The following is a 115,343-nucleotide window of genomic DNA, read 5'->3' on the forward strand; positions in this document are numbered from 1 at the left end:
CGAAAGAGGTCAGGTATTAGCAGCACCAGGATCAGTACACCCACACAAGAAATTTGTAGGTCAGGTATACGTATTAAAGAAAGAAGAAGGTGGAAGACACACTCCATTCTTTAACGGATATAGACCACAGTTCTACTTCAGAACAACAGACGTTACAGGATCAATCAAATTACCAGAAGGAACAGAAATGGTAATGCCTGGAGACCACATTGATATGGATGTTGAATTAATCACTCCAATCGCAATGGATGAAGGATTAAGATTCGCTATAAGAGAAGGCGGAAGAACAGTTGGTTCAGGAGTTGTTACTACTATAGTTGAATAATACATTTTATAGAATGTATTTCCTGATATGATGTAAAAAAGAAGAGTGACTCTCACTCTTCTTTTTTACAAAATATATGTTATAAATTGTACAATTTATAAAAAGTTTAGTATAAGCAATATAATAAATAAAAGTAAAATAAAAAACTACTTGTCAAATTAAAAAAAATATTGTATACTATAGAAGTTGTAATATGGTAACGGCGATGAGGCAAGAGGTTGCCGGGCTTCCGGGTAATTCTTGACTGAGTGAGCTATGGTCTTGAACCAAGCGACGGTTATTCTGTGTGGTGTTTTTTGCGTTTTACATAATGCAACACCAGGAACAGTTTACAGAATACATCCGCTGTTGTGCGTATGAAGTAAAGCATGCAGGAAAAAGGAGGGAAACTAAAATGGCAAAACAAAAAATAAGAATAAGATTAAAGGCGTTTGATCATACAATATTAGATCAATCAGCTGAAAAAATTGTAGAAACTGCAAAATCATCAGGAGCAAAGGTAGCAGGACCAGTTCCACTACCAACAGAAAAAGATGTAATAACAGTTTTAAGAGCTCCACATAAATATAAAGATTCAAGAGAGCAGTTTGAAATCAGAACACATAAGAGATTAATAGACATAATCAGTCCTTCACCAAAGACTGTAGATTCATTAATGAGATTAGATTTACCAGCAGGTGTTGACATTGAAATAAAATTATAATTGTAATAGATTGACCTATTACGAACTATTATGACCGCAATGTGGTCCGCTAATATGTTGAGGAGGTGTAGAGAACAATGAAAAAAGCTATAATAGGTAAAAAGCTTGGTATGACACAGATATTCGATGAGAATAATAGAGTAGTTCCTGTTACTGTTATTGAAGCAGGTCCATGTGTAGTTGTTCAGAAAAAAACTACAGAAAAAGATGGATATGAAGCAATACAGATTGGCTTTGGAACAATAAAAGAAAAATTAGTTAATAAGCCATTAAAAGGACACTTTGCTAAAGCAGGTGTTGAATTTAAGAGAATGCTTAAAGAGTTCAAACTTGAAAATTCAAATGAATATCAAGTTGGACAGGAAATAAAAGTAGATATGTTCCAATTAGGAGAAAAAGTTGATGTATCAGGAGTTTCTAAAGGTAAGGGATTCCAGGGTACAATAAAGAGATGGAATGGACACAGAGGACCTATGACACACGGTTCTAAATTCCATAGAGCAGTTGGTTCAATGGGTGGTTCATCAGATCCATCAAGAACTTTCAAAAATAAAAAGATGCCTGGACATATGGGTAATGTAAATACAACTGTATTAAATTTAGAAGTTGCAAAAGTAATTGCAGAAAAGAACCTAATTTTAATTAAAGGTGGAGTACCAGGACCAAATAAAGGTTTTGTAGTAATAAGAAATTCAGTAAAAGCTTAATTTTCTGTAGAAAGGAGGATACAGGATGTCTACAGTAGGATTATTTAATAAAGAAGGACAAAAAGTTGGGGATATCCAGCTTGCAGATAACGTATTTGGTGTTGAAGTTAATCAGTATGCTTTACATCAAGTAGTTGTAGCACAGTTAGCAAATAAAAGACAGGGAACTCAATCAGCAAAAACAAGAGCTGAAGTTTCTGGTGGTGGAATAAAACCTTGGAGACAGAAGGGAACTGGTAGAGCAAGACAAGGTTCTACAAGATCACCTCAATGGATACATGGTGGTATAGTATTTGCACCAAAGCCAAGAGATTATAGAGTATCAATTCCAAAGTCAATGAGAAGAGTTGCAATGAAATCAGCTCTTACATCAAAAGTACAAGACAATCAATTAATAGTTTTAGAAAGTCTTGAATTAGATGCTCCTAAGACAAAAGAAGTAGTTAAAATGTTAAAAGCTTTAAATGCTAATAAAACATTAATAGTTACTGCTGACTCAAATGAAAATGTATATAAATCAGCAAGAAATATTGAGGGAGTATGTGTACTTCCTGTTAATAACTTAAATGTTTATGACATTTTAAAGTATGAAAAGTTTATAGTAACTAAAGATGCTGTATCAAAGATTGAGGAGGTGTATGCATAATGAAGCTAACAAATTATGATATAATCAGAAGACCTGTTATAACTGAAAAGAGTATGGCTTCTATGACTGATAAGAAATACACCTTTATCGTTGATAAGCATGTAAATAAGTGCCAGATAAGAAAAGCTATAGAAGAAGTTTTCGGAGTAGAAGTTGCTGAAGTAAAAACTGCAAACTACTTAGGAAAAAACAAAAGAGTAGGAGTTCATTTCGGAAAAAGACCAGATTACAAAAAAGCTATCATTAAATTAACTGAAGGTAGCAAAGCTATTGAGTTCTTTGAAGGAATGTAATCTCTAGTGAATATAAATAAAGCGCTATTGGTTGTAAGCCAGATAAGCTCAAGATAAGGAGGTAACAAAATGGCTGTTAAAGGTTTTAAACCTACTACCCCTGCTAGAAGACAGATGACTGTATGTACATATAGTGAAATCACAACAGATTCACCAGAAAAGTCACTTCTAGTAGCATTAAAAAATACTGGTGGTAGAAATAATAATGGTAAAATAACTGTTCGTCATCGTGGTGGCGGAGCTAAGAGAAAATATAGATTAATAGATTTTAAGAGAGATAAGGATGGTATTCCAGCAAAAGTTGCTACAGTAGAATACGATCCAAATAGAACAGCATTCATAGCACTTGTTGTTTATGCCGATGGAGAAAAGAGATATATCATAGCTCCAGACGGATTAAAAGTTGGAGATACAGTTTACTCAGGTCCAGAATCAGATATAAAGGTTGGAAACTGTCTTCCACTTAAGAACATACCAGTTGGTACATTCGTTCACAACATAGAATTATCAAAAGGTAAAGGTGCTCAGCTTGTTAGATCAGCTGGAAGTTCAGCTCAGTTAATGGCTAAAGAAGGCGATTATGCAACATTAAGACTTCCAAGTGGTGAAATGAGATATGTAAGAATAGAATGCAGAGCAACAATAGGAACAGTTTCAAACTTAACAAGTGAAATTGTTAATATTGGTAAAGCTGGTAGAAAGAGACACATGGGCTTCAGACCTACAGTTAGAGGTTCTGTAATGAATCCTAATGACCATCCACATGGTGGTGGTGAAGGTAGATCACCAATTGGACACCCAGGTCCACTTACTCCATGGGGTAAACCAGCTCTTGGATACAAGACAAGAAAGCATAAAAAATACTCTGATAGATTTATTATTAAGAGAAGAAATGACTAATTTGAAGAGAATATCTCTATTCTCTTCAATAGTTGTTAATAAGGTTTATATGAAGGGAGGCCAATTAAGTTGAGTAGATCCATTAAAAAAGGACCTTTTGTTCATGAAGGGCTTTTAAAGAAAATAAACGAGATGAATAAAATTGGTGAAAAGAAAGTAATAAAGACATGGTCAAGAAGTTCAACTATTTTTCCACAGATGATAGGCCACACTATAGCTGTACATGATGGAAGAAAACATGTTCCTGTATATATTTCAGAAGACATGGTTGGACATAAATTAGGAGAGTTCGTATTAACTAGAACATTTAAAGGCCATGTAGATAAGACAGAAAAGTCATCTGGCTCAAGATAGTGCAGGAAGGAGGTAATAGTCAATGGAAGCTAAAGCAATAGCTAAGTATGTGAGAATGTCCTCAATGAAAATAGGGATCGTTCTTGATTTAATAAGAGGTAAAAATGTAAATGAGGCTTTTGCAATATTACAATATACACCAAAAGATGCGGCTGTAGTAGTTAATAAGGTTTTAAAGTCAGCTGTAGCTAACGCTGAAAATAATTTAAATTTAGATACAAATAGATTATACGTTGCTGAAGCTTACGCTTGTGAAGGACCAATATTAAAAAGATTTCAGCCACATGCACAAGGTAGAGCGTTTAGAATAAACAAAAGAACTAGTCATGTTACTTTAGTTGTTAAGGAAAGAGCTTAAAAGAAGGAGGGAAATAGATGGGACAGAAAGTACATCCACACGGCTTAAGAGTTGGAGTTATAAAAGATTGGGATGCTAAGTGGTATGCTGATAAGAAGAATTTTGCAGATAATTTAGTTGAAGATAATCTTATAAGAGAATATGTAAAGAATAAAGCTTACTCAGCTGGAGTTTCAAAAATTGAAATCGAAAGAGCTGCAAAGAGAGTAAAGCTAAATATATACACTGCTAAACCAGGTATGATAATCGGAAAAGGCGGTCAAGGAATTGACGCTTTAAAGAAGGAACTTTTAACTTTAGTTAAAGATGATAAAAATGTTTTAATAAACATTGTAGAAGTTAAAGCACCAGAAACTAATGCACAGTTAATGGCAGAAAACGTAGCTCAACAGCTTGAAAAGAGAATATCATTCAGAAGAGCTATGAAACAAACAATTCAAAGAGCAATGAAATCAGGAGTTAAGGGAGTTAAGACTTCTTGTTCAGGAAGACTTGGCGGAGCTGATATTGCTAGAACAGAACAGTATCATGAAGGAACAATTCCTCTACAGACTTTAAGAGCTGATATAGATTACGGCTTTGCAGAAGCTGATACTACATATGGAAAAATTGGAGTAAAAGTATGGGTATATAGAGGTGAAGTTCTTCCAGCTAAGAAAGAAATAAAGGAAGAAGTTAATGCATAAGGAAGGAGGAATATGACATGTTAATGCCTAAAAGAGTTAAACATCGTAAGGTACAACGTGGCAGAATGAAAGGTAAGGCTACAAGAGGTAACTTTATAGCATATGGTGATTTTGGTATTCAAGCTACAGAATGCGGATGGATTACAAGTAATCAGATAGAATCTGCCAGAATAGCTATTAATAGATATATAAAAAGAGGAGGAAAACTTTGGATAAAGATTTTCCCAGACAAACCAGTTACTGAAAAACCTGCTGAAACACGTATGGGTTCCGGTAAAGGATCACCAGAATACTGGGTAGCAGTTGTAAAGCCTGGTAGGGTATTATTTGAATTAACAGGTGTTGATGAAAAGGTTGCAAGAGAAGCTATGAGACTTGCTGCACATAAACTTCCAGTATCAACAAAGTTTGTTAAGAGATCAGATTTTGAAGAAATGGGTGGTGAAATCAATGAAGGCTAGAGAATTACAGGAATTAAGAAAAAGTAGTCCTCAAGATTTAACAGGTAAATTAAATGATCTTAAGGGCGAATTATTTAACCTTAGATTTCAGTTAGCTACTGGTCAATTAGAAAACCCAATGAGAATAAGAGAAGTAAAGAAATCTATAGCCCAGATTAAGACCATCCTTAGAGAAGAAGAACTAAGGAACTTTGAGCAGTAAAATTGAAGGGAGGTTTGTCCTGTGGAAAGAGCAAATAGAAAGACAAGAATAGGTAAAGTTGTTTCTGATAAAATGGATAAAACTGTTGTTGTTGCAGTTGAAACTAAGGTTCGCCATCCACTATACGGAAAAACTGTAAACAGAACAACAAAGTTTAAAGCTCATGATGAAAATAACGAAGCTAAAGTTAACGATAGAGTTTTAATAATGGAAACAAGACCTCTATCAAAGGATAAGAGATGGAGAATTGTGGAAATCGTTGAAAAAGCTAAATAGTGTTAGAAAGCTGAAAGGAGGGTATTTTAATGATTCAGCAGCAAACTATGCTAAGAGTTGCAGATAACTCTGGTGCTAAAGAAATTATGTGTATAAGAGTACTAGGTGGTTCCAAGAGAAAATGGGGTAACATCGGAGATATAATAGTTGCTAGCGTTAAAAGTGCAACACCAGGCGGTGTTGTTAAAAAAGGCGATGTTGTTAAGGCAGTAGTTGTAAGATCTGTAAAAGGTTTAAGAAGAGCAGATGGTTCATACATCAGATTTGATGAGAATGCCGCTGTTATAATAAAAGATGATAAACAGCCAAAAGGAACTCGTATCTTCGGACCTGTTGCAAGGGAGCTAAGAGATAAAGATTTTACAAAAATATTATCACTAGCACCTGAAGTTCTATAAGATAGGGAGGTGGCTTAAATGCAGAATAAAGTACATGTTAGAAAAAAGGATACAGTAATGGTTATATCCGGAAAAGATAAGGGAAAAATAGGTGAAGTTTTAAGCGTATTCCCTAAGCATAATAAAGTATTAGTTAAAGGTGTTAACGTAGTTACTAAACACCAGAAACCAAATAGAGAAAATATGCAAGGTGGAATTGTTCATAAAGAAGCACCTATATATAGCTCAAAAGTTATGTTATACTGTACAAAATGTAAATCAGTAACAAGAATTAGTCATAAGATATTAGATGACGGAACTAAAGTAAGAGTTTGTAAAAAGTGCGGAGAAACATTCTAATCTTGAAAGGAGGTCCAACTAATGATTCCAAGATTACAGGAAAAATACGAAAAAGAAGTAATTCCAGCTTTAATGGAAAAGTTCGGATATAAAAATATAATGGAAGTTCCAAAACTTGAAAAGATAGTTATCAACATGGGTGTTGGAGAAGCTAAAGAAAATCAAAAAATATTAGAATCAGCAGTAAGTGATTTAAGCATTATTACAGGACAAAAACCTGTATTAACAAGAGCTAAAAAATCAATAGCTAACTTTAAAATAAGAGAGAATATGCCAATCGGATGTAAAGTTACTTTAAGAAAACAAAAGATGTATGAGTTTGCAGATAAGTTAATGAATGTTGCACTACCAAGAGTAAGAGATTTTAGAGGAATTTCAGATAAGTCTTTTGACGGTAGAGGAAACTATTCTTTAGGAGTAAAAGAACAACTTATATTCCCTGAAATTGAATACGACAAAATTGATAAAGTAAGAGGTATGGATATAATATTTGTTACTACTGCAAAGACTGACGAGGAAGCAAGAGAGTTATTAAGATTCCTTGGAATGCCATTTGCTCAATAATAAGGAGGGAAAATTGTGGCACGTAAGGCTTTAATAGAAAAGTGGAAAAAAGAACCAAAATATTCAACAAGAGCTTACACAAGATGTAGAATTTGTGGAAGACCACATTCCGTTTTAAAGAAGTTCGGTATATGCCGTATTTGTTTTAGAGAACTTGCATACAAAGGTGAAATACCTGGATGTAAGAAAGCAAGTTGGTAATTTGTTATAGGAAAGGAGGCACATAGATATGGTAATGACTGACCCAATCGCAGATTTACTAACACGTATTAGAAATGCTAATATAGTTAGACATGAAACAGTAGAAGTACCTTCTTCAAATATAAAGAAGGCTGTTGCAAATATAATGCTTCAAGAAGGATATATAAAAGACATTGAGGAATACAATGATGGTTCAGTTCCAATGTTAAAATTAACAATGAAATATGGTCAGAATAAAGAAAGAGTTATAACTGGCTTAAAAAGAATATCAAAACCAGGTTTAAGAGTATATTGCAGAACAGAGGAAATTCCTAAGGTTTTAAATGGTTTAGGAGTTGCAATCATATCCACTTCAAAAGGAATAGTAACAGATAAAGAAGCAAGAAAATTATCAGTAGGTGGAGAAGTACTTTGTTATATTTGGTAATGAAGGAACAGGAGGTGTAATCATGTCAAGAATAGGAAGACTTCCAATAGCTATACCAAATGGTGTAACAGTTACAGTAACACCAGACAACGTTGTTACTGTTAAGGGACCAAAAGGTCAACTTACAAAGAATATGCATCCTGCTATTAACATAGCTGTTGAAAGTAATTCAGTAGTAGTTACAAGAAATAATGATCAAAAAGAAAATAGAGCTCTTCATGGATTAACAAGAGCATTAATAAATAATATGGTTTTAGGAGTAACTGAAGGATATAAGAAAACATTAGAATTAGTTGGTGTAGGTTATAGAGCCCAGTTACAAGGAAAAAAATTAGTATTAAATCTTGGATTCTCACATCCAGTTGAAATAAATCCAGTTGAAGGCGTAGACTTCCAGCTTGAAGGTGCTAATAAAATACACGTTATGGGTATTGACAAAGAAGTAGTAGGAAGTGTAGCAGCTGATATAAGAACATGGAGAAAACCTGAACCTTACAAAGGAAAAGGTATTAAATACGTTGATGAAGTTATCAGACGTAAGGAAGGTAAAACTGGTAAAAAATAAATAATTAAGAAAGGAGTGAGTCTCTATGTTTAATAAACAGGACAGAAAAAAATTAAGAGTTAAACGTCACTTAAGAGTTCGTAAAAAAGTTTCTGGAACTCCAGAGATGCCAAGACTTGCAGTATATAGAAGTGAAAAGAATATATACGCTCAGATAATAGATGATGCTAATGGTATAACTTTAGTTGCCGCATCAAGTTTAGATAAAGAATTCGATGGTATGGGAAGCAACAAAGAAGGTGCTAAATTAGTAGGCGCATTATTAGCTAAAAAAGCATTAGAAAAAGGCATTAATGCAGTTGTTTTTGATAGAGGCGGATACATTTATCACGGAAGAATAAAAGAACTTGCTGATGGTGCAAGAGAAGCAGGTTTACAGTTCTAAAAAAGGAGGGAAATAAATGAGAATAGATCCTAGCACTTTGGAATTAAAAGAAAAAGTTGTATTTATAAATAGAGTTGCTAAGGTTGTAAAAGGTGGTAGAAACTTTAGATTCAGCGCCCTCGTAGTTGTTGGAGATGAGAATGGCCATGTAGGCGTTGGTATGGGAAAATCTATCGAAATACCTGAAGCTATAAGAAAAGGTATAGAAGATGCAAAGAAAAACTTAGTAGAAGTACCAATGGTAGGAACAACAATACCACATGATTTACAGGGAGAATTTGGAACAGGAAGAGTTCTTCTTATGACTGCTAGTGAAGGTACAGGAGTTATAGCTGGTGGTCCAGTAAGAGCCGTACTTGAACTTGCAGGACTTAAAGATGTTAGAGCTAAATCTTTAGGTTCTAACAATCCAAGAAACATGGTTAACGCTACAATTAACGGTTTATCAAGATTAAGAACAGCTGAGCAGATAGCTAAGCTAAGAGGCAAAACCGTTGAAGAGATTTTAGGTTAGGAGGGATAGCCTTGGCTAAACTTAAAATAACTTTAAAGAAGAGTATAATTGGTAGAAAAAAAGACCACATAGCTACTGTTAATGCTCTTGGATTAAAGACAATAGGAAAAACAGTTGAGCAGAACGATACTCCTCAAATCAGAGGTATGATAAATAAAGTAAGTTATCTTTTAGAAGTAGAAGAATTACAGTAAGAGGAGGTGTAAAATATGAAACTTCATGAATTAAGACCAGCAGAAGGTTCAAGAAAAGCTCCAAAGAGAGTAGGTAGAGGTACTGGATCAGGACTTGGTAGAAACGCAGGAAAAGGTGAAAAGGGACAGAAAGCTAGATCCGGTGGCGGAGTAAGACCAGGTTTCGAAGGCGGACAGATGCCTTTATATAGAAGATTACCTAAAAGAGGATTCACTAATATATTTGCTAAAAGATTTGAAGCTATCAATGTTGATAGATTAAATATATTTGAAAATGGAACAATTGTAACTCCAGAATTATTAGTGGAAAAAGGAATTATAGGGAAAATATATGATGGAGTTAAGATTTTAGGAAACGGCGACTTAGAAAAGAACTTAACAGTTAAGGCTACAAAGTTCTCTAAAGCAGCAGCTGAAAAGATAGAAGCGGCTGGAGGAAAAGTTGAGGTGATATAAGGTGTTATCAACCCTACGTAATGCCTGGAAAGTTCCTGACTTAAAGAAAAGGATAGTCTTTACTTTTGTAATGTTAATCCTATTTAGGATGGGAAATTTTATTCTTGTCCCAGGGATTGACCAAATGAAGTTAAAGGCACTAACAGAAGGAGCAAACGGAAACTTATTTAGCTTTTATGATATATTATCTGGTGGTGCGTTTAGTAAATTCAGCATCTTTGCAATGGGTGTAGTTCCTTATATTAACGCGTCCATTATATTTCAGCTTTTAACTATTGCCATACCTTCTTTAGAACAATTATCTAAAGAGGGAGAAGAAGGTAGAAAGAAAATTCAGCAATATACTAGATATGCTGCTATAGTATTCGCTGTTCTTCAAGGCTTTAGTACATATTTCATAATAGTAAGAGCTGGAGCATTAAATGATACGTCTAAGCTTAATATGGTGTTAATAATACTTACCTTAACAACGGCCTCAACGTTTTTGATGTGGTTCGGTGATAAGATTACAGAACATGGAATTGGAAATGGTATTTCACTTATAATATTTGTGAATATTGTTTCAAGATTTCCAAGTACGTTATATGGACTTTCTTCACTTCAAAAGACTGAAGAAGTTAATTTTGTTCAAGTTATAATGTTTAGTGCTGTGGCATTAGCATTATTCTTGTCAGCAGTTGTGATGAGTCTTGCAGAAAGAAGAATTCCTGTACAATATGCAGGTAAAACTGTTGGTGGAAAAATGTATAAAGGGCAGTCAACACATATTCCTATCAATGTAAACTCTTCAGGAGTTATTGGTATAATATTTGCAATGTCAGTTATGCTTTTCCCAGTAACAATAAGCCAATTTTGGCCTAATTCAAAGTTCTATCTGTTTATAACAGGAAGCAAATATAGTCCTTTTAAAGAAGGAAGTTTGCAGTATATTATAATCTACTTTTTATTAATAATATTCTTTACTTGGTTTTATACTGAAGTTACATTTAAACCTGATGAAATGGCAGAGAATATGCATAAATCATCTGGATTTATACCTGGAATAAGACCAGGAGAGCCTACTGCTAGCTATATAGAAAAAGTACTAGGAAGAATATCAGTGCTTGGAGGTACTTTTGCTGGAATAATAACAATTATTCCTATAATAGTAGCATCAAGTACACCGTTTAAAGGAATATCTTTTGGAGGTACTAGTTTATTAATTATGGTATCAGTAGCTCTTGAAGCTGTAAGACAAATAGAATCTCAACTAATAATGAGACATTATCAAGGATTCTTGAAGTAATAATATATTTGGAGATGGTTTGGTTGAAGATAATTTTACTAGGTCCTCCGGGAGCTGGAAAAGGAACACAGGCTAAATTAATTAGCGGAAAATATTCCATACCACATATATCAACAGGTGACATTTTTAGAAAAAATATATCAGAAAAAACGCCCCTTGGAGTTAAAGCTAAGAGCTACATGGATAAAGGTCAATTAGTACCAGATGAATTAACTATAGAAATAGTTAATGATAGATTACAAAATGATGATTGTAAGAATGGTTTCTTATTAGATGGATTTCCTAGAACAGTAAAGCAAGCAGAAGCACTAGATAAATTCTTAGAAAGTCAAGGTACAAAAATTGATAGTGCTCTATTAATAGAAGTACCTCAAGAATTTATTTTAGATAGAATGACAGGCAGAAGAGTGTGTAAAGATTGTGGAGCTAGCTACCATGTTAAATTTAACCCTTCAAAATCTGAAGGAAAATGTGATTTGTGTGGTGGAGAATTAATTCAAAGGAAAGATGACACTAAGGAAACAGTAAAAGAAAGATTAGATGTGTATTCAAAACAGACTGCACCACTAGTTGAGTATTATAAGAATAAAGAATCACTTTGTACAGTTGATGGTACTCAAGAGATTGAGGAAGTGTTTCATAGCATTTGCGATATCCTAGGGAGCGATAAATAATGATAGGTATAAAAAATGATATAGAAATTGAATATATGAGACAGGCAGGTAAAGTTGTAGGAGAAACCCTTGCAAAACTTGAAGAGGCAGTAAAACCCGGAATAACAACTGCAGAATTGGATAAAATAGCAGAAGAATTTATTATTAAAAGAGGCGCTAAGCCATCTTTTAAGGGTTATTATGGATTCCCAGCTTCGATCTGTGCATCTAGAAATAATGAAGTAGTGCATGGTATTCCATCAAAAGACATTGTTCTACAAGAAGGAGATATAATAAGTATCGATTGTGGAGCAATTCTTAATGGATATCATGGAGATGCAGCCAGAACATTTCCTGTAGGAAAAATATCTGAAGAAGCAGCAAAGCTTATTCAGGTAACTAAGGAAAGTTTTTTTACTGGAGTAAAAAAAGCTGTGGTAGGAAATAGATTAACTGATATTTCTTCTGAAATTCAGCAGTATGTTGAAGGTTTTGGATATTCTGTTGTTAGAGACTACGTTGGTCATGGTATCGGCAAAGAAATGCACGAAGATCCTGAGGTTCCTAATTTTGGCAGACCAGGTAGAGGCCCTAAATTAATAAAAGGCATGGTTTTGGCCATAGAACCTATGGTTAATGTTGGAAATTATCATGTTGAAGTTAAACCAAATGGATGGACAGTTGTAACTAGGGATAATAGTTTATCAGCTCATTATGAAAACACAGTTGCTATTTTGGATAACGGCCCAGAAATACTAACATTGATTTAATAGAGGTGAAAATCTTGAAAGATAATGGCCAAATTGGTAAAGTAGTCTATTCTAAAACAGGAAGAGATAAGGGTAGATTCTTCATAGTTGTAGGCGTTTTAAGTGAAGAATATGTTTATATTTCCGATGGCAGTTTGAGGTTTATTGAGAAACCTAAGAAAAAGAAAGTTAAGCATTTAGTTTTTACTAATGTAGTAGCTGATGAAATAAAAAATGAATTATTAGCAGATAAAAGTGTTAGTAATTCGATAATCAGGAAATTTTTGCAGTCTCACGACATGAATAAGGAGGTTTGAGACCTTATGTCAAAAGAGGATGTTATAGAAATGCAGGGTACTGTTTTAGAAGCTTTACCTAATGCTATGTTTGAAGTAGAACTTGAAAGTGGGCATAAAATTTTAGCTCATATTTCTGGAAAATTAAGAATGAATTTTATAAGAATACTACCAGGTGATAAAGTCACAGTGGAGCTTTCTCCATATGATTTAACTCGTGGAAGAATAACTTGGAGAGCAAAGTAATAAGGAGGGTTAGCTATGAAAGTAAGACCATCAGTTAAGCCTATATGTGAAAAATGTAAAGTCATAAAAAGAAAAGGAAGAGTAATGGTTATCTGTGAAAATCCAAAGCATAAACAAAAACAAGGTTAATATGTTTTAGGAGCGGCTGACATTTGGATTTAAAAAAATCCTAATGGCCTGAAACTTTATATATATTTTATAGAAATTGATTTAATCCTTTATCTATAAAAAAGATATTCAGGAGGTGTAATATTAATGGCAAGAATAGCAGGAGTTGACCTACCAAAGGAAAAAAGAGTAGAAATAGGTCTAACCTACATTTTCGGTATAGGATTACCAAGTTCACACAAAATCCTTAAAGAAACAGGAGTAAATCCTGATACAAGAGTTAAAGATTTAACTGAAGAAGAAGTTAATTCATTAAGAGATTATATAAATAAAAACTTCATAGTTGAAGGTGATTTAAGAAGAGATATAGCTCTTGATATTAAGAGATTAATAGAAATTGGTTGCTATAGAGGAATAAGACATAGAAGAGGACTTCCAGTAAGAGGTCAAAAAACTAAGACAAATGCTAGAACAAGAAAAGGACCAAAGAAATTAGTTGGTTCAAAGAAAAAGAAATAAGCGTAAGAGACTAATTTAAGGAGGGAAAACGATGGCAGCTGGGTCAAAAGGTAAGAAGATAACAAGAAGAAGAAAAGAAAGAAAAAATGTTGAACACGGAAGTGCACACATAAAGTCAACTTTTAATAATTCTATTGTTACATTAACTGATACTGCTGGTAATACATTATCATGGGCTAGTGCTGGTGGATTAGGTTTTAGAGGATCAAGAAAGAGCACTCCATTTGCAGCTCAGATGGCAGCTGAAACAGCAGCAAAAGTTGCAATGGAACATGGTTTAAAGAGCGTTGAAGTATATGTAAAGGGACCAGGAGCTGGTAGAGAAGCTGCAATAAGATCTTTACAAGCGGCTGGATTAGAAGTAACTCTAATAAAGGATGTTACTCCAATACCACATAACGGTTGTAGACCACCAAAGAGAAGAAGAGTCTAATTTTAAGTAATAGGAGGTGTAATTTTAAATGGCAAGATACACTGGAGCAGTTTGTAGATTATGTAGAAGAGAAGGATTAAAGCTATTCCTTAAAGGAGATAGATGTTATACAGATAAATGTGCATTCTCAAGAAGAGGATATGCACCTGGACAGCACGGACAAAGTAGAAAGAAGCTTTCTAACTATGGATTACAGTTAAGAGAAAAACAGAAGGCTAGAAGAATATATGGAGTTTTAGAAGGCCAATTCAGAACTTATTATGAAAAGGCTGATAGAATGAGAGGAATAACAGGTGAAAACTTGTTAAGACTTCTTGAATTAAGACTTGATAACGTAGCTTACAGATTAGGATACGGTAATTCAAGAAAAGAAGCTAGACAGTTAGTAACTCATGGACATTTCTTAGTAAATGGCCACAAAGTAGATATTCCTTCATATATATTATCAGTAAATGATGTTGTAACTGTATGTGAGAAGAGCAGAGCAACAGAAAAATTTAAAACATTTGCTGAAAATCCAAAGACATTACCAAATTGGTTAACAGGAAATGCAGAAAACTTTGAAGGAAAAGTTGTTAGCGAACCAGCTAGAGCTGATATAGATGTTCCTGTAAACGAAACATTAATCGTTGAGTTATACAGTAAATAATAGCTAACAGTTAAGTGAGAATCAGTTGCCCTCAATGTAAACTAATAGATTATTAAAAAGGAGGGTTCCGAATGTTAGAAATTGAAAAGCCAAAAATAGAATGTGTAGAGATGGCTGAAGATGGTTTCTATGGCAAGTTTGTTGTAGAACCCTTGGAAAGAGGATATGGAATTACTCTAGGCAATGCATTAAGGAGAATACTCCTTTCTTCATTACCTGGAGTTGCTGTTAATTCTATAAAGATTGAGAATGTATTACATGAGTTCTCTACTGTTAAAGGTGTAAAAGAAGATGTTACTGAATTAATATTAAATATTAAATTACTAGCTTTAAAAATGAGCGGAGAAGGTCCAAAAACTGTATATATAGATGCAAAAGGACCTGGTGAAGTAACAGCAGGTGATATAAAAACTGATGGCGATGTGGAAGTAATAAATAAGGACTTACATATAGCAACCTTAGATGAAGATGGAAAGCTTTATATCGAGTTAGCGGTAAATAGAGGAAGAGGCTATGTATCACAAAACAGAAATAAAGTAGAAGGTTTGCCAATAGGAACTATCCCTGTAGATTCAATTTATACTCCTGTAAAAAGGGTTAACTTTACTGTAGAAAATACAAGGGTAGGACAGATTACCGATTATGATAAACTAACTCTTGAAGTATGGACTAATGGTACAATAATGCCTGATGAAGCAGTAAGCTTATCAGCTAAGATACTAATAGAACACTTCAAGTTATTTATGACTTTAACAGACCATGCCAATAATGTAGAAATCATGGTAGAAAAAGAAGAAGATAAAAAAGAAAAAGTTTTAGAAATGACTATTGAAGAGTTAGATCTTTCAGTTAGAAGTTATAACTGCTTAAAGAGGGCTGGTATAAATACAGTGCAGGAATTAACTGAAAGAACAATGGATGATATGATGAAGGTTAGAAACCTAGGTAAAAAGTCCCTTGAAGAAGTTGAGCAGAAACTTGCTGCTTTAGGATTAAGTTTAAAACAGAGTGAAGAGTAGTTTATAAGTTATAATACTACATGGAACGTAAGGAGGTATAGAGATGGCAGGATATCGTAAGTTAGGTCGTCCAACTGACCAAAGAAGAGCAATGCTTAGAAATCTAGTTACTAGTTTCTTAAAGAATGGTAAAATAGAAACTACTGTAACAAGAGCAAAAGAAGCTAAGAATTTAGCTGAAAAAATGATAACTCTTGGAAAAAGAGGAGACTTACATGCAAGAAGACAGGTACTTGCATTTGTAACTGAAGAAGAAGTAGTTAAAAATTTATTTGAAAATATAGCTCCTAAATACGCTGAAAGAAATGGTGGATATACTAGAATGTATAAAGTTGGCCCAAGAAGAGGCGATGGAGCAGAAATGGTTATACTAGAATTAGTTTAGTTAGCTTAGGGGATTAAGTAAAGACATAGCTTAGTCCCCATTTTAATATACTGTCAATCATTACGAGGTGTTTAAATGGATAAAAAAATGATTGAATGTAGGGATGTAGTGTACAAATATGAAGATAGTAATGAAGGTACATATAAATTAGCAATAGATAATGTATCAATAGACATAGAAAAAGGCGAATTTGTTGTAATATTAGGGAGAAATGGTTCAGGAAAGTCTACAATAGCTAAGCATATGAATGCACTTATAATTCCTACAGAAGGAAAAGTCTATGTAGATGGAATGGATACATCACTTCAGGAAAATGTATGGAATATTAGAAATAATGCAGGTATGGTATTTCAAAACCCAGATAATCAAATTGTAGCAACAATAGTAGAGGAAGATGTTGCGTTTGGTCCAGAAAATCTTGGGATAGAACCAAATGAAATAAGAAGAAGAGTTGATGATTCATTAAAGAGAGTAAATATGGATGAGTATAAAAAGCATGCACCTCACCTATTATCTGGTGGACAGAAGCAAAGAGTTGCTATAGCTGGTGTTTTAGCTATGATGCCAAAATGTATTATTTTTGATGAACCAACAGCTATGTTAGATCCATCTGGAAGAAAAGAAGTAATAAGAACAATAAGAGAATTAAATAAAAAGTATGGTATAACTATAGTATTAATTACTCATTATATGGAAGAAGCGGTTAAGGCAGATAGAATTGTTGTAATGGATACAGGCAAAGTAGTTATAGAAGGATCACCAAGAGAAATATTTAGTAATGTAGGTACTATGAAAGAAATAGGCCTCGATGTACCTCAGGTAACAGAATTAGCTTATGAACTTCAAAAAGAAGGAATAGATATAACTTCTGATATATTAACTATTGATGAGATGGTGGATGCATTATGTCGATTAAAATAGAGAATTTAACCCATATATATATGAAGGGGACCCCCTTTGAAAAAAAAGCAATAGATAATGTTACACTAGAGATAAAAGATGGAGAATTTATTGCATTAATAGGTCATACTGGTTCAGGAAAATCTACTCTAATACAGCATATAAACGGATTACTTAAGCCAGATTCGGGTAAAATTATAATTGATAATGTAGATATAACTAGTAAGAATGTAAAATTATCAGCTATAAGAAAGAAAGTTGGTCTTGTATTCCAATATCCTGAATATCAGCTTTTTGAAGAAACAATTGAAAAGGATATTGCATTTGGACCTAAGAATTTGGGATTAAGTGAAGAAGAGATAAGTTCTAGAATAAAGAGAGCTATGAATATTGTAGGTTTAGATTATGAAAAGTATAAAGATAAATCCCCATTTGAACTAAGTGGGGGACAAAAAAGAAGAGTTGCTATTGCAGGTGTAGTAGCAATGGAACCACAAGTTCTTATACTAGATGAACCTACTGCTGGATTAGATCCAAAGGGTAGAGATGATATATTAAGTAATATATCAGATCTTCATAGAGAATATAATATGACTATTATATTAGTTTCCCATAGCATGGAGGATGTTGCTAAGTTAGCTTCTAGAATACTTGTAATGCATCATGGAAAATGCATATTAGATGGGGAACCTATAAATATTTTCAGAGAGATAGACACTTTAGAAAGTGTAGGATTAGCTGTACCACAGGTAACTTATTTAACAAAAAAATTAAGAGATAAAGGTTTTAATATATCAGGGGATATATTTACTATAGAGCAAGCTAAGAAAGAGTTACTAAAGGTATTAAAGAAATAAATTATTTGGAAATACAAAAATCAAAGATAATTGTTAGGAGAGCATATAGATGATTAAAGATATTACATTAGGACAATATATACCGGGTGATTCCTTTGTACATAAACTTGACCCAAGAATAAAAATATTAATATCTTTAATATTCATTATAGATTTATTTATTATAAACAATTTTATAGGATACATATTTATAACAATATTTACTCTAACTGCTATAGCGGTATCTAAAGTTCCTTTAAAATTCATCTATAGAGGTCTTAAACCTATTTTTATATTGATAATTATTACAGCTATATTAAATGTCTTCATGACAAGTGGGGGCAAAATAATATTTCAGTGGAAATTTATTACTATATATGAAGAGGGATTAAAACTAGCAATATTTATGGTTATAAGATTAGTTTTTTTGATTATTGGTACATCGCTTCTTACTTTAACTACATCACCTATAGAACTTACAGATGGTATAGAGAAACTCTTAAATCCTTTAAGGGGAATAGGAGTACCAGCTCATGAACTAGCTATGATGATGACTATTGCATTAAGGTTTATTCCTACGCTTATGGATGAGACAGATAAAATTATGAAGGCTCAAATGGCAAGAGGAGCTGATTTTGAATCTGGAAATATTATTCAAAGAGCTAAGAATTTAATACCACTTCTTGTACCATTATTTATAAGTTCTTTTAGAAGAGCGGATGAATTGGCCATGGCTATGGAAGCAAGGTGCTATAGAGGTGGAGAAGGCAGAACCAGAATGAAACAGCTAAAACTAACAGGTAGAGATTTTACTGCCTCATTAATCGTAATAACTTTAGTAGGTTTATCAGTATGGAGTAGATATATATAATGAAAAATATAAAACTGTTAGTTGAATATGATGGGACAGATTATTCTGGTTGGCAAAAGCAGGCTGGTAATAATATAAGAACAATTCAAGGAACTATAGAAGGATGTTTAAATGAAATCACTGGAGAAAAGATAGCAGTAATAGGCTGTAGTAGAACAGATGCTGGAGTTCATGCAAAAGGTTTTGTAGCGAATTTTAATACTGATAGTAAGATACCAGGTGATAAATTTAAGTATGTTATAAATAGATTACTACCAGATGATATAATAATACAAGATTCCCAGGAAGTAGATAAAAATTTTCATGCTCGATATAATTGTATAGGTAAAAGATATATATATAATATTTTGAATAAGGAATGGCCATCACCAATATTACGTAACTATACCTATCATTATAAAAATAAATTAGATATAGAAAGTATGAATAAAGCTGCTCAATATTTAATTGGAAAACATGATTTTACTTCATTTAAGAGTTCAGGCAGCAGTGTTAAAACATCTGTTAGAACTATAATTGATGCGAAATTGTATTCAGTTGAAGACTTGGTAGTTTTCAGTATTTTAGGGGATGGTTTCTTATACAATATGGTAAGAATAATAGTTGGTACTTTAATAGAAGTTGGAATTGGTAAAAAGAAGCCAGAAGATATTATTACTATATTAGAGGCTAAAAACAGGCAGAAAGCAGGAGCATCAGCTCCAGCAAGAGGGCTATGTTTAGATGAAGTTTTTTATTGACACGCCAGGCTGCTTGTATTATAATATAAATGTTTGTATTTTAAAGTATAAAAGATCCACTAGCCCCGGATCTTTATATAGAACGAAAGTTTGTTATGTCAATAGTTCAAGGAGGGAAAAAGATGAAATCATACATTGCAAAACCACAAGAAGTAGAAAGAAAATGGTATGTTGTAGATGCTGCTGGAAAGCCATTAGGAAGAGTAGCAAGTCAGGTTGCATCAATATTAAGAGGAAAAAATAAACCTATATTTACACCACATGTAGATACAGGTGATTTCGTAATAGTAATTAACGCTGATAAAGTAGCGTTAACTGGTAAGAAATTAGACCAGAAGATGTTAAGACATCATTCATTATATCCAGGTGGATTAAAAGAAACTCCATACAGAGAAGCTTTAGCTAAGAAACCAGAATTCGTTTTCCAGGAAGCAGTTAGAAGAATGCTTCCAAAGGGAGTTCTTGGAAGAGATATGCTTAAAAAGCTAAAAGTATATAAGGGAACAGAACATAACCACGAAGCTCAGAAACCTGAAGTATTAGAATTAAAATATTAATAGGTAGAGCTGGAAGAAGGAGGAAGAAAAATGGCAAAAGTTCAGTATTTTGGAACTGGTAGAAGAAAGAAAGCTATTGCTAGAGTAAGACTTGTACCAGGTGAAGGTAAAGTAGTTATAAATAAAAGAGATATAGAAAGTTATTTTGGATTAGAAACTTTAAGAGTTATCGTTAATCAGCCACTAGTTTTAACTGGAACTAAGGAAAAATTTGATGTTCTAGTAAATGTTCATGGTGGTGGATACACTGGTCAGGCAGGAGCTATAAGACATGGTGTTTCAAGAGCATTACTAAAAGCAGATGAAAGTTTAAAGCCAGAATTAAAGAAAGCAGGATTCTTAACAAGAGATCCAAGAATGAAGGAAAGAAAGAAATACGGTCTTAAAAAGGCTAGAAGAGCACCACAGTTCTCAAAGAGATAGTGGGAAAGAGAGGGATACCCTCTCTTTTTTTTTATATAAAAAAAATTAATAAAATTTAGTGTAAATGAGAACAATATAGAGAGAAAAAAGGAGGTGAATTTTTTGAACAATTATAAAAAAAGGTTTATTTTATTCTTATTAATTGTTATGTCAGTTTTATATGCTTTTATGGGTAAAGATGTGTTAGCAGATAAAAAGGATACAAATAAAAACAATGCAAAGGTTATTTTAATTGATCCAGGCCATGGAGGCATGGATGGAGGAGCTGTATCTAGAAGTGGAACTCTGGAAAAAGATATAAATTTAAGTATTAGTTTAAAATTAAGAGATGAATTAAAGAAAAGTGGATTTAATGTTATAATGACAAGGGAAGAGGATAAATGGTTATGTGATGACGATAAGGGAAAAATTAGAGAAAGAAAAAGAGCAGACTTATATAATAGATGGAAGATGAAAAAAGAATCCAATTGTAATGCTTTTATAAGCATACATTTAAATATGTTTCCAGAAAGCAAGTATTATGGAGCACAAGTATGGTATTCTAGCAATGAATATAGCAAAAAGTTAGCTTCCTTAATTCAGTCCAATTTTAAATTGCATTTAGATGAAACAAATAAAAGATTAGAAAAACCAGCTAATAATGATTATAAGATATTAAGAAATGGTGATGATATACCTTCTGTTATAGTTGAGTGTGGATTTTTATCAAATCCTATGGAAGAACAAAAATTAAAGGATATAGGATACCAGCAGAAAATAGCTAAAATTATAACACAATCAGTTAAAGAATACTTTGAAAATGAGTACAAAGAGTAATATACTTTTTACTTTTGCGATAAATTTATATATGAAATGACAAAAACTTAAAAAAATTTTATGTTTTTGAAAAAACATATTGATGTTATAAATAGGTTATGATATTATTAAATTGATCAATGGATTAGTCCATTAATCAATTTAGCTTTTAAGCTTTGGGAGTGATTCATATTCAGATTGTAATAGATAAAGGTAATAAAGTCCCTTTATATTTACAGTTAAAAAAACAAATAATGGACTTGATTAAGGATGGATCTCTCAAAGTAGGATTTAAAATGCCAACAGAAAGAGAATTATCAGGAGAGCTCAAGGTAAGCAGGAATACAGTTAGTACAGCTTATCGAGAACTTGAACAAGAAGGAGTGCTTAAATCTTACCAAGGGAAAGGTACTTTTGTAGCCGAAGAAGTCAAGTTGTGGAAAGATGAAAATATAAGGGAAAAAATAAAGAAATTTGTTGATTTGGCTTTTGAAGAGGCTATAGAAGCTGGTGTAGATGCAGACGAATTTTTAGAAGTTGTTACAGAAACAATTGAAGAAAAAAGAAAGCTAATTAATGAAATAAGTGGTATCTATATTGAATGCAATATAGAACAATCGAAGATATTTGCAACTCAGCTAAAAGACAGAACTAATATAAATTTTGTGCCTCTGACAGTAAACGATTTAAAGGATATGGATAAAGACACAGAAGAATTGTTAGAAAAGTCACAAATAATAATAACCACCTTTAATCATGTAAATGAAGTTAGAAGGCTTACAAGAAGTTTTAACAAGAAAGTATTAGGAGTTGCTATTACACCGGATTTAGAAACCATAGTGAGAATTGCTAGGTTCCCTATGGAAACTAGGTTCTATTTTGTGTGTATATCTGAAGAATTTAAATTTAAGGTGAGAGACGCATTAGAAAGTGCTGGATTAGGCAACATAAATATTGAATATACAAATTCATTTGATAAAGAAGAATTAAAGAATATAATAGAAATGTCTGATGTGATAATAGCTTCACCAGGAAGATATAAAGACATTAATGAGATTAACAATGGGAAAAAGCAAATTATAAATTTTTTATATAGTTTAGATGATGGATCTGTAAAGGCCCTAAAATCTAAGTTGCTAGAAATCAAATATTCAAAATAACTTATGATAGATATATAAATTTTATATATATAAATTATCTAGGAGGTTTTAGAAATGGAGAAAAAGACTATTGTTCTTGGAGTTATTGGTTCAGACTGTCATGCAGTTGGTAACAAAATATTAGACCACTCATTTACAAATGCAGGCTTCAATGTTATTAACATAGGAGTTTTATCATCACAGGAAGACTTTATAAATGCAGCTATAGAAACTAAAGCAGAACTTATCTGTGTTTCTTCACTATATGGACAGGGTGAAATTGACTGCAAAGGCTTAAGAGAAAAATGTGATGAAGCAGGACTTAAAGGAATAAAATTATTTGTTGGTGGAAACATCGTTGTTGGTAAACAAAACTGGCCAGATGTTGAACAGAGATTTAAAGCAATGGGATTTGATAGAGTATATCCACCAGGAACATCTCCAGAAACAACAATAGCTGATATGAAAGAAGTTTTAGGAATAAAATAATTTAACTAAAGGCTACTGTATTGCCTAAATTAGGAGTTGATTAGGGTGGATGCTTATTTACTTTTAGATTTTGGTAGCACCTATACAAAACTTACTGCAGTAGATATAGAAAATGAAGAAATATTAGCTACAGCAAAGGATATTACAACAGTAGAAACTGACATAATGATAGGCTTTAATAAAGCTTATGAAAAACTTACAGAACAGCTTAAAGACAAAGATGTAAACTTTGTAAAAAAATTAGCTTGTTCATCAGCGGCAGGTGGATTAAAGATGATAGCCATCGGTCTTGTACCAGAACTTACAGCAGAAGCTGCAAAGAGAGCTGCTCTTGGAGCAGGAGCTAGGGTATTAAATGTATATAGTTATGATTTAACTAGTAGAGAAATTGAAGAAATAAAAAAATCTAACTTGGATATAATACTTTTAGCAGGTGGTACAGATGGTGGAAATAAAGAATGTATAATTCATAATGCAAAAATGCTAGCTGATCATGGAGTTAAACTTCCAGTAGTTGTAGCAGGAAATAAAGTAGCTAGTGATGAAATATCAGAAATATTTGATAATGCAGGTATATTCTACAGAGTTACAGATAATGTAATGCCAAAACTAAATGTTTTAAATGTAGAGCCTGCTAGAGAAGAAATAAGACAAATATTTATGAAAAGAATTGTAGAAGCAAAAGGGATGAACGATGCTGAAAACTTTATTAATGGAATTCTTATGCCTACTCCAGCAGCAGTTTTAAAAGCAGCTAGAGCATTAGCAGAGGGAACTGATAAAGAAGAAGGTATTGGAGATTTAATAGTAGTGGATATTGGTGGTGCTACTACTGATATACACTCTCTTGCAGATGGTGAACCATCTAAGCCTGGAGTTACATTAAGAGGCCTTGAAGAACCTTTTGCAAAGAGAACTGTTGAGGGTGACTTAGGGATGAGATATTCTGCAGTTTCTTTATGGGAAGCAGCAGGAACAAGAAAGGTTCAAAAATATTTATGTGATAAAAGCATAGATGTGGAAGCTTCTTGTAAATATAGATCTGAACATATAAAAATGGTGCCTCAAACAGAAGAAGAAATTAAATTTGATGAGGCTATGGCTAAAGTAGCAACAGACATGGCTTTAGAAAGACATGTTGGTGTTATAGAAAGTATGTATACTCCTATGGGAGTTGTATATAGTCAGGTAGGTAAAGATTTGTTAGATGTTAAGTGCTTAATAGGAACTGGAGGAGTACTAGTTCATAGTAAGAACCCAGGAGAAATATTAAAAGCAGGAACATTTGATGCAGCTGACCCTACACATTTAAAGCCACAACATCCAGAATGCTATATAGATAAGACATATATATTATCTGCAATGGGTCTTTTAGCAGAAGATCTTCCAGATAAAGCAGTTAGAATCATGAAAAAGTATTTAGTTAAAGTTAGTTAATATTTGATAGGAGGGAATTTCAGTGGAACTTAGAAATAAAAGATGGACAGATGAAGAGTTTTTTAAACAAAGAGAAGAAGTATTAAGCCAATGGCCAACAGGTAAGGAAGTAGATTTACAGGAAGCTGTAGATTACTTAAAGAAAGTGCCAACAGAAAAGAACTTTGCTGATAAATTAGTTAGAGCAAAAGAAGCAGGAATAACTTTAGCTCAGCCAAGAGCAGGTGTTGCATTACTTGATGAACACATTACTTTATTAAGATTTTTACAGGATGAAGGTGGCGCAGATTTACTACCTTCAACAATTGATGCATATACAAGACAGAACAGATACGAAGAATGTGAAATTGGTATAAAAGAAAGTGAAAAAGCTGGAAGATCATTATTAAATGGTTTCCCAGGAGTTAACCATGGTGTTAAGGGCTGTAGAAAAGTTTTAGAATCAGTAAACTTACCACTACAGGCTAGACATGGTACACCAGATTCAAGATTACTTGCTGAAATAATTCATGCTGGTGGATGGACTTCAAATGAAGGAGGCGGTATCTCCTACAATATACCATACGCTAAGTCAGTTCCAATCGATAAGTGTTTAAAAGATTGGCAGTACTGCGATAGACTTGTTGGTTTCTATGAAGAACAAGGAGTTCATATAAACAGAGAACCATTCGGACCATTAACTGGAACACTTGTACCACCATCAATGTCAAACGCAGTTGCAATTACAGAAGCTTTACTTGCAGCAGAACAGGGAGTTAAAAACATCACTGTTGGATATGGTGAATGTGGAAACATGATCCAGGATATAGCTGCATTAAGATCATTAGAAGAACAGACAAATGAATACTTAAAAGCTTACGGATACAATGATGTATACGTAACAACAGTATTCCATCAGTGGATGGGTGGATTCCCTCAGGATGAATCCAAAGCATTTGGTGTTATAGTTACAGCTACAACTATAGCAGCATTAGCTGGAGCAACTAAAGTTATAGTTAAGACTCCACACGAAGCTATTGGTATCCCAACAAAAGAAGCTAACGCTTCAGGTATCAAAGCTACAAAGATGGCATTAAACATGTTAGAAGGACAGAGAATGCCAATGTCAAAAGACTTAGAAACTGAAATGGCTATAATTAAGGCTGAAACTAAGTGTATACTTGACAAAATGTTTGAATTAGGAAAAGGTGATTTAGCAGTAGGTACTGTTAAAGCATTCGAAACTGGTGTTATGGATATACCTTTCGGACCAAGCAAATACAATGCTGGTAAAATGTTACCAGTAAGAGATAACTTAGGATGCGTAAGATACTTAGAATTCGGTAATGTTCCATTTACTGAAGAATTAAAGAACTTCAACAGAGAAAAATTAGCTGAAAGAGCTAAATGTGAAGGAAGAGATGTTAGCTTCCAGATGGTTATCGATGATATATTTGCAGTAGGTAAGGGAAGACTTATCGGAAGACCAGAAAACTAATAATTTAATATAACTTGTTTATTACCACATTTAATGCTGGCAGTATTCTGCTAGCATGAATGTGGATTAAAATATATAATAACAATAATTAGTTATTAAATTAAAAAAAAAGGACAGGTGAATAATTATGAAAATTGTTGACGTACTTTGTACACCAGGATTAACTGGATTCTATTTTGACGACCAGAGAGCAATAAAAAAAGGAGCAGGACATGATGGATTTACATACACTGGCTCCACTGTAACTGAAGGATTTACTCAAGTAAGACAGAAGGGTGAATCAATATCAGTATTATTCGTTCTTGAAGATGGTCAGGTTGCTCACGGAGATTGTGCTGCAGTTCAGTACTCAGGAGCAGGCGGAAGAGATCCATTATTCTTAGCTAAAGATTTTATACCTGTTATAGAAAAAGAAATAGCTCCAAAATTAATTGGAAGAGAAATAACTAACTTTAAGTCAATGGCAGAAGAATTTGATGGCTTAAAAGTAAATGGTAACAGATTACATACTGCTATCAGATACGGTATAACTCAGGCTATACTTGATGCAGTAGCTAAAACTAGAAAAGTAACTATGGCTGAAGTAATCAGAGATGAATACAATGCTGGAGCAGAAATCAATGCAGTTCCTGTATTTGCTCAGTCAGGTGATGATAGATATGACAACGTTGATAAGATGATAATCAAAGAAGCTGACGTTTTACCACACGCTCTAATCAACAATGTTGAAGAAAAATTAGGACTTAAGGGAGAAAAACTTCTTGAGTACGTTAAATGGTTAAGAGACAGAATAATCAAATTAAGAGTAAGAGAAGACTACGCTCCAATATTCCACATCGACGTATATGGAACAATTGGTGCTGCATTTGATGTTAACATCAAAGCTATGGCTGATTACATCCAGACTTTAGCTGAAGCAGCAGCTCCATTCCACTTAAGAATTGAAGGACCAATGGACGTTGAAGATAGACAAAAACAAATGGAAGCTATGAGAGACTTAAGAGCTGAATTAGATGGAAGAAAAGTAGACGTAGAATTAGTTGCTGATGAATGGTGTAATACAGTTGATGACGTTAAATTCTTCACTGATAACAAAGCTGGACACATGGTTCAGATCAAAACTCCAGACCTTGGTGGAGTTAACAATATAGCAGATGCTATTATGTACTGTAAAGCTAACGGAATGGGAGCTTACTGTGGAGGAACTTGTAACGAAACTAACAGATCCGCTGAAGTTACAACTAACATCGGTATGGCTTGTGGAGCTAGACAGGTTCTTGCTAAACCAGGTATGGGTGTTGACGAAGGAATGATGATCGTTAAAAACGAAATGAACAGAGTATTAGCTCTTGTAGGAAGAAGAAAATAATTATATAGGTTATACAACTTAGGTTTTTGAAAAGGCGGTTTACTTCTAAACTGCCTTTTCCAATATAAATGGCTAATTAATAATATTTTGAAAGGAGGCATTTATCTGGCAAGTGAATTAAACCGACACTTGCTTGGTAAATAATTCATATATGAAAGAAGTAAATGTTGCAGAGATAACAAAAGCGATAAAAGAATTATGTATAGAAGCTAACTATAGACTTCCTGCTGATGTTAAAGCAAAGCTTGAAGAGTACAACAATAAAGAAAAATGGCCAATGGCTAAAGGTATAATCGAAAAAATATTACAAAATGTTGATATAGCTGATAAAGAAGATAGACCAGCTTGCCAAGACACTGGAATGGCATGTGTATTCGTTGAAATTGGACAGGATGTTCATCTTGTAGGTGGAAGTCTTGAAGATGCAATCAACGAAGGTGTAAGACAGGGATATACTGAAGGATATTTAAGAAAATCAGTTGTTAATGATCCAATTGAAAGAGTAAATACAAAGGATAATACTCCAGCTGTTATTTACTATGACATAGTTCCAGGAGATAAGTTAAAGATAACTGTTGCTCCAAAGGGATTCGGTTCTGAAAATATGAGCCAGCAAAAAATGTTAAAACCTGCTGATGGCCTTCAAGGTGTTAAAGACTTTGTAATAAAAGTTGTAAAGGATGCAGGTCCAAACCCATGTCCTCCAATAGTTGTAGGTATTGGTATAGGAGGAACTTTTGATAGATCTGCTAATTTAGCTAAAAAAGCTTTAATGAGACCATTAGATGAAAGAAATTCAAATCCTTTCTATGCTGAACTTGAAAATGAATTATTAGAAATGATAAATTCATTAGGAATAGGACCTCAAGGATTTGGAGGACTTACTACAGCAATAGCTGTTAACATTGAAACTTATGCTACTCACATAGCAGGACTTCCTGTAGCAGTAAATATAAACTGTCACGTAACAAGACATAAGAGCGTAGAATTTTAGGGGGGTGCTAATATGGAAAAGAGAATAACTACTCCATTAACTGCTGAAAAAGTTAAGGATCTAAAAGCAGGAGATTCAGTATTATTATCAGGAGTTATATATACATCAAGAGATGCTGGTCATAAAAGACTAGTTGATTTATTAGATAAGGGAGAAAAACTTCCAGTAGATGTAAAAGATCAAATCATATACTATGTTGGACCAACACCAGCAAAGCCAGGACAGCCAATAGGTTCTGCAGGTCCAACTACTAGTTATAGAATGGACCCATATGCTCCAAGACTTCTTGACGTTGGATTAAAAGGAATGATCGGAAAAGGATTAAGATCAAAAGAAGTTATAGAAGCTATAAAGAGAAATACTGGTGTTTATTTTGCTGCAATTGGAGGAGCTGCTGCATTAATGGGAAGATCCGTTAAAAAGGCTGAAATAGTTTGCTATGAAGACTTAGGCGCAGAAGCTTTAAGAAGATTAGAAGTAGAAGATTTACCAGTTGTAGTTGTTATAGATAGTGAAGGAAATAACTTATACGAAATGGGACAACAAGCATATTTAGATAGCTTAAAGTAATTCAAATCCATAATTGAGACTGAAGATTTCTAAAATCTTCAGTTTTCAATTGTTGATTTTAGAAAGGAAGGTTTAGAAAATGAAAATAAATAAAGTAGCTAAAGCTGGAACACTAGAATCAAACGATATTCTTATCATGGTAATGCCAAATGATAAAGCAGGCGTTGAAATAGAACTTGAAAGTATTGTTATGAAACAGTTTGGTGATCAAATACGTAAAGTATTAACTGAAAAAGCTGCAGAATTAGGACTTGATGGAGTTAAAATTCAGGCTCAGGATAAGGGAGCTCTTGATTATACAATCAAAGCAAGATTAGAAACTGCTGTAAATAGAGCGCAGTAATAACACAATAGACAACTTGATCTAAAATGTAAAATTGAGGTGATTAATTCATGAAAACATTAAGAAGAACTATGTTATTTATGCCTGGTAATAACCCAGGAATGCTTCAGAATGCACCAATTTTGGGAGCAGATGCTGTAATACTTGACTTAGAAGATGCTGTTAGTTTAACAGAGAAAGACGCTGCTAGAGCATTAGTTAGTGGTGCTATAAAAACATTAGACTATTCAGGCGTTGAATTAGTAGTAAGAGTAAATCCATTAGATACAGAATTTGGTCATACAGATTTAGAGACAATAGCAAGAGTTAAACCAGATACTATATTATTACCAAAAGCAACAAGAGAACAATTACAAGAAGCTGATGCAATAATAACTAAAGTAGAGGAAGAAGAAGGATTCGAAAAAGGAAGTATTAACTTATTCGGACTTATTGAAACTGCTTATGGATTAGAAACAGTTTATGAAGCAGCTACAGCAACTAAGAGATTAGTTGGATTACTTCTTGGAGCGGAAGATTTAACTTCTGATTTTGGTATAAAGAGAACAAAAGAAAGTAATGAAATATTCTATGCAAGAAACAGATTTGCAGCAGCTTGTAGAGCAGCAAGAATTGATGCAATAGATACTCCATTTACTGATACAAACGATTATGAAGGATTAAGACTTGATACAGAAAAAGCTAAATCTCTTGGATTTACAGGAAAGGCTTCTATAAATCCAAGACAGATAGATACAATTCACTCAGTTTATAATCCAACTGAAGCTGAAATTAAGCATGCTGTAAGAGTACTTGAAGCAAGAGATGAAGCTTTTGCTAAAGGACTTGGAGTATTCTCTTTAGACGGAAAAATGATAGATGCTCCTGTAATTAACAGAGCAATTACAACAGTAGAATTAGCTAAGAGATTAGGACTTTTAAAATAATCTCAATAAACTAAATTTGTAATATAAATGATAAAGCGAGGGATTAACATGAAAAACGTACTTGGCAGAGAGCTACCAGAAGTTATAGAAGGTTACGGTAAAGTAAAGCCATTTGAAGGTGCTTTTGCAAATTGTGGAGTTGTAGAAAAAAAAGCAGTTAAAGTACAGAGTGTAGTACCAGGTGAAAGTAAAGTTTTAGCAAGCATTGAAGAAGCTTTAGATAAAGTAGCAATAAAAGATGGGATGACAATATCTTTCCACCATCATTTAAGAAATGGTGACTTTATACTTAACATGGTTATGTATGCTATAGCTCAAAGAGGAATTAAAAACATAACAATAGCTGCAAGTTCAATATTCCCAATTCATGAACCACTTGTAGAATACATGAAAAATGGAGTGGTTACAGGAATATATGCAAACTATATGTCAGGTCCTGTAGCAGAAGCTATTTCAAAGGGATACTTAAAGAACCCAGCAGTTATGATGACTCATGGTGGAAGACCAAGAGCAATTGAAAGTGGAGATTTACACATAGATGTAGCATTTGTTGCGGCACCAACAGCAGATACATATGGTAACTTAAATGGAGTTGAAGGACCATCAGCTTGTGGTACTATAGGATATGCTGTTTCAGATGCAGAATATGCTGATAAAGTTATCGCTATAACTGACAACTTAGTACCATATCCAGCATCACCAATAGATATTAACCAGACTTTTGTTGATTATGTTGTAAAGGTTGATTCTATCGGAAATCCAGCAGGTATTGTTTCTGGTACAACTAAGATAACAAAAGATCCTGTAGGATTAAAAATAGCTAAGATGGCTGCTGAAGTTATTGAAGCTTCAGGTCTAGTAAAAGACGGTATATCATTCCAGACTGGAGCAGGTGGAACATCACTTGCTGTTGCAGCTGAATTAAAAGAAATAATGAAGAGCAAAGAAGTAGTTGGAAGCTTTGCAGCAGGTGGAGTAACTGGCTATATAGTAGATATGTTTGAAGAAGGATTATTCAAAGCTATATTTGATGTACAGTGCTTCGACTTAAAAGCAATAGAATCTTACAAGAAAAATCCAGCTCACATGGCAATGTCATCATCAATGTATGGTAACCCACATAATAAAGGATCAGTTGTAAATAATCTTGATGTTATGATTCTTGGTGCAACAGAAATAGACACTAACTTCAACGTTAATGTTACAACTGGATCAGATGGAGTTATCATGGGTGGTTCTGGTGGACACAGTGATACTGCAGCAGGATCAAAACTTGCTATAATAGTAACTAATCTTGTAAAAGCAAGACTTCCAATCATAAAGGATGCAGTTACTACAGTTACTACTCCAGGAGAAAGCATAGATGTTTTAGTAACTGAAAGAGGTATAGCTGTAAACCCAAGAAGAACAGATTTAATTGAAAAATTAAAAGAAACAAATCTTCCAGTAATGACTATAGAAGAGTTAAAAGCAGTTGCTGAAAAAATGACTGGAAAACCTGAACCAATAAAGACTACAGATGACATAGTTGCTGTAATTGAATACAGAGACGGTACTGTAATTGACGTAGTTAAAAAAGCAATAGAATAATATATAGAGAATATGGACTGTAGTTTTATACAGTCCATATTTTTGTGTGAAGAAATAAATATAGCAAAGTTATATGTACTTTGTTATTTAAATATTATGGGGTATAATAATATATAATTGTAAAAATTGTAGATAATAATAAAAAAGTGGGTGTTAGATATATGTATGGTTTACAGTTAAAAACAGTTAACTTGAAAAATGAAGAAGAAAGATTAAGAGTACATAAATTTTTAGAAAGCTTTGGATTAAAGTTAGATGATGATGTAGATTATACTTTGGTTATAGAGGTTGATGAAAATATAAAAGCAACTTGTTCTAAAGCAAAGAATATATTTAAATGTTTTGCAGTATCAGATGACTTAAGAGGAGAAAATGTTACTTCAACATTAATATCTGCGTTAGTAGATAAACTTTTTGAAGAAGGAATGTATCACAGCTTTATATTTACCAAACCAGACAAAATTAAAGTATTTACTTCTTTAAACTTTAAGCCTATTTATGAAGCACATGATGCAGTTTTTTTAGAGTATGGAATTTATGATATAAATAAAGCATTAGATAAAGTGGGAAAAGAATATAAGTTAAATTCAGAAAATGAAAAAGGTGCATTAGTTATGAATTGTAATCCTTTTACGCAAGGACATAGATATCTTATAGAACAAGCATCAAGGCAGTGTAAAGAGGTAATAGTTTTCATAGTTCAGGAGGACAAATCATTATTCCCATTTGAAGAAAGATATAAGTTAGTAAAAGAAGGAACAAAGGATTTGGAGAATGTAAAAGTTGTACCAGGTGGAGAATATATAATTTCTTCGGCAACTTTCCCAACTTATTTTATAAGACAAGAAGATGTAAGATTAAAAGCTTATGCTGAAATTGATGCGGGAATATTTGGAAGGTTCTTTGGGACTAAATTTAATATAAAAAAGAGATTTGTAGGTGAAGAGCCTTATTGTAAAGTAACCAATACATATAATGAAACATTAAAAGAAGTATTGCCTAAACATGGAATGGAATTAATTGAAATAAAGAGAAGAGAATACAATGGCAGCTTTATAAGTGCATCAAAAGTTAGAGAACTAATTAAAGATAATAATCTAGAAGAAGTAAAAAATGTAGTTCCACAAGTTACATGGGAGTTTTTAAACTCAGAAAAAGGAAAGGAGATAATGGAGAAAATAAAGAAAAGCAATTCTCCGCACTAATATGAGCAAATATACTATAGAAGATTTACTTTTAGCAAAAGAGGAAAGAGTAGATTTCCAATATGAACTTATAAACAAATATAAGTTACCACTGATTTCTATGCGTGTAAATTATCCAGGAATTAATAAGGACAATGAAATATCAAGAAAAATAGCGGAAATAATGAAAAATGAATTAATGGATAAGTTTAAAGGAAATATTGTATACGAAGATTACAAAAACACTGCTGAAGGTCCAGTATTTACTCTAGTTTTAAGAAATATTGCCGAGGAAATAAAAAGAAAAACAGTAGCTGTAGAAGAAAATCATATACTAGGCAGATGTGTTGATATAGATGTATATGATGAACATGGAACAGGATTAAGTAGGACTTCTTTAGGACTTTCTAGTAGGAAATGTTTTTTATGTGAGGATAAAGCACAAAATTGCGGAAGATCTAGAAAACATGATATAGAAGACGTGATAAAATTTATAGAAGATAAATATAAGGAATATATATTGCAGAATAATATATAGTTTGGAGAGATTATATGATAAAAAATTACAATATAAATGATATAAGTTTTGATATAAGCAGTTTTGCCCTTCAAGCTATGCTTTATGAAGTAGCTTGTTTTCCATCTCCAGGATTAGTTTCTGTTGTATCTACAGGTGCTCATAATGATATGGATCATTATACATTTATAGATAGCAGCTGTAGCTTAATTAAATATTTAGGTTTATGTTGTCAAGGCGGATTTTCTGATAATTCTCCAAAGGAAATATTAAAAGAATGTCGTTACTTAGGAATAGAAGCTGAAGAGAGCATGTTTAATAAAACTGGAGGAGTAAATACACATAAGGGTATGTTATTTCTAATGGGAATTTGTTGTATTGCGGTAGGAAAGGCTATACATGACAACAAAAGTTTTAATGATATACAGGGCATAATAAAAGAAATGTGTCATGATATAGTGGAAAAAGAACTTTATTCATTAAAAAAATACATAAAGGATTACAATTCTATAGAAGAAATGTGCCAAAAATCAGAATTATCTTATGGAGAAAAGTTGTTCTTGCTTTATAATATGGAAGGAATAAGGGGAGAAGCTGGGAGAGGGCTTCCTATAGTATTCCAATTTGCATTAGATTTTTATAAAGAGAATGAAGATTTAAGTAAAAATGATAGATTGATACATACGTTAATAGGGATAATGCAATATTCAGAGGATTCAAATATACTCCATAGACATTCTGTAGAAACTTTAAAGGAAATGCAAGAAAAGGCAAAACGTATTTTAAAAATAGGTGGAATGAAAACTAAAGAGGGCAGAGAGGCTATAGAAAATCTAGATAGAGATTTTAGTAAAAGAAGAATAAGTCCTGGAGGAAGTGCAGATTTACTTGCAGTTACAGTATTCTTTGATTTAGTAGAAAAATATATGAGTGAAAAGAAGTTTTAAGAAAGAACTTACTTCTGAGGAGGAGAAATGTTTAAGAATCTATCGTTAAAAAGTAAGTTAATTATTTTTTTCATTTTAAGTATAGTTAGTATATATTTTATATTCAATGGGGAAGTAAAAAATAAAAGTTTAATAGAAGAAACTAAGGAAACCAAGAAAGTAAGTGAGGAGTTTAAAAATGACACTTATATAAAAAGTGCACAAGAAAATAAGGGTGAAAAAGCGAAGTCTCAACAAGAAAAAAATAATGATTTAGAACAAAAATACAACAAAGGATATAAGGCTTTTTTTGATAAAAAGTATGATGAAGCTATAAAAATTGAAAATGAAGTTATAAAAGAAGATAGCAAATTTTATAAAGCTTATAATGTTAAAGGAATAGCACTATGTTTTAATGGAAACTTTAATGAAGGAATGAAAAACATAGATAAAGCGTTAGAAATTAAACCGGATTATGGATATGCAAGATTTAATAAAGCATTAGCCTATGAATTGTATGAGAAATATGAAGAAGCATTAAAATGGTATGATAAAGATTTAGAAGTTGAAAATTATATATGGAGTTATTATGGTAAGGCTAGTATCTATGGAAGAAGAGGACAGGTTGAAAAAGCAATAGAAAATTTGAAGATAGCTATTTCCATGGATAAAAGTATAAAAGAGGAAGCAAGAAGAGAAAAAGATTTTGACCCTATAAGAGAAAATGAAGAATTTAAGAATTTAGTTAAATAATTTAATATAAATAAAAAAACTGAAATTTTATTTCAGTTTTTTTATTTATGAACTTATTTATTTATATTTCGTATTAATAAATATACTAATAAAAATATATGCAAAATCTGATAAGAGGGGGAGCTGTGGAGTGGATGAGGATTCAAAGTTGGTACAAGAAGTGCTAAATGGTAATATAGACAGCTTTAATATAATTGTAAATAAGTATGAGCTTTCTGTAATGAAATTCATATATAATATCATAAGAAATAAAGAAACAGCTGAAGATATAACTCAAGAGGTATTCATAACATTGTATAATAAGCTTTATATGTATAAAAAGCAATATAAGTTTTCAAATTGGATATTTCAGATTGCTAAAAATAAATGTATAGATTATATGAGAAAGTATAAAAGAGTTTATGAATCAAATATAGAAGAAATAAGAAATTTAGCATCTAAGGAAGAAGGTCCAGAGCAGTCTATAGAATTTAAGGAAACTAAGGAGAAGGTTGAGACATATATTAATAATTTGGAAGAACCAGATAAACAAATAGTGATATTAAGATATTCAAAAGAAACCTTAACCTTTTCGGATATTGCTGAAATTTTAAATATAAGTGAATCATCGGTTAAAAGAAGATATTATAAAGCTAGAGAAAAGTTTAAAGAATATATTTCTAGTAATGAAAAGAGGTGTAGGATATGAACTGCAGTACGTTTATGAAAAAATTAGATGATTTTATAGAGGGCAGTGTATCCAATGATTTAAAAAAGGCTATGGAAGAACATATAGAGAGTTGCCCAAATTGTAGAGAATTATATGAGGAAGAAAAAAATATAAATGAAATGTTAAAGCTTACCTTAGATGTGGAACATATTGAATTTAAGAGTTCTAGGGGTGAGATAATGAAGAGTATAGATAAGAATAGATATAGTAAAAACTTATTTAAAAAGATGTATTATCATTTCAAAAAATATAGTATTCCATATACTTCTTGTGTAGCATTAATAGTTTTTTTATTAGTAATTAGTCCCTGGGCAATGAAGAAGTTTAATCCTAATGTAATATCTGGTAGCAACAAGCAATCGCAAAAATCTTTGAAAAAAGAAGGGAGTTATTCATTAAATAAGGAAAATAAAATGGATACAAAATTAAGCAGTGTTGAAAAGCCAACAGTATTTTTAGATGAAAACTATCAATTTCAAAAGGAAAAAGGTAAAGTACCTTCTTTTAATACATCATGGAGGAATTCGCCTAATGGTAAATTGAGTGTATGTATTGAAGGCATAGGGCCTTATGCCCAAGAGGAAGGTATAGGCAGCATAGTTATTAAGGATAATGATAAAAATGAATTATGGCAATATAATATAATTAATAATAAGAAACAATTTACTCCAAAACAGGTTGAGTGGTTAGATAATGAAAATATATTAATTATAATTGGATTTGGACATGGCACAGTTACTAAAGGGGGAAACCTATATATATTAAATTTAAATAGCAATAAAAATTATATAGTATATGATACAAAAGACTTAAAGAAAGAAATAATGAAGATAGAAATAATAAAAAAAGATGGAACTACTGAATTAAAGCTACCTATGAATATTTATGAAGATGATAATTACATGAAATCTCATGTAGAAAATTTAACTATTCATGATTTTAAAGTAATATTTGATAAGTAAGGGCGATTTTATATGCCCTTATTTTTTTAAAAAAGTAAATAGTAAATTTTTTATGTAAGATGTATAATTTATCGTATAGGATATTACATTGTAAAGGGAGAATCATATGGATAAATCTTCAAAACTATATAATAAAGCATTAGAAAAATACAATAAGGGCTATATTGATAAAGCAGAGGAAATATGTGAAAAAAGTATATCGTTAAATATAAATAACTCTGCTTCTATAAATCTTAAAGGATTATTATATTATATAAATGGTGACTTAGATAACTGTAGAAAACTATGGAAAATGAACTTTCAAATAAATAAGGATAGGGTGTCTGATAAGTATTTACAAGATACAAAAGATGATCAAAAGTTATTGGAATTATATAATACAGCATTAATACTAATAAAAGAATTAAAAATAAATGAAGCTTTAATTTTGCTTAGGCAATGTGAGAAAAGTCATTTTAATTATATAAATGTAAATAATAATTTAGCTTTATGTTATATAAAAAAGGGAAATTATATTAAGGCTTTGGAACATTTAGATAATGTATTAAAAGCAGATAATAAGAATAAAATAGCTTTAGAAAGTAAAAAAAATCTAAGGAAATATAATTGTACAAAACGACAAATTAATTTAAAAAATATTAGTCTTACTGCTATATGTGTTTTCTTGGTATTTGGCATAGGTATATTAATAAAAATTAATTCTGCAAATATAAGTAAAAGCTTAAAAAGTAGTAAAAACAAGATAATGACAAGTATACATAAAAAGAATAGTGATTCAGATAAGACTAAATCAAATACAGATAATGTGGCTTTAAATAAACAGAATAATGAAGAAAAATCAGAGAAAAGCAAAAATGAAGTATTTCCTTATAATGAAATTAAAAAGCATATTGATGAAAAAGACTTTAACAAAATACATAATGATTTAATAAAATGGAATAATAAAGATCTTAGCATAAATGAAAAATCACTGCTAGGTCAAGGAAAAGATCTGATTAATTCAGCAGGAGGAGAGTATTTTTATAATAAAGGTTATGAATTTCTAACAAAAGGAGACCATAATAACACTAGAGTATATTTAGAAAGAGCTTATGAGTATGGAAACGGAAAATGGTATTATCCACATGCAATATATCTATTAGGAACTACTTATCAAAATTTGGGGGATATGGAAAATGCCATAAGGTATTATTCTAGTTATGATAATAGGTTTAATAATGATGAGTATGAAGAAATTGTTTTGTATAATTTAGCTCTTTTGTACAAAAATATAGATATGAATAAGGCAAAGGCTTATGGGAAAAAGCTTGTAAAATCTTTTCCAGAGTCTATATATAATAACACAAACATACAAAACTTAATAGCTAAATAATAATTATTATTAAAAACTATTGACTAAGTTTATTTTCTGTAATAAAATTATATTAAGAGATATACCTAGGTAGGGTATAAATTTGGAGGGATATAATTATGGTAAAAGAAATAAATGATAGAAATTTTCAGGAACAAGTATTAGATACTGAGAGTACTACAGTAGTTGATTTTTGGGCTTCTTGGTGTGGACCTTGTAAAATGCTTGCCCCAGTTATAGATGAATTGGCTCAAGAACTTAATGGAAAAGTAGAATTTGTAAAAGTAAATGTAGATGAAAATCCAGTTGCTTCAAGTCAATTTAGAGTTGCTAGCATACCTACAGTAATGGTATTTAAAGGTGGAAGGGTTGTAGAAACTTTAGTAGGATTTAGACCAAAACAATCTATAAAAACAGCTATAGAAAGACATATTTAATAAGAAAATAATAAAGGTTGTATAAAGAATAGATTTTTAAAGTGCAGATGACAGAGTACAGATAAGGAAAACTTTTCTTCATTAACATTATGAAAAATTTTGAATTTAAGATTTTCTATAGTGTTAACATGAAAAAGGAATTCTTAACTGTAATCTGTCAATTGTCATATATGAACTAAAAAAAGTGTAAGACACTTTTTTAAAAGAGGTGTAAAAATGAGTGAAAGATATGATATAGCTATAATAGGTAGTGGACCTGCTGGATTATCAGCGGCAATAAATGCAAAGATAAGAAATAAGAGTATAATAGTTTTTGGTAATAAAGAGTTAAGTCATAAATTAGTGAAGGCTCCTAAAATCAATAATTACTTAGGTTTTTTTGATGTAAGTGGAGAAGAATTAAAAAATGCTTTTGAAAATCATATAAATGCTATGAATATTTCTATTACACAAGAAAAAATTAATGCTGTCTATGCTATGGGAGATTATTTTGCAATAATGGTAAATGAGAAATCCTATGAGGCAAAAGCAGTTGTTATAGCCACAGGAATGGAATATAACAAACCAATTATGGGTGAGGAAGAATTCTTAGGAAAAGGTGTGGGGTATTGTGCTACTTGCGATGCTCCATTGTATAAGGGGAAAACTGTAACAATAATTGGATATAATAAAGAAGCAGAAGAGGAGGCTAATTTTGTAAGTGAATTAGCCAGAAAGGTATATTATATACCTATGTACAGAGGGGAATATGGTTTAAGGAAATCTATTGAGATACTTCAGGACAAACCATTAAAAATAGTAGGAGATAACTTAGTTAATAAATTAGTATTAAAAAATGGAGCTATAAATACAGATGGAGTATTTGTATTAAAAGATAGTGTTTCACCAGAACAACTTGTTCCAGGTTTAGAAATGGAAGAAGGACATATTAAAGTTGATAAAAATATGAAAACTAGTATAGAAGGATGTTTCGCAGCTGGAGATTGTACAGGAAAGCCATATCAGTATATAAAGTCTGCAGGAGAAGGCCAAGTGGCAGCATTAAATGCAGTAGCTTATTTAGACTCCCAAAATAATAAATAAAAAAGAATAAATAAGGAAAGTAACTTAGCCTAAGGATAAGTTACTTTCCTATTATTTATAATTTAAGTTTTTCTTATCTTGCTGTAAAAAATACATGATTTCCGATAGTTTTTAAATTAGTTTTTCCTATGTTTTTCATCCAAGATGAAGTTGCAATTCTAGGATTATAGAAGAATAGAGCTTCATTAGTAGGATCAGTTCCATTTAATGCTTCCATTACAGCTTTATAGCTGGTCTTATCTGGTGTTACTGTTATTTCACCATTTCTACTAACACAAGAAAAAGCACTAGGTTGTTTTATAACTCCTTCAATAGACTTTGGAAATGATGAATCTTTTACTCTATTAAGTATTACAGAAGCAACTGCTACTTTTCCTTCATAAGGTTCCCCTTTACTTTCAGCGTAAACAACTTTAGCCATGAGAATTATATCTTTATTTGTTACATATATTTTCCCTTTAGAATGGCTCAGTACTTGAACTGTACTGGTTTGATCATTAAATAAATCAGATTCAACATCCGCATCACATGCTATGCCTGCTTTAACAAAAGTATTAGGTAATAATAACATGTAAGTTAATAATAAAATTAATGCCCTTATTTTCATTTTAATATCCTCTCCTTTTACCTACGGGGTTAGCTGACGGATTCGGCAAAGGTTAGCCTACGTAAAAAACGATTCACCCCAAAATATTGGTTCCCCCGTGTTTTTCTTATAAACTTAGGCTAATGCTATTATTCCCTAAACTTAATAATTAATGCATTTATTTATTGTTTTCTTTAAAATAAGAATAAGTTTTTATAAATTCGTTATAATTGGAGTTCATAATTTTGTAGTCTAAATTTGCTTCGATATATAATGCTTTTAATTTTTCATCTGGAGCAGTGTTATTAAATGCTTGTGCAGATTCTGTGCTTAGAGCATATCTATAATTTTGTAAATAGGAGTCATAATTATCAAAAGTTTTTAGCAGCAATTTGTAAGGCGCGATTCCTTTTGAAGGAACAGTTATTTTTGAAAATTGACTTCTCAGGTCTCCAAATTCTTTTCTCGTGTTATCTATATTGTTTAGTACACTTTCATAGGATATTGATTTATTCTTAATTTTATCATTGTACTCGGAAAAATTAATCTTTATTTCTATAAAAGAACTTAGCACTTCGTCCATTTCATTTATAAAATCAGTATATTGGCTTTTACGAATTTCCTTATCCTTTTTTAAGTTTGCTAATTCTTCCACATAGGAAGTACAGTTATTTATATACTTTAATGTATTTTCATTTAGAGCAATCTTGGTATTCCTTATATTAATAAGAGAATAGTATTGCATACATTTATTTTTATAATTTTTTAAGGCAGTCAAAGACTTATCAATATCATTGCCCTCAGGATTATTAAGAATAGATATTATTTGTTCATATATATGTATATTATTTATCAAACCAGTCAATAAATATTCATGTGACTTTACATATTTTTCTGATGGATTTAGTGAAGTGATTTTATCTTTAATTTTTACTAGTGAAGAAATTTTTTCTGGCAATTCCTTTTTTGATTTATCAATATCTATGGATTCTCCCTTAATGTAATCAGCTGCATTATTATTTATCTTAAGTATGTTATTGATGCTAAATTTTATACTTTTTTCATAAGTTTTGTCCGTATTATTAAAGAAAAAACGATAACTAAATAAAAATATAAGTGAAATAATTAAAGCGGAAAGTAAGCTAATAGAAATTATTATTTTGTTTTTTTTATTTTTCATATGCATCTCACCCCTTTAGCTATAATATTCTTTTTATATAATTAAAATTCCTGTAAAAATATATTTATTAATATTTTTTAAAATTAATTTATAATGTTATATAAATATATTAAGATAGTGTATAATTGTTAATGGATATAATTAATTTAAGGGGGTGAGCCCGTGAAATTTATTGAAACTATTGTAAACACAGTAACTAACATTAATTTGGCATCTATATTAGATATATTAGTAGTATCTTACATTTTTTATAAGAGCTATGTTCTTATAAAAGAGACAAGAGCTGAACAATTATTGAAAGGAATTATTTTTATAATTATATTTATTCCCATAAGTAATTTATTACATTTGGAGATGCTTTATTGGATTCTAAGTAATACACTTACTATAGGAGTTCTTTCATTTATAATTATATTCCAACCAGAAATTCGTAGAGCACTAGAGCATATAGGTAGAACTGCATTTAATGATAAGCATATATTAGAAGATGAAGAAACTATGGAGAGGGTTATAACAGAGATTGTGAATGCAGTTGATAATTTATCAAAATCAAAAACTGGTGCGCTTTTAGTTGTAGAAAGATTAACAGGCTTAGGAGAGACTATAAATACTGGTGTAAAGTTAGATGCTATAGTGTCTTCAGCGTTATTAGAGAATATATTTGTAGTAAATACACCTCTTCATGATGGAGCTACCATAATAAGAAATGATAGAATAATATCATCAGGATGTTTTCTTCCATTAACAAGTAATAATGATTTAAATAAATCTCTTGGTACAAGACATAGAGCTGCTATAGGATTATCTGAAAACTCAGATGCTATTATAATAGTTGTATCTGAAGAAACGGGAACTATTTCATTAGCCGTTAATGGAACCCTTACCAGAAATTATGATAAAAATAAACTAAAAGATATATTGATGAGAATAATAAGGAAAAGTAAGAATAGAAAGTTGAATTTTAGGGAGCGGGTGGTAACATGGATGAAAAAAACCGAAAACAACAAATAATAGTTAAAATATGTTGTGTTATTGCTGCTTTTGGACTATGGTTATATATAAATACTGTACCAAACCCTGTAAGAACATATAATAAAAATATTCCTGTTACCATAATTAATGAACAAGGATTAGAACAATCGAGATTAGCATTAATACCTGGTCAAAAGCCTTATGTTACTTTAACTTTAAAAGGAACCATAAATGACATATATTCTGTTACTGAGGATCAGTTTAAGGTTGTAGTTGATCTTGGCGCTTATGTACTAAAAAAAGGTGATAATAATATACCTGTTCAGATACAACAAAGTCCAGATAATATAACTATATTAAATAGTGATAATCTTTGGGTAAAAATATCATTAGACGATTTAGTTGAAAAGACTGTTCCTTTAAAACTATCTACTGTGGGTAAGCCTAAACAAGGATATTATTCTGGAAAGATTAGTACTGGTGTAAATAATGTATCAGTAAAAGGACCTGGAAGCTTTGTAAAGCTAGTAGATGCAGGTGAAGTAAAGTGTGATATAGGGGCTATTTATAGAGATCTAAATATAATATTACCTATACAAGCTATTGACAGTAATGGAAATGTTGTAGGTGAGGTTAAGGTTTATCCAAAATCCATAGGAGTTAATGTTCCAATTAAAAAATCTAAATCTGTCAGTATAAATGTAAAAACAATGGGAAAATTAAGTGATAATAAGGTATTGGATAAAATTACTGTAGAACCAGAAAAAGTGGATATAATAGGCGATGAGAATGTTATAAATAATATTACAAGTTTAGATATTGAGCCTATTAATTTAGAGAGTTTATCTTCAGATGAAGTAGATGCGAAACTAGTAATACCTAAAGGTGTAACTTTAGTTAGTAACACAAATGGATTTGTGAAGGTAAAGTTTAAAGTACAATCTAATACTATTTTAAATAAAGAGGTTTCTCTAGTTGTAAAAACCATAAATATGGATAGTAATTATAATATAACTTTAGATGTTGACAAGGTTTCTATAACTGTATCAGGGCTAGAAAATGTTATAAATAGTTTAAAGCCGGAAAGTATAGAATGTTACGTGGATTTAAATTCTATAAAGGAAGGTCAGCATAAGTTACCTGTTAATATAAATTTACCAGAAGGAATTAAGCTTGTAGATAAGTCTCCTGAAAGTATTACTGTAAATATAAAAAAGAAAGTAACATCGGAGGGTACAAATGTCAATCAGAATCAATAATATAATATTGGATATAGAAGAAGATACATCAATATTAAAAGAAAAAGCTGCAAAAAGGTTAAAATTGCCAATTAATTCTATAAAGGATTTTAAAATCTTAAAAGAGTCTATAGATGCGAGAAAAAAAGATTCTATTAAATTTAATTATACAGTAGAAATAAGTTGTGATAATGAATCTAAAGTAGTATCAAAGTCTAGAGATAAGGATGTAAAAATAGAAGAAGTAAAATATAATGAAGAATTTAAGTTTGGAGATAAAGAACTAGACCATAGACCTGTAATTATTGGTATGGGGCCAGCAGGAATGTTTGCTGGCCTTTTAATGGCGCAAAAGGGATATAATCCAATAATAATAGAACGTGGAGAAAGTGTAGAACATAGAAGTAAAAGTATAGACACATTTTGGAATAGTAGAGTTTTTAATAAGGAATCTAATGTTCAATTTGGAGAAGGTGGAGCAGGTACTTTTTCTGACGGAAAGTTAACTACAAGAATAAAGGATTCTAGATGTGACTTTGTTTTAGAGGAATTTGTAAAAGGAGGAGCTCCAGAGGAAATCTTGTATATGGGGAAGCCTCATATAGGAACAGATATATTAAAAGAAGTAGTAAAAAGTATAAGACATAAAATTATAGAATTAGGTGGAGAAGTTCACTTTAATAGTAAGTTAGAAGATATTTTAACAAAGGATAATAAGATAAAGTCTATCATTGTAAATGGAAGGGAAATACCTTGTGAAGCTTTAGTTTTGGCCATTGGACATAGTGCAAGGGATACTTACCAAATGCTATTTAATAAAAACATAGCTATAGAGCCTAAGCCTTTTGCTATAGGCGTCAGAATTGAACATTTACAAAGTATGATAGATGAAAATCAGTATGGAAAGTTTGCTGGACATAAAAGATTAAGGGCAGCTGATTATAGATTAGCTCATAATACAAAGGGAAATAGGGGAGTATATAGTTTTTGTATGTGTCCAGGAGGATACGTAGTAGCAGCCGCCTCAGAAGAAGAAAGAGTTGTAGTTAATGGTATGAGTTATTATAAAAGAGATGGGAAAAATGCTAATTCAGCCATAGTTGTATCTGTAACTCCAGATGATTTTGGAAATAGTTCACCTTTAGCAGGAATGGAATTTCAAAGACATTATGAGAGTTTAGCGTATAATGTAGGTGGAAGAGAATATTTGGCTCCAGTACAGTTATTGGGGGACTTTTTAGAAGACAGAAGGAGTAAAAAAATAGGCAATATAGAGCCGACTTATAAACCAGGATATACTTTAAGTGATTTAAAGGAGTGTCTACCAAGTTATGTAGTAGAGTCTCTTAAAGAAGGGGTAGTGAATTTTGATAAGAAAATAAAGGGATTTGCAGATAAAAATGCAGTTCTTACAGGAATAGAGACTAGAACATCCGCACCAATTAGAATACTTAGAAATAAAGTTTTACAAAGTATATCTATAGAAGGGCTGTATCCAGCTGGAGAAGGTGCTGGATATGCTGGAGGCATAATGTCTGCTGCTGTTGATGGCTTAAAAGTAGCGGAAGCTATTATGAAAAATTGGGCTCCATTTTAATTAGGGTAACTTAATATTCTGAAAACTTGTAATTTACGACAAATCTTTGTTAAAATAGAATAGATAACATATATTCGTTTTTATTAGTTAAAACTTTGACAAAATATAAAATAATATTTAAGAAGAGGTGTGTTCTAATGATTAAAAGTTTTGATGAAATCTTAGTGAAAGTTAAGAGTCAGGAAACTAAAAAGGTAGCAGTAGCAGTGGCACAGGATAAGCCAGTATTAGAAGCAGTTAGAGATGCTAAAGAAAACAACATAGCTGATGCAATACTTGTTGGAAATAAGACTGAAATAGAAGCTATAGCAAAAGAAATAGGAATGGATTTAAACAAATTTGAATTAGTAGATGAGCCAGATATGAGAAAGGCTGCTTTAAAGGCGGTAGAATTAGTATCAACTGGTAAAGCTGATATGGTTATGAAAGGATTAGTTGATACAGCTAATTTCTTAAGAGCCGTATTAAATAAAGAAGTAGGTTTAAGAACTGGAAAATTAATGTCTCACGTAGCTGTTTTTGAAACAGAAAAGTTTGATAGATTACTTTTCTTAACAGACGTTGCATTTAATATGTATCCAGAACTTAAGGAAAAAGTTGATATAATAAACAATGCAGCAACAGTAGCTCATGCTATAGGAATAGAATGTCCAAAGGTTGCAGCAGTATGTGCAGTTGAAGTAGTAAATCCTAATATGCCAGAAACTATAGATGCTTCAATACTTGCTAAAATGAGCGATAGAGGACAGATAAAAGGTTGTGTAGTTGATGGACCTTTTGCAATGGATAACGCTTTATCAGAAGAAGCTGCAGCTCATAAGAAAGTAACAGGAGAAGTAGCAGGAAAAGCAGATATATTATTACTTCCAAATATTCAGGCAGGTAATATAATGTACAAAACATTAACATATACAACTGACTCTAAAAATGGTTGTTTATTAGTAGGTACAGCTGCTCCAGTTGTATTAACTTCAAGAAATGATAGCCATGAAACAAAGATGTACTCAATAGCTTTAGCAGCATTAGTTGCTAATAACATGAAAAAAAGAAAATAATATATTTAGATAAATGGAGGAGAAGAAATGTCAAAGAAATTATTAATAATTAACCCAGGTTCTACATCAACAAAAATTGCTGTGTTTGATGATGAAAACTTAGTTTTAGAAGAAACTTTAAGACACTCAGCTGAAGAAATAGGAAAGTATGCTACTATTTATGATCAGTTCCATTTCAGACAGGAAGTAATACTTAATGTATTAAAAGAAAAAGGATTTGATATAAAGACTTTAGATGCAATAGTTGGTAGAGGCGGACTTTTAAAACCTGTAGAAGGTGGTACATACACTGTAAATGAAGCTATGCTTAAAGACTTAAAAGAGACTGTAAGAGGACAGCATGCTTCAAATCTTGGTGGAATTATAGGTAATGAAATAGGAAATTCATTAGGAATACCAGCATTTATTGTAGATCCTATTGTTGTTGATGAACTTGAGGATGTAGCAAGAGTTTCTGGTATACCAGAAATTGAAAGAAAGAGTATATTCCATGCATTAAATCAAAAGGCAGTAGCTAGAAGATATGCAAAAGAAAATGGAAAAGCTTACACAGATGTAAATGTTATAGTAGGACATATGGGTGGTGGAGCATCTGTTGGTGCACACAAAGCTGGAAGAATAATAGATGTTAACAATGCATTAGATGGAGAAGGACCATTCTCACCAGAAAGAACAGGCGGAGTTCCAAGTGGGGATTTAATTAGACTTTGTTATTCAGGTAAATTTACTTTAGAAGAAATGATAAAGAAAGTAAACGGAAAAGGTGGAGTTGTTGCTTACCTTGGAACAAACGACTTCAGAGATCTTGAAGCTAAAGCATTAGAAGGGGATAAAAAGTTTAAATTAATATTAGATGCATTTATTTATCAAATGGCTAAAGAAATAGGAAAATGTGCAGCAGTATTAGAAGGAAAAGTTGACGCAATTATATTAACAGGTGGAATAGCTTACAGCAAGTATGTAACTTCAGAAATTAAGAAAAAAGTTGGATTTATAGCTCCATTTGTAATCTACCCAGGAGAAGATGAAATGTTAGCATTAGCTCAAGGTGGATTAAGAGTATTAAATGGAGAAGAAGCTGCAAAAGAATATAAATAATTCAGCAGTTTATATAATGACCAGTGATGAAAATCACTGGTCATTTTCTATAAGGCACATTTAAAAAATAAATAAGTCAGTATGCTAGGCTATTTTGCATCATACTGCGTCATCAGAACCCACTGATAGCTCTACTAGCAGTGGAACCTACTTCCTTGTTTGATATAAAATATCCGTCGCATCTTTGACTTGTTATTTATTTTAATGTGCCTAAAATATTAAATTTTTAGAAACACTAGTATTTATATAAGGCGTTTTTATTGTTAGTAGGGTAAAATTATATTATAATTATTCTGTGGCTTTATGTAAAAAATGCTGCAAAATTTAAAGAAAATGCATATTATAGAAAATATAAATAATGTATAATAAGCAAAAGAGAGGTATTGAAATGGGTAGAATGTTTGGAACAGACGGAGTTAGAGGAATTGCTAACGATGAATTGACAGCAGATTTAGCTTATAGTCTTGGAAGAGCAGGAGCTTATGTGTTAACAGAAGGAACACATAAACCTAAAATATTAGTAGGAATGGATACCAGAATATCTGGACATATGTTAGAAAGCTCTTTAGTAGCAGGAATTCTTTCTGTAGGAGCAGAAGCAATTTGTGTAGGAGTTATACCAACTCCAGCAGTAGCATATCTTACAAGAAAGTATGGAGCAGATGCTGGAGTAGTTATATCTGCATCACATAATCCAGTAGAATATAACGGAATAAAGTTTTTTAATAATAAAGGATATAAGCTTCCAGATGAATTAGAAGATAGAATTCAAAGTGTAATAGAAAATAATTTTGAGGGAGTACCAAGTCCTACTGGAGCGGATATAGGAAGAAAAGTTATTGAAAAAGGTGCTTTGGAACATTATGTAGAATTTGCTAAAAGTACTATAAATACTGACTTAAAGGGCCTTAAAGTAGCACTTGATTGTGCTAATGGAGCAGCATATAAGGCAGCAGTAGAAACTTTTAGAGAACTTGGAGCTGAAGTGCTAGCTATAAATAATGATCCAGATGGTATAAATATAAACAAAAATTGTGGATCAACTCATCCAGAAGAACTTATGGAATATGTAGTTAAAAAAGGATGTGATTTAGGATTAGCCTTTGATGGAGATGCAGATAGATGTTTGGCTGTAGATGAAAAAGGAAATCTTATAAATGGTGATTTCATAATGGCTATTTGTGGTAAACATATGAAGGAAGCTGGAAAATTAGATAAAAATACAGTAGTAGTTACTGTAATGAGCAATATGGGACTTTTTATTGCCATGGATAAAGAAGATATAAATCTTGTAAAGACAAAAGTTGGAGATAGATATGTTCTTGAAGAAATGCTAAAGGAAGGTTATAAAATAGGAGGAGAACAATCAGGTCATATAATATTCCTAGATTATAACACTACAGGGGATGGTCTTGTAACTGCTATTCAACTTTCATCTATTGTTAAAAATAGTAAAAAGACATTATCACAGTTAGCTTCTATGATGAAGGAATTACCTCAGGTTTTAGTAAATGCGGTAGTGCCAAATGATAAAAAGAATATCTATATAGAAGATAGTGAAATAGCAGAAGAAATAAGAAAAATAGAAGAGAAAATGAATGGAAGAGGAAGAGTTTTAATAAGGCCTTCGGGTACTGAACCACTAGTAAGAGTTATGCTTGAAGGAGAAGATCAAAAGGAAATTGATGAAATAGCTCATTCCTTAGCTAAATTAATTGGAGAAAAGGCAAATTAAATTTTGTTTGTATGATTTAGCTATTCCATTATTAGTAATGGAATAGCTATTTAAATAATCAATGACTAATTTTGTCATTGACCAAATCCATTATTAAAAATATAATAAGGCATATGAAATAAAATAATAATTTAAAAAGTATGTTTTTTAAAAATTTGAAAGGAAGTGATGTTTATAGAAATGAATAAATAGAATTTTAAAAGCTTTATTAAAAGCGCCAGGACTTAGGTGATGAAGTTCGACTGACCAAGTGAAAGATTTGGAGTAGTAAAGGAAACTCAATCTAATGATTGAGTAAGTTCGACTAACCAAATCGAAGATTTGGAGTGTTAAATGAAACTCAGACTAACGTCTGAGTAAGTTCCACTGACTAAATCAAAGATTTAGAGTGTCACTTAAGTTGACGAGGATGGGGAGTATCGAATCTTCGGCGGGTGCCCCACGGTATCGCACTACCGTTAACGATTGATAAAACCGAAAAGCGATTTTCGATACAATATCAATCAGGTGTTAAAACCTTAAGCTTAGGGTCAAAGCGAAATTAAGTGACCTGTTTTTCTAGTTAATAATTTAACGAGAACTGGAAAAGCATAAATAAAAATGTGAAAGGAAGATTTTTTATGTGCGGAATAGTAGGATATATAGGAAAGAGACAGGCTTCAGATATATTGGTAGAAGGATTATCAAAACTTGAATATAGAGGATATGATTCAGCAGGGGTAGCTATTATAGATAATGGCTCAATAAATGTAATGAAATGTAAGGGTAGATTAGCTAATTTAGAGGAAAAGCTAAAAGAAACTCCTTTACAAGGAGAAATAGGTATTGGACATACAAGATGGGCTACTCATGGAGAACCGTCAGATGTAAACTCACATCCACATAGTAATGAAAAGGGAACAATAAGCGTTGTTCACAATGGAATAATAGAAAATTATATTCACTTAAGAGAATGGTTAACTTCTAAAGGATATGTTTTTAAATCAGAAACTGATACAGAAGTTATACCACACTTAGTAGACTATTTCTATAATGGAGATTTATTAGATGCTGTTATGAAAGCAGTAGCTAAAATGGAAGGTAGTTATGCTATAGGCGTAATATGTAATGATGAGCCAGACAAAATTGTGGCTGTAAGAAAAGATAGTCCAATGATAGTAGGGCTTGGAGAAGGTGAATATTTTATAGCATCAGATATACCAGCTGTATTAAATCATACAAGAGATATATATCTTCTTAATGATAAGGAATTTGTTGTATTAACAAAGGATGGAGTAAAATTATATAGCGAAGAAAGAGAAGAAATAGAAAGAGAAATATATCATGTAACTTGGAATGCAGATGCTGCTGAAAAGGGTGGCTATGAAGACTTTATGTTAAAAGAAATACATGAACAGCCAAAAGTTATTAAAGATACAATGACTTCAAGAGTAATGATGGGCAAACCAATAACTCTGGATGATATAAAAATAACAAAAGAACAAATAGAAAATATAAATAAAATATATATAGTTGCTTGCGGTACAGCTTATCATGCTGGAGTAGTTGGTAAGTATGTAATAGAAAAGTTAGCAAGAATACCAGTAGAAGTAGATATAGCTTCAGAATTTAGATATAGAAATCCAATAATAGATGAAAAGACATTAATGATAGTAATAAGTCAATCAGGTGAAACAGCAGATACTTTAGCTGCTTTAAGAGAAGCAAAAAACCGTGGAGCTAGAGTTATTGCTGTAACAAATGTTGTGGGAAGTTCAGTTTCAAGAGAAGCAGATGATGTTTTATATACTTGGGCTGGACCAGAAATTGCAGTAGCATCTACAAAGGCTTATGAAACTCAGCTTGTAGCAATGTATATAATAGCATTATTCTTTGCTCAAAATAAGAAAACTCTAAGTGAAGCAGAATTAGAAGAATTAAAGAAAGAAATGTTAAGCATACCTGAAAAAGCACAAGAATGTTTAAATAATAAAGAAGTAGTACAGAAGTTTGCTGCTAAGAATTACATGCATAAAGATATGTTCTTCTTAGGAAGAGGCCTTGACTACGCAGTAGCTATGGAAGGTTCTTTAAAACTTAAGGAGATATCCTATATCCACTCAGAAGCTTATGCAGGTGGAGAATTAAAGCACGGTCCAATAGCTTTAATAGAAAAAGGAACTGTAGTAGTAGCTCTTGCAACACAAGATGAACTATTTGAAAAAATGGTAAGTAACGTAAAAGAGGTTACAACTAGAGGAGCACATGTTTTAGGATTAGCTTTTGAAGGAAATGAAAGTATAGAAAAAACAGTGGATTCAGCAATATATCTACCAAGAATCAATCCACTATTTGCACCATTACTTTCAGTAATCCCATTGCAGTTATTCTCATACTATGTAGCAGTACAAAAAGGTTGTGACGTTGATAAACCAAGAAATCTTGCAAAATCAGTTACAGTTGAATAGTTGTCCACATTAATTTAAAAAATTTATCCACATTGTTGATAAAAAATAATCAGCAATGTGGATTGTTTTATTTTAAAGGAGAAAAATATAATTGTATAAATGTAGTGAATTAATAAAAAAATATGAATGTTACAAATAGTATTGAAATAATTACAAATTAGGATTATAATTTATATTATGTAATATTATTCCAATGACTTTAAAAAGTTATTGAGATTTATATAGGTGGATTATGAATATGGAAAATTATTTCATATACATTAATATTGATGGATTTGCTAAATATTATTTTGATTTAGCAAGAAAGCTAAATATTCCACTGTATAACTTGGAATGTTTGATTAATGAAGGTTGTTATTTTGAAAATTTGTGGACAGGTATTCCATCAATTACTTTTCCAATGCAAAGTTCTATACTTAGTGGAGCTTATTCAAATGTTACAGGAAATGTATCAAAGTACTTTGATAAGGAGAAAAATAAAATTGTTTACTGTAAGCATTTGAATTATGGTGAAACTTTTGGGGAGGTATTAAGAAATAAAAATAATTCCCTTATATCAATCCAACAATTTGTACTCAATAGTAGAGGGGCTTCTTATGAGGATAGAGATTTTTTATATCTTCAACCAGGAGGAGATTACAAAAAAAGATTTAATATTTTATTAGAGTTATTAAGAAATAATAGGGTTGATTTAGGTGAGAAGAGTATTTTTTATGATAAAATACCTAAGTTTATATTTCTTTATGTTGATGACCTTGATGAAGTTGGACATAATGCTATTTTCAACTATGAGGGATTAATGGCATTTTCAGAAAGAAAGCGTATAAGTAAAGTAATATCTAGATTACAGAAGATAGATATTAAAATAGGTGAAGTTATTAAGGCATTAATAGATAAAAAGATATATAAAAGAAGTTATATACTTATAACTTCTGATCATGGAATGGTTCCTTTCAAAGGAAGGAGTTCAATACCTAGACTAATAAAAGATTTAAAGAAGTGTGGATTTAAAAATATAATATATACAGATGATTTAGTATCAAAGGAATATGAAAATAATTGGGATGTGGTAATGACATCTACAGGAATAGAGGTACAGGTATGGTTCAATTCAACAGAGGTAGATTTGAACAAAATAAAACATAAGTTAGAGAAAAAAGATTATATTGAAAAAGCTCTAACCCGAGACGAATTGATTGATAAAGGAGTCTTTGAAGGATTTTCAGATATATTAGTGTCGCCAATTCCACCATATCATTTTAATGGTAATATATCAAAAAGATTTCTTTTAAGAGGGGGACATGATTCATTAAATGAAGGTACTCAAAGAATCTTTGGAGTATTAAAGGGGCCTTTAATAAAAGAAAATTTTATTTGTAAAGACTCAGTAAAGAATATAGATTTAATTCCAACATTATGTGAAATATTAAAAATTCCAGTTATGAGAAGTTCAACAGGGACTATAATTAGAAAAGTAATTAAGTCAAAAGAAATAGATTAGTATAAATACTTTTTCCAATGGAAAAAGAAAGTGTGAGGTTGGTATGGGACAAAATTTAAAATTAGATCAGGAGAAATTAAAAATATTAAATAGACAAAATATTTTGAATATAATAAGGAATAGTAAGGAGATTTCTAGAGGTGACCTTACAGAAAAGACAGGATTAAGCCCAACTACAGTTTCAACAATTACTAATGAACTTATGGAGAATAATATGATAGCGGAAATATGTGTAGGAGAGTCGAGTGGTGGAAGAAAACCAATTATATTTGGATTGAACAAACATGCAAAATATGTAATCACTATAAGGCTTACCTATAGAGGTGCAATTTTAGATTTAGTTGACATGGAGTGCAATCCTATATATAGAAAAGAATTTAAAGAATATTTGGATAATGAGATAAAGGTAAGAAAGATGATTAGTACATGTTTAGAAAATATAATGAGTGATTTTTCAGAAAATGTGGAGAGAATTGTTGGGATAGGTATTAGTGTGCCTGGGGTAATTGACTACAAAGATAATCTGGTTATTTATTCTTCAAGGCTTCATCTATCTAATTTTGATATGGGAGATGCAGTAAGATCGGTTATAGATAAGAAAACATATATTTTTAAAGATACAGATTCTATGATATTAGGAGAATATTATTTTGGCGAAGGAAGAGAATATAAAGATTTAGTATATATTTTAGTTGAAAATGGTATAGGTATGTCTTATGTTAATTCAGGAAAATTATTTAGACTTCCTAGAGGGGGATTTGAACTAGGTCATACCACTATAACATCAACTGGGCCAAAGTGTCAGTGCGGAAGTGTAGGATGTTTAGGAATGCTTGTTTCTGAAATGCCAGCTCTTTTAAGATTAAATGAACTTATTAAAGAAGGTATGGAAACCTCTTTTAGTCAGGCTTCTAATTTAAATTATATTGATATCATAAGAGCTTCAAATAACGATGATAAAGCTTCCAGACAAGTTATTGAGGAACAGGCTGAAAAACTGGGTATTGGCATGGCGAATATTGTAAATTTATTAAATCCGGAATTGATCATTATAGGTGGACCACTTATTTATAGTAAATGGGATTTAATTAGTTGTATTAAAAAAAGCATAAAAAAACATGCACTAGAGCCTTATACAGATAAGCTTAACATAAAGTTTTCAAAGTTTGGTCATGAGTCTTCACCACTAGGGATGGCTAATTTTATTTTGGAAGATGAAGTTTTTATACCAATTAATATTTAGTTAATAATATGCCTTTGGGTAAATTAATATGGGGGGTACTACTATGAAAACTAAAAAATTATTAAGTATGGGTCTATCAGTTTTATTAGCTTCTAGTATTTTTATAGGTTGCGGTGATAAAGCTGAAAAGCCTGCAAGTGCAGAGGGAGAAAAGGCTACAATAACATACTGGCAGCATAGCAGTCCAGCAAGAGACAAAATGATGGAAAGTTTAGCTCAAGAATTTATGAAAAAAAATACAAACATAGAAGTTAAGCTTGAGTTTATACCAGAAGATAGCTATAATACTAAGCTGATTTCATCTTTGGCAACTGATGCAGCGCCTGATGTTATGCAAATTCAATCAGGTATGATAAATAGGTTAGCAAAGGCTAATGCTATCCAACCTTTAGATGAAAACGTTTTATCTACAAAAGATATTAAGAATGAATTTATACCAGCTACAGTAAATGGACTTCAGGTAGACGGAAAATACTATGGTCTTCCAACAGATACACAGACAATAGTAGCTTTTTGGAACAAAGATCTTGTTAAACAGGCAGGCTTAGACTCTGAAAAAGGTCCACAAACATGGGATGAAATGCTTAATTGGGCTAAGAAACTTACTAAGAGAAGTACAGATGGTAAGATGGAAATTTCAGGTTGGGGTGTTAAGGGATATCACCCTGAAGTTCAGGCTTTAATTCTTCAAAATGGTGGGAAAATTGTAGATGAAGATGGAAAATACATTTTTGCTGATGATCCTAAGGCAATTGAAGCAATGCAGTATATGGTAGGTGCATATAAGAAAGATAAAGTTTATGATACAAAGTTTATGAAAAATTGGGCTGGATTTAGACAAGGCAAGATTGCATTAATGCTTGGGCATCCAGCTATGATAGGTAATTTAAAGCAGACAGCTCCAAATGTTAAACTAGGGCTTGGATTAATACCTGCTAAAAATGGTAAGCACACAACTGTTGTTACATCATGGGGATATGCTATTTCAAAGAAAGCTAACGCTCAGGCAGCAACAAAATGGATAGAGTTCTTAACTAGTGCTGATGCTGAAAAGAAATGGACAAAACAAACAGGGGAACTTCCAGCAAGAAAGAAACTATTAGAAGATTCAGAGCTAAATGCTGATCCACAATTAAAAATTGTATTATCATCATTAAAGGATTCAGAAGTTGGATATGTACAGATGGGTATTTTAAATAAATACTGGAGTGAAGGGTTTGAAGAAATATTATTAAAGGATGTCTCTGTTAAGGATGGATTAAAGAAAATTCAAAATAAAATAAATGAGGAGATAGCAAAGGATATAAAATAGATTTAAGTATATTCAATATTATATTTCTAAAATGGAGAACTAAGAGTTCTCCATTTTAGAAATTAGATTAGAAATTAAAAAGGAAGTGATTTAATGCAATTAAAGACAACATCAAATACCCCTTTTAAAAAACAAAAAAAGTCAAAAGTTAATACTATGAAAATAGCACCATATATTTTTATAGCACCTGCTGTTATCTATCTACTAATTGTAACAATTATTCCAGCAATTATGGCTCTTCCAATTAGCTTTACAGATTGGTCAGCACTAACTCCAAAAATGCATTGCGTAGGGTTTAATAATTATAGAAGACTTTTGCAAGATAGTGAGTTTATAAAATCCTTAATTACTATGGCAAAGTTTTTTATATTTGTGCCCATTAATATGGTAGTTGGACTTTTAATGGCCCTATTATTAAATAATAAGATTAAGGGTATGGTGTTTTTTAGAATACTATTTTATTCTCCTGTTATAACATCAACAATAGCTGCAGCAATTCTTTTTGATTGGTTTTATCAACCAAGCTTTGGGCTATTTAATAGCATTTTGTCTTTATTTGGATTTGAGGGAATAGGGTGGATTTCTGATGCTAACACTGCTGTTATGTCAGTATTAATTTTCAAGGTATGGAAGGGTTGTGGAGCAGCAATGCTTATATATCTTGCAGGGCTTCAGGATATTTCAGACCAAGTCTTAGAGGCAGCAACTATAGATGGGGCAAACAAGTGGCAAATATTTAAGAAAATAACATTACCTCTTTTAAGACCAGCTCATTTGTACCTATTTATAACAGAAGTTATAGGAGTGTTTATGATATTTCAAGAAACATATATACTTCAAGGACCGTTAAAAAGCACAAATACGGTTGTAAACTATATTTATGACAAGGGATTTATGAGCTCAGAGATGGGTTATGCAAGTGCCATGTCATTTGTACTGTTCATAATCGTATTAATCATTACTATAATTCAGTATAAAATCATGAAAATAGATATTGAATAGGAGGAGAAGAAATATGAAACAAAATAGTAGATATAAAGCTATTACGATTTGCCTTTTAATATTAGTTTCTATTTTGGTAGCCCTTCCTTTTGTTTGGATGATATTTTCATCTTTTAAAAGAATAGATGAATTTTATTTAATACCACCAAAATTATTACCTAATAACTTTTCACTTGAGAATTTTAAAGAGCTTTTTGAAAGGGGAAATTTTGGACGATATTATTTAAATAGTATATTTGTTACATTAGTCCAGGTAGTAGCGAATATTATAGTTGTTACCATGGCAGGCTTTGCTTTTGCTAAATACAATTTTAAAGGAAAAAGAATAATATTTTTGGCAATACTTGCAACTACTATGATTCCATGGGTTGCAACAATAATACCTCTTTATATAATGGCTTATAAGGCAAAATTAATTAACACCTATTTTGGATTGATATTTGCTGGAATGGTAGATGCTTTTAGTATATTTCTTGCAAGAAATTTTATGCAGTCAATACCAAATTCTTTAATAGAGGCAGCTAGAATAGATGGAGCAAATGAATTTGATATTTTTACAAAAGTTGTACTTCCACTTATTAAGCCTTTAATAGCTGTAATTACAATAAACAAGTTTATATCAAGCTGGAATGCATTCCAATGGCCACTGTTAGTTGTAGGGGAGGACAGACTTAGAACATTGCCACTTGCTATTGCTAAGTTATCAAGTCAATATTATGACGCTTATAATTTAAAAATGGCAGCTGCATTTTTAGCAATAATACCAGTTTTAATTGTTTATATAGCTTTTCAAAAATACTTTGTATCAGGAATATCATTATCTGGTATGAAAGAATAGCTTAAAGGATGTGATAATATGTATTTTGTTGATTTACATACACATACTAAATTTTCAGATGGACAACCTGATTATAAAGAAGTGATTAATAGGGCAAAGGAAATTGGATTAAAGTGTGTGGCTATTACTGATCATTTTGATCCTTATGACCCTAAGGATGAAGTAAGAAATATTAGTGAGAAAGATTTAATAGAGTTTTTAAAGAATGCAAAATCTTATGGGTATAGTATAAGTCAGCCAGTCTTATGTGGAATTGAAACTTGCACAGATTTTAATGGTAATATTAGGGTCAGTGATAAGGTATTTAATACCTGCGATTTAATAATAACCAGTGGACATTATGTTGAATATGAAGGCGAGATAAAAAAAGGTGAATACTTTAATGATTTTTACTGGGAAAGTTATAAAGAAAAAATTATAAATATGGGAAGTGGACAAGGGGATATAATTGGACATCCTGAGGGATATTTGCCAATTGAGTCAATGATAATACCTAATACAACCACCTATGAACAGAGAAAGGAGATATGCAAGTTAATTTCGGAAAGATATTTTGATGAGAACTTTATAAATCAATTAACTAAAGCTTTAATAAAAAATGACAAAGCCTATGAGCTTCATTGTGCAACAGAAACACCAAGGATTAGCATAATTCAAAGTCTTATGAAGAAAAATGTAAGGTTAAGTGTGGGAACTGATGCTCATGTTTTACAAATGGTAGGTAGGGTAAATTGGGCTTTGGATATTTTAAAAAAGAATAATTATAAGAATCTTTTTGATTATTTAAAGTTAATATAGGGGGGGATTAATATGTTAAAGGTAGCAATAGTGGGATGCGGAACCATGGGCGGAGTACATGGAAGAAGCTACATAAATGTTAAAAACGCAAAAGTAGTGGCTGTATGTGACATAAATGAAAATAAGGGTAGTCAAATTGCAAAGATTCATAATGCCAATAATTATAATTCCTATGATGAAATGTTAAATAATGAGGATATCGATATTGTTGATGTTTGTGTACCGACCTATATGCATAGAGAATTTGCTGAAAAGGCATTGAAAATGAAAAAACATGTTTTTTGTGAAAAGCCTATTGCTTTAAATATAGAGGATGCTCAGTATATGGTTAAGCTTGCTGAAAAAATGGGAGTAAAATTTTCAGTTGGACATGTGGTTAGATTTTTCCCTGCATATACAAAGGCTATTGAAACTATTAATTCTAATAAAATTGGAACGCCAAAGCTTATAAGAACAACAAGGACAGGAGCATATCCATCATGGAACTGGAATAACTGGTATTCAAACTATGAGCTTAGTGGAGGACCTATTTTAGATTTAGTTATTCATGATTTTGACTGGATAAGGCATAATTTTGGAGAAATTGAAAGAGTTTATGTAAAAAGCTTTAATGGAAAAATTGAAGGAAAAGATCATTGTCTTATTACACTTAAATTAAAAAATGGTCCTATTGCCCATGTTGAGGGAAGTTGGGCATTTCCACAGGGAGCAATCTTTGGAACAACATTTGAAGTTATTGGTACAAAAGGACAAATAGAGTTTGATAGTCGAAGAACTTCATCTATTAAAAAGCAAACTAATAATGAAATGTATAATATGAATTTAGACACACCGTTATCATATTGGGATGAGCCATATACTTTGGAGATTCAAGCGTTTGTAGATTGCATTGTTGAGAGTAGGGTTCCAATTGTTACAGGTGAAGATGCTATAGAAGCAATAAGAATTTCATTAGCTGCTATAAAATCCTCAAAAGAAGGAAAAGTAGTAACTATAGGGGGCGAGAAAAATGAATAAGATTAGAGTTGGGGTAATAAGTTTTCAACATATGCATGCTTTAAGTTATACGGATTCACTTTTAAAACTTCCTAATGTAGAGCTTATTGGCATTGCTGATTCAGACAATTTTAGAGGAATAGAGATGGCTTCAAGGTTTAATACTAAATATTTTCAGGATTATCATGAACTTTTGGGACTTGTGGATGGAGTTGTAATATGTACTTCAAATAAGCTTCATTGCAAGATAGCAGTTGATGCAGCAAGAGCAGGAAAAGATATGCTTGTTGAAAAACCGTTTGCAACTACCTATAAAGAAGCTGAAGAAATGTTGTCAGAGGCAAAAAAACATAATGTAAGAATTATGACTGCATTTCCAATGAGGTTTAATGCATCAATTGAAGAGGCAAAGATAGCAGTGAATAATGGTGATATTGGAGACATTCTTTGTATAACAGGAATTAATCATGGAAAAATACCATCAGGCTGGTTTATAAATAAGAATGAAGCTGGTGGTGGGGCGATTATGGACCATACAGTTCATCTTGCAGATTTAATGAGATGGTTTGTTGGAAGTGAATGTAATACTGTTTACTGCGAAGGTGGAGAGCTTATTCATAATAAAGGAATAGATGATTGTGGAATTCTTACACTTCAGTTTGAGAATGGTGTCTTTGCAACAATTGATAGCAGCTGGGCTCACCATAAAAACTATACAATATGGCCTGAAGTTTTTATGGAGATAATAGGGACGAAGGGAACTCTTGAGGTCGAGGCATTTGGACAAACAGAAAGAGTATTTAGTGTTGAGGATAATTCTATAAATGATGTAGTTTGGGGAAGCGATGGTGATGAAGGATTAATAAGGGAATTTATAAGGAGTATAGAGAGTAAATCAACCCCAAAGGTAACTGGACTTGATGGAGCTAAGGCAATGGAAGTTGCTTTAACAGCTTATAAGTCACTTAAGAGTCATTTGGTAGAAACTGTTGAGCATAGATTTGATGAAAGTAAATAGTTGAGTATGATGGAAGTTTAAATATGCTTTTAAGAATTGGAGAGGTAACAATGAAGTTTAGGGTCGGATTAATTGGATGTGGAAGAATTTCACCAATGCATCTTCAATCAATAAGAATGATTGAAAATTGCAATATAGCTGCTGTATGCGATATAAGGGAATATGTAGCAAAATATACAGCAGAAAAATATAAGTGTAACTATTATACTAATTATTTAGATATGATTGATAAGGAAGCTTTGGATACCATTCATATTTGTACACCTCATTATCTTCACCACAATATGGCGATTGAAGCAGCTAAAAGAGGAATTCATGTGATAACAGAGAAACCTATGGCAATAAATTACAATGATGCTGTGGACATGGTCAATACTTGTAATAAAAATAATGTAACTCTATCTGTATTATTTCAAAATAGGTATAATCGAGGAGTACAAGTTATAAAAAATGAGATACAGAATGGTAATTTAGGTAGGGTGTTATCAGGAAGAGTTATTGTAACTTGGAATAGAAGTGATGAATACTATTTAAAAAGTGATTGGAAGGGAACATGGGATAAGGAAGGTGGAGGCGTGGTGATAGACCAAGCAATTCACTCACTTGATCTTGTAAGATATATTGTGGAAAAAAAGGCAATTAAGGTAGATGCTAGTATACGAAATAGAAATCATAAAAAGGTTCAGGTTGAGGACTGTGCTGAAGGTATAATTTATTTTGAAGATGGCTTTAATCTTAGTTTTTATACAATGAATTATTTTACAAGTGACATGCCAATAGATATTACAATTCATTGCGAGAGGGGAACAGCATCTATAATTGGGGATGAAGGTTATATTGATTATGTTGATGGAAGAAAAATGAGTATTAAACTACTTGATAGTGACAGAATCGATTATGGAAGTAATGTAAAGAAGTACTGGGGATATTGTCATTATACATTAATAAAGAAGGTGTATGAAAATATAGTTTTAGGAAAAGAAGTTGAGGTTAACGGAGAAGATTGCCTTAAAACTCAAAAAATTATAAATTCTATATATGAATCTGGATTAAGTGGACATTCGGTTTTTCTTAATAAGTAGATATACTTAAGATTAATAAAGAATTTATTAAAATAGTAAAAATATTATTTAAGAAGGTACTCCTAAGATATAAAAGAGAATCTATAGAATAGAGGTCTATTCATATAGGTTCTTTTCCTATATGGAAAACGTCCATAGATTTGTGTGAATTATAATAGATTTGATTAATTTAATCTGAGAGCAGCTAACTAATATCGAGGTAAGGGTGTAATTATAAGAACAAGCAAGAATTAATTAGATATTGTCCAAAATAAAGTGGTTAATCCAATATAAGATTTATTTTATAAAGCCAATTACGAATGCAGTTAATGTGGAATCAACGTTAGAAGATAGTTATTTGTATTTAATAGATCGTTTAAACAAATGTTATTGATGAATATTAGAAAAGTGATCATAAATTTTAGGATTATATTATTAAATTTTGAACAAGTTACAAAATATGCTAAACTGTTAACGGAAACAATTATAAATTTTAAATAGAAATAGTAAATGAGAAGAGCAACTATTAACTATATTTTTACTAGGAGGCAAAAAATGTTGGAACATAATATTTCAAACAAAGATCTTACTATATTTTTGTTAGTAACTTTTGGTTTGACCACAGGTATGGGTATTGCTATGGCATTTGTATATACTAAATATACAATGGGTGTCTTTAGTAAGGCACAGGCGTATTATCCAGCTATAGGGGTGATGATAGCTTTATTATTAAACAAAGAAAAGCGTAAAAAGCTGCCAATGAAATTTTATGGATCATATTTATTTTTTACTATTACCTCGATTTTATTTCTTTTAGTAGAGATATTTGTATTTCACAAAAACCCAGATATGTATATAGAATGCTGGATGATTGTGGGGAGTATTACCACATTACTTATGTGTTCTTTTCCCTCTGAAAAAGAAAGTCTGTATAATTTTGGATTGGGTTTTGGAAAAAATGTGAAGACATCTCTTGGGTGTATTTTGTTATTTTTTGTTTTGTATATATGTACAAATATTTTAAATGAACTTATTTTTGGTAGTGTTAAAGAAATTATTACTTTTTTCAAGGATATAAAAATATTTATGCAGTTCATATTTCTTTTACCTTTTTGGTTTCTATTCCAGTTTATTTTATTTTTAGGAGAGGAATATGGCTGGAGATATTTTCTTCAAACTGCTCTTCAACGACGCCTAGGTAAGCGAAAGGGTATAATTATTTTAGGAATTATATGGGGTATATGGCATTTACCATTAAGCCTATTTCATTATAGGGCAACAATATCTTTCTATTCTATTCTAGATCTATTAATTTGTTGTATTCCCTACGCTATATTCTTTGGATTTGTCTATATGAAGACAGAAAACATATGGACTGTATCTATAATTCATTTTTTTAACAACTTTTTTGGTGCTTTTATTTTTAACAGCAGTACGGGAGCTAATGGTTTTGGACATTTGATTTGCATGTTTATAGTTTATTTGCCTTTCCTATTTACTAAAGAATATAGGAAATATGAAGAAGAAATAGAACTTACAAATGGGTTATAATATAGTTGAGGAAATATATTAAATTAAAATCATAACAAATTAATTTTTTATGTAAACAAAGATGATATAAAGTAATAAAAAAATGGTTACAATTTTTAACTCATTGTAACCATCTTTTTTAAGTTAATGACTTCCACGAATTACTTTAAAGCCTTCGCCTTTAAGCATTTCTTCATGCTTTTCATATTCATCACATTCCACATTTATACAAAGTGCTAAATGAACGGTATCTACATTATTATTTTTAAGTTGAGTTATTTTATGATCCCAATCTTCATCTGTTCCTTTAGTTTCTTTGCAACCTTTACAATAAAAGAAGCTTGCAAGAGGTGGTTTGTTATCTTTATATATTTCAAAAGCTACTTTGCAATTGTTGTAAGCTTTAAGGCATCCTGTACCTGAACATTTTCCAATTAATTTTCTACATGCCATTATTGCTATAGCCATATACTATCATCCTTTCTTTAAATTGTTTTAAAGGTGATGTACATTGGCTCTTGATGTGCATGAATTGTACAATCCACCTCATATACTTCTTTAATAAGTTGTGGTGTTAATACTGCTTTAGGATCTCCATTAGCTACAACATTTCCATTGTGCATAACATATAATTTATCACAATAAGCTGCTGCTAAATTTAAATCATGCAGTGCTACCACTACTGTAATACCTAAAGATTTAACTAAATTTAATATTTGAATTTGATATTTTATATCTAAGTGATTTGTAGGCTCATCTAATATAAGTAATTCCACCTTTTGAGCCAATGCTCTAGCTAAAAGAACCCTTTGTTTTTCTCCACCTGATAAAGTTGAAAAGCTTCTTTTAGCATAATGAAGCATATCTACTTTATCTAACATTTCTCTAACAATTTTATAGTCATTTTCATTATCCTGTTCTAACATCTTTTTATGAGGACTTCTCCCCATAAGAACCATATCTTCTACTTTAATATCAAAAGCTATATTATTAAATTGACTTACAACGCCTAATTCACGAGCCATATCTTTTATAGGCATAGTAAGAAGATTTTTTCCATCTAAATATATAACTCCTGATTCAGGTTTACAAATACGATAAACTGTTTTTAATAAAGTGGACTTTCCACTTCCATTAGGGCCTATAATTCCTACAAATTCCCCTTTGTTAACTTTAATACAGGCGTTTTCTACTATTGTTTTTTTACCTAGTACTACATTTATATTTTCAATGTTTAACTTCATATTCAATTACCTCTCTCCAAAACTATACGCACGCTTTATTATAATATATATAAAAAATGGAGCTCCTAGTGATGAAGTTATAATACCTATAGGCATTTCCATGTTCTTAAGAATAATACGTGCTAATACATCTGCCCATACAAGGAAAATACCTCCAATGAGCATAGCTACAGGTAAATTATTTTTATGATTTGATCCAACTAAGCTTCTAGTTATATGTGGAATTACTAATCCTATAAAACCTATAATTCCACAACTTGATACTAGCACTCCAGTTAATATAGCCACTATAAGCATATATGATTTTCTATATTTATTTAAATCTATACCTAGAGTTATAGCTGCTTCATCTCCTAGAAGCATAGTATTCATGACACGGCACTGGCACAAAAAGAAAGCAGCTAGTATTAGTACAACTAAAGTTGGAAGCCACAGATTACTCCATTTTCCGCCTGTTAAACTACCCATAGCCCATTCTGAAATAGAACGTACTGCATCATTGTTATTAGTTAGATATACCATTAAATGAGAAAAAGCTGAGCATATAAGACTAACTACCATACCAGATAGCACTAATTTTACTGGGGTAATTCTTCCACCTATACTGGATAATTTAAAAACCATTATTGAAGCTAACAATGCTCCAATAAATGCCCAAAATGCCACTCCAATGTTTAAAAGTGTTCCTGTTAAAACATTGGAGCCTATTAATATAAAAAATGTAGCTCCAAAAGTAGCTCCTGAAGAAATTCCTAATATATATGGATCAGCTAAAGGATTTTGTACTGTTGCTTGCATTACAACTCCACCTAAGGCCAACCCCATACCTGCAATTACACCAAGTAATACTCTTGGTAATCTTATTTGCCATATAATATCAACAAATTGTCTTTGGATATCGGATTCTAGTCCTTTAATACTAAAAAGCTTGTACAAAATAACTTTATATACATCTGTTGTAGGTATTTTTACCGAACCAATAGCTACTGCACAAATTATTGATATTATCAAGAAGATAAATAATCCTGTTATGACTATTAAATTAGTTATTTTCACTGGTTTTAAATTTTTATGGCTTTTAGTAGTAGCTTTTGCCTTTAATGTATCTTCCATCTTATTTGAATAATTCAGAATATAATTCTTTGGCATAGCGTTCTACTGCATCAACAGTACGAACTCCGCCAGCCCATGTTTCTGCTAAACCAGTGATAATTATTTTATTATTCTTAATAGCATTTACATTAGCTAAAGCTTTATTTTCAGTAAGTATTTTAGCTAAGTTTTTATCATGAATTTCTTTTTCATCTCCAAAATGTACAAGTACAATAGCATCTGGATTAGCAGATACTATATTTTCAAGACTCATAGTACCTGATTTTTCACCTAAATTTTCTCCACCTGCTTTTAGTACCATATCTCCTACTAAATCATTTTTACCATATAATCTAAACTTGCCGTTTCCAGCATCCTCAAGAATTAATACTTTTTTCTTATTTTTAAGCTTAGATGTTTTTTCTTCTATTTTATTTAGTCTATCTCTTAAGTCTTTAACATATTTATCAGTTTTATCTTTAATATTAAATATAGTACCCAAGTCATCAATATCCTTAAATCCATTTTCTATAGTAAAATTGCCTACTGTTTTTACTGTATTACGTTGAGCAAAAGTTTTCACATTTTTTTCATTCCACTCTTTTATATCTCCTAAAGTTTTATCTGCAAATACACTTTTCCATCCAAAAATTAAATCTGGTTGTAAAGCTAGTACCTGTTCTTTTGTTGGATATTTTTCTGATGTTACAGGAACTTTTTTATATTTATCTGCTAATCTATCTAATATTGGATTATCAAGATAGCAGGTACCAACTAAATATTTCTCTAAACCTAAATCTAGCATTAATTCAGTAGTAGTCTGATTTGTAGTTAATACTTTTTCGGGCATCTTATCAAAAGTTACCTTGATTTCTTCTCCAGCAAAATTATAATTTGTTATTGTTACTGGATAATGTGACTGCTTGTCTCCTTGTTTTGCTGAAGTTTCCACATTGTTTTTATTTGTATTTTCATTATTTTTTGATGTGCTATTTCCAGAACATGCGCTTACTGAAAGCACCATTGATACAGTTATTACTCCTAGTATTAATTTTTTATATAGTTTTTTTATTCCTTTTCCTTTCATATGTATATTCCTCCTTGGTAATTTTTTAAAAATAAAAAACCCTTTAACTACAAATAGTTAAAGAGTTATAAATATGTACACAAATAAAATACAATAAACACCTCCCTATTACTCGTAGAGCTACAGTGTAAGAAAATAGGCAGGTCTTCTGACTTGAGTATTATAATTTTCTTCTGCCTTCCCATTAAAAATAGTGGCATAATAGAAGAAAACTCCTCTCTTACAGCGGCGGTACCGCGTGGGATTTTCACCCAACTTCCCTTTTAACCAAGGATACTTAGACCTATTTTTACAAAATATTCTTTTATGTATGAAATATTATCACAAAAATATTTTTATATCAAGTTAAACAATTACATAAAAACATGTGTTTTGTAGTGTAGGACACAAAAATAAATTTTATATTTTGGTATCATAGTATATAAAAATACAAAGGGAGGCTTGATAAAGTGATAAAGTTAATTGGTATTTTAATTATTTTAATAGGTTTTATCATTAAACTAGATACTATTGCAGTTGTTGTTTTTGCAGGAATTGCAACGGGGCTTGTATCTGGAATGTCATTTAATGATGTTATGACAACACTTGGAAAGGCATTTGTAGAAAATAGATATATGTCAATATTTATTATTTCTTTACCTGTTATAGGACTTTTGGAAAGGTATGGACTTCGAGAAAGAGCTGCTTATTTAATTAGTAAACTTAAATCTGCAACAGTAGGAAGATTAACATCATTGTATTTAGTAATAAGAACAGTTGCAGCAATGTTTGGTATAAGAATAGGAGGTCATATCCAGTTTATACGACCACTTATATTACCAATGGCAATGGGAGCTGGAGAAAACAGATATGGAAAGATGGACAAAGAGGATGTTGAAACTATAAAGAGTCTTGAAGGTGCTGTTGAAAATTATGGTAACTTCTTTGGCCAGAATTTTTTTGTTGCATCTGGTGGAGTTCTTTTAATTGTTGGTGTTATGAAAGAACAGGGATATATAGTTGAAGCGGTTGATATTGCTAAAGCTTCATTACCTATTGCAATAATTATAATGATTGTAGGTACTATACAATTCTTATACTATGATAAGAAATTTGATAAAAAATATAAATCACAATTAAAATCCGAAAATAATAAATAATAGTTTGGGAGGTGGATTTATGTTAAAAGATTCCTTAACAGAAATAATGTATGTTTTAATTGGTATTGTTTGTTTTTATTCAGTATATGTAACTATGAAAGATAAAAAACATCCTTCAAGGATTCCTACTGCGCTTTTCTGGGGGATTTTAGGATTAACTTTTACATTTAGTAGAATTGGACTTGTATGGGGTAATAAGAATATATTTATAAATGATACAATTGTAGGATATCTTGTTTTGATAATGGCTGTACTTTCAGCACTTAAACTTGTAAAATTTAATACATTTAGTGAGTCATCTAAAGAATTTAAAGAGAAGATGGCAAATTCTATAGGAAACAGTATATTTCTACCTGCATTAGCACTTGCAATAGTTGCTTTTATTGTAGCACAATTTTGGACAAAACAGATTGGTTCACTTGTAGCTTTAGGAATTTCAGCTTTAGTGGCTCTAATACTTGCAGTTATAATTACTAAAGGAAAGAGTAGCGAGATGGCTGAAGATAGCAGAAGACTTCTTGAAGTGGTAGGGCCTGTAAGCATTCTTCCACAGCTTCTTGCAGCACTTGGATCTGTTTTTTCAGTTGCTGGAGTTGGTGATGTAATTGCTAATGGAATAAAAACAGTTATTCCACAAGGAAATATATTTCTTGGGGTTATTGCATATTGTGTTGGAATGGCAGTATTCACTATGATTATGGGAAATGGATTTGCAGCATTTGCGGTTATAACTGCAGGTATTGGAGTACCATTTGTATTTGCGCAAGGGGCAGATCCAGCTATAGCTTCAGCGCTTGCACTTACTGCGGGATTTTGTGGAACACTACTAACTCCTATGGCTGCCAATTTTAATATAGTCCCAACAGCTATACTTGAAATAGAGGATAGAAAGAATGGGCTTATTAAGTATCAAGCACCAGTAGCAATACTATTACTTATTATTCATATTATTTTAATGTATTTTTGGGCTTTTTAAAACTATAGGAATTTAATTTTCTTTGGTTATATTTTTGGAGGTGAATAAAATGAAAGTATTAATGACAGGATTTGAACCTTTTGGAGGAGAGAAAATAAATCCATCCTTTGAAGCAGTTAAAAGAATTACTGATAAAGTATCTGATGCTGAAATAATAAAAGAAGAAATACCAACAGTATTTAAGAAATCAATTAAAGAACTTGAAAGACTAATTACTATTCATAAACCTGATATAGTTATTTGTGTGGGTCAAGCAGGTGGAAGATTTGATATAACAGTTGAAAGAGTAGCAATAAATGTTGATGATGCACGTATTGCAGATAATGAAGAAAATCAACCTGTGGATGAAAAGATTTTTGAAGATGGAGAAAATGCTTATTTTTCAAATTTACCTATAAAAGCAATGGTGTCAGAGATGAAAAATAATAATATTCCAGCATCTCTATCTAATACAGCTGGAACTTTTGTCTGTAATCATATAATGTATGGATTACTTTATTTAATTAATAAAAAGTATCCAAGCATAAGGGGCGGATTTATTCACGTTCCTTATATTGCAGAACAAGTTATAACAAAACCTAATACACCATTTATGGATCTTAATAAAATTGCAGAAGGATTAACTTTTGCAATAAAAGCGGCAGTGGAAAATAAGGAAGATTTAAATATCACATTAGGTAAGATATGCTAGACTATAATAGTATATAAATTTAAGAAGTGAATAGTTAATTTAAGCTGAACCTAAAACATTTTAGGTTCAGTTTTTTTAATATAAACTGGAATTAAATAATTTTATTTGATAATATTATGATAAAGTACTAAATTAGTATTTGAAATTATTTAAGGGGTGCTATTATATTATGTACGAGAGTTTTTTTGATAACAATAGACAATCAGTTATGAGAAATTACTTTCTAAATGAACTTAGTAATATAGGAAAAATTGTAAAGTATAAAAAGAATGAAATAATAGATATAGAAGAAGATAGTGTGGGAGTAGTTGTAGAAGGAGTAATAAGACAAAGTATAATTAGTTTAAAAGGGGATGAAAAGCTATTATACTTAATAAGACCAGGTGAGATTTTAGGTGAAATGACGTATTTTTGTGGGGGAACAGATTATATAGTTACAATAGCCAAAGAAAATTCGCAGATAGCTATAATTAATAAGGGGATTTTAGAATCAGAATTGAGTAAAAATCCTCAAGCTTATAGGTACTTTATTCATAGTATGACTAGAAAATTTAGAATAGTAATGCTTCAGCTTACAAACAATATATTTAACGATTCAACAGGAAAAATTGCAGACGCGCTACTTAGATTGTCAGCTTGTGCAGAACCTGATTCAAAAGGAAGAACAAGTGTAAATATGATATATACTCATCAAGAATTAGCTAATAATATTGGATGTTCTAGAATAACAGTTACTAAATGCTTAAATAAGTTTCAAGATGAGGGAATTATAAGTTATGAAAATAAGAGTATTATAATTAATGAACCTGATAGGTTAAAAAAATATATTAATACAGTTGTAGAACAATAGATTTAGTTAGTAGTTAGATGTTGTTTTATAGTTAAAATTTATTGTCTAGAGCTCAAAATTTTTTGGGCTCTTTTTCTTTTAAAGTTATTTTTATGATATTTATTTACATAAAAATATAAATATTATGTAGAAAAATGCGATTATTTTATTAAACCCTTAATTCTATAAAAAAATAAATTAAAAGAGGTGTTAAAATGAAAAGAAGAAAAGCGTTAATAACAGCTATTGCTATTTTTTCACTAATATTTTCTTCATCACAGGTATTAGCAGAAAAACCAGTCCCAAAAAATAATAAGGTAGAAAATATTATTGAAAGCAAAAATAAGACTAACACTGATAATAATGAGATTAAAAAAGATGATAGTAATCAGAGCAAAAATAACAGCAATAACCAAAATAAACAAAACGGTAAGCAAAAAAGTGATTTAAAGCATATTAAAACGTTAAATAAGAGATTAGACGATATTGAAAAATCTTTAACTAATATTAATAAAGAAATAGACAAGTATTTCACTATACAGATTCAGCCAGATACTGGCACAAATCAGAATACTAGTTCAGAAGTTAATAATTCTACTACTAATAATACTACTATAAATTTAGAAGAAAAAAGTAATACTAATGAAGAGGCAAAATTAAGTGAACAGAATACTTCTATTAGCGGAAGTCAGCAGACAATAGAAGATGAACAAACAAAGGAAGATGAAAAATTAGATGAAGAATTTAATGACAAATACAAAGAAGAAGATAATGGGAGATACAATAGTTTTTATGGAAAATTAAATTCATTATTAAACAAATTAGATACTATAAGAAAACAGATAGAGAAAGCTGATAAAAATAGTAGTGAATTTAAAAATATTAATGAAAGATATTTTAAATTAGTTAATGATGTTACAGCATCTATTAATAGAGTGAAAGGATTACAACAAAAGCAAGTTTCAGAAATAAGAAAAAACTATACTAATAAGAAACTTGAAGAAAAAAGAATAACAGAAACTAAAAAAGATTGGGAAGTAAGGTTAAGTAAGGGTATAAAAGATGATGAAAATAATCTTAAAAATATTAGTATATTGGATTCTAAAGGAAATGTAGTAGACACTACTATTAAATATGATGAATTAAATAAAACAATAACAATTAGTACTGAAGACGGGTTTATTAAGGGAGAATCCTATACTATTCTAATAGGTGGTGGATTACAGTCTGATTCAGGTGGCAAACTAGGAAAAAATGTAGAGAAAGATTTCACAGTAGAATAATTTGATTATTTTATATAAGGATACAAAATGTCTATAAAACACAATTGGGGATATTAGATAAGAAGGGACTGTCTCATAATGCATAAAAATGCAATATGAGAAGTCCCTTCTCTGTTTTATAGCTAAACTTTATTTAAGTGTTGAAAAACGACTTCGGATGACTCAGTACTTTACAATAAGTGGAGAAATGACATTGAAGTTATGACATCTACTAATCCATTTTTAGATTTGTATCATATGGAGGAGACAAGAGAATTTGTAAACCAAGTTATATTAGGTTCTAATTCTTCTAAAAGTTATATAATTCTTGAAAGTAAAACAGAAACACCGATAGGAATTATGTCATTAATAAATATTGATTATAAAAATCGTAATGCTGAATGCATAATTGATATTGGAGAGAAAGGTGATTTATATTATGGAAAATAAAGTATTGTGTGCTAAAATATAGTTAGAATTATAACTATAACAAAGAGGGATTTAAATGAGAAAAATTGATGAGGTATATGAGGCATTAATAAAACTAGAAAAAGATAATAAAAATCATATATCAGCTATAGATTTGAGTAATTATTTAAACATAGATAGATCTAACGTAAGTAGATATTTAAATAAGCTTTATAAAAACGGTAAAATAGAAAAAATTGATGGAAGACCAGTTCTATATTATTCTATTGAATCTAAAAATATAAATGAAAATAATATGGATAAACATAATAGTTTAGATAAAATGATAGGAGCTCAATTAAGCTTAAGAGTACCTATACAACAAGCAAAAGCAGCTATTTTATACCCACCTAGAGGATTACATACCCTTATATTAGGAGAAACGGGTGTAGGAAAATCTATGTTTGCAGAGCTTATGTACCAATTTGCTAAAGAGGCTAATGTAATCCATAAGCAGGCTCCATTTATAAGATTTAATTGTGCTGATTATGCAGATAATCCTCAGCTTGTTGTAGCCCAAATTTTTGGTGTAAAAAAGGGAGCATATACTGGTGCTGATTCAGATAAGGAAGGATTGCTGAAAAAAGCTCATGGAGGAATATTATTTTTAGATGAGATTCATAGGCTATCTCCACAAGGGCAAGAAATGTTATTTACTTATATAGATAAAGGATTTTTTAGATTATTAGGAGACACTGATAAAGTTACAGAAGCACAAGTCCAAATTATAGCTGCTACTACAGAAGATCCAGAATCTTATCTGTTAAGAACATTTACCCGTAGAATACCTATGATAATAAAATTGCCTCCTTTAAAAGATAGGACATTGAAGGAAAAGTACTATCTCTTAAAGGAATTTATTATAACCGAGTCCAAAAGGTTATCAAAGAATATATATATAGATAAAAATGCATTGGCATCTTTTTTATTGTATGATTGTCCTAATAATATAGGACAACTTAAAAGTGATATTCAGTTGTCTTGTGCTAAAGCTTTCTTAGATTTTAAAACTAAAAATCTAGACTATATTTTTATTGAACAGAGTGATTTGCCTAAAAATACAAAGAAAGGTTTTATGAAGATACAAAATTATAGGGAGGAAATAAATAATTTACTGAAAAATAAGGGTGATATTTTGGTATTTTCTAATAATACAGATGGAGAAAGAAGTGAAGCTTTAGATGAAACAGAGGACCATGAAGAAGAAAATTATTTCTATGACTCTATTGAAAAGAAATTAGTTTCTTTAAAAAATGAAGGTATGGAGGAAAAAGAGATTAATGACATATTAAATATAGATATAGAAAGACATTTTAAAAGATATATGAGTGACTTACCTGAGATTTTTCGTAAAGAGGAAATAAGTAAGGTGGTAAATCTAGAAATAGTAGCTGTAGTAGAAGAAATATTATCTATGGCCAGTAAAAAGCTTAATAAGGAGTTTGATGACAGAATACATTTAGGATTAGCACTTCATTTACAGAGAAGTATTGATAGAATAAGGCAAGGTAATAGTATATATCATCCTAAATTAAATTTTATCAGAGCTCAATATGCTGATGAATTTATGGTATCTATTGAGATAGCAAGAATTATAGATAATCATTTTAATATAGAAACTCCTTTGGATGAAATCGGATATTTAACTATGTTTTTAGCTTCTAATCAATATGAAGATGACATGAAATTTAAAGAAGCAGTAGGTATATTAGTAATAATGCATGGTAAATCTACTGCTAGTAGTATGGCACAAGTAACTAATCAATTGTTAGGAGAAGAATGTGTCCAAGCGCTAGATATGCCATTGAATATGAGAGTAGAAGACATGTATGAAATAGCAAAGAAAAAAGTTATAGAGATGAATAGGGGAAGAGGAGTTCTAATATTAGTAGATATGGGTTCTCTTACAAACTTTGAGAATATGATATATGAGGAAACAGGAATTGATGTAAGAACTATAGATATGGCTAGTACTCCAATAGTAATAGAAGCCTGTAGAAAGTCAATTATAGGAAGTGACTTACAGTCAATTTATAATTCATGTAAAAATTTGAACAGGTATGGCATTCAAGTCAACATAAGCAATAATCACTATAAAAAATTTTTAATAATAACTGCATGCTTTACAGGAGAAGGCGCTTCAGAAAAGTTAAAGGACGTAATAGCAGATTCTTTAGGAGAAAATTCAAAGTTAGATATAGCATCTCTTAATATATTAGATAAAAACGATTTTTTAGCACATATTGAAAATCTAAATAAGCAGTATAATATAATTGCTGTTGTAGGTACAATCAATATGTTTATTAAGAATGTACCATTTATATCTGCAGCAGAGATCTTAGATGGAACTGGATTAGAAAAGTTAAAGAATTTTATAAAAATAGAAGATCAGTATAATAAAATAAAGAAGTCACTTAAGGCTCATATAAATATGGAGAATGTTGAAGAGTTAATAGATATGGTTAAAATTTTAATTGAAGATATAGAAGAAAAATTAAATATACCCCTTGAAGATGATGTGAAAGTAGGGATATTGCTTCACATAAGCTTTATGGTGGATAGAGTTAAAAATGGTAGTAAACAAATTGTTTTTCATAATGCAGATAATTATATTAGTAAGTATAATAATGAATTTATAATTGTTAAGCAAGCACTTAAGAATTTAGAAAGAAATTATGATATATCTATATGTAAAGATGAGGAAGTATATATACTTAGAATGTTTATAGAAAACGGTATAAGTGTGTAATTATATGAAACAATGTAAAAGTGTGTAAATATAATTACACACTTTTTTATTATATAACTATGTTTCTACACACGTATAATGTTGGCATGTAAATTGCTCTATATAAATGTGTAGATAAATAAAAATAGGGTTAAGGGGGAGTTTTTATGAAAAGCATTTTACTAGTATGTTCTGCTGGAATGTCTACAAGTTTATTAGTTACAAAAATGAATACAGCAGCTGTAAAAACTAATGTAAACGTAAAAATAAAGGCAGTTCCAGAAGTAGAGTTAAAAAACAACATGGATGATGCGGATGTTATATTATTAGGACCACAGGTTAGGTATTTACTCAATAAAATAAAGTCTCAAGCGGAACCTAAAGGAATAAAAGTAGAAGTAATAAATAGCATGGATTATGGAACTATGAATGGAGAAAACGTTTTGAAATATGCCTTAAATTTAATGAAAGATAATAATTAAATAAGGAGGATATTATGAGAAAAATAATTGAGTTTTTGGAAAAGCATTTTGTACCTGTAGCGGGCAAAATAGGCTCACAAAGACACCTGGTGGCAGTACGTGATGGCTTTTGTTCAATAATGCCATTAGTTATTGCAGGTTCATTAGCTGTTTTAATTAATGCTTTCCCAGCTAAAGGGTATCAGAAACTTATGACAGGAATTTTTGGAGGAGAGAGTTGGAAGAATCTAGGGGGAAACATATGGAATGGAACTTTTGCCCTAATGTCATTATTAATAGTATTTTCAATAGCATATAATTTAGCTAAAAGTTACGATTCAGATGCATTTCAGTCAGGATTAGTAGCATTTGCTTGTTTAGGAATGCTTTTTACAGCATCAAAAGATGGAACTCTACCATTTACGTTTTTAGGAACCAGTGGATTATTTGTAGCTATATTTGTAGCCATTGTATCTACTGAAATATTTGTAAGGCTTGCAGCTAATCCAAAACTTGTTATAAAGATGCCTGATGGAGTTCCACCAGCAGTATCTAAATCTTTTGCAGCGTTACTACCTGGAATGATTGTTTTAGTTATATTTTCACTGTTCAGATGTTTACTTGTGACCATAGGGGTTACAGATCTACATCAGCTTATATTTGATGTAATACAAAAACCACTTATGGGACTAGCAGATAGTTTCGGTTCAGCTATAATTGTAGTATTTTTAGTACATTTATTATGGTTTTTCGGATTACATGGTACAAATATTATGGAACCAATAATGCAGTCAATTTATGTTCCCCTTATAAAGGAGAATATAGAAGCATTTCAAGCACACAAGGCAATACCACATATAGTAACAAAATCTTTCTTTGATGCTTTTGTATATCAGGGAGGAGCAGGAACATGTTTATGTTTAATTGCTGCTATATATATAGTATCTAAAAGAAAGCAAATGCGAACTATTGCTAATTTAGGAATAGTTCCATCTTGGTTTAATATAAATGAACCAGTTTTATTTGGATTGCCTATAGTCTTAAATCCTGTGCTATTAATCCCATTTATATTGATACCTTTAGTGCTAACAGTGATAAGTTATTTTGCAATTTATACAGGATTAGTTCCTAGAACAATAGCTTTGTTACCTTGGACAACGCCTCCAATAATGGGTGGATTTATAGCCACAGGTTCAATAAAAGGAGCACTTTTATGCATATTCAATTTAGTAGTAGGAATAGCAATGTACATTCCATTCATTATAGCTAGTGAAAAGATGGAAAAGAAATATGAAGTTGGAGCAAATCAAAATATTTCACAAAACTAAAGTAATTATATTAACTTAAATTTAGTAGAAAAAGGGGAGCGTTTTTATTATGGAAGAAATTATACTCAATATTATAACTTATAGTGGAGAAGCAAGAAGTTGTGCAATGGAAGCAATACAATATGCAAAAAGTGGTGATTTTGATAAAGCCAGAGAGCTTATTGAAAATGCAAATAAACAGCTTGGATTTGCTCATAAACAACAGACTACTTTAATTCAGGAAGAAGCGGGAGGAAAGAAAAGAGAAGTTTCATTGCTATTAATACATGCACAAGACCATTTAATGACCACCATGACATTGAAAGATATAGCTAATGAGTTAGTAGAAGTCTATACAAGATTAAAATAAATTTTAAGTTATAGTAAAACTCTAATAGATGATGAATATTATTAGAGTTTTACTATAAACATTACATAGGGGTGATTTTATGAGAAATTTGGGGATATCTATATATCCATTAAATTTTAATAATGAGGAAATTAAAAAATATATAGCTGTTGCATCTAAGTATGGATTTAAGAGAATATTTACATGTCTAATATCTTCTGAAGGAACGGATTTAGAGACTATAGTAAACAATTTTAAGGACATAGTTGATTTTGCCAATGAACAGGGGATGCATGTAATAGCTGATGTAGAACCATCAGTATTTGAAAGAATGAATGTATCTTATGATGATTTATCTATATTTAAAGAGATGGGGCTTTATGGAATAAGATTGGATTTAGGATTTAGCGGACTTGAGGAATCTGTAATGTCATTTAATAAGCAAGGAATGAAAATAGAATTAAATATGAGTAGTGGAACAAAGTATATAGATAATATTTTATCTTATAAGCCTAATGTAGAAAATATATTAGCCTGTCATAATTTTTATCCACATATATATACTGGGCTAAGTTATGATCACTTTATAAAATGTAGTAAACAGTTTAAAAGTTTAGGAATAAGGACAGCAGCCTTTGTAAATTCCAAAGAAGCTAAGTTTGGGCCTTGGCCTGTAGAAGAAGGAATTTGTACTTTAGAAATGCATAGAGACTTACCTATAGATGTACAAGCAAAGCATTTATTTGCCACAGGGCTGATAGATGATGTTATCATTGCAAATCAATTTGCATCAGAAGAAGAATTAAAAAGTTTAAGTAAGCTTAATAAGAACAAGTTAGAGTTTAGGGTAGAACTACAAAAAAATATTCCTGAACTTGAAAAGAAAATAGTTCTTGATGAAGAACATTTTAATAGAGGAGATGTATCTGACTATGTTATAAGATCAACTCAAAGTAGGGTAAAGTATAAACAGCAAAAATTTGATCCTTTCAATATTGTAGATATAAGAAGAGGAGATATATTAATTGAATCATCACTGTACAAAAGATATGCAGGAGAATTACAAATTGCACTTAAAGATATGAAAAATACAGGGAAAACTAATGTAGTAGGGAAAATAGTAGATGATGAGATATTTTTACTAGACTATATTGAACCTTGGATGAAGTTTGGCTTCGTAATATGATCTAATAAAAGATTACCCCGCTCTAGAAATTATTTCCTAGGGCGAGGCATTCACTTAAATTTATTTGTTCAAAAAATCTTGTGCATATTGTGCATAAAGAGCAGACCCAATTTCTAGCGCTTCTTCATCTACAGTATAATTAGGATGGTGTTGTGGATAGCATGCATTTTTATCCTCATTTCGTACACCAACTAAAGCTAGCACACCTGGAACTTTATCTAAGTATTCTGCAAAATCTTCTCCCCCCATGATTTTTTCAATGACTATAGATTTTGCACCAATTTTCTGTAAGGAATCTTTGGCTAGGTCTGAGCATTCCTTATTGTTGATTACTACAGAAGTTCCATGTGAATATTCAAGTACAGCTTCTGCTCTAAAAGTAGAAGCTGTATCTTCAACTACTCTTTTAAGCATTTTAGGAAATTTAGCTCTTATTTCAGGATTAAAACATCTTGTAGTACCAGTTAAAATACCTTCACTTGCAATAACATTAAATCTTGATCCAGCACTAAGGGAACCAACACTTACAACAGCAGGTTGTAAAGGATCCAATTCCCTACTAACTATACTTTGTAAATTCATAACTATTGCGGAAGAAACTAAAACGGCATCTACACCTTGATGTGGAGCAGAACCATGTCCACCTTTACCAGTTACTTTAATGGTAAATAAATCAGAAGATGCCATTAGGGGTCCCTCCTGAACAGATACTGAGCCACATTCTATATCACTCCATACATGCATACCAAATATTCCATCTACACCTTCAAGAGCTCCAGCTTCTATCATCATTTTTGCACCTTTAGCAACTTCTTCAGCAGGTTGGAATATTAATCTTACTGTACCATTAAGGTTATCTTTTATATCATTTAAAACCATAGCAGCACCTAGAAGCATTGATATGTGGCAATCATGTCCACAAGCATGCATAAGTCCCTCATTTTGTGATTTGAATTCGCATTGATTCAATTCAGTAACAGATAATGCGTCTATATCAGCTCTTAAAGCTACAGTCTTTCCAGAATTTTTACCTTTTATTTCAGCAATAATCCCTGTATTAGCAACAGTTCTACATTCAATACCAAGTTTATTTAATTCTTCTTTAATCATTTCACTTGTATTATATTCATTTAAACTAGCCTCAGGAGATTTATGGAAATTTCTTCTTAAACCAATAACATTCTGATGATACTCTTTAGCTATTTCTCTTATTGTCATAAAATTCGCCCCCTAGAATATTTAATAATATTATTTAATTCAATATATAAAAATTATAATAATTTTACAAAGAAACCAGCTATAATAACTGATGCTATTGTAACAGTAGTGAAACCGGCTACAAGCATTTTTGGAAGCATGTCCTCAATTACGTAATCTCTTTCTTCCTTTGTTTCACATACAGATTTAATTGCTTCATGAGTTAAAATATAATCTGCTGGGAACCCATATAATGCAGTAAGTGTGCAAGCAAAGGCCATATGTTTTGAAAATCCTAGTGTCTTTGCAAGTATTAATGATATAACATACATACCAATTACACCTAAAATAATAATTCCGAATAGTGGAATAGCTATTTGTTTTAACATAGATGGTGTAGCTTGAGAAAGGTTGGCAAATATAAATGCCATAAGTACAGTCATAAGGAATCCGAATGAATTAGCTTTATTTAACGCTTTTTCTTCTAAGAATCCAATTTCACATGCAATAACACCTAAAATTAAACAAAGTACAAAATCATTAATGTGTACAATTGGACCAACTTTAGAAGCTATCCAACCAACAAATCCTAGTTTTAATAAAATTACATAGGGAGTTTGATACTCTTCTGGTAGTGGAGGAAGAAGTTTTTTTCTTGGTTCAGCAAGTTCACATGCAACTTCAGATTTAGCTAAATCAGCTTTTTTTCCTCCATTTTTATAAATTCCCAATACACGTTTTGCTTCCTTTTTTAGGCAGAAGGCTGAAATTGGATACCCAATGAACCCCTGCATTATATACATGCAGGTAGCAAGCACTGCTATGGATGTTAAGCCTTTATCAGCTGCAGCCTTAGACATTAATATTGATGCTACAACTCCACCAGTAAGAGGAGGAGTAGCTGCTACAACAGTCTGCCAACCAAATAATACTTTACCAATAGTTAAAGTCATTATACATATGCCCAAAATACCAGCAAGAGCCATTAAAACTGTTCTCCATTGAGATAATAGCTCCTTTAGGTTCATTAATGTACCCATATGTACTAATAGTAGATACATGGAAGTATATACTATAGGAGTTTGAAATGAACCTTTAGCAATAATATCTTTTGGCATAAAAGTCCAAAATCCAATTAAGAATAACACTGCAGATACGAAAACCGAAGGAATAAATGCCTTAGTTTTCATTGAAATAATTTCGCCAGCTGTCAATACAATTAAAATAATAGTGAAAGCCCCAATTACACTATAATTCATAATAATATGCCCCTTTCATTTATGTTTTTTATATTATGATTTTCTAATTAAGATTAAGAAGATCATATATTTGTGAGTTCAAATTATAGAATATTTAATTAATACCGGTATTTTCTAAATTTGATAACTTTTCAATTTAATTTTGTCAATTATATCAATGGCGAATTACGGTGTCAATGCGACAAAATAACCATTATATTACTTAAATTAAAATATTATGAAAATCAAACAAGACAATAGGTGATATGACAAAAAGATGACATTCGTAAAAAACATATTTTGAATGTTATCTGTCCATTGTAAAAATAGTTAGAAAAAAGATAACCTTTACATAAATAAAATTAAAAGATAATTCTTTAGTGTAAAGGTTTATTAATGGAAAAGTTATTTATTTACCAGTATACATATCATATATCAAGAAAAATATACTATTAGAAAATATAGAGAATTGTGTCATTTAGGGAAATATGTGAAGTGAAAAATTGCAAATAAAATTATGAACAAATTGTTAACTTTATTGTTATAACATAGAGTATCTGATATAATTGTTAGTTTTCACATATGTTACTAATCTAAAAGAAGGAATTTAGGCTCTGTACGTAGAAGAAATAGTAAATTTGAATATTTTATATTAAAAGTAAAAATATTACAAATAAAAATTATGTATGACAATATTATATGAGGGGGAATAGTCATGGGAAAAGGCAGATTTATATTACCAGCAGAAGCTGGAATGGAAAAAGAACTATTGTATCTTGCTGAAAAATGGAGAGCAGATGCTATAAGAGATTGTGATGGTATAAAGCTGTCTGATGATATACTTAATATGAGCTTTGATGTTTATTCAACCCTTTGTATTATAAGGGAAGACAATGAATGGGCTAAAAAGAATCAGGATAAGCTTCAAATGATATATTTAATAACAGAACCAGTTACGGCTATAGATGAAATTATTAGTATTGAAATTATGAAGGGATATTTTAAGGAGCAATTTAAACCTAATACAAAAGATAATCCTAAGGAATGGTGGGAAGTAATAGATAGAACAACAGGAGAGATAATAGATAGTAGCCATTGGGATTATAATGAATGTACAGAAGTAGTGACCATAAAAAATATAAAAAAATGGCATTCCTATACTGTTACTTTTATTGCATGGCAAATATGGGAACCGGTATCAATGTATAATCACATTATTAATTCATGGACGCTAGAACATAAAATGCCATTGGACCCAAGATATCCAGAGGTTAGACAACATTTATTATCAGTTCTTGATAAATGGCTTGCTGAACACCCTGTAACTAAGGTGGTAGGGTTCAGAACATTTTTTTATAATTTTGATCTTATTTATAATGAAAATGGAAAAGAGAAACAAATTGACTGGTTTGGTTATGCTAGTTGTGTAAGTACATTTGCTATAAGAATATTTGAAGAAGAGTATGGGTATAGACCAAGACCAGAAGATTTTATAGACAATGGATACTTTAATACTCCATTTAAGAATCCGTCTAAATTTCATCTTGATTGGATTGAATTTAATGAGAGATTTGTAGCTAGTTTTGCCAAAGAATGTGTTAAGTTAGTTCATAATAGAAATAAAAAAGCAATAATGTTTTTAGGTGACCACTTTGCGGGTACAGAACCCTATGGCAAATATTTTACACAAATTGGACTTGATGCTGTTGTTGGATCTGGTGGTGACGGAGTAACTACTAGAATGATAGCTGATATACCTGTAGAAGCTACAGAAATTAGGTTTTATCCTTACTTATCCTCAGATGTATTTCATGAAAGGGAAGATCTTGCGGCAGAGGTCACAAAAGTTTGGATAAAATCAAGAAGAGCTATATTAAGAAAGCCTATAGATAGAATGGGGTATGGCGGGAGTTTAAGTCTTGCACTTAAATCTCCAGAATTTATTAACTGTATTCAAAGTATTGCAAATGAATTTAGATCTATACATGAAAATACAAAAGGAACAAAGGCTGATAGCGCATCATTCAAGGTAGCAATACTAAACACTTGGGGGAGACTAAGAAGGTGGCAAACCCACCAGATAGCACATTCTCTTTGGAATCAGCGTTGTTATTCATATCTTGGTATACTTGAGGCTTTAACAGGTCTTGAATTTGATATAGAATTTATTAGCTTTGATGACATAAAGAATTTGGGAATATCACAGGACATAAAAGTAATCATAAATGCAGGAGATGCTTATACTTCATGGAGTGGAGGAGACTATTGGAAGGATGAAAGAGTAGTTACTACAATAAGAGAGTGGGTTTATAATGGGGGAGGTTTTATTGGAGTAGGTGATCCAACAGCCTGTGAACATTATGGTGCGTTCTTTCAACTTTATGATGTATTAGGAGTGCAAAAAGAAATAGGTTTTGGCTTAAGTAGAAATAAATTAAAGTATAATATAATTAAAAATCACTTTATTATTGAAGATGCAGATAAAGAAATAGATTTTGGTGAAGGAATGAATTGTATATATGTAGCTTCAAAGGATGTACATGTACTTTATGAGAATAACATGAGTGCATCTCTTGCTGTAAATGATTATGGAAATGGTAGGGCTGTTTACATAGCTGGAATGCCATTTAACTATAATAATGTACGTCTATTAAAAAGGGCAATTTATTGGGCAGCACACAAAGAAGAAGAAATACAATATAATTTTTCCTCAAATATAAATGTGGAGTGTGCATCATTTAGTAATATAGGGAAAATTGTAGTAATAAACAATAGTGGAGAAAATGAGAAAGCAAGAATATATATGAATAGAGAAATATATTTTGATGTTGAGTTAAAGCCTTATGAAATGGCGTGGAAAAGTATAACTTAGAAGAATGGATAAAGATAATTGCTAGGAGTTTAGCAAAGAGTAAAATAAAAGATTATTAAGTTTTTAATCAGTATAATCCACAGTGTTGATAAAATGGTATAGACAATGTGGATTGTTTTATTTAATATATATTAAGGGTGAAAATATAATGACAAAGAAAATAGGAATTATTTCAGATACACATGGCCTTTTAAGAGATGAATTTGTTGAAGAACTAAAGAAAGTTGATATGATAATTCATGCAGGAGATCTTGATAATGAAAAGATAATAGAAGAAATTAATAAGTTATGCTCTAAGGTAGTTATAGTAAGAGGAAACTGTGACAAAGGAAAGTTAAAAGAGAAGTTACCTTTTTCAGATGTTATAGAATTTGAAGGTAAATATATATATGTGATACATGATGTTAGTACAATGGATATTGATCCTGAAGCTGCTGGAATAGATATAGTTGTATTTGGACATTCACATAAAGCTTATGAAGTAGAAAAAGGCAGTGTATTATACTTAAATCCAGGTGGGGCAGGACCTAGGAGGTTTAGTTTGCCTATTAGTATGGCTATTTTAACTTTTGAAAATGATAAATATACAGTTCAGTTCAAATATTTATAACAATGATTAAATTTTTTATCTATATTCTATTGTGTAGCTTTTTCATGATTAGTGAATACTATATATTAATGAATACTATATAATAGATGGATTATACATCTATTGATAATATTTTCTAATTAGTAAATCATAAGTTTTGTGTTTACAATTATGGATTAATATTATACTATTAATGTATAATTAGTTATGAATTAATAATATTTTATTTTTACAATTAAATAATTTCGTTAGGTGAGGTTACTACAACAGATATACGCTACTGCCCAGAAATGTCGAGAGACGCCAATGGGTCAGCAGGTATTGCCGAAATAAGGTTCTACTTAATGTAGCTGACAACCTTCATATAAGAATATGAATGGTTTTGCTCAAAGCTTTGTAGTGCTAAAACTCAACGAGTGAAGTCAATATAGCATTTTTTTGTCGCACAAAATCTCTTCATTCGTTGAAATGAAGAGATTTTTTATTATTATGTTTTAAATAAAAGAAAGGAGGTGGTTGATGTGGAAGATAGCCCAGGAGGTAAATGTCATAAGTGGAAAATTAGAATAACTGTTGTTATCAAAAGAGTCAACCACCCTTTTGATAACAATGACTAGAAGGAGGTCATTGTTATGGAATTAAAAAAATTAGTTAAGAATTTTGAAACTGAAAACATGGAATTAGTTTTTAAACTACTTAAAACATCAATAAATGGTTTAAAAGAAGTGGAGGCTGAAAATAGATTAGAGGCATACGGGTTAAATGAACTTCAAAGTGAAAAAAAGAAATCAGTACTTGCAAGGATATTAGATAATATAAAAAATCCGTTAGTAATACTTTTATCAGTGCTTGCGTTTGTATCTTATATTACAGGAGATACTACAGGAACTATAGTAATGTGTGTAATGGTATCTTTAGGAGTTATATTAAAGTTTGTACAAGAATTAAAGGCGGATAATTCTGCTGAGCAGCTTAAAGCCATGGTAAGTACTACAGCTACAGTAATTCGTGAAGGAGTACAAAAGGAAATAGCATTAAAAATGTTGATTCCAGGAGATATTATACATTTATCTTCAGGAGACATGGTCCCAGCAGATGTTCAAATAATTTCTTCAAAAGATTTATTTATTAATCAATCTGCTCTTACAGGAGAATCTTTACCAGTAGAGAAGTTTATAATAAATAAAAAATATGCAAATCCTCTAGAAAACCCTAATTTATGTTTTATGGGATCTAATGTAGAAAGTGGCACTGCTATTGCAGTAGTTATAACCACAGGCTGTAATACGTATTTTGGACAATTAAGTAGTAAAATAACAGAAGAAAGGGGCATGACAAACTTTGATAAAGGCGTAAATGAATTTACATGGCTAATGATTAGATTTATATTCATCTTAGCACCAATTGTATTTTTTATTAATGGTTTTATTAAAGGTGATTGGGAACAAGCATTTTTATTTGCTATAGCTGTAGCTGTTGGACTTACACCAGAAATGCTTCCTATGATTGTAACAGTTAACCTTTCTAAAGGTGCTATAGCAATGTCAAAGAAAAAGGTTATTGTAAAGAAACTAAATGCAATACAAAATTTTGGAGCTATGGATGTACTTTGTACAGATAAGACAGGAACAATTACTTGTGGGAAAGTAATATTAGAAAAACATCTTGATATATATGGTGAAGATAGTAAAAGAGTTTTAAAGTATGGATATATAAATAGCTTCTATCAAACAGGATTAAAAAATCTTATGGATGAAGCAATACTTGAAAGTAAGGATAATGAAGAAGATGCTAATATAGAATACAAATATGAAAAAATAGATGAAATTCCATTTGATTTCATAAGAAAAAGGATGTCTGTGGTAGTAAGAAATAAAAGAATGGAAGATGTATTAATTTGTAAGGGTGCAGTAGAGGAAGTTTTGAGTTTATGCAATAAATATGAAACTAAGGAAGGAACAGAACCCTTTATAGGAAAGATGGCAGAAAAAATTAATTCTATAGTCAAAAGTCTTAATGAAGAAGGTTTTAGAGTTATTGCAGTGGCTTACAAAGTGATAAAGGATTATAAAAAAGAGTATACCGTTGAGGATGAGAGTGAATTAACTTTATTAGGATTTATGGCCTTTTTAGATCCACCTAAGGAAACCTCTCGTGAGGCTATTAAGAAGTTTCATGAATATAATGTAGATGTAAAGATATTAACAGGAGATAATGATATTGTAACAAAGAAAATTTGTAAAGAAATAAACTTACCAATAGACTCCATACTACTTGGAAATGAAATAGATGAAATAAGTGATGAAGAACTAGCTGAAGTAGCAGAAAGAACTACAGTTTTTGCAAAACTATCACCTATGCATAAGGAGAGAATTATAAAAGCATTACAGAGTAAAAATCATGTAGTAGGTTTTATGGGGGATGGAATTAATGATGCACCTGCACTAAAAACTGCAGATGTTGGTATTTCCGTAGATACTGCAGTAGATATAGCTAAAGAATCCTCAGATATTATATTATTGGAGAATAGTTTACTAGTATTAGAAGAAGGAGTTCTTGAAGGAAGAAGAGTATTTGGTAATATAGTTAAATATATTAAGATGGCAGCTAGTTCAAACTTCGGAAATATGTTTAGTATCATTGGAGCTAGTATGTTCGTTCCATTTTTGCCTATGTTACCAATACAGGTGTTAACAAATAATTTATTGTATGATATTTCTCAAACCGCAATTCCAACGGATTCTGTAGATGAAGAATGGATGGAAAAGCCAAGGAAATGGGAGATAAGTGATTTAAAGAAATATATTATAACTATAGGGCCAATAAGTTCTATATTTGATTATATAACATTCTTTATTATGTTATTTATATTTAAATGTTGGAATAATCCTGCTTTATTTCAAACGGGATGGTTTTTAGAATCTTTATTCACTCAAACTTTAATTATTCATGTGATTAGAACTAATAAGATTCCTTTTATACAAAGTACTGCAAGTAAGCCATTGATAATTACATCAATAATTGTAGCATTAACTGGAACATTTTTAGTAAACTCCCCACTTTCAACATTTTTAGGTTTTACAAAGTTACCATTATTATATTATGTTTTAGTAATTGTGACTTTACTATGCTATGTGGTATCAACTCAGCTTGTAAAAAAGTGGTATGTTGAAAAGTATGATATAAAATAAATTATAGACATAGATTTCTATTTAGACAGTGGTTAACATTTTATAGATTTATATAAAATTGCTACCCACTGTTTATCTTTAGAAAAGTTATCTAAATAATTATGGTTTTGACTTAAGTTAATATAATTGCTATAATGTAATTCATAACGTGAGATTGATATTCATTATCATTAGGCAAATGTTAATGATACCATAATAGAATAATAGTTTGAAGTTAATAACAGAATTTTGCGAAAGAGGATGTAACAAACTCTCTAAGTAGTAAAATTATTAAGGAAACCTTTTAATGAAGTATTAGATAAAGTTATCCATTAAATTGGTTTGCTATTTTTTATATGATTAATATTAAAAGAAAGATTAGAAAGTTGGAATAATGATGAATTATATTTGGATAAATCCAGTAGTTAAAGCTATGTATGCTTATAAATTAGAGAAGTTAATAAAAGAGCTAGAAGATAAAGGATATAAGGTGGTAGAAACTCCAAGCCAAGTAGAGTTAGTAAAGAATAAATTTGAAAATTTATGTATGGAAGAAGAAAAGATAGTACTTGATACAAGATGTCCAGCAGCTATTGAATATATAAAAGAAAAAGTAAAAAACAGGGGCTTTTTTATACCTAGAATAGAACCTATATTAATTCATAGTGCCAGAGCTCTATATGATATATACATAAAGGATAACAAAGATAATACACTTTTTATAACCACTCCTTGTAGTTCTCTAAAAGATATGGGAAATTTGATATTCAAAGAGGAGAAGAAATCCAGAATTGTTTTTAAAACATGGAATGATATATGCAAAGAGTTAGATATACCAAAGGAGGAGAAATGCAGTAGATCTCCTATACCTCTTGGGTTTTTTAGAAATTTAAATTTAAAGGTTTTAGAAGCAAGCGGACAGCAAGAGGTATTGGAAACAGTAACAAATGCAGTAGAGAATAATGAAGATATTGACCTTATAGAGATACTACTGTGTGAAGGGGGATGCAATACAGGAGATGGTATATAAGTTAAAGGGATATATAATTATTGTATTAATAATTGCCATATGGTGTATTGGCAGTGCAAATAATTATTGGAGCGGATATATACTCCCTTCACCAAAAACTGTTATAGAAAGTTATATTAGTCTTATAGCTTCAGGAATTTTATTCAAGCATATAGGACAAAGTTTAATAAGAATTTTATCAGGTTTTTTTATAACATTGATTTTAGCAATCCCTTTTGGAATTTTATTTGGGGTAAACAAAAGAATATATGCTTATTTTAAGCCAATATTAGAATTTATAAGACATACGCCACCTTTAGCTTTAGTACCAATGCTTATTCTATGGTTTGGTATAGGGGAAAAGTCTAAAATAATCATAATAGTGTTAGCTTCATTCTTTCCTGTATTTTTAAATACTATAAAGGGTGTTGAAGGCTGTGATAAGAAGTTAATAGAAGTAGGGAAGGTTTTTAATTTATCTAAAAGACAGATATTTTTTAAGATAGTAGTACCATCAGCTCTTCCAAACATATTAGTTGGAATGAAGCTTGGTATAGGATATAGTTGGAGAGCTATAATAGGAGCAGAAATGGTAGCAGCATCTTCTGGTCTAGGATATCTTATTTTAGATGGACAACAGCTTTCAAGATCAGATGTTGTAGTTGTAGGTATTCTATCTATAGGAATATTAGGAAGTTTAATGGATTATATATTTTCACTCTTAGTGAGAAAAATTAATGTTTGGAAACTAGAGGTAGATGATAATGAAGGGGTATAGAATAAATAACTTAAATAAAAATTATACGGTAAATGGAAAATTAAATACAGTGTTAGAAAATATAAATTTAAATATCGAAGGTGACGTGATAACAATAATTCTTGGAAGAAGTGGATGTGGAAAAACAACTCTTTTAAGATTATTAGGTGGATTAGAAAATGCTACTTCAGGAAGCATAGTATTTTATAAAGATGCTGTTAAGTTTAAACCTAAAATAGGAATGGTATTTCAGGAAAGCAGACTTATGCCTTGGCTTACAGTAAGAGAAAACATAACTTTTTATTTAAATAAAAGAGATAGACAAATAGAAGACAAATTTTTAAAGCTTATGAAATTAGAAAAATTTTCAGAAGCTTATCCAGTTCAACTTTCAGGTGGAATGGCTCATAGAGTTTCAATAGGTCGTGCCCTTGCATATGAACCAGATATAATGTTGATGGACGAGCCTTTTGCAGCACTAGATTATTTCACAAGATACAATTTGCAAAGGGAGATTATAAATTTATATGGAAAAACCAAAAAAGGAATAGTCTTTGTAACCCATAATGTAGATGAAGCAATCTTACTGGGGCATAGAATTATAATTTTAGATAAAGGGAAGGTAGCAAGGGATTATAATATAGAGGAAAATTACCCAAGGGATTTGGCTTTAGATAGATTAGTAGAAATAAAGGAAGATATTTTAAAAGCTATTTGTAGAGATGAGGATTAATTAAATTTAATGTATTATTTTATAAATTGGAGGGACTCAAATGATAAAAGTAAAAAAATTATTAGCTTTAGCATTGACTGGAGTTATAGCAGGAAGTATGCTGACAGGATGTGGCAACAAAGAAAATAAAGCTGAGGAGAAAAACAATAAAACTATAAATATAACTTATGTAAAATCTCCTTTGAACGTGCCATCTATAATTGAAAAGAACAATAAAAGTTTTGACAAAGAATTTCAAAAGGATAATATGAATATAAAATGGCATGAAATAACTGCAGGACCACAACAAACGCAAGCGCTTGCTGCAGGAGAGTTACAGTTTTTACATGCTCTTGGAGGAACTTCTGCTATTTTAGCGGCATCTAATGGTGTGGATTTAAAAATAATTAATGTATACAGTAGAGCACCTAAAGCGTTTATGATAATAACAAAAGACAATAACATAAAAACACCTAAAGATCTTAAAGGAAAGAAAGTAGCAGGACCTAAGGGAACTGTACTTCATCAACTTTTGGTAGGAGCTTTAGAAAAAAATGGATTAAGACAAGAAAATATAGAATTTGTAAATATGGGTATACCAGAGGCAGTAGCGGCACTTAATAATAAAAGTGTAGATGCAGCGCTTTTAGCAGGACCAGCGGCGTTAAAAGCTGTAAAATCAGGAGCAAAGATTGTAACTAATGGAGAAGGTATAGTAGAAGGAACTATAGTAACTGCTGTAAGTGGAAAATTTTTAAAAGATAATCCAGAAATAGTTGAAAGATTTAAAAAAGTTCATAATGAAGCAATTGATTATATAAACAATAATTTTGATGAAGCTATAAATATAACAGCTAAAGAGGTTGGGTTAACTCCCGAGGAAACTAAACAAATGTATTCTTGGTATGATTTTAATAGTAGTATAACTGACAAAGATATACAAGAACTTAAAAAGACTCAAGAGTTTATGATAAAAAATGGATTACAGCAGAAAAAAGTTAAAATTGAAGATTTAATTCAAAAGTAATGGTTTTATAAAAAGTTGAATTTTATACATAATATGGTATAATGTAAGCATGGGTTACGAAGACTCAATTTGAAACACGAATACTAGATAAATTAAAATTTAATATTAATAAATCTGATACCACGAAGGTAGAGTTATACTCTACCTTTTTATATTTTTATCCGATGACTACCCGCTCTAATACTCCAATCGCACTCTGTGAAAGCGATTCACACCAAATCAAAGATTTGGGTTCTCTGCTTTTCTTTAAAGTGGATGTAAAGAGTGGGTACGTCCCTGGATAACGATTTCCCATAAAGGATAACGAATTCTAAGGAGTGAAACTCCTAAGAATTCTGTTAATAAGCTTCAGTGGGAGTAAAAACTCCTTCTGAAGACAAGAACTCTATTTACAAAAATTTTCAGGAGGGATTTTTTATGGAGACTAACACAAAGGAACTTGTAAAGGCTAGTTTATTTTTAGCATTGGGATTGATCCTACCCTATATTTTTCATTTCACAGGCATGCCAGGGAACGTATTTTTACCAATGCATATTCCAGTTCTACTATGTGGTCTTATATTAGGAGAAAGATATGGACTATTAATTGGTTTTATAACCCCATTAATAAATTCAGTTATTACAGGTATGCCGCCTATATATCCAGTAGCAGTAGCTATGGCTTTTGAATTGGCTGCTTATGGATGGTTATCAGGATACTTATTTAAAAGAAAAAAGAGTAATGTATACATAGCTTTGATACTAGCTATGATTTTTGGGAGATTAATATCTGGAATTGCTAATTATGTATTAATGGGGTTTGTAGGAAAATCTTTTGTACTAAAGCTGTTTATGATAAGTGCTTTTGTAAAACCATTATGGGGAATTCTAATACAGATAATAATAATTCCTTTTGTTGTTAAGGCTATAGAAAGAAATAGTAAGGCGGTTAGTTTAAATGGATAATAGAGAGTTTTTTAATAACTTAGCTTTTAATTGGGATAGTATGTGTAGGCATGATGAAAAAAAGTTAGAAAATATATTAGCATTAACATCAGTGAAGAAGGGGGCAAAGATTTTAGATGTAGGAACAGGAACAGGTATATTAATTAAATATTTACTAAGTACAAGCCCAAAAAAGATTGTTGCAGTAGATATAGCAGAAAATATGATAATAGTTGCAAAGGAAAAATATAAAGATAATAGAGTTAATTTTATAGTAAAAGATATAATGAAATATACTGAAGATGGCTTTGATTATATATTCTTATATTCTGTATATCCTCATTTTAAAGATAAAGATGCTATTTTAAAACATTTATCAACACTGATTACTGGCGGAGGGAAAGTAGTAATAGCTCACTCACAAAGTAAAGAAAAGATAAATGAGGTTCATAGTAAAAGTGAAACTGTAAAAGAGGATAAGCTACCTTCGGGGGAAGCCACAGGAAAAATAATGGAAAAATATTTTAGAGTAGAAAAAATTATAGATAATGAAAATATGTATTATGTTTCAGGAATGAAAATATAAGGAAATGTCAGGCGTCTAACCTGACATTTTTTATATTTTTTTTAATATCTGATATGATTTCCTCTATAATTTCTTTTATTTGAAGATCTCTTGTGCCTGGTATATAGATACCATGTTTTTGTAGGGGGATTATGTATTTAGTACAGTTTATTTCAAATATTGTACCACATACTTTTGAAGTTATTTCTCCATTTATACCGCCATTGCAAAGTATACCTATAGGGCCTATAATGCAATTTATTTCTTCCTCTTTCAGAAAGGAGTGTATGTCTTTTTCACCAATAATACTTTTATTAGCACCGGCTTTTATCATGTTATTAGCTGCTGCTATATTAGTACCTAGAGCTATTATAAAAATACTTTTTCCTAATTCTTTGCGAAGTTTTTTTACAATTGTTTGGCCAAGACCAGCACCTTGTCCATCTATTACTACAATGTTCATATAAAATCCTCCATATGTTATTATAATATATTAATATGGAAATTATATCCTACATATAATTTAAATGTAATTTGTATTTTTTGCAACTGACAGTTGATACATTTTGTATATATTTTACATTAATATGATAATATGATAGAATTATCCTCAGAAAGGGCCAAGCATAGAAGCAAGCTATCATGAACACAATAATTATAAGATATATATTATATTTGCTTGGTAAAGGGGAGAATATTTTGAGATCAAAAATGAATATAAAGGATTTAATACAAAGGATACTAGATGACGAAATACCTGCTTTGGCATCTCAATTATCTTATAGCTTATTATTAGCATTCTTTCCATTTCTTATTTTTTTAATGACGTTAGTAGGATTTAGCTCTATAGATAGTGAATTTGTATTATCAGAGATTAGTAGAGTTTTGCCAAACAACGCCTACGAATTAGTTCATAATACAGTATTAGAAATATTAGAGACAAAAAATACAAATTTATTATCATTTGGTATTATATTTACTTTATGGACTGCATCTAGTGGGTTTAGAAGTGTAATAAAAGGAATAAATAAGGCATATGACGAGAAGGAAAAAAGATCTTTTTTTAAGGTAGTATTAATTTCTATAATTAGTACATTAGGACTAGGTTTTTTAATAATATTAACTATACTTCTATTGGTTTTTGGACAAATTATTGGATATATTCTAGCTAAAAAGATTGGAGTTAGTTATTTGTTTGAAGTTATATGGAACGTAATAAGATATATGATAATTCTTTTTTCTATGATATTAATATTTGCTTTAATGTATCGTTATATTCCAAGCAGAAGATTACAATGGAAAGAAGTTATACCAGGGGCAATATTTGCAACAGTAGGATGGGTAATAGCTTCTGTTGGATTTGCTTTTTATGTTAATAATTTTGGGAATTATTCAAGAGTATATGGAAGTATTGGTGCTGTAATAGTTCTTTTAACTTGGTTATATTTAACTTCTATTATAATTATAGTAGGTGGAGAAATAAATGCAGCTATAGCTTTTAATAAGGATATAAAAAGTAGGAACTGAACTTTAATCATGGGTACTATTTTTTATTTCTATATTAAATATGAACCTAATATGTAAAAAGATTATATAAATAACAATAATATAAACATTGACTTAATGTAAATTACTATGCTAAAATATGTTTAAAATTAAATTAAGACGCTTCTTATCCAGAGCGGTGGAGGGACTGGCCCTACGAAACCCGGCAACCGGAAAGTTTTATACTTTCAAGGTGCTAATTCCAGCAGGTATAAAAACCTGATAGATAAGAGGAGAAGTTAAACTTCTTGTATCTATCTGCAAGGAGTTTTTTTATTTATTTAACATTTTATTGAGGAGGAAAGTTTAATGAAAGATAGCGAATTAAAAGGAAGAGCAAGTGCGTTATTTCCTTTATTAGTATTTATAGTTTTATATGTAGTAATTGCACTTATTTCTAACGATTTTTATGCAATGCCTGTTAGTGTTCCTTTTCTTATTGCAGCAATTGTAGCATTATTAATGAATAGAAAGGAAAGTATATCCAATAAGTTAGATATATTTTGTAAAGGGGCAGGGGAGCCTAACATTATATTAATGTGTGTAATATTTATATTAGCAGGAGCATTTGCTCAAGTAGCTAAGGATATGGGCGCAGTTGAGTCTACGGTTAATTTAGGATTATCTATTTTGCCAAGTAATATATTGATATCAGGAGTGTTTATAATTGGATGTTTTATATCTATTTCCATTGGAACTTCTATGGGAACTATAGTAGCATTAGCACCTATGGCAGTTGGAATTTCAGATAAAACAAGTATACCAGTAGCATTAGTTATAGGAGCAGTAGTAGGAGGTGCTATGTTTGGAGACAACCTTTCTATGATATCTGACACTACTATTGCAGCTACTAGAACTCAAGGATGTCAGCTAAAGGATAAATTTAAGACAAATTTCTTTATAGTATTGCCAGCAGCAGTAGCTACAGCTATTATATTTGCTGTAATTACTTCAGGAAATAATACTGTTTTGAGTGGAGAATATAACTACAGTTTAGTAAAAGTACTTCCATATGTATCTGTACTTATAGCAGCTCTTGCAGGAGTAAATGTTTTAGCTGTATTAGTAGGAGGCACAGTATTTTCAGGAATTATAGGAATAGCATATGGTGCTTTTAATTTTGTGGGATTCTTACAATCCATAGCTAAGGGTATCAATGGTATGTCTGAATTAGTTATAATATCATTAATAATTGGAGGAACTGTAGAGCTAATAAAATTCAATGGAGGAATAGATTTTCTATTAAGTTTTATTACAAGTAAGGTAAAAACAAGAAAGGGAGCGGAAATCGGTATAGCTTTATTAGTATCATTGGTTGATATGTGTACAGCTAATAACACAATAGCAATTGTTATGACAGGACCATTAGCTAAAAATATATCTGAGAAGTATGGAATAGAACCACAAAAATCAGCTAGTTTACTAGATACTTTTTCATGTTTCTGTCAAGGAATAATACCTTATGGAGCACAATTATTAGCAGCTTCTGGTTTAGCAAAGATATCTCCATTTTTAATAATGAGATATTTATATTATCCTTACCTTATGGGAATATGTGCTTTAGTAGCTATAGCTATAGGTTTCCCTAGAATAAAGTCAGCAGGAAATAAGGAGTTTGCTAAGGGAGCGTAATCTAAAAAATTAATATTAACGTAATCATTAAGATTTAATAGGGACGGTGTAGAAACCGCCCCTATTAAATTACTTTTTAGTAACCAGTATTATTTCATAGCATTGATAAAAGAAAAGATTTTTAAAAAGTAACTGTAATTGCTATAATTGTATGGATTTTATAGTTTTGGGTATTAATTTGTGTATTGAAAACAATTGTAAACAATTATTATAATATATTATATGGTAATATATTATGAAAAAATAATTTTACATATTAAAAGGAGAGAATTTATGAATATTTTAAAGGTTTTTATTATGTCAGCAGTACCGCTTGTTGAACAAAGAGGGGCTATACCTCTAGGAATATTTGCTTATAATATGAGTCCTTCATTTGTTTTTTTAGTAAGTTTTTTAGGAAGCTTATTACCAGTTCCTTTTATATTATTGTTGTTCAACTCTATATTTAAATGGATGAAAAAATATAAGGTATTTGAACCAATTAATAATATAATAGAAAATAAGATTAGAAAGAATTCTGGGAAAATTGAAAAATATAAGGAAATTGGCTTAATTACATTTGTAGCAATTCCACTTCCTACTACAGGATTATGGACTGGTAGTGCAATTGCAGCTTTTTTAGGGTTAGATTTTAAGAAGTCTTTGTTATGCACATCAATAGGAGGGATTATATCTGCATTTTTAATAACCTTATTATGTATGATATTTCCAACTTTTTTCTGATATAGAGATAAAATATAGTCAAATTGGTTAACTATTCGACAGGTATAATATATATTTGTAACATATATTTCCATAACAGTAATATATGGTTAGCAGTTAAGGATTTTTTATAGAATAAATGTCATATTAGAGAGATAAGTTCTAAAATAGTCTTCCTATGAAGTGACAACTTTTTTTTTCAATAGGTGATAATATATTATTAAAGTTAATTGAGTGGGGGGATTGAAATTATGTTAGTTGTAGAAAATTTAGCTAGAAGTATTGAGAAGGAAAATATAGAGTATAATTATTATTACAGGCTACTAAAGGATCAGGTCACCCTAAATTATGGTGGAGAATCATTGCAAGTACAGTCTTATGGTATAGAGATTGAGAGGCAGGATAAAATAGATGGCAGTATAGTAAACATTGAAAGAGATTATGTAAAATGTATAAGTCCTCAAAGGCATAAAGTACATAGGCTATTAAAGCTAGTATACGATAATAATGTATCACCTATTCATTTAGTGGACATACTTGGAGAATATATAGATGAATATATTATAGATTTTGATAATGAATTAATGAATATAGCAACAAATTAAAAAGATTAAGGGGCAACTTTTTTCAAATAATAAATGAAAAATAATAAAGAATAAATAAGCAAGATGTTCTTCTAAAAGTTATTATTTATTCTCTATTATTTATTATTTAAAAAATCGAGTTTATGCTAGAATAGAGGTGAAAACCTCTATTTTTTTATCCATTATTTTTAGGAGGAGATATCTTTGATTATAGGAATAGGAGCAGACATAGTAGAAATAGATAGGATTGGTAATGCTATAAAAAGAAATCCTAATTTTTTAAATAGAATATTTACTGATAAAGAGTTAGAGTATTTTAAAACTAGAAATTTTAGAGAAGAAACTATAGCTGGAGGATTTGCAGGAAAAGAAGCTGTAGCAAAAGCCTTTGGCACTGGCTTTAGAAATTTTAATATAAGGGATATAGAAATATTAAGAGATGATTTGGGAAAACCTATAGTTTACATCAATGGTAAGGCTAGGGAATTGTTAAATGCATATGAAAACTATAAAATTCATATAAGTATATCTCATAGTAGAGAAAATGCCATTGCATATTCAATAATGGAGGTGGAGTAGTATGAAAATTGGTACTGCGGAAGTATCTCGAAAAATTGATGACTATTGTATAAAAGAATTAAAAATACCTGGAATTGTTCTAATGGAAAATGCAGCCATTAAGGTTTTACAACATATAGACTTAAGTAGGTTTAATTCATTTATTGTAGTTTGCGGTAAGGGGAATAATGGTGGAGATGGGTTTGCTGTTGCACGACATTTATTGAGCATGAAGAAAAAAGTGGATGTGTTTTTAATAGGGGAAAGTGAAGGCATGAGCGATGACTGCAGTATAAATTATACTATATTGAATAATATGAGAATAAAGGTAAATAAGATAAATAATTTAGAGGATATAAATGAACTAAGAGAGTCTATACAAACAAGTGATGTTACGATAGATGCGATATTCGGTACTGGATTAAAAAGAAAAGTGGAAGGAATATATGCTTCAGTAATATCAGTTATAAATGAGAATAGCAATTATATTGTATCAATAGATATACCATCAGGGCTAGATAGTAATAATGGTAATATATTAGGAAATTGTATTAGAGCTAATAAAACTATATCTTTTACATTATATAAAAAAGGATTTTTAAATTATGGATCGGATAAATTAACAGGAGATGTAATAGTTGAAGATATAGGTATCCCTGAATGTATTATAAATAAATTTCATAAAAATGAATTTATTATGGATAAGTCCATGATTAATAAACTTATAATTAAGAGAGATAAATATTCTCATAAGGGCGATTATGGAAGAGTATTAGTAATGGCAGGGTCAAAGGGATATACAGGAGCAGCGTATATAACTACGGAAGCAGTAGTGAGGAGTGGAGCAGGTCTAGTAACATTATGTACTTTTGAAGATATAATAGATATTTTAAGTTCAAAGTTTATAGAGGCTATGACTGTATCTTTTAATGAAGAGGAAAGAATTAAAGAGTTATTCCATAAAAGTAACTCTATAGCTATAGGTCCTGGTATGGGAAACAATGAAAAAACTTTTGAAATTGTTCAGAAGGCTGTATTAGAGGCAGATTGTCCTTTAGTAATAGATGCAGATGGCATTAATGTGCTTAATAACAAGTTGGAATTATTGAAGGAAAAAAAGGAGAAAGTAATATTAACCCCTCATTTAGGAGAAATGTCAAGATTAATAAATATGCCAATAGATTATATAAAGGAAAATAGAGTAGAAGTTGCAAAAAAATTTGCTAAGGAATATGATGTTATTTTAATCTTAAAAGGCTATAATACCATAATAACTGATGGAAATAAGGTTATTATAAATCCAACAGGCAATAGTGCTATGGCATCTGGAGGTATGGGGGATTGTTTGACAGGAATAATAACATCTTTTATAGCTCAAGGGTATGAGCCTATAATAGCTGCAGCTATGGGAACATTTATACATGGATATTGTGGAGAAAGATTATCTACTAATATGTTTTGTGTTAATGCAAGTCATATTTTAAATGAACTACCAATGGCAATAAAAGAAATTCAAAATTTGTAGTATTTATAATAAATAACATCAGAATATTAGATTAAAAACAGGAATAGTATTAGTAATATAAGTAATTATTTCCAATGGGAGGAATTTTATGAGAAAAAGGTTACTAATACTTCCTGTTATTTTTTTTGTTTTTTCTTTAGTTTTAATTTCTTGTAAGTATGCTGAAGACAAAAGTAGAAAAAGTTTAGAATTTATAAAAAGTCTTAAAAGTTATAGTTGTGACTGTACCATAGCTTTAGAGAACGATAGACAAATACTGGAATACAACTGTAAGCAATATTACAATAGAAAACTAGGTGGAAGAATAGAAATAGATGAAAATAGGATTTTGACCTATAAAAATGATAAAATATATGTAAGGGATTTAAAATCCGGAATTAAATATACGTTAGATAAAGATTTTGACACTATATTTAAAATTAGCATGATAGGAGAATGTGTTCATTTGATGTATACTAATGAAGAGATAAAAACTTTCGTTAAAGATATAGATGGAATAGAGTATACTATAGTGGAATTATCTATACCAGGTATGAATAGAAATTTAAGTAAAGGAAAACTTTATATTAATAATAGGGATAACTTACCAGAGAAGTTAGAAATACTAGATTTTAAAAGTAGGGAGAAAGTAAGAGTTACTTATAAAAACTTTAATGCGAATGCTGAATTGAATGATAAACTCTTTAATGAAGACTAAGAAGGGTGGAATATAAATTGTTTAGACATTTAAGACCTGTTTGGGCGGAAATAGATTTGGATAATTTAGCTCACAACATGGAGGAAATAAGAAAAGTATCTAAAAGTAAGGAAATAATAGCAGTAGTTAAAGCAGATGCATATGGACATGGAGCTTTGGACATAGTACCTACTTTATTGAGTCACGGTGCTACAAGATTAGCAGTAGCAGTAGTAAATGAGGCTTTTGAACTTAGAAGAGGTGGAATAGATTGTCCTATCATGGTTTTAGGTTTTACACCAGATAGTTTAATAGATAGTATTCTAAAATATGATATAGAGCAAACAATATATAGCTATGATTTAGCAGAGAAAATATCTAATATGGCAGTGGAAAAAGATAAGATAGCTAAAATTCATATAGCATTAGATACAGGCATGGGGCGAATAGGGTTTACTCCAGATGAAAAGAGCTTAAATGATGTATATAAAATAAGTAAATTGCCAAATATAATGGTTGAGGGTTTATTTTCCCATTTTTCTACTGCAGATGAAGGTGATAAAACTTATACAAATATGCAATTTGAAAGGTTTAACTGGTTTTATCATAAACTACAAGAAAAAGGAGTAAAAATTAATATTAGACACATTGCTAATAGTGCAGCAATTATAGATTTGCCAGAAACACATTTAGAGGGGGTTAGACCTGGGATTATACTTTATGGATATTACCCTTCAGGGCAAGTATTAAAAGATAAAATAGATTTAAAACCGGTTATGACATTAAAAACAAATGTTGTACACGTAAAAGAAATGAATGAAGGACAGTATGTAAGCTATGGTAGAGCATTTCACACTGAAAGAAATAGTGTAATTGCAACTTTACCTGTAGGTTATGCAGATGGATATACAAGATTATTATTTAATAAAGTTAAAGTAATAGTTAATGGTAAATTTGCACCAGTTATAGGTAAAATATGTATGGATCAATGTATGATAGATGTAACTGATATTGGAGAAGTAAAAGTTGGCGATGAAGTTATATTAATGGGAGAGTATAATAATTTAAAAATAACAGCAGATGAAATTGCAAAATTGCTAGGAACTATAAATTATGAAATAACTTGTATGGTAAGTAAAAGAGTGCCTAGAGTTTACATAAAAGACAAGGAAATAATCAAGATAAGAAATTATGTATAGAGCTATCAAACATGGAAATAATTAAAATGATAAAATTCCTTTGACATTGCTGTAAAAATAGGATTATAATTGTTCTGTACATATCTTTTGCATAGGTTAATAGGAGGTATTAAATTTCAATGTCAAGTTCAAAGAGATTAGTAGTAAACCTCTCAGAGACACTCAATAATGAATTTAATAAAGCACTAAAAGAAGATTCTAAAAAAAGAAGTGAATTTATTCGTGAAGTTATAATACTATATATTGAGGAGAAAAAAAGACTAAAAGAAATGGAACAAATGAAAAAAGGGTATTTGGAAATGGCCAAAATTAATTTAGAGTTTGCAGAGATGGGCTTTGCAAGTGACATTAGAGATTTAAAAGAATATGAAGCGAAGCTTCCGGAGAGTGATTGGTCAGATGACAACAATAGTGAAAAGAGGAGATATATTCTATGCTGATTTAAGCCCTGTAGTTGGTTCAGAACAGGGAGGAGTAAGGCCTGTTATCATTATACAAAATGATGTAGGTAATAAATATAGTCCTACTGTTATTGTAGCCGCAATTACTTCACAGATAAATAAAGCAAAATTACCCACTCATGTTGAAATATCTTCAGAAGAGTATGGATTAAACAAAGATTCTGTAGTTTTGCTTGAGCAGATAAGAACTTTAGATAAAAGAAGGCTAAAAGAAAAAATAGGCCATATGACTAACGGTGATATGAAAAAAGTTGATGAAGCACTTTTAATAAGTATAGGGTTAAAACAGTAAGGGCTTAATGCCCTTACTTTTATGTATATGGTAGTAATTAGTAAAAAAATACAGGAGGTTAAAAACATGAAAAAAACTTTAGAAGAGCTTAAAGACATAGCTAAGCAGGTTAGAAAAGATATAGTAACTATGCTTACAGAGTCACATTCTGGTCATCCAGGTGGTTCACTATCCGCAGTGGAAATATTAGTTACATTATATTTTAATGAAATGAATGTTAGCCAGGAAAAATGTAAAGATTTGAACAGAGATAGGTTTGTACTCTCTAAAGGACATGCAGCACCAGTATTATATAGTGTTCTTGCTAGAAAAGGATTTTTTAATGTAGATGAATTAAAGAATCTTAGAAAATTAGGTTCTATATTACAAGGTCATCCTAATATGAATGAAGTACCAGGCGTAGATATGTCAACGGGATCATTAGGTCAAGGTATTTCAGCAGCTGTAGGTATGGCTATAGCAGGAAAAATTGATAAGAAGGATTATAGAGTATATGCATTACTTGGAGATGGAGAATTAGAAGAAGGACAGGTGTGGGAAGCAGCTATGGCAGCCGCTCATTATGAGTTAGGTAATTTAACTGCTTTTGTAGATTACAATGGTTTACAAATAGATGGACCATGTAAGGAAGTAATGAACCCCGAACCAATAACTGATAAATTTAAGGCATTTGGCTGGAATGTTTTATTTATTGATGGTCATAATTTTGAAGAAATTATAAATGCTATAGAAGAGGCTAAAAAAGTTAAAGATAAACCAACAGCTATAGTTTGCAGAACAGTAAAAGGAAAAGGTGTATCTTTTATGGAAAATCAAGCCGGATGGCACGGTACTGCTCCTAATATTGAACAATGCGAACAGGCGTTAAGAGAGATAGGAGGGGAAAAATAATGGGTAACAAAATAGCTACAAGAGAAGCTTATGGTAAAGTATTAGCTGAATTAGGAATGAACAATGAAAAAATAGTAGTTTTAGATGCTGACTTATCAAAGTCTACAAAAACTGCAGATTTTAAGAAGGTATGTCCAGAAAGATTTGTAAATATGGGAATAGCAGAAGGAAACATGATGACAGTAGCAGCTGGTATGTCAACTTGTGATAAAATACCTTTTGTTAGTACTTTTGCTATATTTGCAACAGGAAGAGCTTATGAACAAATTAGAAATTCTATTTGTTATCCTAAATTAAATGTAAAAGTATGTGCTACACATGCAGGTATAACAGTAGGTGAAGATGGAGCTTCTCACCAGTCAGTTGAGGATATATCATTAATGAGAGGTATTCCAAATATGACAGTTATATGTCCAGCTGATGCCATAGAGACAGAGAAGGCTATAAAAGCTGTAGCTGAATATAATGGACCTTGTTATGTAAGACTTGGTAGATCTGGAGTATCTGTAATAAACGATTTTGAAGGATATGATTTTAAAATAGGAAAAGCAGTAAAGTATAGAGAAGGAAAAGATGCAACTATTATTGCTACAGGAATAATGGTGGATGCAGCTCTTGAAGCTTACAATATGCTTGCAGAAGATGGAATAAAGGTTAGAGTATTAAATATACATACTATAAAGCCTATAGATAAAGAAGCTATAGTAAGTGCAGCAAGAGAAACTGGAGTTATTGTAACTGCAGAAGAACACAGCATTATAGGAGGACTTGGTTCTGCAGTATGTGAAGTAACAAGTGAAAATCATCCAGTTCCAGTAATCAGAGTTGGAATAAAAGATACTTTTGGTGAAAGTGGTAAACCAGAAGAATTAATAAAGGCATATGGATTAACTGCAGAAGATATTGTGAGAGCAGTAAAAAAAGGATTAAGTTTAAAATAAGTGAATCTTAGCTATTGTAAATAGCATTTGCATAATTGCTTTAGAAATTATAGAATATTTCTAAAGCAATTTGTTCTTATATTTATAAATTATGAGAGTGAGAAATGATATGAAAAATTATTTAAAGGATATACTATATTGTATAAAGTTTTCTATATATATATTTATAGTAGCATTTTTAATAGGTGGTCTTATAGGATTAATAGTTGGAGGAGTTAATTTAATAACTATTATGGCTTGGGGAATTAGAATTCCTCAATATATATCCTTTTTAGGTTTATTTATATCGGCCATATCTTTTATGCATGAAGAGTCAATGAGACCCTTAAATTATGAAGATCAGTGGAAAACATACTTCGAAAAGATAAATTTAACATTTGCAATATTTTTTGTTTCACTATTTATTTTGATATTTTCTGTAGGGATTCAAGATTCAATTTGGATTTTAGGCACATTTAAAAAATAAATAAGTCAGTATGCTAGGCTATTTTGCATCATACTGCGTCATCAGAACCCACTGATAGCTCTACTAGCAGTGGAACCTACTTCCTTGTCTGATACAAAATATCCGTCGCATCTTTGACTTGTTATTTATTTTAATGTGCCTTAACAAAATAATTTTATGTGGGAGTAAGGTGTTATTATGAAAAAATTTAGGGAGTATTTTTTCATTACATTAGGCACGCTTATGGTGGCTTTGGCCACAAAGTTTCTATTGGCACCAAATAAAGTTGCAGCAGGTGGAGTAATAGGATTAGCAATAATAATAAATAGCTTTTTCCCTTTTTTGGATATAGGACTTTTGTCTTTAATAATGAATGGTTTCTTGTTTATTGTAGCTTTTATATTCATTGGAAGTAAGTTTGGAGGGAAGACTATATATGCTAGTATAAGTTTATCAGGGTTAATATGGATATTAGATAAAGTAGTTACTTCTAATATACCTATAACGAATGACCTTTTTTTAGCATCTATATTTGGTACAATAATATCTGGCATAGGCATGGGAATAGTTTTTAACCAAAATGCTTCTACTGGCGGTACAGATATAATTGCTAAAATAGTAAGCAAGTTTATAGATGTACCTATAGGTAAGTCACTTCTTATGGTGGATTTTATAATAACTCTTTTTTCTGCTCTTTCTTTTGGAATTGAAATAGGAATGTATTCATTATTAAGTGTATTATTCAATGGTTTTGTAATAGATATAATAATTGAAGGTTTAAATGTTTGTAAGCAAATTATGGTTGTAAGCCCAGAAAATGACCAAATAAGGACGTTTATAACAGGGGAATTAGAGAGAGGCTGTACAATATTTACAGCTAAGGGAGGATACACTGGCAATGATACATATATACTCTATACAGTGCTAAGCAGAAGAGAGTTTATAAGATTAAAAGAATTTATTAAGCAAGTTGATAAAAAAGCATTTATCACTGTAGGAGATGTACGTGAAGTTTTAGGAGAAGGATTTAAAAATATTTCTGGAGAAGAGTAATATTAAAGCTGTCGATGATTATAATCATTCGACAGCTTTTAACATTTATAGATTTACTTTTACCTAAAGACAATTTATAACTGAATTAATAATAATTTTAAATAATTTAATTGTCAAATTAATAGATTAGTATGTTATAATAGCAATAGTGAATCTTTAAATATGCATAAAATCGTATTAATCAAGAGGAGAGATTTTTAATGATTGAATTCAAGAATGTTAGTAAGATTTATAATCATAATATATTTGCATTATCAAATATAAACTTAACTATAGAAAAAGGAGAATTTGTTTTTTTAGTTGGACCAAGTGGAGCTGGTAAATCAACTTTCATAAAGTCATTATTAAAAGAAGTAGACCCAACTAATGGAAGTATTGTAGTAAATAACATAGATATAACTAAATTAAAAAGAAAAGATATACCTTATTATAGAAGAAAAATAGGAGTAGTATTCCAAGATTTTAGACTTATATCTAATTTAAATGTATATGAAAATGTTGCATTTGCTATGAGAGTTATAGAAGCACCTGTAAAAGATATAAGAAAGAGAGTTCCTATGGTGCTTTCAATGGTAGGACTTTCAACTAAATATAAGGCTTTCCCTCATGAGTTATCTGGTGGAGAACAACAGAGAGTATCTTTAGCAAGGGCAATAGTTAACAATCCAGCATTACTTATTGCGGACGAGCCAACTGGAAACCTTGACCCAGAAACAGCTATGGAGATAATGGAAACACTTAATGATATAAATCATGCAGGGACAACCATATTAATGGCTACTCATGCTAAAGATATAGTTGATACTATGAGAAAAAGAGTTATAGCACTAGAAAAAGGTGTTGTAGTAAGAGATGAACAGAGAGGTGCATACGGATATGAAGATTAGTACTTTGAAATATTTTGCAATAGATTCTTTGAAAAGTATAAAAAGAAATAGAACTATAAGTTTTGCATCTGCTGCAACTGTTGCAGCTACATTATTCATATTAGGTGTATTTTTATTAACTGCTTTAGATGTAAAGCAAGTGGTAAAGGATGTAGAATCCAAGGTAGAAGTAAAGATATTTTTAAATAATGATATAACCATAGGTCAGGAAAAAGAAATAGAGGCAAAAATAAAGAGTCTAAATGAAGTAGCTAGTGTAAGATATGAGAATAAGGAACAAGCTATGAAAAACTTTAAGGAGCAAATAGGAGAAAATAATAAGGCACTTATTGAAGGAATAGAAAAGGAAAATCCATTACCAAATGCTTATATAGTAAAAGTTAAAGATCCAGAAATGGTAACAAAGGTTGTAGATTCTGTAAAGGGTATGAAAGGAATATATGAAATTCAAGAAGGAAGGAAGATAGTGGACAGGATTATTGCTATTACAAAAACTATAAAGTGGATAGGAATGGTTCTATTTACTATACTTATAGGAGTTTCTTTATTCTTAATAGGTAATACTATTAAACTTACTGTATATTCAAGAAGAAAAGAAATAGGAATAATGAAATATATAGGAGCTACAGATTGGTTTATAAGATGGCCATTTATTATTGAGGGTATGATTATAGGTGTTTTTGGTGCAATAATAGGATGTGTGGTACTATACTATGGTTATAATGTAGTCTACACAAAGGTTTCTACAGCTATGTTTTTAATTAAACTTGTTGAACCTAAATACGTGCTTACAACTATTTCTTGGCAGTTTGGATTATTAGGAATATTAATAGGTTCAATAGGAAGTATATTATCAATAAGAAAGTTTCTTGCAGTTTAAAATAAGAAAAACAATTGTTTTATAAGAAACACCCTGCTTTTTAAGGTAGGGTGTTTTTCACAAATATTTTGCAAAATTATTTTTTTTAATGTTATAATTATTTAGTATTTATATAAATATATATAGTGGGGGCACTATATATATATTAGCTTGAAAATATAAACTTAAAGTAGTATTTTACTACAAAGGAGTGAATTAAATGAATAAAAAGAAGTGGATAGGTTGGACAATAGCAATAATACTTTTAACTAATATTACAACCTTTCTAGGAAGTAGTGCTATATCTTTAGCTATGCCAAATGGAAAAGTTATAATTACCAGAGATGATTATAATAGATTTTTAGAGTTCTCAAAGTTATTTGGGATAAAGGAAATAATCCAGCAAAGGTATGATGGCGAGATAGATAATGCTGCTTTGGAAGAAGGAGCAATTAAAGGAATGACAGCAGCACTTAATGATCCATATACAGTATTTATGGATAAAAAAGAATTTGAAGAATTTAATGCTCAAACAGAAGGAAATTATAGTGGTGTAGGATTACAAGTACAGGCTAAAGATAATAAAATAATTATAGTAGATGTGTTTGAAGATTCACCAGCTAAAAAAGCAGGGGTATTACCAAAAGATCAAATAGAAAAGGTTGAAGGAAAAGTAGTTAGTGGTAAAGAATTAGATAAAGCAGTAACTATGATGAAAGGTCCAGAAGGTACAAATGTAACTATAACCTTTTTCAGAGAAGGAAAAGGAAGTTATGATGTGACTTTGAAAAGATCGAAAATTAATTTAGTAACTGTTAAGGGAGAAATGGTATCAGACAATATAGGTTACATACAGATTTCTATGTTTGATGAACATACAGGTAAAAACTTTAAGAAGCAACTAGACACACTTAAAAATAAAGGAATGAAATCATTAATTATTGACTTAAGAGGTAATCCAGGTGGATTATTAGATGAATGTGTAGATATGGTTTCAAACTTTGTTCCTAAGGGTAAGGTTATAGTGTCTACAGTGGATAAATATAAGTCAGAAAAGAAGTATAAATCTAAGGGTGGAAATTATATAGGTTTACCTTTAGTATTATTAACTAATGAGGGTTCTGCTAGCGCTTCTGAAATATTCTCTGGAGCTATAAGAGATTATAAAATAGGAACTTTAGTTGGAGAAAAAACTTTCGGTAAGGGTGTAGTTCAAAGTCTAATAGATACTGGAGAAGGAACTGCTTTAAAGGTTACAATATCAAAGTATTATACTCCTAATGGAGAAAATATACATAAGATTGGAATAAAACCAGATGTGGAAATTAAATATCCAGAAGAATTACTTAAGAAACCTTATAATAGAGAAACGGATCCTCAGTTTAAAATAGCATTAAGTATAGCAAAGAAAAAATAGAGAAGGGAATTTAATAAACAATGAATATTGTACTTTATACACTTAAAGCTGTAGCTTTTGCTTTAACTAATCCTTATTTAGTGTTTTTTTTAGTGATTATAAGTATATTTTTATATATGCAAAATAAAAAAACTTCAGCAATGCAAAAGATGATTATTGGGGAGCAAATAAACTCCCCTTTTGAATTAACTATATCTCAACTAGTTATGGGTATATTTGGAGGAGTTTTAAGTAGCATTATTATGGCTTATTTTGGTGTAACTTTTTATCAAAACTCTGCTATAGAAATTCTTTTTCTAATTTCTGTATTTTTGACGGTTGTAAATCCTAGATTTATTTGTTTTTCATATTCTGGAGCTATATTAGGTGCTTTAAGCATTATAAATTCTTTAATTGCTTCTTTATATGGTACAAAGGAAATACAGTTATTTAAATTTGATATAGCATCTTTAATGACTATGATAGCTGTATTACATTTTGTAGAGGGGTTGCTTATAATTACAGATGGTAGTAGAGGAACTGTACCAGTATTTACAAAACGAGAAGATAAAATAATAGGTGGTTTTGTAATGAAAAGGTATTGGGTTGTACCTATTGCATTATTTATAATTTTAAGTGGAAATTATACATTGGACATGGCAGATACTGTTCCAATGCCTAACTGGTGGCCCATTATACATACTACAATACCTTTGGAAATATTGAAAAAATCAATAGTTATGCTAATACCTTTTTATGGTATGCTAGGATATAATAGTATTACATTTACTAAAACAAAGAGGGCTAAGGTTAATAGTTCTGGTTTTCTAATAATTGCATATAGCATAGCTTTATTTGTCTTAGCTCAGTTATGTTATATAAGCATTATCTATAAAATATTAGTTGTATTATTTGCGCCTATAGCTCATGAAGGGATTATTTATTTACAAAGATATAATGAATTAAATGAAGAACCACTTTATGTAAGTGAAGAGGGTATTAAAGTTTTAGAGGTAGCTCCTTATTCACCAGCAGATTCTATGAACATAAAAAGTGGAGATTCATTAATTGGAATAAATGATAGGGAAATAGAAAAAGAAGAAGACATATTAGAAATGATAAAGAATACTCAAGGAGATATGATTTTTAAAATAAAAAAAATTAATGGAGTTATTCGTGAAGTTACATATGGAGAGGCACAAAGAAAAAACAGACTAGGCATTGTATTTGTTCCTAAATATATACCGAAGGATAAGGTTGTTGTTAAGGTTAAGGAAGACAATTTTTCAGATGTATTAAATAAAATTAAAAACAAAGATAAAGATGGGGATGAGTAATTATGGGAGAATTTAAGATACACTCTAAGTTCAAACCTACTGGTGATCAACCACAGGCTATAGACAATTTAGTAATGGGCATAGAAAAAGGAGACAAATTTCAAACCCTTTTAGGTGTTACAGGATCAGGTAAAACTTTCACTATGGCAAATATAATAGAAAAGGTGAAAAAACCGACATTGGTGTTAGCACATAATAAGACTTTGGCAGCTCAGTTATGCTCAGAATTTAGAGAATTTTTTCCTGGAAATTGTGTGGAATATTTTGTATCTTATTATGATTACTATCAACCAGAAGCCTATGTACCCCAAACAGATACTTATATTGAGAAGGATGCTTCAATAAATGATGAAATAGATAAATTAAGACATTCAGCTACTGCTGCATTATTCGAGAGAAGAGATGTAATTATTGTAGCGTCTGTATCTTGTATATATGGTCTTGGTAATCCAGAAGAGTATAAAAAACTTACTATATCTTTAAGAGAAGGTATGGAAAAAGATAGAGATGAAGTTATAAAAAAACTTGTAGAAATACAATATGAAAGAAATGAGATTAATTTTGTAAGAGGTACCTTTAGAGTAAGAGGGGATGTACTAGATATATTTCCGGCATCTTCAACTAATAGAGGCATAAGGGTAGAATTTTTTGGAGATGAAATAGAGAAGATAAGAGAATTTGATGTATTGACAGGTGAAATAGTGGGAGTTAGAAAACATGTTTCCATTTTTCCAGCTTCTCACTTTGCTACTTCTAATGAAAGGTTGCAGGTAGCAATTAAGAAAATAGAAGAAGAGCTAGAAGTAAGAGTTAGAGAGCTTGTAGCTGATGATAAATTATTAGAAGCTCAAAGATTAAAGCAGAGAACTAATTTTGACATAGAAATGATGAGAGAAGTAGGTTATTGCAGTGGTATAGAAAATTATTCTAGAATTCTTGATGGTAGAGCAGCTGGTACACCACCTCAAACTTTATTGGACTATTTTCCAGATGATTTTTTGTTTTTTATAGATGAAAGTCATGTAACTTTGCCGCAGGTAAGAGGAATGTATGCGGGAGATAGATCAAGAAAGGAGACCTTAGTAAACTATGGGTTTAGGCTTCCATCAGCTTTTGATAATAGACCTTTACAGTTTAATGAGTTTGAATCTAAACTAAATCAGATGATTTTTGTGAGTGCTACTCCAGGAGAATATGAATTGAATCATTCACAAAATATAGCAGAGCAGATTATAAGACCAACAGGATTGTTAGATCCAGAAATAATAGTCAAGCCAGTAAAGGGGCAAATAGACCACCTTTATTCTCAAATTAGAGAAACTATAGATAAGGGATATAGAGTTTTAGTAACCACACTTACTAAAAAAATGGCGGAAGATTTAACAGCATATTTTAAGGAAATGAATATAAAAACTAATTATTTACATTCAGACATAGATACCATTGAAAGAATGAAAATAATTAGAGATTTAAGAAAAGGTGAATTTGATGTATTAGTTGGAATCAATCTATTAAGAGAAGGATTGGATATTCCAGAAGTTGCTTTAGTTGCCATATTGGATGCAGACAAAGAAGGATTTTTAAGGTCAGATAGGTCATTGATACAGATTATAGGAAGAGCAGCAAGAAACTCAGAAAGTAAAGTTATAATGTATGCTGATAGGGTTACAAAGTCCATGGATAAGGCTATAAAGGAGACTAATAGAAGAAGAACTATACAAATTAAATATAATGAAGAACATAAAATAACACCTAAAACAATTATAAAAGATATAAGAGATGTAATAGAAGCAACTAAGATTGGAGAAGAAAAGGTTGAATACAGTAGTTTAGAAGAGGCAATTAAGGCTAATAATGATAGTATAGAAAAGTTAATTAATCAATATGAAGAAGAGATGAAAAAAGCGGCCAAGGAATTACAGTTTGAGAGGGCAGCAGAGCTGAGGGATACTATATTTAAGTTAAAGAAAAAGAATAAAAAATCTAAAGACTAAGGAGTGGAATAAATAAACTTATGATTGATAAAATAGTTATAAAGGGAGCAAAAGTACATAATTTAAAAAATGTAACTCTCCAAATTCCAAGAGATAAATTTATTGTATTTACAGGACTCTCAGGATCAGGGAAATCTTCTTTAGCTTTTGATACATTATATGCAGAAGGTCAGAGAAGATATGTAGAATCTCTTTCCGCCTATGCTAGACAGTTTTTAGGTCAAATGAATAAGCCAGATGTGGAGTATATTGAAGGACTTTCTCCAGCTATATCTATAGATCAAAAAACTACAAGTAGAAATCCACGTTCAACAGTAGGTACTGTTACAGAGATATATGATTATTTAAGATTATTATATTCTAGAATAGGGGTACCTCATTGTCCTAAGTGTGGAAAAGAAATAAAACAACAAACAGTAGATCAAATGGTTGATAGAATTTTAGAATTTCCAGAAAGGACAAAAATTCAGGTATTAGCTCCTATAATTAGAGGAAGAAAAGGAGAACATGTTAAAGTCATAGAAAGTATTAAGAAGAATGGTTATGTAAGAGCAAGAATAGATGGAGTTACAATAGACTTAGAAGAAGAAGATATTAAACTTGAAAAAAATAAAAAACATAATATAGAGGCAGTAATTGATAGATTAGTAACAAAATCAGATATAAGAAGTAGACTTTCAGATTCCATAGAAATTGCATTAAAGTTAGCAGAAGGAATAGTAATTATAAATATTATAGATGGAGAAGATATATTATTTAGTGAGAATTTTGCCTGTGTAGAGTGTGGAATAAGTATAGGTGAAATATCAGGAAGAATGTTTTCTTTTAATTCTCCTTTTGGTAAATGTGATCATTGTGATGGATTGGGAACACTTTTAGAAATAGATGAAGATTTAGTTATACCAGATAGGAGTAAAAGTATATTAGAAGGTGGTATAATACCTTGGGCTAACACTGTTTTAAAAGAAGATTCATGGACATATAGTATTATAACAGCCTTATCTAAAGAATATAAATTTAAGCTAGATACTCCTATAGAAAAATTGGATCCAAAAGTTTTAGATATATTACTTTATGGACTAAGGGGAGAAAAAATAAAAGTTAAATATGAAAAAGAAAATAGAGTTATGGAGTTTCAACATGCTTTTGAGGGAGTTATTAATACCCTAAAAAGAAGGTATATGGAAACAAATTCTGATTATATAAAAGATGAAATAGAAATTTATATGAGTGATAACCCATGTCCTAAATGTAATGGAGCACGATTAAGGCCAGAGGCTTTAGCTGTAACTGTAGGAGAAAAAAATATATCTGATTTTTGTACGTTATCTATAAGAGAAGAACTGGCATTTTTAGATTCTCTTAAACTTTCAGAAAAGGATCAGATAATAAGTAGCCAAATATTAAAGGAAATAAAGAGTAGGTTGAATTTTTTAATAGATGTTGGGTTAGATTACTTAAATTTGTCTAGAACAGCTGGTACATTATCAGGAGGAGAAGCTCAAAGAATAAGATTGGCTACGCAAATTGGCTCAAGTTTAGTAGGAGTGCTTTATATATTAGATGAACCTAGTATAGGACTTCACCAAAGAGATAATGATAAGTTGATTGAAACATTAAAGCATTTGAAAGATTTAGGAAATACTCTTGTGGTAGTAGAACATGATGAAGATACTATTAGAGCAGCAGATTTTATTGTGGATATGGGACCTGGAGCTGGAGAACATGGAGGAGAGGTAATAGCAGCAGGAACTTTTGAAGATATAATAAATAATGAAAAATCTATAACAGCACAATATTTGAGTGGGAAAAAGAAAATTGAAGTGCCAAAAGAAAGAAGAAAATCTAATGGAAATTCAATATTAATAAAGGGAGCTAAAGAAAACAATCTTAAAAATATAGATGCGAAATTCCCATTAGGAATCTTTACTTGTGTTACAGGAGTATCTGGATCAGGAAAGAGTACTTTAGTCAATGAAATATTATATAAAGGGTTAAATAAAAAACTTAATAATACAAAAGAAAATCCTGGAGCTCACAAAGATATATTGGGCTTAGAAAATATTGATAAAATAATAAATATAGATCAAAGTCCTATAGGAAGAACACCTAGATCAAATCCAGCTACGTATACCGGTGTATTTGATATAATAAGAGAAGTTTTTGCCAATACTTCAGAATCAAAGATGAAAGGATATAAGCCTGGAAGATTTAGTTTTAATGTAAAGGGAGGAAGATGTGAAGCTTGTAAGGGCGATGGAATTATAAAGATAGAAATGCAGTTTTTATCTGATGTATATGTGCCTTGCGAGGTTTGTAAAGGAAAAAGATATAATAGAGAAACTTTGGAGGTAAAATACAAAGGAAAGAATATAGACGATGTATTAAATATGACAGTAGAAGAGGCATTGCAGTTCTTTGAGAATATTCCACGAATAAAGAACAAGATTCAAACTCTAATGGATGTAGGGCTAGGATATATAAGATTAGGTCAGCCATCTACTCAGTTATCAGGAGGAGAAGCTCAAAGAATAAAGCTTGCATATGAACTTTCAAAAAGAAGTACAGGAAAAACATTATATATTTTGGATGAACCTACTACAGGATTACATATAGATGATGTTAGTAGGCTGATAAAGATACTTGATAGACTGGTTGAAAATGGAAATACCGTAGTGGTAATAGAACATAATTTAGATGTAATAAAATGTGCAGATTATATTATAGATTTGGGCCCTGAAGGAGGAGAGAAAGGTGGTACTATTATAGCCACAGGAACTCCAGAGGATATAAGTAAAAATAGTAATTCTTATACAGGACATTATTTAAGAAAAATGTTATAATTTAATTTGGACTAGCATGAGAAACCTAAATGCTAGTCTTTTGGCTATAAGTATGCTAGAATTTATGTGTTTAATCAGATAAAAAGAAGGTGATTCTATGATTTTTGGAAAATTAAGTTCCATTTTTACTATATTAATTATTGGTATAGTATATATGATAATATTTACTGCTTTAAAAATAATGAATAAAGATATTAAATCCAATGGGAAAAGAAAAGTTGTTAGACGTTCTGTAGGATTGGAAATAATAGAACCTGGTAATAGTTATAACTTAAGAAAAGGAGGAGTAATTCCGATTCAAGGGGAGATAACTATAGGAAGAAGCAATGGGAATACATTTGTATTAGATGATCCTTATGTTTCATCTCGTCATGCTAGAGTTTTTATTAAAAATAATGAATATATATTAGAAGACTTAGAAAGTACAAATGGCACTTTAATAAATAAGGTGAGAATTAGTGGAAGAAAGTGCTTAAAGTCTGGTGATATAATAAAGATAGGAAATACTATATTAAAATTTATTGGATAAAATTGTATATGATGAATTCTATAAAAGTAATTTTAGGATGGTGACCAGAATTTGAATACTAGTAAAGATGAGAAGAAGTTACTGCTATTAACGTATTTGTTGTGTTTGATAGGTTTTTTTAACTTAGCTATATTGAAGGAACCTTTTGATAAAGGGGCTATGGTTATGTGCTTAATTACTTGTTTACTTATAGGATATTCTTATTTTATAATAAGGAAGTTTTTTTCTGATGGAGACAAATTTATATTTATTTTCTCTAGTATATTAGCATCTATCGGAATAATAATACTATATAGGATACAGATGGCTGTATCTATTAAACAAATAATTTGGTTTGCTATAGGAGTTACTACGTTTATATTAATCGTGGTTTTATTACCAGATTTAAAAAGATTTGATAAATATAAGTATGTATATTTAGTTTCTACTATAATACTTATGGCTCTAGGTACACTTTTAGGTAATGAAACTTTAGGAGCAAAAAATTGGGTAGGTATAGGAGGTTTTTCCTTTCAGCCTTCAGAATTTGGTAAGCTATGTTTAGTTGCATATTTAGCATCTTCTCTTAAAGACTATAAAAGTTTTAAGGATCTAATAGAACCAGCTATTGTGGTAATGGCATCTCTTGGTTTTATGGTATTACAAAAGGATTTAGGAAGTGCTCTTATATTTTTTGGTATATCAATAACTATGCTTTATATTGCCACATCTAAGACGAAATATATAATAACATGTTTTGGACTTTTTATTATAGGAGCTTTTATAAGTTATGGATTGTTTGATCATGTAAAATTAAGATTTCTGATTTGGAAAAATCCATGGCCTTATGCTACAACTAAAGGCTATCAAGTAGTGCAATCATTACTAGCAATTGCATCAGGAGGTCTTACAGGTTCGGGATTGGGTAAAGGATATCCATCTTATATACCGGTGAGAACTACAGATTTTATATTTTCTATTATATGCGAAGAACTTGGAATATTAATGGGGTTTGCTATAATTCTTTTATATTTTCTGTTATTTTATAGATGCATGAGAGCAGCCTTGTATGCAGGAGATAATTTTTCTAGATTATTAGCAGTAGGATATAGTTCAATGATAGCATGTCAGGTTTTAGTAATAGTTGGAGGGGTAATGAATATGATTCCTCTTACTGGTATTACACTCCCTTTAGTAAGCTATGGAGGAAGTTCTATGTTAAGTATTTGTTTTGCTCTTGGAATAATTCAGAAGA

The 115,343-nt window shown here is 30.7% G+C and carries 127 protein-coding genes and 4 riboswitches (1 of these 131 running past the window's edge); of the genes, 118 read left to right on the forward strand and 9 right to left on the reverse strand.

Translation table 11 applies throughout. The features are described from left to right. From T514_RS24560 to T514_RS0112755, 59 genes are all read left to right on the forward strand, one after another. Positions 1–325 (forward strand): EF-Tu C-terminal domain-related protein (locus T514_RS24560; RefSeq protein ID WP_034869051.1); only part of this gene is annotated, 325 nt, incomplete at its 5' end. Between the two features lie 394 nt (positions 326–719). Further along, a complete protein-coding gene (gene rpsJ / locus T514_RS0112470; protein ID WP_027625076.1) occupies positions 720–1,028 on the forward strand; it encodes a 30S ribosomal protein S10 in 309 nt (102 codons plus the stop codon). 77 nt (positions 1,029–1,105) lie between these two features. Beyond that, complete coding sequence (gene rplC / locus T514_RS0112475; protein WP_027625077.1) at positions 1,106–1,735, forward strand: 50S ribosomal protein L3; 630 nt, start codon at positions 1,106–1,108, stop codon at positions 1,733–1,735. Between the two features lie 25 nt (positions 1,736–1,760). Continuing rightward, positions 1,761–2,381 carry a 50S ribosomal protein L4 gene (gene rplD / locus T514_RS0112480; RefSeq protein ID WP_027625078.1) on the forward strand — a complete coding sequence of 207 codons (621 nt, stop codon included), beginning with the start codon at positions 1,761–1,763 and terminating at the stop codon, positions 2,379–2,381. After that, entirely contained in the window at positions 2,381–2,674 is a 294-nt protein-coding gene (gene rplW, locus T514_RS0112485) for a 50S ribosomal protein L23 (RefSeq protein WP_027625079.1), read from the forward strand. The genes rplD and rplW overlap by 1 nt, the downstream gene beginning before the upstream one ends. 69 nt (positions 2,675–2,743) lie before the next feature. After that, a complete protein-coding gene (gene rplB, locus T514_RS0112490) occupies positions 2,744–3,574 on the forward strand; it encodes a 50S ribosomal protein L2 (protein WP_027625080.1) in 831 nt (276 codons plus the stop codon). Positions 3,575–3,643: 69 nt separating this feature from the next. Beyond that, complete coding sequence (gene rpsS / locus T514_RS0112495) at positions 3,644–3,928, forward strand: 30S ribosomal protein S19 (RefSeq protein WP_027625081.1); 285 nt, start codon at positions 3,644–3,646, stop codon at positions 3,926–3,928. A gap of 22 nt (positions 3,929–3,950) precedes the next feature. Next, positions 3,951–4,286 (forward strand): 50S ribosomal protein L22, encoded by a 336-nt coding sequence (rplV, locus tag T514_RS0112500; protein WP_027625082.1) that lies wholly within the window; start codon positions 3,951–3,953, stop codon positions 4,284–4,286. 17 nt (positions 4,287–4,303) lie between these two features. Next, a complete protein-coding gene (gene rpsC, locus T514_RS0112505) occupies positions 4,304–4,972 on the forward strand; it encodes a 30S ribosomal protein S3 (protein WP_027625083.1) in 669 nt (222 codons plus the stop codon). A gap of 17 nt (positions 4,973–4,989) precedes the next feature. Then, the gene (gene rplP / locus T514_RS0112510; RefSeq protein ID WP_027625084.1) at positions 4,990–5,433 is read left to right on the forward strand and encodes a 50S ribosomal protein L16; all 444 of its coding nucleotides are present in this window, start codon (positions 4,990–4,992) and stop codon (positions 5,431–5,433) included. Then, on the forward strand, positions 5,423–5,635 hold the full coding sequence (rpmC, locus tag T514_RS0112515) for a 50S ribosomal protein L29 (RefSeq protein ID WP_027625085.1): 213 nt from the start codon (positions 5,423–5,425) through the stop codon (positions 5,633–5,635). The genes rplP and rpmC overlap by 11 nt, the downstream gene beginning before the upstream one ends. Positions 5,636–5,656: 21 nt before the next feature. Beyond that, positions 5,657–5,911 carry a 30S ribosomal protein S17 gene (gene rpsQ, locus T514_RS0112520; RefSeq protein WP_027625086.1) on the forward strand — a complete coding sequence of 85 codons (255 nt, stop codon included), beginning with the start codon at positions 5,657–5,659 and terminating at the stop codon, positions 5,909–5,911. A 29-nt stretch (positions 5,912–5,940) separates the two neighbouring features. Then, positions 5,941–6,309 carry a 50S ribosomal protein L14 gene (gene rplN, locus T514_RS0112525; protein WP_027625087.1) on the forward strand — a complete coding sequence of 123 codons (369 nt, stop codon included), beginning with the start codon at positions 5,941–5,943 and terminating at the stop codon, positions 6,307–6,309. Between the two features lie 18 nt (positions 6,310–6,327). Further along, entirely contained in the window at positions 6,328–6,648 is a 321-nt protein-coding gene (gene rplX / locus T514_RS0112530; protein WP_027625088.1) for a 50S ribosomal protein L24, read from the forward strand. Positions 6,649–6,669: 21 nt separating this feature from the next. Further along, positions 6,670–7,212 carry a 50S ribosomal protein L5 gene (rplE, locus tag T514_RS0112535; RefSeq protein ID WP_034869054.1) on the forward strand — a complete coding sequence of 181 codons (543 nt, stop codon included), beginning with the start codon at positions 6,670–6,672 and terminating at the stop codon, positions 7,210–7,212. 15 nt (positions 7,213–7,227) lie between these two features. Beyond that, positions 7,228–7,413: a type Z 30S ribosomal protein S14 gene (locus T514_RS0112540; RefSeq protein ID WP_027625090.1), complete on the forward strand. Its 186-nt coding sequence runs from the start codon at positions 7,228–7,230 to the stop codon at positions 7,411–7,413. A gap of 28 nt (positions 7,414–7,441) precedes the next feature. Next, the gene (gene rpsH / locus T514_RS0112545; RefSeq protein ID WP_027625091.1) at positions 7,442–7,840 is read left to right on the forward strand and encodes a 30S ribosomal protein S8; all 399 of its coding nucleotides are present in this window, start codon (positions 7,442–7,444) and stop codon (positions 7,838–7,840) included. A gap of 22 nt (positions 7,841–7,862) precedes the next feature. Then, the gene (gene rplF / locus T514_RS0112550; RefSeq protein WP_027625092.1) at positions 7,863–8,405 is read left to right on the forward strand and encodes a 50S ribosomal protein L6; all 543 of its coding nucleotides are present in this window, start codon (positions 7,863–7,865) and stop codon (positions 8,403–8,405) included. A gap of 25 nt (positions 8,406–8,430) precedes the next feature. Beyond that, complete coding sequence (gene rplR / locus T514_RS0112555; protein WP_027625093.1) at positions 8,431–8,790, forward strand: 50S ribosomal protein L18; 360 nt, start codon at positions 8,431–8,433, stop codon at positions 8,788–8,790. A 16-nt stretch (positions 8,791–8,806) separates the two neighbouring features. Next, entirely contained in the window at positions 8,807–9,304 is a 498-nt protein-coding gene (gene rpsE / locus T514_RS0112560) for a 30S ribosomal protein S5 (protein WP_027625094.1), read from the forward strand. An 11-nt stretch (positions 9,305–9,315) separates the two neighbouring features. Then, the gene (gene rpmD / locus T514_RS0112565; RefSeq protein ID WP_027625095.1) at positions 9,316–9,498 is read left to right on the forward strand and encodes a 50S ribosomal protein L30; all 183 of its coding nucleotides are present in this window, start codon (positions 9,316–9,318) and stop codon (positions 9,496–9,498) included. Between the two features lie 15 nt (positions 9,499–9,513). Beyond that, positions 9,514–9,954: a 50S ribosomal protein L15 gene (gene rplO, locus T514_RS0112570; RefSeq protein WP_027625096.1), complete on the forward strand. Its 441-nt coding sequence runs from the start codon at positions 9,514–9,516 to the stop codon at positions 9,952–9,954. A 1-nt stretch (position 9,955) separates the two neighbouring features. Continuing rightward, positions 9,956–11,239, forward strand: coding sequence for a preprotein translocase subunit SecY (secY, locus tag T514_RS0112575; RefSeq protein ID WP_027625097.1), 1,284 nt, complete (start codon positions 9,956–9,958; stop codon positions 11,237–11,239). A 23-nt stretch (positions 11,240–11,262) separates the two neighbouring features. Further along, the gene (locus T514_RS0112580) at positions 11,263–11,913 is read left to right on the forward strand and encodes an adenylate kinase (protein ID WP_027625098.1); all 651 of its coding nucleotides are present in this window, start codon (positions 11,263–11,265) and stop codon (positions 11,911–11,913) included. Then, complete coding sequence (gene map, locus T514_RS0112585; protein ID WP_027625099.1) at positions 11,913–12,662, forward strand: type I methionyl aminopeptidase; 750 nt, start codon at positions 11,913–11,915, stop codon at positions 12,660–12,662. The genes T514_RS0112580 and map overlap by 1 nt, the downstream gene beginning before the upstream one ends. Positions 12,663–12,676: 14 nt before the next feature. Next, positions 12,677–12,958, forward strand: a complete 282-nt coding sequence (locus tag T514_RS0112590) for a KOW domain-containing RNA-binding protein (RefSeq protein ID WP_027625100.1) — start codon at positions 12,677–12,679, stop codon at positions 12,956–12,958. 6 nt (positions 12,959–12,964) lie between these two features. Then, a complete protein-coding gene (infA, locus tag T514_RS0112595) occupies positions 12,965–13,183 on the forward strand; it encodes a translation initiation factor IF-1 (RefSeq protein ID WP_027625101.1) in 219 nt (72 codons plus the stop codon). Positions 13,184–13,198: 15 nt separating this feature from the next. After that, positions 13,199–13,312: a 50S ribosomal protein L36 gene (rpmJ, locus tag T514_RS0112600; protein ID WP_003373491.1), complete on the forward strand. Its 114-nt coding sequence runs from the start codon at positions 13,199–13,201 to the stop codon at positions 13,310–13,312. A 126-nt stretch (positions 13,313–13,438) separates the two neighbouring features. Beyond that, positions 13,439–13,810 carry a 30S ribosomal protein S13 gene (rpsM, locus tag T514_RS0112605; RefSeq protein WP_027625102.1) on the forward strand — a complete coding sequence of 124 codons (372 nt, stop codon included), beginning with the start codon at positions 13,439–13,441 and terminating at the stop codon, positions 13,808–13,810. Positions 13,811–13,841: 31 nt separating this feature from the next. Then, positions 13,842–14,243 carry a 30S ribosomal protein S11 gene (gene rpsK, locus T514_RS0112610; protein ID WP_027625103.1) on the forward strand — a complete coding sequence of 134 codons (402 nt, stop codon included), beginning with the start codon at positions 13,842–13,844 and terminating at the stop codon, positions 14,241–14,243. A 28-nt stretch (positions 14,244–14,271) separates the two neighbouring features. Continuing rightward, positions 14,272–14,892 (forward strand): 30S ribosomal protein S4, encoded by a 621-nt coding sequence (gene rpsD / locus T514_RS0112615; RefSeq protein WP_027625104.1) that lies wholly within the window; start codon positions 14,272–14,274, stop codon positions 14,890–14,892. A 71-nt stretch (positions 14,893–14,963) separates the two neighbouring features. Beyond that, positions 14,964–15,911, forward strand: a complete 948-nt coding sequence (locus tag T514_RS0112620; protein ID WP_027625105.1) for a DNA-directed RNA polymerase subunit alpha — start codon at positions 14,964–14,966, stop codon at positions 15,909–15,911. 43 nt (positions 15,912–15,954) lie between these two features. Continuing rightward, positions 15,955–16,296: a 50S ribosomal protein L17 gene (rplQ, locus tag T514_RS0112625; protein WP_027625106.1), complete on the forward strand. Its 342-nt coding sequence runs from the start codon at positions 15,955–15,957 to the stop codon at positions 16,294–16,296. A gap of 75 nt (positions 16,297–16,371) precedes the next feature. After that, positions 16,372–17,217, forward strand: coding sequence for an energy-coupling factor transporter ATPase (locus T514_RS0112630; RefSeq protein ID WP_027625107.1), 846 nt, complete (start codon positions 16,372–16,374; stop codon positions 17,215–17,217). Beyond that, positions 17,202–18,053 carry an energy-coupling factor transporter ATPase gene (locus T514_RS0112635; protein WP_027625108.1) on the forward strand — a complete coding sequence of 284 codons (852 nt, stop codon included), beginning with the start codon at positions 17,202–17,204 and terminating at the stop codon, positions 18,051–18,053. Before T514_RS0112630 ends, T514_RS0112635 begins: the two co-directional genes overlap by 16 nt. Positions 18,054–18,102: 49 nt before the next feature. After that, a complete protein-coding gene (locus T514_RS0112640) occupies positions 18,103–18,903 on the forward strand; it encodes an energy-coupling factor transporter transmembrane component T family protein (protein ID WP_027625109.1) in 801 nt (266 codons plus the stop codon). After that, on the forward strand, positions 18,903–19,643 hold the full coding sequence (truA, locus tag T514_RS0112645; protein WP_027625110.1) for a tRNA pseudouridine(38-40) synthase TruA: 741 nt from the start codon (positions 18,903–18,905) through the stop codon (positions 19,641–19,643). The genes T514_RS0112640 and truA overlap by 1 nt, the downstream gene beginning before the upstream one ends. Positions 19,644–19,765: 122 nt before the next feature. Further along, complete coding sequence (gene rplM, locus T514_RS0112650) at positions 19,766–20,200, forward strand: 50S ribosomal protein L13 (RefSeq protein ID WP_027625111.1); 435 nt, start codon at positions 19,766–19,768, stop codon at positions 20,198–20,200. 30 nt (positions 20,201–20,230) lie between these two features. Next, on the forward strand, positions 20,231–20,623 hold the full coding sequence (gene rpsI / locus T514_RS0112655; protein WP_027625112.1) for a 30S ribosomal protein S9: 393 nt from the start codon (positions 20,231–20,233) through the stop codon (positions 20,621–20,623). A gap of 102 nt (positions 20,624–20,725) precedes the next feature. Further along, positions 20,726–21,439 carry an N-acetylmuramoyl-L-alanine amidase CwlD gene (cwlD, locus tag T514_RS0112660; RefSeq protein ID WP_423219355.1) on the forward strand — a complete coding sequence of 238 codons (714 nt, stop codon included), beginning with the start codon at positions 20,726–20,728 and terminating at the stop codon, positions 21,437–21,439. Positions 21,440–21,600: 161 nt separating this feature from the next. Further along, positions 21,601–22,578: a GntR family transcriptional regulator gene (locus tag T514_RS0112665; RefSeq protein ID WP_027625114.1), complete on the forward strand. Its 978-nt coding sequence runs from the start codon at positions 21,601–21,603 to the stop codon at positions 22,576–22,578. A gap of 54 nt (positions 22,579–22,632) precedes the next feature. After that, complete coding sequence (gene glmS, locus T514_RS0112670; RefSeq protein ID WP_027625115.1) at positions 22,633–23,046, forward strand: methylaspartate mutase subunit S; 414 nt, start codon at positions 22,633–22,635, stop codon at positions 23,044–23,046. Positions 23,047–23,091: 45 nt separating this feature from the next. After that, positions 23,092–24,483, forward strand: coding sequence for a methylaspartate mutase accessory protein GlmL (gene glmL / locus T514_RS0112675; RefSeq protein ID WP_027625116.1), 1,392 nt, complete (start codon positions 23,092–23,094; stop codon positions 24,481–24,483). A 22-nt stretch (positions 24,484–24,505) separates the two neighbouring features. Then, a complete protein-coding gene (locus T514_RS0112680) occupies positions 24,506–25,960 on the forward strand; it encodes a methylaspartate mutase subunit E (protein WP_027625117.1) in 1,455 nt (484 codons plus the stop codon). A 127-nt stretch (positions 25,961–26,087) separates the two neighbouring features. After that, entirely contained in the window at positions 26,088–27,329 is a 1,242-nt protein-coding gene (locus T514_RS0112685) for a methylaspartate ammonia-lyase (protein WP_027625118.1), read from the forward strand. A gap of 151 nt (positions 27,330–27,480) precedes the next feature. Next, complete coding sequence (locus tag T514_RS0112690; protein WP_027625119.1) at positions 27,481–28,323, forward strand: fumarate hydratase; 843 nt, start codon at positions 27,481–27,483, stop codon at positions 28,321–28,323. Positions 28,324–28,335: 12 nt separating this feature from the next. Beyond that, positions 28,336–28,893 (forward strand): Fe-S-containing hydro-lyase, encoded by a 558-nt coding sequence (locus T514_RS0112695; RefSeq protein WP_027625120.1) that lies wholly within the window; start codon positions 28,336–28,338, stop codon positions 28,891–28,893. 79 nt (positions 28,894–28,972) lie between these two features. After that, complete coding sequence (gene citD, locus T514_RS0112700) at positions 28,973–29,236, forward strand: citrate lyase acyl carrier protein (protein WP_027625121.1); 264 nt, start codon at positions 28,973–28,975, stop codon at positions 29,234–29,236. Between the two features lie 50 nt (positions 29,237–29,286). Beyond that, positions 29,287–30,162: an HpcH/HpaI aldolase/citrate lyase family protein gene (locus T514_RS0112705; RefSeq protein ID WP_027625122.1), complete on the forward strand. Its 876-nt coding sequence runs from the start codon at positions 29,287–29,289 to the stop codon at positions 30,160–30,162. A gap of 48 nt (positions 30,163–30,210) precedes the next feature. Next, a complete protein-coding gene (gene citF / locus T514_RS0112710; protein ID WP_027625123.1) occupies positions 30,211–31,752 on the forward strand; it encodes a citrate lyase subunit alpha in 1,542 nt (513 codons plus the stop codon). Between the two features lie 161 nt (positions 31,753–31,913). Then, a complete protein-coding gene (citC, locus tag T514_RS0112715) occupies positions 31,914–32,957 on the forward strand; it encodes a [citrate (pro-3S)-lyase] ligase (protein WP_027625124.1) in 1,044 nt (347 codons plus the stop codon). 1 nt (position 32,958) lies between these two features. After that, a complete protein-coding gene (gene citX, locus T514_RS0112720) occupies positions 32,959–33,474 on the forward strand; it encodes a citrate lyase holo-[acyl-carrier protein] synthase (protein WP_027625125.1) in 516 nt (171 codons plus the stop codon). Positions 33,475–33,488: 14 nt separating this feature from the next. Further along, positions 33,489–34,400, forward strand: coding sequence for a triphosphoribosyl-dephospho-CoA synthase CitG (gene citG, locus T514_RS0112725; protein ID WP_027625126.1), 912 nt, complete (start codon positions 33,489–33,491; stop codon positions 34,398–34,400). Between the two features lie 27 nt (positions 34,401–34,427). Then, positions 34,428–35,132: a tetratricopeptide repeat protein gene (locus T514_RS0112730; RefSeq protein ID WP_027625127.1), complete on the forward strand. Its 705-nt coding sequence runs from the start codon at positions 34,428–34,430 to the stop codon at positions 35,130–35,132. 130 nt (positions 35,133–35,262) lie between these two features. Next, positions 35,263–35,820 carry an RNA polymerase sigma factor gene (locus T514_RS0112735; protein ID WP_027625128.1) on the forward strand — a complete coding sequence of 186 codons (558 nt, stop codon included), beginning with the start codon at positions 35,263–35,265 and terminating at the stop codon, positions 35,818–35,820. Further along, on the forward strand, positions 35,817–36,803 hold the full coding sequence (locus T514_RS25780; RefSeq protein WP_051542034.1) for a DUF4652 domain-containing protein: 987 nt from the start codon (positions 35,817–35,819) through the stop codon (positions 36,801–36,803). The genes T514_RS0112735 and T514_RS25780 overlap by 4 nt, the downstream gene beginning before the upstream one ends. A 106-nt stretch (positions 36,804–36,909) precedes the next feature. After that, positions 36,910–38,175 carry a tetratricopeptide repeat protein gene (locus tag T514_RS0112745; protein WP_027625129.1) on the forward strand — a complete coding sequence of 422 codons (1,266 nt, stop codon included), beginning with the start codon at positions 36,910–36,912 and terminating at the stop codon, positions 38,173–38,175. Between the two features lie 98 nt (positions 38,176–38,273). After that, on the forward strand, positions 38,274–38,591 hold the full coding sequence (gene trxA, locus T514_RS0112750; RefSeq protein ID WP_027625130.1) for a thioredoxin: 318 nt from the start codon (positions 38,274–38,276) through the stop codon (positions 38,589–38,591). Between the two features lie 216 nt (positions 38,592–38,807). Next, a complete protein-coding gene (locus tag T514_RS0112755) occupies positions 38,808–39,674 on the forward strand; it encodes an NAD(P)/FAD-dependent oxidoreductase (protein ID WP_027625131.1) in 867 nt (288 codons plus the stop codon). Positions 39,675–39,747: 73 nt separating this feature from the next. Here T514_RS0112755 and T514_RS0112760 read toward each other — a convergent pair whose 3' ends face one another. Together T514_RS0112760 and T514_RS0112765 are read right to left on the reverse strand one after the other, a co-directional pair. Continuing rightward, positions 39,748–40,275 (reverse strand): cell wall hydrolase, encoded by a 528-nt coding sequence (locus T514_RS0112760; protein ID WP_423219356.1) that lies wholly within the window; start codon positions 40,273–40,275, stop codon positions 39,748–39,750. Positions 40,276–40,285: 10 nt separating this feature from the next. Next, positions 40,286–40,412, reverse strand: a riboswitch (cyclic di-AMP (ydaO/yuaA leader). Between the two features lie 26 nt (positions 40,413–40,438). Then, positions 40,439–41,440 (reverse strand): hypothetical protein, encoded by a 1,002-nt coding sequence (locus T514_RS0112765; protein WP_027625133.1) that lies wholly within the window; start codon positions 41,438–41,440, stop codon positions 40,439–40,441. A gap of 162 nt (positions 41,441–41,602) precedes the next feature. Here T514_RS0112765 and cdaA point away from each other — a divergent pair, with 162 nt between their 5' ends. From cdaA to T514_RS0112850, 17 genes are all read left to right on the forward strand, one after another. Beyond that, positions 41,603–42,451 carry a diadenylate cyclase CdaA gene (gene cdaA / locus T514_RS0112770; RefSeq protein WP_027625134.1) on the forward strand — a complete coding sequence of 283 codons (849 nt, stop codon included), beginning with the start codon at positions 41,603–41,605 and terminating at the stop codon, positions 42,449–42,451. Then, positions 42,421–43,671 (forward strand): CdaR family protein, encoded by a 1,251-nt coding sequence (locus T514_RS0112775; protein ID WP_027625135.1) that lies wholly within the window; start codon positions 42,421–42,423, stop codon positions 43,669–43,671. Before cdaA ends, T514_RS0112775 begins: the two co-directional genes overlap by 31 nt. After that, positions 43,652–45,247, forward strand: coding sequence for an NAD(P)/FAD-dependent oxidoreductase (locus T514_RS0112780; RefSeq protein WP_027625136.1), 1,596 nt, complete (start codon positions 43,652–43,654; stop codon positions 45,245–45,247). The genes T514_RS0112775 and T514_RS0112780 overlap by 20 nt, the downstream gene beginning before the upstream one ends. A 137-nt stretch (positions 45,248–45,384) precedes the next feature. After that, on the forward strand, positions 45,385–46,302 hold the full coding sequence (gene ptb, locus T514_RS0112785; protein ID WP_027625137.1) for a phosphate butyryltransferase: 918 nt from the start codon (positions 45,385–45,387) through the stop codon (positions 46,300–46,302). Positions 46,303–46,329: 27 nt separating this feature from the next. Next, positions 46,330–47,400: a butyrate kinase gene (buk, locus tag T514_RS0112790; RefSeq protein WP_027625138.1), complete on the forward strand. Its 1,071-nt coding sequence runs from the start codon at positions 46,330–46,332 to the stop codon at positions 47,398–47,400. A gap of 388 nt (positions 47,401–47,788) precedes the next feature. Then, positions 47,789–49,135, forward strand: coding sequence for a phosphoglucosamine mutase (gene glmM, locus T514_RS0112795; RefSeq protein ID WP_027625139.1), 1,347 nt, complete (start codon positions 47,789–47,791; stop codon positions 49,133–49,135). A gap of 620 nt (positions 49,136–49,755) precedes the next feature. Next, entirely contained in the window at positions 49,756–51,582 is a 1,827-nt protein-coding gene (gene glmS, locus T514_RS0112800) for a glutamine--fructose-6-phosphate transaminase (isomerizing) (protein WP_027625140.1), read from the forward strand. A 238-nt stretch (positions 51,583–51,820) separates the two neighbouring features. Further along, a complete protein-coding gene (locus T514_RS0112805; protein WP_027625141.1) occupies positions 51,821–53,083 on the forward strand; it encodes an alkaline phosphatase family protein in 1,263 nt (420 codons plus the stop codon). Between the two features lie 43 nt (positions 53,084–53,126). Next, the gene (locus T514_RS0112810; RefSeq protein WP_027625142.1) at positions 53,127–54,326 is read left to right on the forward strand and encodes an ROK family transcriptional regulator; all 1,200 of its coding nucleotides are present in this window, start codon (positions 53,127–53,129) and stop codon (positions 54,324–54,326) included. 43 nt (positions 54,327–54,369) lie between these two features. Next, positions 54,370–55,638 carry an ABC transporter substrate-binding protein gene (locus T514_RS0112815; RefSeq protein ID WP_027625143.1) on the forward strand — a complete coding sequence of 423 codons (1,269 nt, stop codon included), beginning with the start codon at positions 54,370–54,372 and terminating at the stop codon, positions 55,636–55,638. A 93-nt stretch (positions 55,639–55,731) separates the two neighbouring features. After that, complete coding sequence (locus T514_RS0112820) at positions 55,732–56,640, forward strand: carbohydrate ABC transporter permease (RefSeq protein WP_051542035.1); 909 nt, start codon at positions 55,732–55,734, stop codon at positions 56,638–56,640. A 13-nt stretch (positions 56,641–56,653) separates the two neighbouring features. Next, positions 56,654–57,478, forward strand: coding sequence for a carbohydrate ABC transporter permease (locus tag T514_RS0112825; protein ID WP_027625145.1), 825 nt, complete (start codon positions 56,654–56,656; stop codon positions 57,476–57,478). A gap of 18 nt (positions 57,479–57,496) precedes the next feature. After that, entirely contained in the window at positions 57,497–58,276 is a 780-nt protein-coding gene (locus T514_RS0112830) for a PHP domain-containing protein (protein ID WP_027625146.1), read from the forward strand. Between the two features lie 12 nt (positions 58,277–58,288). Continuing rightward, a complete protein-coding gene (locus tag T514_RS0112835; protein WP_027625147.1) occupies positions 58,289–59,293 on the forward strand; it encodes a Gfo/Idh/MocA family protein in 1,005 nt (334 codons plus the stop codon). Further along, positions 59,286–60,290: a Gfo/Idh/MocA family protein gene (locus T514_RS24570; RefSeq protein WP_051542036.1), complete on the forward strand. Its 1,005-nt coding sequence runs from the start codon at positions 59,286–59,288 to the stop codon at positions 60,288–60,290. The genes T514_RS0112835 and T514_RS24570 overlap by 8 nt, the downstream gene beginning before the upstream one ends. 23 nt (positions 60,291–60,313) lie before the next feature. Further along, positions 60,314–61,372 (forward strand): Gfo/Idh/MocA family protein, encoded by a 1,059-nt coding sequence (locus T514_RS0112845; RefSeq protein ID WP_242850598.1) that lies wholly within the window; start codon positions 60,314–60,316, stop codon positions 61,370–61,372. Positions 61,373–61,906: 534 nt separating this feature from the next. Next, the gene (locus T514_RS0112850) at positions 61,907–62,902 is read left to right on the forward strand and encodes a CPBP family intramembrane glutamic endopeptidase (RefSeq protein WP_027625149.1); all 996 of its coding nucleotides are present in this window, start codon (positions 61,907–61,909) and stop codon (positions 62,900–62,902) included. Between the two features lie 123 nt (positions 62,903–63,025). Here T514_RS0112850 and T514_RS0112855 read toward each other — a convergent pair whose 3' ends face one another. The 4 genes from T514_RS0112855 to T514_RS0112870 are packed head-to-tail and all read right to left on the reverse strand — an operon-like array spanning position 63,026 to position 66,304. Continuing rightward, positions 63,026–63,349: a CGGC domain-containing protein gene (locus T514_RS0112855; protein ID WP_027625150.1), complete on the reverse strand. Its 324-nt coding sequence runs from the start codon at positions 63,347–63,349 to the stop codon at positions 63,026–63,028. Positions 63,350–63,366: 17 nt separating this feature from the next. Then, positions 63,367–64,125, reverse strand: coding sequence for an ABC transporter ATP-binding protein (locus T514_RS0112860; RefSeq protein ID WP_027625151.1), 759 nt, complete (start codon positions 64,123–64,125; stop codon positions 63,367–63,369). 6 nt (positions 64,126–64,131) lie between these two features. Continuing rightward, complete coding sequence (locus T514_RS0112865) at positions 64,132–65,274, reverse strand: FecCD family ABC transporter permease (RefSeq protein WP_084284544.1); 1,143 nt, start codon at positions 65,272–65,274, stop codon at positions 64,132–64,134. Beyond that, complete coding sequence (locus T514_RS0112870) at positions 65,240–66,304, reverse strand: ABC transporter substrate-binding protein (RefSeq protein WP_027625153.1); 1,065 nt, start codon at positions 66,302–66,304, stop codon at positions 65,240–65,242. The genes T514_RS0112865 and T514_RS0112870 overlap by 35 nt, the downstream gene beginning before the upstream one ends. 121 nt (positions 66,305–66,425) lie before the next feature. After that, positions 66,426–66,606: riboswitch (cobalamin riboswitch) on the reverse strand. A 150-nt stretch (positions 66,607–66,756) separates the two neighbouring features. Here T514_RS0112870 and T514_RS0112875 point away from each other — a divergent pair. The 11 genes from T514_RS0112875 to T514_RS0112925 all read left to right on the forward strand — a co-directional run bounded on the left by T514_RS0112875 (position 66,757) and on the right by T514_RS0112925 (position 77,700). Continuing rightward, positions 66,757–67,443 carry a DUF969 domain-containing protein gene (locus T514_RS0112875; protein ID WP_423219357.1) on the forward strand — a complete coding sequence of 229 codons (687 nt, stop codon included), beginning with the start codon at positions 66,757–66,759 and terminating at the stop codon, positions 67,441–67,443. Between the two features lie 19 nt (positions 67,444–67,462). Next, a complete protein-coding gene (locus T514_RS0112880; protein ID WP_027625155.1) occupies positions 67,463–68,419 on the forward strand; it encodes a DUF979 domain-containing protein in 957 nt (318 codons plus the stop codon). Between the two features lie 49 nt (positions 68,420–68,468). Continuing rightward, the gene (gene pcp, locus T514_RS0112885; RefSeq protein WP_027625156.1) at positions 68,469–69,110 is read left to right on the forward strand and encodes a pyroglutamyl-peptidase I; all 642 of its coding nucleotides are present in this window, start codon (positions 68,469–68,471) and stop codon (positions 69,108–69,110) included. A 169-nt stretch (positions 69,111–69,279) separates the two neighbouring features. After that, positions 69,280–69,960: a Crp/Fnr family transcriptional regulator gene (locus T514_RS0112890; protein WP_034869073.1), complete on the forward strand. Its 681-nt coding sequence runs from the start codon at positions 69,280–69,282 to the stop codon at positions 69,958–69,960. Positions 69,961–70,154: 194 nt separating this feature from the next. Further along, positions 70,155–71,222, forward strand: a complete 1,068-nt coding sequence (locus tag T514_RS0112895; RefSeq protein WP_027625158.1) for a hypothetical protein — start codon at positions 70,155–70,157, stop codon at positions 71,220–71,222. Positions 71,223–71,423: 201 nt separating this feature from the next. Further along, positions 71,424–71,651, forward strand: a complete 228-nt coding sequence (locus T514_RS24575) for a hypothetical protein (protein ID WP_207640936.1) — start codon at positions 71,424–71,426, stop codon at positions 71,649–71,651. Positions 71,652–71,706: 55 nt separating this feature from the next. Then, positions 71,707–74,418 (forward strand): sigma-54-dependent transcriptional regulator, encoded by a 2,712-nt coding sequence (locus tag T514_RS0112905; RefSeq protein WP_027625159.1) that lies wholly within the window; start codon positions 71,707–71,709, stop codon positions 74,416–74,418. A 146-nt stretch (positions 74,419–74,564) separates the two neighbouring features. Continuing rightward, positions 74,565–74,879: a PTS sugar transporter subunit IIB gene (locus tag T514_RS0112910; RefSeq protein ID WP_027625160.1), complete on the forward strand. Its 315-nt coding sequence runs from the start codon at positions 74,565–74,567 to the stop codon at positions 74,877–74,879. 14 nt (positions 74,880–74,893) lie between these two features. Next, complete coding sequence (locus tag T514_RS0112915; protein ID WP_027625161.1) at positions 74,894–76,186, forward strand: PTS sugar transporter subunit IIC; 1,293 nt, start codon at positions 74,894–74,896, stop codon at positions 76,184–76,186. A 49-nt stretch (positions 76,187–76,235) separates the two neighbouring features. Next, on the forward strand, positions 76,236–76,535 hold the full coding sequence (locus T514_RS0112920; RefSeq protein WP_027625162.1) for a PTS sugar transporter subunit IIA: 300 nt from the start codon (positions 76,236–76,238) through the stop codon (positions 76,533–76,535). Between the two features lie 79 nt (positions 76,536–76,614). Next, the gene (locus tag T514_RS0112925; protein WP_027625163.1) at positions 76,615–77,700 is read left to right on the forward strand and encodes a DUF871 domain-containing protein; all 1,086 of its coding nucleotides are present in this window, start codon (positions 76,615–76,617) and stop codon (positions 77,698–77,700) included. A 60-nt stretch (positions 77,701–77,760) separates the two neighbouring features. Here T514_RS0112925 and T514_RS0112930 read toward each other — a convergent pair whose 3' ends face one another. Both T514_RS0112930 and T514_RS0112935 read right to left on the reverse strand, forming a co-directional pair. Continuing rightward, positions 77,761–78,918 carry a M20 family metallopeptidase gene (locus T514_RS0112930; protein WP_027625164.1) on the reverse strand — a complete coding sequence of 386 codons (1,158 nt, stop codon included), beginning with the start codon at positions 78,916–78,918 and terminating at the stop codon, positions 77,761–77,763. Positions 78,919–78,971: 53 nt separating this feature from the next. Further along, positions 78,972–80,156 (reverse strand): membrane protein, encoded by a 1,185-nt coding sequence (locus T514_RS0112935; protein ID WP_027625165.1) that lies wholly within the window; start codon positions 80,154–80,156, stop codon positions 78,972–78,974. 694 nt (positions 80,157–80,850) lie between these two features. On the opposite strand from T514_RS0112935, the gene gnpA reads away from it, so the two are divergent. From gnpA to T514_RS0112985, 9 genes are all read left to right on the forward strand, one after another. Continuing rightward, complete coding sequence (gene gnpA / locus T514_RS0112940; protein WP_027625166.1) at positions 80,851–83,007, forward strand: 1,3-beta-galactosyl-N-acetylhexosamine phosphorylase; 2,157 nt, start codon at positions 80,851–80,853, stop codon at positions 83,005–83,007. Between the two features lie 148 nt (positions 83,008–83,155). Beyond that, entirely contained in the window at positions 83,156–83,617 is a 462-nt protein-coding gene (locus T514_RS0112945) for a metallophosphoesterase family protein (protein ID WP_027625167.1), read from the forward strand. A gap of 216 nt (positions 83,618–83,833) precedes the next feature. Next, positions 83,834–84,024, forward strand: a riboswitch (M-box (ykoK) riboswitch). Positions 84,025–84,228: 204 nt separating this feature from the next. Continuing rightward, positions 84,229–86,787: a magnesium-translocating P-type ATPase gene (mgtA, locus tag T514_RS0112955; RefSeq protein ID WP_084284546.1), complete on the forward strand. Its 2,559-nt coding sequence runs from the start codon at positions 84,229–84,231 to the stop codon at positions 86,785–86,787. Between the two features lie 373 nt (positions 86,788–87,160). After that, positions 87,161–87,796, forward strand: a complete 636-nt coding sequence (locus tag T514_RS0112960) for a hypothetical protein (protein WP_051542037.1) — start codon at positions 87,161–87,163, stop codon at positions 87,794–87,796. Then, positions 87,786–88,553 carry an ABC transporter permease gene (locus T514_RS0112965; RefSeq protein ID WP_027625170.1) on the forward strand — a complete coding sequence of 256 codons (768 nt, stop codon included), beginning with the start codon at positions 87,786–87,788 and terminating at the stop codon, positions 88,551–88,553. Before T514_RS0112960 ends, T514_RS0112965 begins: the two co-directional genes overlap by 11 nt. Continuing rightward, positions 88,540–89,265: an ABC transporter ATP-binding protein gene (locus T514_RS0112970; protein WP_034869078.1), complete on the forward strand. Its 726-nt coding sequence runs from the start codon at positions 88,540–88,542 to the stop codon at positions 89,263–89,265. Before T514_RS0112965 ends, T514_RS0112970 begins: the two co-directional genes overlap by 14 nt. A 40-nt stretch (positions 89,266–89,305) precedes the next feature. Beyond that, positions 89,306–90,271 (forward strand): ABC transporter substrate-binding protein, encoded by a 966-nt coding sequence (locus tag T514_RS0112975; RefSeq protein ID WP_034869080.1) that lies wholly within the window; start codon positions 89,306–89,308, stop codon positions 90,269–90,271. A gap of 417 nt (positions 90,272–90,688) precedes the next feature. After that, the gene (locus T514_RS0112980; RefSeq protein WP_027625173.1) at positions 90,689–91,216 is read left to right on the forward strand and encodes an ECF transporter S component; all 528 of its coding nucleotides are present in this window, start codon (positions 90,689–90,691) and stop codon (positions 91,214–91,216) included. Next, positions 91,209–91,781, forward strand: coding sequence for a class I SAM-dependent methyltransferase (locus T514_RS0112985; protein WP_027625174.1), 573 nt, complete (start codon positions 91,209–91,211; stop codon positions 91,779–91,781). Before T514_RS0112980 ends, T514_RS0112985 begins: the two co-directional genes overlap by 8 nt. 7 nt (positions 91,782–91,788) lie before the next feature. Here the strand turns inward: T514_RS0112985 and T514_RS0112990 are convergent, their stop codons facing one another. Then, a complete protein-coding gene (locus T514_RS0112990; protein ID WP_027625175.1) occupies positions 91,789–92,223 on the reverse strand; it encodes a DUF3842 family protein in 435 nt (144 codons plus the stop codon). A gap of 248 nt (positions 92,224–92,471) precedes the next feature. On the opposite strand from T514_RS0112990, the gene T514_RS0112995 reads away from it, so the two are divergent. From T514_RS0112995 to T514_RS0113100, 22 genes are all read left to right on the forward strand, one after another. Continuing rightward, positions 92,472–93,287 carry a YihY/virulence factor BrkB family protein gene (locus T514_RS0112995; protein ID WP_034869111.1) on the forward strand — a complete coding sequence of 272 codons (816 nt, stop codon included), beginning with the start codon at positions 92,472–92,474 and terminating at the stop codon, positions 93,285–93,287. 142 nt (positions 93,288–93,429) lie between these two features. Next, positions 93,430–93,538: riboswitch (SAM riboswitch) on the forward strand. Between the two features lie 76 nt (positions 93,539–93,614). Then, entirely contained in the window at positions 93,615–94,937 is a 1,323-nt protein-coding gene (locus T514_RS0113000; protein ID WP_027625177.1) for a Na+/H+ antiporter NhaC family protein, read from the forward strand. Between the two features lie 273 nt (positions 94,938–95,210). Then, the gene (locus T514_RS0113005) at positions 95,211–95,660 is read left to right on the forward strand and encodes a COG2426 family protein (protein ID WP_051542039.1); all 450 of its coding nucleotides are present in this window, start codon (positions 95,211–95,213) and stop codon (positions 95,658–95,660) included. 230 nt (positions 95,661–95,890) lie between these two features. Then, positions 95,891–96,244, forward strand: coding sequence for a DUF6514 family protein (locus tag T514_RS0113010; protein ID WP_027625179.1), 354 nt, complete (start codon positions 95,891–95,893; stop codon positions 96,242–96,244). A gap of 183 nt (positions 96,245–96,427) precedes the next feature. Next, positions 96,428–96,802: a holo-ACP synthase gene (acpS, locus tag T514_RS0113015; protein WP_027625180.1), complete on the forward strand. Its 375-nt coding sequence runs from the start codon at positions 96,428–96,430 to the stop codon at positions 96,800–96,802. 1 nt (position 96,803) lies between these two features. Next, positions 96,804–98,306, forward strand: coding sequence for a bifunctional ADP-dependent NAD(P)H-hydrate dehydratase/NAD(P)H-hydrate epimerase (locus T514_RS0113020; RefSeq protein ID WP_027625181.1), 1,503 nt, complete (start codon positions 96,804–96,806; stop codon positions 98,304–98,306). A gap of 88 nt (positions 98,307–98,394) precedes the next feature. Beyond that, complete coding sequence (locus tag T514_RS0113025) at positions 98,395–99,003, forward strand: germination lipoprotein GerS-related protein (RefSeq protein ID WP_027625182.1); 609 nt, start codon at positions 98,395–98,397, stop codon at positions 99,001–99,003. Between the two features lie 17 nt (positions 99,004–99,020). Beyond that, complete coding sequence (gene alr / locus T514_RS0113030) at positions 99,021–100,181, forward strand: alanine racemase (protein ID WP_027625183.1); 1,161 nt, start codon at positions 99,021–99,023, stop codon at positions 100,179–100,181. Between the two features lie 119 nt (positions 100,182–100,300). Further along, positions 100,301–100,621, forward strand: a complete 321-nt coding sequence (locus tag T514_RS0113035; protein WP_027625184.1) for a CopG family ribbon-helix-helix protein — start codon at positions 100,301–100,303, stop codon at positions 100,619–100,621. After that, positions 100,581–100,934, forward strand: coding sequence for a type II toxin-antitoxin system PemK/MazF family toxin (locus tag T514_RS0113040; RefSeq protein ID WP_027625185.1), 354 nt, complete (start codon positions 100,581–100,583; stop codon positions 100,932–100,934). Before T514_RS0113035 ends, T514_RS0113040 begins: the two co-directional genes overlap by 41 nt. A 27-nt stretch (positions 100,935–100,961) precedes the next feature. Further along, positions 100,962–101,825 carry a transketolase gene (locus tag T514_RS0113045; RefSeq protein WP_084284557.1) on the forward strand — a complete coding sequence of 288 codons (864 nt, stop codon included), beginning with the start codon at positions 100,962–100,964 and terminating at the stop codon, positions 101,823–101,825. Continuing rightward, a complete protein-coding gene (locus tag T514_RS0113050) occupies positions 101,825–102,766 on the forward strand; it encodes a transketolase family protein (RefSeq protein ID WP_027625187.1) in 942 nt (313 codons plus the stop codon). The genes T514_RS0113045 and T514_RS0113050 overlap by 1 nt, the downstream gene beginning before the upstream one ends. A gap of 109 nt (positions 102,767–102,875) precedes the next feature. Then, positions 102,876–103,232 carry a hypothetical protein gene (locus T514_RS27340; RefSeq protein WP_242850599.1) on the forward strand — a complete coding sequence of 119 codons (357 nt, stop codon included), beginning with the start codon at positions 102,876–102,878 and terminating at the stop codon, positions 103,230–103,232. A gap of 177 nt (positions 103,233–103,409) precedes the next feature. After that, positions 103,410–104,264, forward strand: a complete 855-nt coding sequence (locus T514_RS0113060; protein WP_027625189.1) for a YitT family protein — start codon at positions 103,410–103,412, stop codon at positions 104,262–104,264. A 200-nt stretch (positions 104,265–104,464) separates the two neighbouring features. Further along, positions 104,465–105,151: a cell division ATP-binding protein FtsE gene (ftsE, locus tag T514_RS0113065; RefSeq protein ID WP_027625190.1), complete on the forward strand. Its 687-nt coding sequence runs from the start codon at positions 104,465–104,467 to the stop codon at positions 105,149–105,151. Then, the gene (ftsX, locus tag T514_RS0113070) at positions 105,141–106,031 is read left to right on the forward strand and encodes a permease-like cell division protein FtsX (protein ID WP_027625191.1); all 891 of its coding nucleotides are present in this window, start codon (positions 105,141–105,143) and stop codon (positions 106,029–106,031) included. The genes ftsE and ftsX overlap by 11 nt, the downstream gene beginning before the upstream one ends. Before the next feature lie 199 nt (positions 106,032–106,230). Then, positions 106,231–107,427 (forward strand): S41 family peptidase, encoded by a 1,197-nt coding sequence (locus T514_RS0113075; RefSeq protein ID WP_027625192.1) that lies wholly within the window; start codon positions 106,231–106,233, stop codon positions 107,425–107,427. A 20-nt stretch (positions 107,428–107,447) separates the two neighbouring features. Continuing rightward, positions 107,448–108,743 (forward strand): PDZ domain-containing protein, encoded by a 1,296-nt coding sequence (locus T514_RS0113080; protein ID WP_027625193.1) that lies wholly within the window; start codon positions 107,448–107,450, stop codon positions 108,741–108,743. Between the two features lie 2 nt (positions 108,744–108,745). Next, positions 108,746–110,737 (forward strand): excinuclease ABC subunit UvrB, encoded by a 1,992-nt coding sequence (uvrB, locus tag T514_RS0113085; RefSeq protein WP_027625194.1) that lies wholly within the window; start codon positions 108,746–108,748, stop codon positions 110,735–110,737. Between the two features lie 20 nt (positions 110,738–110,757). Beyond that, on the forward strand, positions 110,758–113,580 hold the full coding sequence (gene uvrA, locus T514_RS0113090) for an excinuclease ABC subunit UvrA (RefSeq protein ID WP_027625195.1): 2,823 nt from the start codon (positions 110,758–110,760) through the stop codon (positions 113,578–113,580). A gap of 97 nt (positions 113,581–113,677) precedes the next feature. Further along, positions 113,678–114,109: an FHA domain-containing protein gene (locus T514_RS0113095; RefSeq protein ID WP_027625196.1), complete on the forward strand. Its 432-nt coding sequence runs from the start codon at positions 113,678–113,680 to the stop codon at positions 114,107–114,109. A 51-nt stretch (positions 114,110–114,160) separates the two neighbouring features. Next, on the forward strand, positions 114,161–115,343 hold the 5' portion of the coding sequence (locus T514_RS0113100) for an FtsW/RodA/SpoVE family cell cycle protein (protein ID WP_027625197.1). Its footprint extends 20 nt past the window's final position; the window shows 1,183 of its 1,203 coding nt (coding positions 1–1,183); its start codon is at positions 114,161–114,163; the stop codon falls past the right edge of the window.

The sequence above is a fragment of the Clostridium lundense DSM 17049 genome (genome assembly GCF_000619945.1).
In the GTDB taxonomy this organism is placed as follows: domain Bacteria; phylum Bacillota; class Clostridia; order Clostridiales; family Clostridiaceae; genus Clostridium_AO; species Clostridium_AO lundense.

Coding starts and splice junctions, on each gene's coding strand:
- rplV (WP_027625082.1), top strand. CDS start 3,951: ATGGAAGCTAAAGCAATAGCTAAGTATGTGAGAATGTCCTCAATGAAA.
- T514_RS0112970 (WP_034869078.1), top strand. CDS start 88,540: ATGAAGGGGTATAGAATAAATAACTTAAATAAAAATTATACGGTAAAT.
- glmS (WP_027625140.1), top strand. CDS start 49,756: ATGTGCGGAATAGTAGGATATATAGGAAAGAGACAGGCTTCAGATATA.
- T514_RS0112890 (WP_034869073.1), top strand. CDS start 69,280: ATGTACGAGAGTTTTTTTGATAACAATAGACAATCAGTTATGAGAAAT.
- map (WP_027625099.1), top strand. CDS start 11,913: ATGATAGGTATAAAAAATGATATAGAAATTGAATATATGAGACAGGCA.
- T514_RS0112685 (WP_027625118.1), top strand. CDS start 26,088: ATGAAAATTGTTGACGTACTTTGTACACCAGGATTAACTGGATTCTAT.
- gnpA (WP_027625166.1), top strand. CDS start 80,851: ATGGGAAAAGGCAGATTTATATTACCAGCAGAAGCTGGAATGGAAAAA.
- rplF (WP_027625092.1), top strand. CDS start 7,863: ATGTCAAGAATAGGAAGACTTCCAATAGCTATACCAAATGGTGTAACA.
- T514_RS0113075 (WP_027625192.1), top strand. CDS start 106,231: ATGAATAAAAAGAAGTGGATAGGTTGGACAATAGCAATAATACTTTTA.
- T514_RS0112815 (WP_027625143.1), top strand. CDS start 54,370: ATGAAAACTAAAAAATTATTAAGTATGGGTCTATCAGTTTTATTAGCT.
- glmM (WP_027625139.1), top strand. CDS start 47,789: ATGGGTAGAATGTTTGGAACAGACGGAGTTAGAGGAATTGCTAACGAT.
- citX (WP_027625125.1), top strand. CDS start 32,959: ATGAGCAAATATACTATAGAAGATTTACTTTTAGCAAAAGAGGAAAGA.
- T514_RS0113000 (WP_027625177.1), top strand. CDS start 93,615: ATGAAAGATAGCGAATTAAAAGGAAGAGCAAGTGCGTTATTTCCTTTA.
- T514_RS0112985 (WP_027625174.1), top strand. CDS start 91,209: ATGGATAATAGAGAGTTTTTTAATAACTTAGCTTTTAATTGGGATAGT.
- T514_RS24575 (WP_207640936.1), top strand. CDS start 71,424: ATGACATCTACTAATCCATTTTTAGATTTGTATCATATGGAGGAGACA.
- glmS (WP_027625115.1), top strand. CDS start 22,633: ATGGAGAAAAAGACTATTGTTCTTGGAGTTATTGGTTCAGACTGTCAT.
- rplW (WP_027625079.1), top strand. CDS start 2,381: ATGAAGCTAACAAATTATGATATAATCAGAAGACCTGTTATAACTGAA.
- T514_RS0113040 (WP_027625185.1), top strand. CDS start 100,581: ATGACAACAATAGTGAAAAGAGGAGATATATTCTATGCTGATTTAAGC.
- T514_RS0112945 (WP_027625167.1), top strand. CDS start 83,156: ATGACAAAGAAAATAGGAATTATTTCAGATACACATGGCCTTTTAAGA.
- rplE (WP_034869054.1), top strand. CDS start 6,670: ATGATTCCAAGATTACAGGAAAAATACGAAAAAGAAGTAATTCCAGCT.
- T514_RS0112730 (WP_027625127.1), top strand. CDS start 34,428: ATGTTTAAGAATCTATCGTTAAAAAGTAAGTTAATTATTTTTTTCATT.
- T514_RS0112930 (WP_027625164.1), bottom strand. CDS start 78,918: ATGACAATAAGAGAAATAGCTAAAGAGTATCATCAGAATGTTATTGGT.
- T514_RS24570 (WP_051542036.1), top strand. CDS start 59,286: ATGAATAAGATTAGAGTTGGGGTAATAAGTTTTCAACATATGCATGCT.
- rpsM (WP_027625102.1), top strand. CDS start 13,439: ATGGCAAGAATAGCAGGAGTTGACCTACCAAAGGAAAAAAGAGTAGAA.
- T514_RS0112880 (WP_027625155.1), top strand. CDS start 67,463: ATGTTAAAAGATTCCTTAACAGAAATAATGTATGTTTTAATTGGTATT.
- T514_RS0113010 (WP_027625179.1), top strand. CDS start 95,891: ATGTTAGTTGTAGAAAATTTAGCTAGAAGTATTGAGAAGGAAAATATA.
- rplM (WP_027625111.1), top strand. CDS start 19,766: ATGAAATCATACATTGCAAAACCACAAGAAGTAGAAAGAAAATGGTAT.
- T514_RS0112935 (WP_027625165.1), bottom strand. CDS start 80,156: ATGAATTATAGTGTAATTGGGGCTTTCACTATTATTTTAATTGTATTG.
- rplD (WP_027625078.1), top strand. CDS start 1,761: ATGTCTACAGTAGGATTATTTAATAAAGAAGGACAAAAAGTTGGGGAT.
- T514_RS0112755 (WP_027625131.1), top strand. CDS start 38,808: ATGAGTGAAAGATATGATATAGCTATAATAGGTAGTGGACCTGCTGGA.
- T514_RS0112810 (WP_027625142.1), top strand. CDS start 53,127: ATGGGACAAAATTTAAAATTAGATCAGGAGAAATTAAAAATATTAAAT.
- T514_RS0112855 (WP_027625150.1), bottom strand. CDS start 63,349: ATGGCTATAGCAATAATGGCATGTAGAAAATTAATTGGAAAATGTTCA.
- citG (WP_027625126.1), top strand. CDS start 33,489: ATGATAAAAAATTACAATATAAATGATATAAGTTTTGATATAAGCAGT.
- pcp (WP_027625156.1), top strand. CDS start 68,469: ATGAAAGTATTAATGACAGGATTTGAACCTTTTGGAGGAGAGAAAATA.
- T514_RS0112980 (WP_027625173.1), top strand. CDS start 90,689: ATGGAGACTAACACAAAGGAACTTGTAAAGGCTAGTTTATTTTTAGCA.
- T514_RS0112765 (WP_027625133.1), bottom strand. CDS start 41,440: ATGAAAAATAAAAAAAACAAAATAATAATTTCTATTAGCTTACTTTCC.
- T514_RS0112915 (WP_027625161.1), top strand. CDS start 74,894: ATGAGAAAAATAATTGAGTTTTTGGAAAAGCATTTTGTACCTGTAGCG.
- T514_RS0112780 (WP_027625136.1), top strand. CDS start 43,652: ATGTCAATCAGAATCAATAATATAATATTGGATATAGAAGAAGATACA.
- T514_RS0113050 (WP_027625187.1), top strand. CDS start 101,825: ATGGGTAACAAAATAGCTACAAGAGAAGCTTATGGTAAAGTATTAGCT.
- T514_RS0112805 (WP_027625141.1), top strand. CDS start 51,821: ATGGAAAATTATTTCATATACATTAATATTGATGGATTTGCTAAATAT.
- T514_RS0112920 (WP_027625162.1), top strand. CDS start 76,236: ATGGAAGAAATTATACTCAATATTATAACTTATAGTGGAGAAGCAAGA.
- T514_RS0112845 (WP_242850598.1), top strand. CDS start 60,314: ATGCTTTTAAGAATTGGAGAGGTAACAATGAAGTTTAGGGTCGGATTA.
- uvrB (WP_027625194.1), top strand. CDS start 108,746: ATGGGAGAATTTAAGATACACTCTAAGTTCAAACCTACTGGTGATCAA.
- T514_RS0113095 (WP_027625196.1), top strand. CDS start 113,678: ATGATTTTTGGAAAATTAAGTTCCATTTTTACTATATTAATTATTGGT.
- T514_RS0113045 (WP_084284557.1), top strand. CDS start 100,962: ATGGTAGTAATTAGTAAAAAAATACAGGAGGTTAAAAACATGAAAAAA.
- T514_RS25780 (WP_051542034.1), top strand. CDS start 35,817: ATGAACTGCAGTACGTTTATGAAAAAATTAGATGATTTTATAGAGGGC.
- rpsE (WP_027625094.1), top strand. CDS start 8,807: ATGAGAATAGATCCTAGCACTTTGGAATTAAAAGAAAAAGTTGTATTT.
- T514_RS0112905 (WP_027625159.1), top strand. CDS start 71,707: ATGAGAAAAATTGATGAGGTATATGAGGCATTAATAAAACTAGAAAAA.
- ftsX (WP_027625191.1), top strand. CDS start 105,141: ATGAAGATTAGTACTTTGAAATATTTTGCAATAGATTCTTTGAAAAGT.
- rpsD (WP_027625104.1), top strand. CDS start 14,272: ATGGCAAGATACACTGGAGCAGTTTGTAGATTATGTAGAAGAGAAGGA.
- rplX (WP_027625088.1), top strand. CDS start 6,328: ATGCAGAATAAAGTACATGTTAGAAAAAAGGATACAGTAATGGTTATA.
- infA (WP_027625101.1), top strand. CDS start 12,965: ATGTCAAAAGAGGATGTTATAGAAATGCAGGGTACTGTTTTAGAAGCT.
- T514_RS0112835 (WP_027625147.1), top strand. CDS start 58,289: ATGTTAAAGGTAGCAATAGTGGGATGCGGAACCATGGGCGGAGTACAT.
- T514_RS0112975 (WP_034869080.1), top strand. CDS start 89,306: ATGATAAAAGTAAAAAAATTATTAGCTTTAGCATTGACTGGAGTTATA.
- T514_RS0112830 (WP_027625146.1), top strand. CDS start 57,497: ATGTATTTTGTTGATTTACATACACATACTAAATTTTCAGATGGACAA.
- rpsC (WP_027625083.1), top strand. CDS start 4,304: ATGGGACAGAAAGTACATCCACACGGCTTAAGAGTTGGAGTTATAAAA.
- uvrA (WP_027625195.1), top strand. CDS start 110,758: ATGATTGATAAAATAGTTATAAAGGGAGCAAAAGTACATAATTTAAAA.
- T514_RS0112775 (WP_027625135.1), top strand. CDS start 42,421: ATGGATGAAAAAAACCGAAAACAACAAATAATAGTTAAAATATGTTGT.
- T514_RS0112825 (WP_027625145.1), top strand. CDS start 56,654: ATGAAACAAAATAGTAGATATAAAGCTATTACGATTTGCCTTTTAATA.
- T514_RS0112640 (WP_027625109.1), top strand. CDS start 18,103: ATGATTAAAGATATTACATTAGGACAATATATACCGGGTGATTCCTTT.
- citF (WP_027625123.1), top strand. CDS start 30,211: ATGAAAAACGTACTTGGCAGAGAGCTACCAGAAGTTATAGAAGGTTAC.
- T514_RS0113005 (WP_051542039.1), top strand. CDS start 95,211: ATGAATATTTTAAAGGTTTTTATTATGTCAGCAGTACCGCTTGTTGAA.
- T514_RS27340 (WP_242850599.1), top strand. CDS start 102,876: ATGAAAAATTATTTAAAGGATATACTATATTGTATAAAGTTTTCTATA.
- T514_RS0112630 (WP_027625107.1), top strand. CDS start 16,372: ATGGATAAAAAAATGATTGAATGTAGGGATGTAGTGTACAAATATGAA.
- T514_RS0113080 (WP_027625193.1), top strand. CDS start 107,448: ATGAATATTGTACTTTATACACTTAAAGCTGTAGCTTTTGCTTTAACT.
- ftsE (WP_027625190.1), top strand. CDS start 104,465: ATGATTGAATTCAAGAATGTTAGTAAGATTTATAATCATAATATATTT.
- rplN (WP_027625087.1), top strand. CDS start 5,941: ATGATTCAGCAGCAAACTATGCTAAGAGTTGCAGATAACTCTGGTGCT.
- T514_RS0112865 (WP_084284544.1), bottom strand. CDS start 65,274: ATGCCAAAGAATTATATTCTGAATTATTCAAATAAGATGGAAGATACA.
- T514_RS0112695 (WP_027625120.1), top strand. CDS start 28,336: ATGGAAAAGAGAATAACTACTCCATTAACTGCTGAAAAAGTTAAGGAT.
- rplC (WP_027625077.1), top strand. CDS start 1,106: ATGAAAAAAGCTATAATAGGTAAAAAGCTTGGTATGACACAGATATTC.
- T514_RS0112910 (WP_027625160.1), top strand. CDS start 74,565: ATGAAAAGCATTTTACTAGTATGTTCTGCTGGAATGTCTACAAGTTTA.
- T514_RS0112745 (WP_027625129.1), top strand. CDS start 36,910: ATGGATAAATCTTCAAAACTATATAATAAAGCATTAGAAAAATACAAT.
- T514_RS0113060 (WP_027625189.1), top strand. CDS start 103,410: ATGAAAAAATTTAGGGAGTATTTTTTCATTACATTAGGCACGCTTATG.
- truA (WP_027625110.1), top strand. CDS start 18,903: ATGAAAAATATAAAACTGTTAGTTGAATATGATGGGACAGATTATTCT.
- ptb (WP_027625137.1), top strand. CDS start 45,385: ATGATTAAAAGTTTTGATGAAATCTTAGTGAAAGTTAAGAGTCAGGAA.
- trxA (WP_027625130.1), top strand. CDS start 38,274: ATGGTAAAAGAAATAAATGATAGAAATTTTCAGGAACAAGTATTAGAT.
- T514_RS0112965 (WP_027625170.1), top strand. CDS start 87,786: ATGGTATATAAGTTAAAGGGATATATAATTATTGTATTAATAATTGCC.
- T514_RS0112995 (WP_034869111.1), top strand. CDS start 92,472: ATGAATATAAAGGATTTAATACAAAGGATACTAGATGACGAAATACCT.
- mgtA (WP_084284546.1), top strand. CDS start 84,229: ATGGAATTAAAAAAATTAGTTAAGAATTTTGAAACTGAAAACATGGAA.
- T514_RS0112925 (WP_027625163.1), top strand. CDS start 76,615: ATGAGAAATTTGGGGATATCTATATATCCATTAAATTTTAATAATGAG.
- T514_RS0112960 (WP_051542037.1), top strand. CDS start 87,161: ATGATGAATTATATTTGGATAAATCCAGTAGTTAAAGCTATGTATGCT.
- rpmJ (WP_003373491.1), top strand. CDS start 13,199: ATGAAAGTAAGACCATCAGTTAAGCCTATATGTGAAAAATGTAAAGTC.
- citD (WP_027625121.1), top strand. CDS start 28,973: ATGAAAATAAATAAAGTAGCTAAAGCTGGAACACTAGAATCAAACGAT.
- T514_RS0113035 (WP_027625184.1), top strand. CDS start 100,301: ATGTCAAGTTCAAAGAGATTAGTAGTAAACCTCTCAGAGACACTCAAT.
- rpmC (WP_027625085.1), top strand. CDS start 5,423: ATGAAGGCTAGAGAATTACAGGAATTAAGAAAAAGTAGTCCTCAAGAT.
- T514_RS0112860 (WP_027625151.1), bottom strand. CDS start 64,125: ATGAAGTTAAACATTGAAAATATAAATGTAGTACTAGGTAAAAAAACA.
- rpsI (WP_027625112.1), top strand. CDS start 20,231: ATGGCAAAAGTTCAGTATTTTGGAACTGGTAGAAGAAAGAAAGCTATT.
- rpsJ (WP_027625076.1), top strand. CDS start 720: ATGGCAAAACAAAAAATAAGAATAAGATTAAAGGCGTTTGATCATACA.
- T514_RS0112690 (WP_027625119.1), top strand. CDS start 27,481: ATGAAAGAAGTAAATGTTGCAGAGATAACAAAAGCGATAAAAGAATTA.
- T514_RS0112820 (WP_051542035.1), top strand. CDS start 55,732: ATGCAATTAAAGACAACATCAAATACCCCTTTTAAAAAACAAAAAAAG.
- T514_RS0112990 (WP_027625175.1), bottom strand. CDS start 92,223: ATGAACATTGTAGTAATAGATGGACAAGGTGCTGGTCTTGGCCAAACA.
- T514_RS0112635 (WP_027625108.1), top strand. CDS start 17,202: ATGTCGATTAAAATAGAGAATTTAACCCATATATATATGAAGGGGACC.
- rplR (WP_027625093.1), top strand. CDS start 8,431: ATGTTTAATAAACAGGACAGAAAAAAATTAAGAGTTAAACGTCACTTA.
- rplO (WP_027625096.1), top strand. CDS start 9,514: ATGAAACTTCATGAATTAAGACCAGCAGAAGGTTCAAGAAAAGCTCCA.
- T514_RS0113020 (WP_027625181.1), top strand. CDS start 96,804: ATGAAAATTGGTACTGCGGAAGTATCTCGAAAAATTGATGACTATTGT.
- T514_RS0112620 (WP_027625105.1), top strand. CDS start 14,964: ATGTTAGAAATTGAAAAGCCAAAAATAGAATGTGTAGAGATGGCTGAA.
- citC (WP_027625124.1), top strand. CDS start 31,914: ATGTATGGTTTACAGTTAAAAACAGTTAACTTGAAAAATGAAGAAGAA.
- T514_RS0113025 (WP_027625182.1), top strand. CDS start 98,395: ATGAGAAAAAGGTTACTAATACTTCCTGTTATTTTTTTTGTTTTTTCT.
- buk (WP_027625138.1), top strand. CDS start 46,330: ATGTCAAAGAAATTATTAATAATTAACCCAGGTTCTACATCAACAAAA.
- T514_RS0112850 (WP_027625149.1), top strand. CDS start 61,907: ATGTTGGAACATAATATTTCAAACAAAGATCTTACTATATTTTTGTTA.
- rplB (WP_027625080.1), top strand. CDS start 2,744: ATGGCTGTTAAAGGTTTTAAACCTACTACCCCTGCTAGAAGACAGATG.
- T514_RS0112870 (WP_027625153.1), bottom strand. CDS start 66,304: ATGAAAGGAAAAGGAATAAAAAAACTATATAAAAAATTAATACTAGGA.
- rplQ (WP_027625106.1), top strand. CDS start 15,955: ATGGCAGGATATCGTAAGTTAGGTCGTCCAACTGACCAAAGAAGAGCA.
- T514_RS0112895 (WP_027625158.1), top strand. CDS start 70,155: ATGAAAAGAAGAAAAGCGTTAATAACAGCTATTGCTATTTTTTCACTA.
- T514_RS0112705 (WP_027625122.1), top strand. CDS start 29,287: ATGAAAACATTAAGAAGAACTATGTTATTTATGCCTGGTAATAACCCA.
- rpsH (WP_027625091.1), top strand. CDS start 7,442: ATGGTAATGACTGACCCAATCGCAGATTTACTAACACGTATTAGAAAT.
- rpsK (WP_027625103.1), top strand. CDS start 13,842: ATGGCAGCTGGGTCAAAAGGTAAGAAGATAACAAGAAGAAGAAAAGAA.
- rplP (WP_027625084.1), top strand. CDS start 4,990: ATGTTAATGCCTAAAAGAGTTAAACATCGTAAGGTACAACGTGGCAGA.